The sequence below is a fragment of the Burkholderia sp. S171 genome (assembly GCF_009766085.1).
GTDB lineage: Bacteria > Pseudomonadota > Gammaproteobacteria > Burkholderiales > Burkholderiaceae > Caballeronia.
The window spans coordinates 353081-468423 of sequence record NZ_LMUF01000047.1 but is presented as its reverse complement, the minus strand read 5'-3'; the positions used below and the strand labels follow the sequence as shown (position 1 = coordinate 468423).

Below are 115343 nucleotides of genomic sequence, written 5' to 3'. Positions count from 1 at the left end.
ACGCTCGTTTTGTGGTGTGCTCATATCCTTTTCCTTCGTTTGCTTAATAGTTCGTAGTTCCAACTAAAGTACCAACTTATGCCAGGCAAAAGGACCGCGTTCCGGCGGCCCTTAGGATCTCAGACCTGGCCTATGCCGCCGTCGACCATCAGGTCCGCACCCGTCACGTACGAACTCTGGTCGGACGCCAGGAACAGCACCGCGTTGGCCATTTCCTCAGCCCGCGCGAGTCGACCGATAGGAACCATGCCTTGGTACATGTTCACCAGATACTCGCGTGTCTCTGTCTGAGAATCGAGAATCGGGGTGTCGGTTACGCCAGGGCTGAGCGTGTTGACGCGAATGCCGCGATCCTTGAATTCCGCGGCCCACGTGCGGGCATAGGAACGCAATGCCGCCTTGGTCGCCGCGTAGGTGGTGTGGCCAGCAACGCCCATCACGTGCATGGCCGACGAGACCAAAACAATCGATCCGCCCGCTGTCATCAACGGCAACAACTTCTGCACCAGGAAGACGGGTCCGCGCGCCATGAGGTTGAATGTCTTGTCGAAATGCTCAGGCGTCAGGGTGTCGATAGAAGCCTGCTCCGTAAAACCCGCGTTCGACACGATGATGTCGACGACACCTTTCTTCTCTCTTACTTCTGCAGCGACGCGGTCGAGGTCATCGAGATTCGAGGCGTCAGCCTGGATGGTGGTGACGTTGCGTCCAATCAGTTTGGCGGCCTCGTCGAGCTGTGCTTGCCGACGGCCGAAGATAAAGACGTGAGCGCCTTCGGCGACAAACCGTTGCGCGATAGCTAAACCGATACCGGTCGTTCCGCCGCTAATGACGGCGATCTTGCCTGCGAGAGTGGACATTGAACCCTTCTGTCTGTTCGTGAATGACAGAAACAGGATAATTGCCGCCGCCAATAATGATAATCAGCAGATTTTTCATAAGATCTATTCTTCAAGAGAGTTGGTCGAGGGTTGTCACCGTGACGTCATTCCTTCAGACCCTGCGTTGTGTACTATCAGGGTCATGCCAAAACCACTGACAATCACGCAGTCCTGTGGACGATTGATTCTCTGGAAGACTATAAATGGATCGTTTTCATGAATTGGCCGCGTTCATCGCCGTTGTCGAAGCGGGTGGGTTTTCCGCCGCGGCGCGTCGGACCGGTGATTCTCAGTCCTCTATCAGTAAGGCTATCGGCGCGCTTGAGAAGCGTCTTGGCGTCGTGCTATTCAACCGAAGCACGCGAAGCGTCACCCTGACGGACCAGGGGCAGCACTACTATGATCGGACCAAGCCGCTTGTTGACGAGATGGATGAAGCGGACAGTGAACTGACAAGCAGTACGCATGCTGTCTCGGGTTTAATCAGGATCGCTGCATCCTCTACGTTCGGCCGCCTTCACGTTCTTCCACTCATACCCGACCTTTTGTCACTCAATCCCGGCCTTCAGGTAGATCTTGTTCTTTCGGACTTCGTGCGAGATATGGTTGACGACCGGATTGATCTGGCGATCCGGGTGGGCCCCGTCAACGAGCCTGACGCGGTTGTCAGGCGTGTGGCCAGCACCCCCCTCGTATGCGTCGGATCCCGTCGCTACTTCGAGCAACGCGGGATACCGAAGACCCCCGCCGATCTCGTTGATCACAATTGCCTTTTATATGGCGGCCTGACCGAGTCAGCCAACTGGCCGTTTGTCGGACCAAAAGGTCGATTCAGCGTGCCCGTTCGTGGAAATCTTTCGTCCAACAGTGTCGAAACAATCCGCGCCGGTGTTCTGGCCGGTGTTGGAATTGGCCTGTTCGCCAAGGTCTCGCTTGCCGATGAACTCCGGCATTCGGACGTGATCCCGGTTCTCGAAGAATTTATAGTCGATGTCAGAGACGTAAGCCTCATCTGGCCAAAACGTCGATATGTACCGGCACGCGTGCGACGTGCGACTGACTATTTTGCTACGGCCCTCCCGCAGCGCGTTTAGGAAGACGAATTCAATCGGCGCACTGAGCGACATTTTTTAGCCGATGTGGGCATCGGCTAAAGCTGACAGGCAAAATCCGGCCAGCAGCCGTGACTCATCGTCTGTTCCTGGCCCCACATCCTGAATGCCCGGTGCGCCAATACCCGCCTCGCTTTGTGGCCGATGGACGCCGTAAAACGCAAGCGCCTCTCCTCTCGTGCAGCCAGAAAAGACTCAGCCTTGCACTTCTGGTCGGCTATCATGCCAATCCTCTTCGAAGTAGCTCCTTATGATTTCCGTCCGTAATGTCACGCTCCGCCGTGGCGTCAATGTCGTACTCGACAACGCATCCGTCACCTTCACCCCCGGCGAAAAGATTGGCCTTGTCGGCCGCAATGGCGCCGGCAAGTCGTCCTTCTTCGGCCTTTTGAACGGCTCGCTGCACGAAGATGGTGGCGAATTCTCGATTCCCGCCGCATGGAAGATGGGCCAGGTCGCGCAGGACATGCCTGAGACCGAGCAGAGCGCGACCGATTTCGTAGTCGACGGTGACACCGTGCTGCTGGCCGCGCAGGCCGAAGTAGCGGCCGCTGAGGCCGGCGACGATGGCATGCGCATGGCGCACGCCTACATGGAACTGCACGACGCTGGTGCACACGACGCCCCCGCACGCGCCGAAGCGCTGATCCAGGGCCTTGGCTTCAGTGCTGAGCAGCTGAGCCAGCCGGTCAATAGTTTCTCCGGCGGCTGGCGCATGCGGCTGCAACTGGCGCGCGCGCTCATGTGCCCGTCCGACTTGCTGTTGCTCGACGAACCGACCAATCACCTTGACCTCGACGCACTGGTCTGGCTGGAAGCGTGGCTCAAGCGCTATCAGGGAACCATGGTCGTGATCAGCCACGATCGCGAATTCCTCGACGCGGTGACGCAGGTGACGGTGCACGTCGACAACGCCAAGCTCGTGCGTTATGGCGGCAACTACAGCAAGTTCGAGGACATGCGCGCCGAGCAGATGCTGTTGCAGCAGGCATCGATGGCCAAGCAGGCGGACAAGATCGCCCACCTGCAGAAATTCATCGACCGATTCAAGGCCACGGCCTCAAAGGCGAAGCAGGCGCAGAGCCGGGTCAAGGCACTCGAGCGCATGGAGAGAATCGCACCGGTGCTTGCCGACGCAGACTTCACCTTCGAGTTCAAGGAGCCGCTCAACGTCCCGAACCCGTTGTTGTCGATGCTTGACGCGAGCTTCGGCTACCCGGCGCCGGACGACGCACCGCAGGACACGCCGCCCACGGTCATCGTGCGGGGTATCAACCGATCCGTGCTGGCCGGGCAGCGCATTGGCATTCTCGGTGCCAACGGCCAAGGCAAGTCCACGCTGGTGAAGACGATCGCGCACGAGCTGGCGCCGATTGCCGGCGAAATCAGCGAAGGCAAAGGCCTGAATATCGGCTACTTCGCACAGCAGGAACTCGACGTGCTGCGTCCTCTCGACACGCCGTTGGAACACATGATCCGCCTTGCCAAGGACACGCCGGCGAACATGCGTGGCCCCGGCCAGAGTGGCACCGAACAATCGCTTCGCACCTTCCTCGGCACCTTCAACTTCAGCGGTGACATGGTCCATCAGAAGGTCGGCACGATGAGCGGCGGCGAAAAGGCGCGGCTCGTGTTGTGCATGATCGTGTGGCAGCGTCCCAACCTGCTGCTGCTCGATGAGCCTACCAACCACCTCGACCTGGCCACACGCGAAGCGCTAGGCATGGCACTCAACGAATTCGAAGGCACAGTACTGCTGGTCAGTCACGACCGGTCCCTGCTGCGCGCGGTATGTGACGAGTTCTGGCTCGTCACCAAGGGCGGCGTCGAGCCCTTCGACGGCGATCTGGACGATTACCAGCAGTTCCTGCGCGACGAAGCCCGTCGCATGCGCGAGCAGACTGCCGGGGAGCAGACGGCCATCGCTTGAGTTAACCCGTTGGCAGTTTCAGTCTGGAAGCTGCCATAACGCCCGCGCGGAAGGAGGCAATCATTTTTAGCTGGAATGATGCCAATGATCCCGTTGCGCTTTTCTAGTCGATTGAAAAAGGGAGCCCGCTTCGGCGGGCTCTTTAGTTCGTTTAGGCGCTCAACATGCCTCCCCGAAGGCACGGACTCCAGGTCCGACGTTTTCGCCGAGATCGCTGGCCAATGCGGATAGTTTGTGACTAAGCAGTTGTACCGAGCACACATTTAGTGTCAGGGGCGTTGCCGAAAAGGGTGCACGCTCCCGCTGCACTGTGCATTAATATTTTGTTGGTTTATGAGCCTTTTCGCAGCCGCTCTAGCAAGCAGAGATGTGTTCGTCGATCTGGCGACCGGTGCCAAGTTTGGATTATGACTTTGGAGCACGATCAGACGAAACGAATTCCAGGGGATATGCTCATAGCTAAACGAGGATTTAATGGAAAGCGAACATTGTGCTGAGTTCTTTCTTGCGCAGGCGCTGGATGGACTAGTGGCGCATATAGGCGTGACCGCCTACTCGATTCTAATGATTATCTGTGCCGCGAAAACATATGGATCCCCGACGTCGAACCTGACGCTTGAAGAGATAGCAGAATTGGCCGGTAAGAGTGTGGAGACGACCAGAGTTGCGATCGATGTGCTGAAGAAATTTAACCTGGTCGCTGTAGAGCGCCAAGGTCGCAGTAACAGGTACCAAATATTGCCTGCTCAGAGACGTTTGCTGCTCCGGTAAATCACGCCATGTGATCGGAACCCTGCCAGCCGCGTTGATGATTTGTTAGTCGCGCGGAGATTCCGTAACGCATCTGTGAGCGTGGTGCCCTATTTGAATTCATATTTGCGCACGCGTGTCCCCTTCCCATACTCGCATCCGGCAATGTTCGGAACCGCACAATCCCGCTGAAATTCCTTCCTTTCATTTACCCGTTAAAAACCTAGACTCAGGACAGTTAGTTTTTTCTGACAGATTTGTTTGAAACGAGTGATTAATAAAAGGGCTCTCGTTTTGCAGGCCGAAATAATTTAAAGAATCGATCGACTGAGACGGTAAGCGCACGAGCGTCGAGCAACGAAATCGGACGGATCGTTTGTGAATCATCTTAGCGTCGGAGTCCTGAACATTCGTCAGCGGGAATGTCTGCCGCTCGCGGAATTCCGGTATTGCACCCTATCTTGAAGGAACTCAGCTCATGACATCCGAACTTGCCCACGGTATCGCCGGAACACGTGAACAGAACTTCGTGCGTTTGTTACCGCCGCGAAATAGCACATTCGATGATGAGTCGCTGATCGCGGTCGCGAACCAGATGGATATTCCAGACGTTCCCAAAGACGGTCCCGATCCGGAAGAAAACCTGTATGTTCCCGCCGGTTATACCTACCTCGGCCAGTTCGTTGATCACGATTTGACATTCGATACGACGTCCACGCTGAACCCCGACGATTCTGCCCTGCCAACCAATTTGCGGACGCCAACACTCGATCTCGACAACGTGTACGGTTCCGGCCCTGCCGACCAGCCGTATATGTATGACGACGACGGCGCGACACTGCGCTTCGGCAAGACCGTCGACAACCCGACGAAAGACGATGTTCTGCGCGTGCCGGCTGTCCACGACACAAACGGTCATCTCATCGCAGAAGGACGCGCGATCATCGGCGATAAACGCAACGACGAGAATTCAATCGTCGTGCAGATTCAACTGGCGATGATCAAGTTTCACAACAAGGTGGTCGCGACACTCAAGCAGAACGGTGTCAGCGGCGACGCGCTGTTCGCGAGCGCACGAAACGAAGTCCGTTGGACCTATCAACGAATGCTGGTCGAGGATTACCTGCGCCGCATTGTCGAGGCAACGGTGTACGACGCGTTTGTCAGCGACTGGGAAGAGCGCGGCGACGGTGCGTACATCCTTTATACGCCGGAACTGCGCACCAATATTCCGCTGGAATTCGCCGGAGCGGCGTACCGCTTCGGTCATTCGATGGTACGCGTCGGCTATCGCCTGAATGAGCAAACAGCGCTGCCGATTTTCCTCCCCGCCGGAGAAAGCGTGTCGTCGCTAACGGGCTTCCAGCCGTTGCCCGGTGCACACGTGATAGACGACTGGGGACGTTTTTTTCCGGTGACATCCCGTCCTGAACTTGAGCCTGGCAAGCATCCGCCGAAGAACGTGGGAACGTCGCCCGCTCTGGCGACGGACCAGAAAAATACCTTCGTGCGCCTCCAGTTCGCGTACAAGATCGATCTGAATCTGACCGGACCGCTCGACGACCTGCCCGCGCGTATTTCGGGTTTCGATGACGGCCCGGCATCGGGCATCAAAGGCCAGGCGATGCCCGCGCTTTCCCTGCTCAACCTGCGACGCGGCAACAAATTCGCGTTACCAAGCGGGCAGACCGTGGCCAAGGCGCTCGGCGTCGAATCGCAAACCGTCACTCGGGCGGGACTCAAGGTTCGCAGCGCCGCACAGGGCGATGGTATGTGGATGTTCGTCGATATGGCGAGCTTCCTGGACCAGACGCCACTGTGGCTCTTTGTGCTAGCGGAAGCCCAGCGCAAGATCGTCGACAAATGGGCGGACCCGGGCGGCAACAACGGAAAAGACGTTGCCGAAATTGCATTTTTTTCGGAGGGCGAAGGCGCACTCACTCAACTCGGTCCCGTTGGCGGACGACTCGTGCTCGAAACCTTGTTTGGTGTGCTTGACGCCGACCCGCGATCGTTCCGCAACGCCGCGCCCTCCACATGGAAGCCGCTCGTGCTGGCAAACACGAATGACGCCCTCACGTTCTCCCACATTCTTACGTGGACCGGCCTTACGTTGACCGACGGTTTCGGCAAATAGGCAGTCCAAACGATCGATGCAACGATCGACAGCAACGACCGTGCGGACAACCGCATCACGATCTTCGCGCGGGCGGGGCGTTGACTTGCCGACTTGCGAGGAGAGACCTGTTCGGCGTGAAGCCCGGTTCTATCGCGTTGATGCATAGCCGTGGATTCTCGCGCGCGAGCGCCATTGTCGCGGCGAGGATGCATTGCCTGGACGTCGCGTAGGCATCGAAGCCCGGATTGCTCGAGCCGCCAGTTCGAACGCAGCAAGTCGACCGATGCCTGATGTCGGTCCCGTGACGATGTACGCCTTGCGATCGGCCGCGCTTGATGACGCTTGCAATATGCCGGCTCCTAGATATGAATGCCGCCCGCGACTTCGATCCGCTGCGCGTTGACCCAGCCGAAAGCATCGGACAAAAGCGCAGCGATCACGGGTCCGACATCCTCTGGCACGCCGGCTCGACCCAGCGCCGTATGATCTGCCACCGCCTTGTTGACCTGCGGATTATCGCGCACGATTCCACCACTGAAATCCGTGGCAATAGCGCCTGGTGCGACGACATTCGCGATAATCCGGCGCGGTGCCAGCTCTACCGCCATGTATCGCGTCAACGCTTCCACAGCCGCCTTGATCGGCCCGTAGCCGATTCGATTCGGCATGGCGAAACGAGCGAGTCCCGAGGAGATATTGACGATGCGGCCACCGTCATTCATGAGCGGAAGCAGCTTTTGCGTCAGGAACAACACGCCTTTGAAGTGGACGTTATAAAGCGCGTCCATCTCCGCTTCGGTGATCGTCTCAAGGCTCGCGCTGGATGAGGTCCCGGCATTGTTCACGAGATAATCGAAACGCTCGACACCCAGTTCGGCAAGCGCTTTCCGGACCTCTCCGGCAAAGCCGTCGAACGTGCGTGTATTGCCTGCATCGAGCTGTAGCGCGATGGCCTGTGCGCCTGACTCCGCGCTGAGCGCGACAACCTTGTCGGCCTCTGTCCGATTGGACTTGTAGGTAAAGATGGCATGCACCCCTTGCTTGGCGAGGCACAATACGGTGCTACGGCCGATCCCGCGGCTGCCGCCGGTGACGATCGCGACTTTGCTAGCTGGCATAGCTTGGTTTCCTTTAAGACACCGTCATTGACTGTCGACGTATGGGCTTATTATGTCGACGGCATAGCGGCGCGAGAATGCCGAAACTACCCTATTTCCTGCCTATTCCTGTCCTGCATACCAGCGCCGAGCGGGAATCAGCATGGAAGGAGACCTGAGATGCCGGACCCATTGGCCGAAGCGCTCCTGCGCTATACGAACAATCAGCCTGGAGAGAGCCCCTTCATGACGGCGATCGACGGACTGGCCATTCTTCGATCAGACCATCCCAAGCGACCCGCGCACATGATCTCCAGGCCGGCTCTGTGCATCGTGGCGCAGGGCGAGAAGTGGGCGACGTTCGGTGGCAGCAAACTCGTCTACCGTGCCGGGCAAGCGCTCCTGGTTGGCGTCGAAGCGCCCTCCATAGGACGTGTCGTCGAGGCAAGTCCCGGCGAGCCTTGTCTCGTTCTTGCGTTCGAGCTGGATCTTGCGGTCATGCGAAGCGTCGCGGACGAATTGGATGCACCGCCGCTCGCCAGCGAGGAGCCATGCCGCGGCATCTTCGTCACCGACTTCCAGGGACCGCTGGCCGATTGCGCACTACGCCTGGTACGCCTGCTTGATACGCCCAAGGCCATTCCCGTGCTTCACCCGCTCATCCTGCGCGAGATCTGCTATTGGCTTCTCACCGGTCCGCATGGCGTCGATGTCGCCAGACTGACACTGGCAAATGGACCCTCGCAGCGGGTGATCAGCGCGATGCACAGCTTGCGCAGCCGTTTCAGGGAAACAGTCCGTATAGAGGACCTTGCCGATATTGCGCAGATGAGCCCTTCGGCTTTTCATCGTCAGTTCAAGGTGTTGACTTCGCTGACACCCTTGCAGTATCAGAAGCAACTCCGCCTGCTCGAAGCGCGCCGCCTGATGATTTCCTGCGCTGCTAACGTGGAGACGGCGTCTTTTGAGGTCGGCTATGAAAGCCCCTCGCAGTTCAGCCGGGAATATGCGCGCATGTTCGGCACGTCTCCGAAACGTGATGCGACGGCGCTGCAGGCCGCGCTGCGGGAAGATCGCGCCACAGCGAACGCTTAAAGCAAGCGTCCGTCCGTCAGTCAGCGAGCGCCAGAGCGCGCTACTTCCCGCTTAGCAGGTCCTTGGTCCGCAGGGTAATGGCCGCCAGGCCTTTTTCGACGATCTCCTGCCAGTCGCTGGCAACCACTATCTGCTTGGATTCGCTAACGCGAGTCTTGAGGGTCTGAGCACCATGAAGCGCACCGACATCGCCTGACAACTGCAGCTCTGACTTCTGGTTGGTCGTAATGGACAAGAAGCCGGGCTGGAACCAAGCCCAGAAATCGATTATTTGTGCAGACACTGGAGCGGCGGCGGCAAAGTTAGGGTCACCCAGCTTCACGACAATGTAACCCGCCTCCTGAAAGCCTGTAGCCAATGCGCTTTCAACAAGGCCGGCGGCTGTTTTGCCTTCAGGAAGCACTACATCGCCGAGCGCCTTGCCATAACCGTTTCTCTTCCGACCGATCGCACGAGCTTTCGACGCATCGCTGGAATCTTCATCAGGATCCAGTGACGCCATGTCGGCGCTGGGGGGCTTGACGGTAAAAGTGCGGTTGTCCTGGACTGAATCAATGCGGACGTATTTTCCCGTTGCAGGGTTTGTGCCTAGAGGCGCGGAGACGTCGACAGTTGAACGGCCCACCGCGCATCCGGCGAGGATGGACGCGGCAAGGCTATAGATAGCGATTCGACTTAACAGCATGATTGTTTTACCCCTGGTTGATTATTTTATTTTGCCAAGCCGGACGTTTGACGATGCCCGCAACAAAGCGCATGCGTTTGAGCCGATCTTGCGGGATCGGAGCATACCGTATCTGTCGTTCACTAATCCAGTGTCTGGACTACTGTTTAACTTCTGGCGTTTTCTTCTAAGGTTTTCTTATGCCCGCTCGCCACATGACGACCTCCGGTTGCCCGCGGTGATCGTCATGTGGATCGATTCTGGCTTCGTTCAAGTCGCACATGCAAGACGCTAGAACTCCCTTCGATCCATCAACCGCGCAGCGGTCGCAAGCCCGCACGAATGCCGCCGCCCGGTCTTGTCTCCGCTTGCCGATTGGGCGACGTCAGTAATCGCTTGATTTTTTTCTGCAAAAGCGAGCTGACTTAATGAGCCCGCAGCAACGGCCGCCGCTGCCGCACTAACAAAACGACGGCGAGACAGCGATGGGGGAAGAACGTTGTCTAACATGAAATTCCCGGTTGGCGATGAAGCAGGGCTCCCAATCAATGGCAACGTGATCTCACGAGCCATTGAAAGACGATATTCAGCGTAGAGTTCGCTTGATATCTGTTTAATTAGATATGCGAATGTATTGAGTGTTCGTCAAAAATTGAGGCTAACGCCATGTTGTGTATCACCTCGATGCGCAGGACCATTGCGATACGAATCACGGGTTTTCAGCCAACAAGGATTTAATCTTTGCCTCGGTCTGTTGGTAGTCACCTTCGCCAAAGTGCGTGTAGACCACGCGCCCTTGCTTGTCGACCAGATAAAACGCGGGCCAATACCGGTTGTCGTAGGCGTTCCACGTTGCATAGCGGTTGTCTTGCGCTACCGGGAATGTAATGCCGAGGCGCTTGATGGCCGTCTGCACGTTGTCCGTGTCGCGTTCGAACGGGTACTCGGGTGTGTGCACGCCGACCACCACCAGGCCCTGGTCCTTATATTTCTGGTTCCAGGACTTCACGTAGGGCAGCACGTCGATACAGTTGATACAGGTGTAGGTCCAGAAGTCGACCAGCACCACCTTGCCGCGCAACTGCTGCAAGGTCAGCGGATCGCTGTTGAGCCATTTGTCGATACCGGTAAATTCCGGAGCGGTATGCCCGGTTCGAACCGGGCTTGCTGTAGCACTAGCTGTTGGGCTCGCAACAAGACTTGCGATTGCCGCGGCACTGCTTGCCACGGCCACAGCGAACAGGGCGACGATAGTGACTGTTTTGAATCGGGAGTGCATGTAAGGGTCCTTTCAGGGAGGGGAACAGAGCGCCGATCCAGGCGTTCCAGTAATTGGCATGGCTGTATTGGACCGTCCGCTCGTATCTGGCTTGTGTCGCCGAAGCGGCTTGGGTGCAATGTTTTGTGTCAGGGGAACACCCAGATACATTGGGATACAAAGCCTCGCGCGTACTGGGCTATAAAGCAGCCATGTCAAACGCGGAGAGCCGCATGAGCACCGAACTGCTGCACGGATCCTGTCATTGCGGGATCGTGAAATTTGAAGTCCGTACCGCCGTCGTTCCTGCTGCGCGTTGCAATTGCAGCCTGTGCCGGCGCAAGGGCGCGCTGATGACGCCGCCGTTCGCTGCGAGCGAACTGAAGATCCTGAGTGGCGAGGAGGCCCTGACGCTTTATCAGTTCAATACGCGCACGGCGAAGCACTACTTCTGCAAGCATTGCGGCATTTATCCGTTCCACCAGACGCGCAAGGATCCGCAACTCTGGCGCGCCAACATCGGTTGCCTTGAAGGCATCGACCCGTATACGCTTGAGGCCAGCGTGGCCAACGGCGCCAGCCTGTCTGTCGTGGAGGATGCATGAGACGGCTAATGGCAATTCTCGCCTTCGTCGCGGGCGGACTTGCAGCGGAAATGGCGCACCCTGTGCCCTGTTCGCTGGTCAACATGAATACGGTGAACCGGGTGCGCGTTAATCGTCGGAAGGATTGAGCCATTGATGGAAAACACCGACCACGTGCTGATCGTCGACGACGATCGCGGCATCCGTGAACTGCTTGCCACCTATCTCGAGAAGAACGGCATGCGCGTTTCGCTGGCCGCCAACGGCCGCCAGATGCGCACCGTCCTCGAGCAGGGCGCGCCTGACCTGATCGTGCTGGATCTGATGATGCCTGGCGAAGACGGCCTCGTGCTGTGCCGGGAATTGCGTGCCGGCAAGTTCCGCTCCGTGCCGGTATTGATGCTGACCGCCCGCAGCGAGGAGGCGGATCGCATCGTCGGGCTGGAAATGGGCGCCGACGACTACCTGTCCAAGCCGTTTGCAGTACGCGAACTGCTGGCGCGCATCCGCTCCGTGTTGCGCCGCGCACGCATGTTGCCGCCCGGCATGCAGGTGACGGAAACCGCGCCGATGATCGGCTTCGGCGACTGGCGGCTCGACACCACCGCGCGCCATCTGCTCGACGCAGAAGGCACCATGGTCGCCCTCAGCGGCGCGGAGTACCGCTTGCTGCGCGTGTTCCTCGATCATCCACAGCGCGTGCTCACGCGGGATCAATTGCTCAACCTGACCCAGGGCCGCCAGGCCGATCCCTTCGACCGGTCGATCGATCTGCTGGTCAGCCGCTTGCGGCAGCGCCTGCAGGACGTCGCGCGCGAGCCCCGCTACATCAAGACGCTGCGCAGCGAAGGTTATGTATTTTCAGCGGCCGTGACCATGATCGAAGGCACGCCATGAAGCTGAATGCCGTGTTGCATTGGCCGCGCACGCTGTTCGCGCGGCTTGCCCTGATTCTCTTTGTCAGCCTTGCGCTGGTGCAAACACTTTCAGTCTGGCTCACCGTGACGGAACGGGACCAGACCATGACCAACGTGATGCTGGGTTACATCGAACGCGAGGTCACCAGTTCGGTCGCGCTGCTCGATCATTTGCCGCCGAACGAACGCGCCGAATGGCTGCCACGGCTGGCACGGCGCACCTACACCTTCAATCTGGGGCCCGGCGTCGCCGGCGCGCCGCCGGATGCGCAGCTCTCTGCGCGGGTCGCTCAATCGATTGCGGATGGCATCGGCAAGCGCTATCCGCTCACGGCCAATGCCGTGCCGGGTGACCCAGACCGTCTGCAGGTTCATCTGCAACTGAGTGATGGCACGCCGCTGACGATCGACTACCACCCCATGCCGGGTGCGCCGCTGTCGCCGTGGTTGTCGTGGCTGCTCATCCTGCAACTGGTGGTGCTGGCCGCGTGCTGCTGGCTGGCGGTACGGCTCGCGACGCGTCCGCTGAGCCAGTTGGCACGAGCTGCCGATACCCTGGGTCCCGACCTGAAGGCGGAGCGTCTGCCCGAAGACGGACCCGACGAAGTGGCGCGTGCGGCTCGCGCGTTCAACGCCATGCAGGACCGCATCAAGATGTACATGACCGAGCGTTTGCAGATCCTGGCGGCCATTTCGCACGATCTGCAAACGCCGATTACCCGCATGCGTTTGCGCCTCGACGTAATGGACGACAGCACCGAGGGAGCCAAGCTGCAGCAGGATTTGCATGAAATGGAAACGATGGTCAAGGAAGGCGTGACGTACGCGCGCACTATGCACGGCGCGAGTGAGGCGCCCTTGCGTATCGATCCCGACGCGCTGTTCGACAGCCTCGTGCTCGACTATATCGATGCCGGCATGAACGTCTCGCTGCACGGGCGAATCGACACTGCGCTGGTGACTCGCCCTCAGGCGTTACGCCGGATAGTCGGCAACCTCGTTGATAACGCGTTGAAGTTCGGCGGCACGGCCGAGATCAGGCTCGCCGCCTTGCGGGAGGGGCACGTTACGGTCTCGGTCCTCGATCGCGGGCCGGGTATTCCGGCCGAGTCGTTGGAAGCGGTGTTTGAACCCTTCTACAGGCTGGAAGGATCGCGCAACCGTGGAACGGGCGGTACCGGGCTGGGCCTCGCGATTGCGCGGCAACTGGCTCTGGCGATGGACGCAACGCTGTCGCTGCATAACCGGCCCGACGGTGGTCTGGAAGCCAGGCTTTTGCTTAAGGCGTAAGCCAGTTTCGGATGACTCATTGACTACGCGGCATGCCCGTTCTTGTATCTCAATGTATCTCCACAGTCGGTCAATACATAACGTTTCACTGACGCTCTTCGCAGACACAAGCCAGATACGTTCACGGGTTCCAATAGCGTCATGCCAGATCGTCTGGCTTCGCAAGCGAGGCGAAACATGCGCTGCGCTTGTGTGGCGAATCTTTGAGGAGAATCAGCAATGCCGGACCAGATCAATACTCGACGTCGTCGTCTGCTTGAAACGACCGTGGCAGGGTTCAGTTTGATGGAGTTGGGGTTGAGCGGACTGGCCAAGGCGCAGTCGAATACACCTACGGCCGGCACGCGATCTGCCACGCGTGTTGCTTCGTTCGACAACATCCGGCAAGTCAACATCGGAACACTGAGCATGGGTTATGCGGAAGCGGGTCCGCAGAATGGACCGGTGGTCATCTTGCTGCACGGCTGGCCCTACGATATCTACAGCTTCGCTGAAGTGACGCCGTTGTTGGTGATCGCGGGCTATCGGGTCATCGTGCCGTATCTGCGAGGGTATGGCTCTACGCGGTTTCTCTCTGCGGATACGCCTCGCAACGGTCAGCAAGCTGTGGTTGCCGTCGACATCATTGCATTGATGGATGCCTTGAAGATCGACAAGGCCATCTTCGGCGGCTTCGATTGGGGCGCGCGCACGGTCAATATCATTGCCGCGCTGTGGCCGGATCGATGCAAGGCGATGGTGTCGGTGAGCGGGTATCTGATCGGTAGCCAGGAAGCGAACCGGGCGCCGCTGCCGCCGAAGGCTGAGCTTGCGTGGTGGTATCAGTTCTATTTCGCCACGGAGCGCGGTCAGGCGGGGTATGAAGCGAACCGCCATGACTTCAACAAGCTGATCTGGCATACCGCGTCGCCTAAATGGAATTTCGACGATGCAACGTTCGACCGCTCGGCTGAGTCGTTCAATAATCCGGATCACGTCGCGGTGGTGATTCACAACTACCGCTGGCGTCTGGGGCTGGTCAAGGGCGAGCAGCAATACGACGAACTCGAAGCGCGTCTGGCGAAGGCGCCGACCATCTCTGTTCCGACCATCACCATGGAGGGCGACGCCAACGGCGCACCCCATCCCGATCCGGCCGCCTACGCGAAGAAGTTCACCGGCAAGTATCAGCACCGCAACATCGACGGCGGTATCGGACATAACCTGCCGCAGGAAGCACCGAAAGCATTCGCCGATGCCGTGATTAATGTTGTTCGCCTTTAAGCGGATTTGCGGGTCGCTGGGTCTTTTAATCGCATAGCCGTTGCGCCGACGATCGGGCATACGTCGGCGCGTCCTGCCTTCTCAACGGTCCGCCAATTTCCCCGAGATAGTTCGCACCAGCAAAGCACCCAGCACAAGACACGCGGCCACAAAATACAGCCCCATGCGATTGTCGTGCGTCGTCACGTTGAGCCATCCCACCGCATAGGGCGAGACAAAACCGGCGAGGTTACCCACGCAGTTGATTCCAGCAATTCCGACAGCCACGGAAGTGCCGGCAAGGAACGACGATGGAATGCTCCAGAACAACGATAGCGCCGACAATATGCCCGCAGCCGCCACGCTCAACCAGATCACCGCGAGCGTCGGATGGTGACCCACATAGCCACTCGCAGCGAATCCAATTGCACCGATCACAGCGAGCACGGAAAAATGCATCCGGCGCGAGCGGAAGCGGTCCGAGCTCATTCCAGTGAGCACGATTGCGGGAATGGCGACAAGGTAGGGAATGGCCGATAACCACCCGATCGTCGATATGTCGCTTAAGCCCGAGTCCTTGATGATCGACGGCAACCAGAAGCTGATACCGTACAAGCCAATGATCTGGCAGAAGTAGACTGCACAAAGTTTCCAGATGTGTCGATCGGAAAGAATCGCGCGAAGGTTGTGATGCGTCGTCTTCTCTGCATCCTCCCGGTCGATCTCGCTCGTGACTAACGCTTTCTCATCGTCGGTCAACCACTTCGCTTGCGTGGGACGATCGACCATCAAGGCGAGCACCGCAAAGCCGCACAGCAGCGCCGGAAGCGCTTCGATCAGGAACAGCCACTGCCATCCTGCCATGACGGTTGAATGGCTAAAGCTGCTGAGCACCCATCCCGACAACGGACCGCCAACCACGCCCGACAGCGGAATCGCGATGTAATACACGCCGAGCGCGAAGCCGCGTTTTCGCGCGGGAAACCAATAGGTCAGGTACAACATGATGCCCGGCGAAAAACCGGCTTCGGCCACGCCCAGAAAAAAGCGGGCGGTGTAGAACTGCATCGGCGTTTTCACCAGCAGCGTGAGCGCGGAAATAATGGCCCACGTAATCATGATGCGCGCGATCCAGAGACGCGCGCCGACCCGATGCAGGATCAGGTTGCTCGGCACTTCGAAAATAAAATAGCCAATGAAGAAGATGCCCGCACCCAGACCATATACGGCATCGCTCATGTTCAGGGCATTGAGCATCTGCAACTTGGCAAAACCGACGTTCACCCGGTCGAGATACCCGCACAAATAACACAACACGATGAACGGCATGATGCGCCAACTGATCTTGCGGTATACATCGGTACGCACCGACGGCACCACCAAAAGGCTTTCGCTGATATGGCTCATGTCTCCTCCGTCGTCCTTTGCTGGACGTTATAGAGTGTGGCCGGGCGGACGCCCGGCCATCGATCAGGCATGCTTATGATGCGATTTTTTCCGTTGCGACCTCCACGCCCAGTTCCTTGCGGAACAGGGCCTCCATCTCAAGGCGCACGCGCACGGATTCCCTGGCGGAATCGAAGGCCACGTCGCTCCAGCGAACCGGTTGCCCCGCCGCCACCGGGCGCTGCAGCACCATGTTGTGCGCGAGACCAATGGGCAGCGCGCCCTGTACCAGCGAGTCCACCGCGGGCATCAGCTTGCCGTAGACGGTGTGACCGCCCTCGCCATCCAGCCGTTCGCCTGCTCGCAGGTCACGCTTCGCGGTAGCCGCAACGTCTCCGTGAAACCCCGTGGTTGCACCTGTGGCCTCCCCGCGCACCGCAATGCTCGCAATCGATACCCCAAGTTCGAGGCCGATAAGGTGATACGGTTTGTACATGGCGGCGAAACGCCCGCTCTTGTCTGTCTTGAGACCGTATTGCGAGAAGCAGTCTCGAACGTAATCGGAAGGTGCTTCAAAAACGGCATAGACACCCCAGCGCAAGTCGCGGAACACGGGACGTCCATCGCGTTCAAGCGACGACACCACTTCCACGCTGCCGCGATGCGGAAGGATTCCGCCCTCGGAGGCCGGGCGCAGCAGCTCCGGCAGGTCATCGACACCGCAAGCCGGAAACGCGAGGCCGTCAGGAGGTGGACGCAAATCGCACGCGTTCGATACCGCCGCCATTTCCAGCGCCGACTTCGTGCCGTCGAGGAAGGAGTTGAACATCTGCGCGTTGAAGTCGCCGGACGCGACCTGCTCTTCCGTGAAGCCGTAATGGCTCCAGACGGTGTCGGGGGTCGACTGGTGAAAGACCGGCAAGTACTTGGTGCCCTTGCCGGCGCAGATGACGTCGAAGCCGATCGTGCGCGCCCAGTCCACCATTTCGGCAATCAATGCCGGCTGATCGCCCGAGGCCATCGAATAGATGATGCCCGCCTCCGCCGCGCGCCGCGCAAGCAGCGGGCCGGCGAGCACGTCGGCTTCTACGTTGACCATCACAATATGTTTCTTATACTTGCAGCACAACAGCGCGTGATGAATGCCCGCGATAGGACTCCCCGTTGCATCTATCACGATATCCACGTGGTCGCTTGCGATCATGGCGTCGGAGTCGTCGGTGATGAAGGTCGAACCGGTGCGCAACGCTTCAGCCCACGAACGCGCCGAATAACGCGCTTCTTCCCAGCCGACACGCTGCATCGCGGCGCGTGCCCGTGCCGGCGAGAGGTCTGCAATGCCGACCAGATGAATGCCCGGCGTACGCGGTGCCTGCGACAGGTACATAGAACCAAATTTGCCGGCACCGATCAGTCCTACTCTGACGGGACGCCCTGCCTGGGCACGGGCCTCGAGCTTCGCAATAAGCGACATGCTGTCTCCTTTATTCATACGGTTGAATCGCGGTTCGTCTATGTTGTCCGTAGCGGAAACGAACCGCGCGCCTTCATCGGGGAGGGCATGGAGCCAAAGATAGCAGCCCGCTTTTTGCAATAGAATGGGCAATTCCACAACCGCGCTGTGCAAAAATCCCCATGCGAAGATTTGATTGGGATTCCCTACAGGCCTTCCTCGCTGTCGCTCGCGCGGGGCGTCTCACTGTCGCGGCGCAGCAAATGGGCGTAGACCATTCCACGCTAAGCCGGCGTGTCGCTTCGCTTGAGGCGAGCATCGGCGCACAGTTGTTCGAGCGGCGTTCAGTCGGCTTTCTGCTGACGCCCGAAGGCGAACGGCTGATGACCGATGCCGAGGCAATGGAGAGCCTCGCTCTGCGCATCAATGCGCGCCTGGGCGATCAATCGGTTGGATTGACGGGGACGGTCAGAGTCGGCACGCCAGAAGGATTCGGGACCTACTTTCTTGCGCCGAGGATCGCGAAGATCACGGCCATGCATCCGGATCTGGAGATAGAACTGGTCGCCAATCCGCGCATGTTCAGCTTGTCCAAACGTGAAGCGGATATAGCAGTAAGCATGACGCGCCCAAGTCAGGGACGAGTGTATGCACACAAGCTCAACGACTATTCCCTTGGGGTTTATGCATCGCCTCAGTATCTAGAGACGCATGCGCCCATCACTACGTTCCAGGATATCTTTAATCATCCGTGGATCGGCTATGTGGAAGATCTGATGTGGAGCGCCGAGCTTGACTACCTGTCGCAGATCTCAACATCGCTCACGCCGTCTGTGCGTATTTCGAATGTGATCAGTCAGGCGGCAGCCGTTGGCGGCGGCGCGGGGATCGGCGTGTTGCCGTGCTTTATCGCGCGTATTGATCCCACCCTCGTCCGTATTCTCCCCGATGAAATCTCGCTAAGCCGCTCCTACTGGCTGGTCACGCATGCTGATTCGCACGATGTAGCCCGCGTCAAGCTCATAGCGGATTTCATCCGCGCCGAGTGCAGCGCATCCGGATTGTTCTGGGCGGCTTAACGCCCCACGCAACGCTAAGATCTGCACAAAATCTTGCTGGCTATTTTTTTCACATGTGGATGGCGCGCGTCTGTTCAACGCGGCGCTCGCGCTAGGTGTAGAGGCACGCTAGATTGCCCTGCATGGCGAACGTCTGTCCGTATCCGCTGCTCTCGGGATTGGGCCGCCAGAAAATCACGCGGACGTCAACGCCTCGTTCGACCGCACGGTCCAGGACATCGAAGATCGAGCCACGTCCGTCCGGCATCTGGAAATCCGTGGCAATGAAAGTGAATGTGATCCAGACGCTGTGCTGCGCCTGCTCCACGGCTTCGCCAATCCGGCGGAAAGCAGGGGCGCTATCGACCAAAGGCGAAACCCGATTCCCTCCTCGCCTCGGATAGGAACCATGCGCGATGAACGGAATGTGTTGCCCGGATGCGGTGGTTGCAGGCGTGTCATGCTGATCCATTCGGCGCTCCTTGTCCGCGCTGTCGGCGATGTCAGCGATGTTGTAATAGGCAGAGCACGATACCGGAAATGAGTGACACGGCGCGCTATTGACAGACAGGCGCCGTGCTGATTCTCACGCGACGTAAGCAGAGGCTGCTTACTACGTGGAAGCGTGCAGCACTATGTGAAAACCTTCGGTGGTCGATGGCGGGACAAAGTACTGCGTTATCTGGTCGAACTGGGCATCGCTCGTTTCGAACGGGTGCTCGCCCGAGGCATTCCGAGCCCTAAGCCGAGCCTTGCAAATCTCATCACTGACGTCGAGGTGGTGAAGCCGGTGTCCCACGCCGGCGCCGTTGAATAACTCGCGCCCCCACGCACGGCTATTGACGGTATTGAAGGGGAAATCGAGGATCACGGACATCCCGTTGGAGAGAAGTGCCTGGACATGCTCAGAGAGCGCTCGCCTGATGCGCCCCGAGCAACGTACATAGTCATCCAGCGTACGGATTTCTCCTGGATAGAGATGCGCCATCCAACTATCCTCGCTGATGACCACGGCATTCTCTGTGCGCGCCAAGCGTTTCGTCAGCGTTGATTTGCCTGATGCAATTTTGCCGCAGACCATATGAAGAACGGCTGCTTCTTCCGAACTACTCGCCTTGTGGCTCATGATTTCCAGCTCCTCTGATAGAAGCCCGGAAAGCGAAAACCCGCCTTCTGGGCGGGTTGCTTGCGAACGTTCAAGTCGAGAGCTATTCCGCCGATACGGTAGCGGCAGTAATAATCAATTTGACGAGAAATTTGTTCATGGAGCAAATAATATCGCCCGGAGCGAAAAGGGACAAGCCGTCAGCGCAGGTCGGCGCGAAGATCGCGCGCGCCTCTTCCCAAGCGTTGACGCAAGAGCGTACGTAGCGTTGCTCCATCGACGTAACCGGCCTCGGCAGCGGTAGCATCGAGAGTATGCCCTTGACTCAATGACCCGCACGTAAGACGATTGTCACTGCTTCGACCCTCCCCTCCGAGACCATGACCGACGACGTTCCTGTTTTATCGACACCTTCAGCGTCCAACCGTCTTTCGCCCAACGACGTTCCGGTTGGCGAACCGCTTGAGTGGTCTATCGCTAGTGTCGATGGCGCGCTCTTGTTCGAAGCCGGCACCACAGTACCGAACCAGGCCGCGCGAAGTTTCCTGTTCGAGAACTTCGAACCCTACAAGTTTGAAGCGGCAGGGGCAGATAGCGTCAATGATTCGACGCAGACCGCTCTCCCAAACGCGGGGTCGCCCGAGGACGAGTCCTCAGGGCCTCTCACACTCGACAATATCGGCCTGAAGATCGGCGCACGCCTGGGCTTGCGTGCGGCCGCCGGATCGGCCATGTATTCGAGCCGTGTCATTGGATTCTCCACGCCGGGAGCGCGCCGCGCACGGGCGGTATTCATCACGCAACCTGTCATCTCAGGCCATCAGCCGCTGAACCTCGCCCGTGGCGAGCGGGTCGAGCTTGTCGCGCTGGCGGCCCGGTCAGTGTTCCAGTTCGCGTGCACCGTCGACGCCGTATGCCACGAACCATTTCACTACCTCGTGTTGTCGGAACCCGGAAATATTCGCCGCTTGCGTGCCCGCAAATTCGTACGCATGACCACACGAATGCCTGCTCATTTTTTCAACGCGAGCAGCGAGGAGCGCGCCCTTCAACTCGGCCTGATCCGCGACCTCAGCCCTTTCGGCATGTCGCTAGCTGTTGCTGAACCGAATGCGAGGCTCGACGACCGGCTCCGCCTGTCGTTTCGTTTCAACACTGACGACACCGACGTCAACATCGACTGCGACGCCATAGTGCGCCACGTCCAGGAGCTCGACGCACAGGGTACTAACGGCGCGTATGGCCTGGAGTTCGTGAAACTTGAATCGTCCGAGCGCATTGCATTGAAGTCGCTGATGGCGGAGCAAATTTGAATCGGCCCTGTTCAAGGGCGTCCAAGCAACCAGAGGGCGGTCTGTCCGCGGGCGTTAGGCCGTGTTTAACCACGGTGTTTTTCGTCGAGGCACAATAGACGCGTCCAGCGGCATCACGGCATATTGCCCGATGAATGCTTCGCCCTCTGGAACCCTTTGCCGCGAGGCCGACCCCATGACAGTATCCCCCGCGCTAGTCCTGTTCGACATGGAAGGCGTACTGTCTCACTACGACCGATCCGCACGAGTCGATCACCTGTCGGCCGTGTCCGGCCAGGCGCCCGAGGCCGTGCGTCACGCCATCTGGGGGTCCGGGCTCGAAGCGCGTGCTGATGCCGGACAGATCAGCGACGACGAGTATCTAAGCGCATTGGGCGGCCTGCTAGGCTGCCCAATTCATCGCGATGACTGGCTGGCTGCGCGGCAGGCGTCGATCACGCCTTACACAGAAGTGATCGCACTCGCCGCAAAAGTAGCCGAACGCTGCCGGATTGCGATACTGACAAACAACTGCCGCCTGGTCACGGATCATATTGGCTATCTGAATCCACCGGTCGCGCAACTCTTCGGTCCTCACGTGTATGCATCTGCTTCGTTCGGCGCCGCGAAGCCGGCGGCTCAGGCCTATCTCCGCTGTCTCAAACAACTCGGCGCGGGCGCGGACGAAACGCTTTTCATCGATGACACGGACACCAACGTAGCCGGCGCGATCAATGCCGGCCTGCATGCATACAAGTTTGTCAGCGCCGATGCGCTGGTCGAGGAACTCGAACGTTGGCAGTTGCTTTAGCGCGTGCGATTGGCCTCGGTTCAAAGCAGGTCAAGCCGGGCAACTGAACATCCACCGAACGCCGAATCGATCGGTCAGCTTGCCAAAGTAACTACCCCCAGGGTTGGACGGCAAGCGGAGTGGTCACGTTTGCGCCCTGACCCAATCGTTCGAATAGCTGGCTTGTCTGGTCGCGGTTGTCCATTATCAGGATGTGCGCCGAACCGGGCATGCATGATCTTGCCTCGCATCGACTCATACCGGATCTAAACGACGGCAATGCCCATACGTACGCTCAGGACCATCGCAACACACCGTCGCGAACATATTGTGCAAATGCCCGCGCCGCCGGTCCACCGTTGGCCGGCAAATGCAGACTGATCGCAAAGTTCGGCAACGCCGGCATGCCGGTATCTGTATCGAGGATATCCATGTCGGCGGGGACGGTAGACGCCAACCATGCGGTGATCGCTAGGTCGCTTCTCACGGTCGCGGTTGTCGCCTCGATGTTGCCGCTCTCGAACACGCTTCGCCATTCGAGATTCTTTTCGCGCAGCGCATGTAAAACGACCGGCCTGAACGCGCAGGATTCCGCCACGATCGAGACGGGTAACGGTCGCTTCAAATGCGCCATTCCCCCTCTTGCGCCCACCCAGACAAGTCGTTCGACCCGCAGGCATTCGCCCGCCGCGATGTCCGTGGCGGCTTCTATGACCGCCAGGTCGAGCGAGCCGCTCGCAAGCGCTTTGGAGAGCTCTGGCGAGGTTGCGCACATGAGCGATATCTCCACGTAGGGGCAGGCTTCCGCGAACGCCTTGAAGATGGGCGGAAAGCACGTTCCCACGAGGTCATACGGCACGCCGATACGCAGCGGTCCCTGTAGCGGACGCGTTGCCATATCCGCCCAGATTTCGTCGTTCATTCCAAGCAAGCGTTTCGCCTTGCCCAGAAAACGTTCGCCGATACGGGTCAGTTCAAGGCGGCGGCCGTCTCGCTCGAACAGACTGCAATCGAACGATTCTTCGAGCCGCTTGATCTGCTGGCTCACCGCCCCTTGCGTCAGGTGAAGGCTGTTGGCGGCCACCGTCATGCTGCCATGGTCCGCCACAGCGACGAAGGTCCGGACGAGATTGATGTCGAGATTCTGGGTCATGGACACATTATGTATCGTAATGCGCTGCATCAATAAGTATCGTTTTCCTAATGCGACAAGCCGGAATACAGTGCGATCCACCTAAGTAATTCGGCGAAAAGGATCATGACAACGCAGACAGTTGGTTTCATCGGACTCGGCGCGATGGGGGAAGCGATGGCGCTGAACCTCGCGAAAGGCGGCACGCCGCTCGTGGTCTGGAATCGCACGCCGGCGAAAACGGCGACGCTCGTCGCGGCCGGCGCAGAGCTTGCACACGATGCGGCTGAGGTGTTCGCGCGCGCCCCGACCGTCATCCTGATGCTGGTCGATGGCGCCGCGATTGACGCGGTCCTCGACCGTAGCGGCCCCACCTTCGCGTCGCGCGTACATGACCACACGATTGTCCACATGGGCACGACCTCCCCGGCCTACTCGCGTGGCCTGGAGGCCGAGATCCGCTCGGCTGGCGGACGCTACGTCGAAGCGCCCGTCTCGGGGTCGCGCAAGCCCGCCGAAGCGGGCCAGCTCGTCGCCATGCTTGCCGGCGACGCCGATGCCGTAGAAGCCCTCCGTCCGCTGCTCGCCCCGATGTGCCGCGAGACCATGGTGTGCGGACCTGTTCCGAACGCCCTTCTGATGAAGCTATCGATCAACCTGTTCCTGATCGCACTCGTCACGGGGCTGGCCGAAGCTATGCATTTCGCCCAGCGCAACGGCCTTGATCTCATGCAGTTCATGGCCGTGCTGAACGCCGGCCCCATGGCAAGCGATGTATCACGTGTCAAGGCGCCGAAACTCATCGACCGGGATTTCGCGGTGCAAGCCGCGATTTCCAACGTGCTGGAAAACAACCGCCTGATCGCCGAGGCGGCGCGTGAAAACGGTATCGCTTCCCCGTTGCTGGACGTCTGCCACGCGCTCTATGGCGAAGCGCTTGGACTTGGCCTCGGAGAAGCCGACATGGTTGCGGTTCTCAGCGCGATAGAAGCGCGCAGCGACCTGCAACAATGATCGGTTTCTTCCTGCTCAGCTTGCCGGTCTTTGGCGTCATCGGGGTGGGATGGGCAGCAACGCGCGCACATCTCCTGGGCTCCGGCGCGCTGGATGCGCTGAATGTCTTCTCATTTCGTTTTGCGCTTCCAGCGCTGGTTTTGCGGCTCATCGCGGCGCAGCCGTTGCGTCAATCATTCAATCCCGGCTTCTATGCGGGCTACCTTGCCTCGGGCACCGTCGTGTTCATGCTGGTTCTGGGCGTGTCGCGCTTGACCGCTGCGTCGACCGGCGCGGCGGCCGGCGCGCATGCGACTACGGCCACCGTGAGCAACCTGGGTTTCCTTGGGCCGCCATTGATGCTCGCCTTCTTCGGCGAGCGTGGAGCAGGCCCGCTGGCAATGGCAATCCTCGCGGAGATCATGGTGCTTCTCTCCCTGGGCGGCGTGCTCATGGGCGCGAATGGCGGCGGCAGGCGCGGCATCGGTGCGCAGATCCTGCGAGGCACCGTGTTCAATCCGGTTGTCGCGGCAATCGCGTTGGGCGCGGTGCTGGCGGGCACGGGACTCGCGCTGCCTGAGCCGATTACGCGCTTTCTTGCGTTCCTCGGCGGCGCGGCGGGTCCAACCGCGCTCTTTGCGCTGGGCGGCGCCCTCGCGTTGCAGCGTTTTGACCGCGGTACCGCTGTCGCTGCATGCCTGATCAGTCTCGTGAAACTTGTCGTGTATCCGCTGTTCGCGTGGCTTGTTCTCAGACACGTGATGAGACTCGAACCTTTCTGGGTGCAGGCAGGCGTCCTGATTGCGTGCCTGCCCTCAGCCGGGAATATCTATGTGCTCGCGCAGCGGTATGACGCCGATCCACCACGCGTGTCGGCAGCTATTCTTCTGTCTACCATTGTCAGCGTCGTGACCTTTCCGTGCGCCGCCTGGCTCGTGCTTCGCTAAGGCTCGCGTGAACCTGTGCAGTCGATCGATGAACGACTGTATATTCAAGCTCTCGACAAACGCTCCCACGAGAAAAATAGAAATGAGTGAGGTTCAGCCTACCCGGGTCACGATACATGCCGAGGACGGCTACGCGCTGACAGGTCAGATATGGCGCCATGGCAATGCACCCGATGCTTCGTGTGCTAACGGACTCAGGCCCGTGGTCATCATCAACCCGGCCACATCGGTGCGATGCAGCTATTACTCGCGTTTCGCCGGGTTTCTGCACACGCACGGATTCGATGTCATCACCTATGATTATCGCGGCATCGGGGGGTCTCGCCCGGCATCGCTTCGCAGCTTGCGCGCTGGATGGCTGGACTGGGGACGCCTCGATTTCGAAGCGGTACTGCAGATGGCATTCAGCACGTTTCCTCGCCAGCCTGTACAGGTCGTCGCCCATAGCATTGGCGGCGTTTTAGTGGGATTGGCGCCGTCGAATCATCTGATCGATCGTGTTTTCACCATGGGCGCACAGTTCGCCCATTGGCGCGACTACGCCAGTCACAAACGATTCGGCATGCTGATCAAATGGCATGCAATCATGCCGGCGCTCACGACAGTACTCGGCTATTTCCCCGGTGGCATGCTGGGCTGGATGGAGGACACGCCACGCGGGGTGGTGCGCGACTGGATTGCGCCGCAACCAAGGTTCGAGGATGCGTTCCGGAACGGTCCTCACGCCCTGACGGAAGCAGAGCGCAAGACGTTGGTCAAAGGTTTTGCCGCGTTGCATGGGCCGACGCTCGCGCTCAGCGTAACCGATGACGAATTTGGCACGGCATCGGCCATTGAACGTTTGCTTGCTTACTTCAGAAACAGCGCTGTCACCCATCTGCGTATCCCGCCGGAAGCGATGGGGTTTCGCGAGATCGGCCATTTTGCGTTTTTCCATAGCCGTTTCGAAACATCGCTATGGCAGATCCCTCTCGACTGGCTGAAGGCTCGCTCAGTGCGCGCCGACCTTGCAGGGTTTGTCGTCAAGACTAACGGCCGGTGAGAGCGTCAGGCCGACGTCCGCGGTTCCCACGCCAGTTCCATGAATATCTGACAGAGCGCTTCCATCCCTTTGGAATCGTCTGCGTCGAAGCGCCCCACCGAGGGGCTGTCGACATCCCAGACGCCGGCCAGGCTGCCGTCCTTGGCAACCAAAGGCACGACAATCTCGGATTGCGATGCCGAGTCGCATGCAATGTGTCCGGGGAACGCGTGAACGTCATGTACCACTTGCGTGAGCCGCGTTTGCGCGGCAGTGCCGCATACGCCTTTGCCCAGCGCGATGCGGACGCACGCCGGCTTGCCCTGGAAGGGACCAACGACGAGTTCGACGCCATCGAAGAAATAAAAACCGCTCCAGTTCAAGTCGGGCAACGCGTGATACACCAGCGCCGAGAAGTTGGCGGCATTGGCGATGCGATCGGTTTCATCGCTGAGAAGCGAGCGCGCCTGAGCAATGAGTTCGTCGTATTGCGCGGCTTTTGAACCGGTTGTTTGCTGAACGGTGAAGGACATGATGGCTAGCGTGTGCGCCATGACCGGCTGGGTCATGGCTGTTGGAAGAATAAAGTCTTTCGACCATAGCACAGCGCGATGGATCCGGCTTGCATGCCCCTTCCGGACACGGTTTACCGAGGCGCTTGCAGCGTCACTGTTGCCACTCCAGGGTCAGCGGCAATGGCCTCTTCAGTGAACGGAAAGCGCAGCCATTGCTTGCCGGCGAAGCGCCGGGTTGCATCGCCAAAATGGGGCGAAGCGGGGTCGTCGGATTCCGAATGGGCGAGCATGGTGTCCGCTTGCACGCCGTTCGCGTCGAACGAAACCACTTGCAAGTAGCTCGCGCCGTGGCCACTGCGATCGACCGCGTAGCCGTTTGCATCGACGGGATGAAGCGCACACATCACCGTGAAATAACCCGCATCGTCGCAACCGCCAAAGAGCGGTACACGTTCGCCGTTCCGGTCAGTGTGCAGCAATTCGCCGCGCGTGGAGTCGAGCGCAAAACCGTAACGCTGCATAGCGAGCACCGCGCCGCCGAGCGCCTGCTGAAGAGCGGGTTTAAGCGCGGGATTGGCGGTGTCGAGACCACGCGGCGTCGCAAGCGGCGCGGCTGGATCGAACGGCACACGGTAGAAATGCGCCAACCCCGCTCCATCTCCATTCAGGCGACGCCAGAACTCGTCCCAGAGGTTAGCGCCACGCGCTTGGGTGTTGGCGGTGCCATCCCATTCGCGCAGTACCTTGCACGCGGGCCCCAAGTCCACCGTTTTGGGTGCGCTGCCTTGCGTGCCCGGCTTGCCTGGCGTTCCTTGCGTGACTGAAACCACTGAAGCTGATCCATCCGGCGCATCGGTGCAGACCGCGTCAAGAATAGGCTTGCGGAACAATTGCTCCGCCATCGACCGGCTATCCAGCACCTTAGTCTCGAGTGCAAGCCGCGATACGCCGCCCTTTTGCGCCTGTAACTCGGCCGCGAGCATGTGGCCAAAACGCGTGCGCAGCGACTGCTCCGTGCCGGTAATGCCCGCCACGTGCGGATAACCCGTCGTTGGCGCGTTGGCATTGGTCAGCCAGTAACTGCCGTTGAAGTTGCCGACATAATCGCCCCGCGCCATGCCCGGCATCTCGGCGACCGGCAATGCACCCGGCTGCACGCTCGTTGCGTCCACTCGCCATTCGCAGGCACTTTTTGAACCATCGAGAAACGGCACGCCGGGCGCTTTCGCGTCGAACGCGCGGCCAAGCGGCGTCGTACAGGCCGCTGCCAGCGGATCAGGCACGTCAGGCACAGCACCCCAGTCAGCGAACCAGACGCGCGGGTCGTCGCGGCCGATTGCAAGGGTGTTGACCCAGGGCGTGGCCGCAAGGCGCTTCTGGATCGCGATGAAATCGTTGAGGGAGCGCGCCTGGTCCCATTCGAGGAAGTTCTCGAAGGCGCGCGTGTTGTTGGTGTTCACGTCGCGCAGCGCGAACGCGTGTTGTGCATTCCAGGCGAGCGCAGGTGACATCGACGAGAGATCCACGAGCGGACCGAAACGCGATCGGTACAGCGTGCGGGTGAGCGGTGTCAGGCTGCCGTCGGCGTTGCGGGTCTGGACCGTGACGGGAACGGGTGTCATCGGTTCGCTGACGCCGTCGTAGATATAACGCGTGGGATCGGTGGGATCGAGCGACAACTGGAAGATGCCGAAGCGCCGCGCGCTCGATACGGTATGCGTCCACGCGATGTCATCGTTAAAACCGATCATCACGACCGGCACGCCGAGAAACGACGCCCCCGCCACATTCAGTTTCCCTGGAATGGTTAGCTGTGCTTCATAGAAACGGTCAGGCCCGCGCAAGAACCAGTGCGGGTTGCCGAACAAGAGGCTACGGCCTTCCTGCGTGACCGGCGCACCGAACGCAAGCGCATTGCTGCCAATACCCCGCTGCCCGCCCACGTCCAGTTGCGAGGGCGCGATATCGACCGCCCCCGTCTGCACAGATGGCGTCGATGGTGCGGCTTTCACAGGAGGCTGTGCGCGCGCAATCTGCGGCAAAAACCGTACGGCGCCACCGGCGAGATTGGCGGCCACGAGCCGCCGGATCATATCGTCGGAGGTGATCTTGCCGACCCACGGCTTGCCCCTGCATGCCGCGTTTTCCCCGCCCATCCGACCCGAGTCCAACTCGTCCACGTAGCGGTTGTAGCCCGCCACGAAACCGTCGATCAACTCGCGAATGGGCGCGGATTGAGCGGACCGGTATCGCTCGACCGTGCTCGCGTCGTCGACGAAACGAAAGAAGAAATCGGCCTCGAGATTGCGCGGCTGACCGAAGGAAGCAGCCGATGGCGGCCGTGCGTCGGCACCGAAATTCGCCGAGCGCTCGCCGCGAAACGTGATGAAACCATCTGCGAGCGTACACAGGTTGTCTTGCGCCTGCACATAACCATAGCCATAACCAAGGCTGGCCCAATCGTCGGCCTTGATATGCGGGATACCGTCTTGCGTGCGGCGGATCTCAACGCTGAACGGCGCGTGGGTGCTCGCCAGGCTTCGGGGAGATTGCACGCAGCCGCTCAACGCGGCTGCCGCGAGCACGACCGCCGCCGCAAACCTGACAACTTGCTTCATGACATTAAACCTTGAATCAATGGGCGAAACTGATGGGTGAACCGCCGTGAGGGTGCGGGACCGTACCCATCGGAATACCATAAATCGCGCCGAGTGTGTCAGCGTGCATCAACTCCGCAGGGGTGCCCGATGCCAGCAGGCGGCCGCCCTTGAGCGCCAGGAGATCGTCGCAGAAACGCGCAGCCATGTTGACGTCGTGCAGCACCACCACCACGCCGAGTCCGCGTTCCACGCTCAAGGTCCGCACCAGTTGCAAGACCTCGATCTGATGCGCAATGTCCAGCGCCGAAATGGGTTCGTCAAGCAGCAGGCATTCGCTGTCCTGCGCGACCAGCATGGCCAGCCACACGCGCTGGCGCTCACCGCCGGACAGGCTGTCCACCGTGCGGTGCGCAAAACGCTCGACGTCGGTCAGCCGCATGGCCTCTTCCACCTTCGCACCGTCTTGTGCGCTGAAGCGCCCGAGCGCACCGTGCCACGGATAACGCCCCAGTGCGACGAGTTCGCGCACGGTCATGCCATCCGCCGCGGGCGGTTGTTGCGGCAGGTACGCAACCTTGCGCGCGAACGCGCGGCCTTCCCAGTCGTCGAGCGGTTTGCCTGCGAAGCGCAGCGTTCCGCTGCCTGGCGCTTGCTGACGCGCGAGCAGCTTCAGCAGCGTGGACTTACCCGAACCGTTGTGGCCGATGAGCCCGCATACGCGACGCTTGGGCAACTCGAGCGACAGCGGATGCAGCAGCACCCGCTCTCCGATACTGAACGACACCGCTTCGAGCGAATACATCGACTCTTGATCGGCGACGCGCTCGGCAGCCTGGTCGAGAAATGCCGGGTTAGCGTTCATATTCGTTATGCCGATGCAACCGGCGCAGACGCAGTCGCAGGCATATGAGCCTGCGGGTGAATCGCATTCGGATGATCGACGCGCAGGTCTGCACCACAGCCGAGTTCAACCACCTGACCGTAGTCGAGTTTGATATAGCGATCGGCGAGATGGTAATAACGGTCGTCGTGCGTGATGACCACAACGGTCTTACCCTTCGCCTGCAACTCCGGCAGCAACTTCTTGTAAAACACTTCCTTGAAGGTCGGGTCCTGGTCGGCAGCCCATTCGTCGAAGACGTAGAACGGCCGGTCTTCCAGATACGTAACCAGCAACGCAAGACGCTTGCGCTGACCCTGTGACAGATCGGTTGTGGAAAACGCCCCGTTCCTGATCGTGACCTTGTGATCGAGTTGCAGGTGTTCAAGCAGCAACTTCGCCTCGGCGTCGAGCCCTTCCACCTTCATGCCGAACAACGTGTCGAACAGGTAAAAGTCATTGAAGACCACCGAGAAATGCTGGCGATAAATATCGCGATGCGCTTCATCGACGGGTTTGCCGTTGAGCAGGATCTGCCCGCCTTCGGGCGCATAGAGACCCACGAGCATTTTCGCGAGCGTCGTCTTGCCGCTGCCGTTACCGCCGATCAGGTAGATCAGTTCGCCCGGCTTGAACGTCAGGTCGATCGGGCCCAGCGTGAAGACTTCGTTTTCTTTTTCGCGGAAGTATCGATGTGTGACCTTGTCAAACACGATGCTGTCGAAGGACTTGGCCGGTGTTTCGTGCAAGGTATCTTCGAGCGGCAGTTCCGCATTGACCTGTTCGATCCGCTCAAGTGCAACCTTCGCCGAACTGACGTTCGGGATGGCGGACAGCAAGCCTTCGATCGGCATGATCATGTACAAAAAGATCATGGCGTAGCCGGACATTACGTGCGTGCTCACCGGAAACGTGCGCGCGAGCACGAACAGCGTTATGCCGATAAACGCAAACAAAATGAAGCTGCCCCAGCTCGCGGCCGCGGCATACAGAATGTAGCCGCGCGTGCGCTGGACGCGTACTGCTTCCACGTTGGTTTCCAGCGTATCGGTCACGAACGCATTCTTGCGCTCGCGATGCAGCTTGAGCTCCTTGGCGCCATCGAAGAGCGCGCGGAAATGCTTGACGAGATCGTCCTCCTTGCGCCGTGACCCGCGCAGATGAAACAACGCTTTCGTGTTCGCAATGTGAAAACCGAGCGAGCCGATGAAGATGGTCAAGACGGCGAAAAGCAGGATCTGCCATGACAGATAACCGAGATACGCGAGGCACCCCGCGATCACCGCGCCGTGCATCGCGAGCGCGGGCAGGCTCACGAACAGAATGACGATCGTATCCAGGTCTTGCGTCAACACGGTGAGCGCTTTGGACGCGCCCTGCTTTTCCAGATGCTGATACGACGCTTCGGCAATGCGCCGGATGGTGCGCATGCGCAGCGTCGCCTTGGCGCGCTGGCCGAGCTGCATGAATAAGGTTTGTGACAGCGTTCGCGTGCCAAGCACCACTACGCCCACGATCAGGAATTGCCAGCCGAGTTCGACGAGCTTCGTATTCGACGCTCCAAGCGCCTGGTTAATCAGTGCTATGAGGGCCGCGTTGCCGAACCCGCTGACGAGGCTCGCCACCACCGCGACAGCCAGCACCCAGCGTGAGTTGCGGACAAGATACAAGAACAGCGACATGAAACTCCTTGTGGCGCGACGAGTGAAAACCGAACGTAATCCCGCGTATGGAAGGACGGCCCGAAGACGGTCCGACCGCGTCACAGAATAATTAATTTGACAGGTGAAGTCAATTAAATGCGAATCATTTGCATTTGTGCGAGGCCGCTGATAAGAAAGGTAGTCGCGAAAGGGGAAGCGAACTTTCAGGAAATAGGCGTTACTTTGCCTGGCTTTATGGTGGGTCTTTCCTCAAGTCCGCCCACGGATGGAGGTCCATGCCAAATTCGCCGCTTCGCGGCGTTTAGCTTTGCTGTTTAGGAGATCTTCCCGCGCTGCTTTCGATCGAATGCGAGAAGGCCGGTCGTTCAGGGAATGGTTGCGCTAATCCCGCATCTACGCCGAAACTGTCGATGGCAAGGCGGCCGATGCATTCCATGACATCGCGCACGCGATGTAAGAAAGATCAGGCTTGGACTACTGCGACGCAATGACCATTGGTGGCAAGTTGGAGCGAGGCCCCTGCAATGGGCGGCCTGCCAGGAGAAATATCGATTGAGAATATGTCGTCGGGCCTGTCGACCCGCTAGACCACCACCTTACTCAGAATTACTCAGCATTCCTCACCGTGCGCGTTCGGCCTTCGCCATGACCGCTTCGACGATGCTCATAATCTGTTGACTGGCAACTTTAACGTGCGTCTCAAGCAACTTGGTCCCGAGTTTTACATCGCGATTACGGCAGGCATCAATGATCGCCATGTGTTCGGCATGCGATTGCTCTCGAATTGGTACCTTCACCACTTGAAAGCGGAAATACCGATCGCAACGGTCATGTAAGACGCGAAGCATTTGAAGCGTGATCTCGCAACGTGCGGGACGATAAAGCGTTTCGTGAAGCTTCCAATTTAACGAGCCCCACTCTCCACCTGTGGCCTTATCCATGTCCTTGACGATCCGCTCTGCCTTGCTGATTTCCGCGTCTGTGATCAGAGGAATAGCCTCGGAAAATACCCACGGTTCAAGGCGCAGGCGAATGTTGAATGTCTCTCGCACCTCGTCAACCGACAATTCCTGAACGTACGCGCCCTTATGCGGGACCACATTCAAAAGGCCTTCAGAATGGAGCCGGGTGATCGCTTCGCGGACCGGCACGCGGCTCACGCCCAGTTCTTCTGCCAACACCTCTTGACGCAGAACACTGCCCGGCGAGATCCGCCCACTCAAGATCATTTGCCGAATTTCGTCAGTGACGAGTTCCACCGCAGTGGGGCGCACGATCTTTCGCGTGACGCGCTCTACGACGTCCGGTTCCGGAGAAGTCATTGTCTTGGAAGATCTTTTAGTGGGCGTTGCCGTGGCCATTGCGGACTGTCTTATTGGAAAGGGACAATCGAATGTACCATGAATGGGCTCTCGTATCCAAAATCCAAATTAGGACACTTGGAGCGCCGCGCGGCGTATCCAGGAGCCGTCTTTCATGACGCCTGAAATGCGTTCGCCCTGGCCCGTCAGCACGCTGATATCGTCCAGAGGATCGCCGTCGACAATCAGCAGATCGGCGAACGCGCCCTTTGCAACAATGCCCAGCTTGCCTTCCATTCCAACAATCTCGGCGCCGACCTGGGTTGCCTGGCAGATGGTCTCAAACGCGCCCAGGATTGCCGCCCGAATCGACAGCTCGTCGCTCTGGAACTCATGCATGTCACCCAGCAGGTCCGTTCCCAATCCAATCTTTACGCCGTTACGCTTAAGAATCTCCAGCGCTCGCAAGCCCTGTGTTCGTACGTCCTCGTTCTTCTTCAACGCGCTCTCGGGGACACCGGACTTCGCGCCGACTTTGCTCATTGCGTCGTAGGTCACCAAGGTCGGCACCGCATAGGCCCCGTGTTTCGCCATCACGGCAGCCGCTTCATCGTCAATCAGGTTGCCGTGCTCGATCGTGCGAACACCCAGTTCAACCACGCGCTTGATGGCAGCACCCGTGTAGGCATGCGCCATCACGTAGGTCTGATGCGAACGCGCCTCCTCTACTGCCGCCTTGACTTCGTCCACGGAGAACTGAAAATTGCCGATCGGATCGGTAGGCGATGCGACACCGCCTGATGCCATGATCTTGACGTGGTTAGCGCCGGCGCGCATTTCTTCGCGTACTGCTTTACGCATTTCGTCCACACCATCCACGATGCGTCCAATTGCACCAAGATTACGATTGCACCCGCACGGATCAGGATCGGTGTTGTCGAAACGGTCACGAAAATCTCCATGACCGCCTGTTTGAGACAGCGCTTTCCCGGCGATGAATAGACGCGGTCCCGCAATGACACCTTCATCAATCGCCTTTGCCAATGCATAGTCCGCACCGCCGGCGTCGCGCACGGTCGTGAAGCCGCGATTGAGCATGCCGTCAAGGATAGGCACCGCCTTGAGCACCGCAAAGGTATTGGGCAAGCGGCTGTTCGACCCTAAGTGCGCCACTGACGCAATCACATGAGCATGACAGTCGATCAAGCCAGGCATGACCGTGCGGCCGGCCACGTCAATGATCTCCGCACCTTCTTCCGGAACCGGCTCGCGCGACACATTAGTGATGAGGTTTCCTTCGATCACGATCGAATACAGGGTCTTGTCGAGTTCGTGATTTGCGTCCAACACTCGCGCGTTCTTCAAGATAATCATTCAATACTCCTTTGCAAGCAGGCCGCTAAGCCCAATTGAATTCATTTGAGTAAAAAACCCTTAGCGAGCGGGTCCCGATCATCCACAAAAATGGTGTTAAACCCTGTGACTCGGGCCCAGCCTTCGATGCTTGGAACAATCGCGTCGTACTCCCCAACCTTCGTTGTCTCGATCGCGATGCCGTTAAAGAGTGTGCCAATAATGCTTTCGTGGACGAAAGCCTCACCAATCTTGAGCCTGCCCTTGGCCACCAGATGCGCCATGCGAGCGGACGTGCCTGTTCCGCAAGGCGACCGATCGATCGCTTTGTCGCCGTAAAACACGGCATTGCGCGCGCTCGCACCGGCAACCGTCGGCTCGCCCGTCCACATCACATGACTCAAACCACGGATCTCGGGCTTTTCTGGATGAACAAACTGATATTTGTCATTGGCCTTCTGCCGAAGAATCGGGCTTAGTCGCTGGATGTCGGTTGGGCGCAAGGTATGCATGCCCGCGAAGTTCTCTTGCGGCTCGATGATGGCGTAGAAATTGCCGCCATAGGCCACATCGAAACGGATCTCGCCCAGCCCTTCCAGCTCCACGCTGAGGTCCGTCGAGTGCAGGAACGAGGGAACATTGATGAGCTGAACCGAGTCGACGTGATCCCCGTTTAACTTGTAGCGCGCGACTACAACGCCGGCTGGCGTATCGAGTCGAACCACGCCTGGCTCGCGTGGACGCACAAGCCCGTTCTCGATCGCGGTCGTGACCGTTCCTATCGTTCCATGACCGCACATGGGCAGACAGCCGCTGACTTCAATGAACAGGATGGCGATGTCGCAATCCGGTCGTGTCGACGGATACAGGATCGAGCCGGACATCACCTCATGCCCACGGGGCTCAAACATCAGGGAGGTGCGGATCCAGTCAAACTCCCGCTCGAAATAGGCCCTTCGCTCAATCATGTTCGCGCCCTGGAGCACGGGGGCGCCGCCCGCGACCACGCGGACGGGGTTACCGCATGTATGACCGTCGATACAGAAGAAGGTACTTTTCATTGCTTGGCTCCAGTTCATCGTTCAGGCGCCGGTCAAGGCGCCTTACTTGAAAGGCTTACGACAGCGCCTTCAAGTCGTTTATCGTCTTCTCGATGATAGCGACGGTATTTTGACGTTCTTCACCTTCGAGTTTAAGACGCGGAGCCTTCACGTTTTCCGAGTAGCCAGCAGTGATGTTTTCAGCGAGTTTAATGTATTGAACCAGCTTGACATGGACGTCGAGGTGAAACAGCGGCGTGAGCACCCGATACAGCTTGCGGGCCTTTTCGAAGTCGCCCTTGACCGCCAGATCGAGTAGCTCAACCGACTCCTTCGGCACGGCGTTGGCCATACCGGATACCCAACCCGTTACGCCCAGCGCAGCCGATTCAAGCACGAGGTCATCGACGCCGCAGAACACGACGAATCGGTCACCAAACTGGTTGTAAAGATCGGTTACGCGCGTCGTGTCGTATGACTCTTCCTTCACGGCGACAATATTGGCTTCACCCTTCAGTTGCTCAAGCAGATCCGGGCGCATGTCCACGCCGTAGCCGCGCGGATTGTTGTAGATCATGATGCCAAGTTGGGTCGAGCGGGCGATCGTGCGGTAAAACTCAACCGTTTCACGATCATCGGACTTGTAGGTCAGGCCCGGGAAAACCATCAGGCCCTGCACGCCGATCTTTTCCGCGTCTTGTGCAAACTGAATTGCGCTGTCCGTGTTCGTTTCAGCGAGACCCGATACGATCGGCACACGGCCGTTGACTGTTTCAACGGCGATCTTGAGGACAGTGCGCTTTTCGTCGGGCGTCAGCTGAGCGTTTTCGCCGACCATGCCCATCATCACCACGCCGCCTACGCCGTTGTCGATCAGGCGATTCAGGCCAGACTTGATGGCTTCGTGATCGAGTGAACCATCGTCCTTCAGCTTCGTCGTAACTGCGGGGAAAACACCTTTCCAATTAACTTGCATGACAACACCTCTGTGAATTAATGAAATAGCTTAAACGTGCTGTGAAGCGATCTGTACTGCGATAAACCGAGGTCACGTGGACCTCTCGCTTATTTCCGGAATCGTTCGATTGAATACTCGGCGAGCGATGTCCGGGGTGTTCTGTTCACTAATAAATCTGCTACCAGCGCGCCGGTTGTAGCCGCTTGAGTAAGCCCAAGATGCCCGTGGCCGAACGCATAAATCACTGACGGTGCCGATGGCGATCTTCCGATGACAGGTAAAGAATCCGGCGTGGCCGGCCGATGCCCCATCCACTGCACCGCGCCTTGATCCTGAATCCCGGGTAAAAATCGCTTCCCTAATTTGAGCAACGCTTCGCTACGCTTGTAGTTGGGCTCTGCCTTCAGTCCGGCGAATTCCGCCGCCCCTCCAATCCGGATACCAATATCAAGGGGCGTTGCCACGAATTTTCGCTCCGCAAAGATGACCTCTCGCGACAAGGCAATGCCTGGCTGCGGCAACGTCGTGTTGTACCCGCGCTCGCTATCGAGCAACACCCTGTCCCCAACGGACTCCGCCAACGACGCCGACCATGCTCCAGTCGCAACAACGATCTGCCGCGCTGCGACCGATGCTCCGGTCTGAAGCACTGCACAGGGCGCGTCCGGTTTGGTTACGTCCAGCGTGGTCACAACCCCTTCAACGAAACGAGCACCCAGCGCTCTGACCCGTGCTCGAATCTGCGCGACCAATTGCTTCGGATTCCCGATGTGTGACCAGTCCTCAAGGAATACACCGTGCTTGAATACCGGCGCAAGCGCAGGTTCACATTCTTGAACCTCTTGTTGGTTGAGGGTACGCCAACGCACGCCGAGATCTCTTTTAAAATTCCACTCTTCCGTATCCGCTTTGAACGCCTCATCGGTTTCATATAAGGTCAACGCGCCGCGGCGATAGAACGTGCTCATTGCTCCAACATCTTCAAATAGCGGAATCAGATCGTCATAGACACGGTTGTTCAGTGCGGCCAGTGCCAAGGAAATCTGCTTGAACCTCGCGGGACTACTGGCGCGCTGAAACTCCATGAACCATGGCAGGGCACTTGGCACATGTTTCCAGTCAAGTGCGAGCGGGCCCAGTGGATCAAATAACCACTTCGTCGCTTTGAAGAAAAATCCTGGCACCGAAATCGGCGTACTTTCGGTCACCGCAATGCCACCTGCGTTACCGTGCGAAGTGCGGTCACCATCGAAATCGCGATCAACGATCGTGACCGTCAACCCCTCCTTGAGCGCGGACCACGCGCAAGCAAGCCCGACGATCCCTGCGCCAATTACGAGGACGTCTGAGGTGCTCGTGATTGAGTTCGTCTGCTTAGTCATTACCCTTTCCGTCTACTTTCGTCTTGGTTGCGTTGAAGTCGTCCTGCGCAAGCAACACGCCCGACTGGAAAACTTTCCCGTACTGGGCAGGGGCACCGGTCATTGGCACGGAAAACTCCAACAAGACATTCGGGGTATTGGCGTACGCGCTAACGGCAAAGCCCAATGCACCGACTAAAGCAACGGCTATCAAGGCGAATCGAGTGTTCACCATCGAGTCTCCGGACGTTCTGTAATTTTGACCACCTATTGCACCTCGTCAAACACTTTGGATCCAGGATACGAAAGCTCGCTTGATGATGCCGCGCGTTAGCAGCGATGTCAATTGTATTGTTGACGAATTGCTGCTCAGCGACCCGCGTACCGGCCGCGCACGTGGAACTTACACGTGTTCCAGATCGCCCTGGTCCCCGCCGTCAAGTCGGAGCGCTGCACGGCTTGCTTCTAATGGCGTAACGCAGAGCTGAGCGAACACGTAAGCCAGCTCGATCGGCGCTTCGTCATAGTGCCCCGCACTATCAAGCAGATTGAGCGAGCCGATGACAATTCCTTGCTTGCGGATCGGGATGTTCAACACGCTCTCGCAGCCGATCGACCACAGCACCTCGTAGTCAGAGAAGACCGCCTTAATATCTTCGCGCGTTGCCCCACGAAAAATCCTTCCGTCCTCAAGCACCTGCTTCGTCCAGGCGCTCTTCGTCACGCGCTTTCGGCCACCCACCGGGTTGATTTGTTGCTGCGTGCTGTACACACGACCGAGTAGCCCGCTCGAAGCGTCGTACGCCAGGACGGTGAAGAGTGTGTGGCCAAACGCATCCTGCAGGCCGCGATCCAATTCTTCCCAGAAGGTCTCAACTGGCTCGCCCCGATGCAACGAAAATGCAAGCGAGCTAATGATCGACATCGATTGAGTTTCATCCATACCTATACCCTCGCCTTCGCTTGCGGGAGGCTTCCGCCATGGCTATCACCGATGCCATATTCATCCGCCGTGATCTGTTCCAGCGTTTTCCCACTGGTTGATACACCCAGAAAAATCACTGCAAGCGCCCCGATCAGCAAAATGACGGTGGTCATCCCGAACACGCCAGCAAAGCCCCAGATCGGGTAGATGTAGCCTACCAGCATGGGCGAGCAGATCGCGCCGATGCGGCCAAACGCGGACGCGGTGCCCATGCCCGTCGCCCTGAGATGCGTCGGGAAGACTTCAGGCGTGTAGGCATATTCGCCCGCATTCACGCCGTTCATCGCGAACGACGTGAAGATGGACGCGAGCACGACGGCGGTGTCGCCCTGCGCGAACGCTAACCAGATGCCGGCGAGGCAGGCAAGTCCCATATAGGTGACGATTGTCGCCTTGCGGCCAATCTTCTCGCAGAAGAAGGCAGACGAGTAGTAGCCCGGAATTTGCGCCAGGTAGATCAGGATCGACACGGAGAAGCTCTTAGTAATCGTCATGCCGCGCGCGACCAGCAGGCCCGGGATCCACACGAAGAATGCGTATGAGCAGAAAGTGACGGCGAGCCACAAACACCAGGACATGGCAGTCGTCCTGGCCAGGGGCGGTTTCCACAGAAGCTTTAGATTGTTAAAGAAAGAGCCCGACTCGCGAGGTTGAAAAACGTACCCCGGAACCGGAACAACCGGTGGCAGTGTCACGCCGGTACGTTCAATCCGACGTTCGATGTCGGAGACAACAGCATCTGCTTCGTCGTGGCGTCCCCGCATTTCCAGCCAGCGCGGTGATTCGTGCAACGAACGGCGCCACCACAGCAAAACGACAACCGGCAAGGAGACGACTACCAGCGAAATGCGCCAGCCTTCCGGGTTGAGCGGAATCAGAAAGTAGCCGATCAGCGCTGCGGCGACGAAGCCGAAGGAGAAGAATCCCGCGAGTGCACCCGTGAATGCGCCGCGATAGCGATTGCTCACAAACTCGACAAGGAAGGGCGCGATGATTGCGCCTTCGGCGCCCATGCCAATTCCCGAGATGGCGCGCAGCAGAGCAAAGGTGTGCCAGTCGTTGACAAACGCATTGGCAAACGTCAGCACGCAGAAGAACGTCAGCGCCCACATCATGACGACCTTGCGACCAAAACGATCGCCGAGCAATCCGGCAAATAGGGCACCCACCAAAAAGCCCACGTAGGTGCTACTGCCGAGAATGCCGGTTTCAAAACTGGTCAGATGCCACTTGACGCGTACCACGGGAAGAATAAAAGCGATGATGCCGGCGTCAACTGCTTCAAACATGAACCCCAGTCCGCCCATGATGAGCAGTATGAAGTGGAAGCGGCTGAACGGAAGCCGCTCGAGCCGCGCTGCTATCGGTGACATAAAGACTCCGCAGTGAAGGAATCGCTGAACAAGGTTGAACAACGACTGCCAGGTCAATCATTAATGCGTCCAATATCTTGGATCCAAAATACGATGTCAAGTCGGGACGTGCCCTACAGCATTTTTTCCGGGTAAACCCCATCAATCAAAAGCTTTTGGAGAGCCGGTCTTTGGCCGTGAGCCGCCAGACTAGAACGTGTGGCGCACACCCACGCGAACAGCGACCTGATTTGCCGTGCTTGAGGGCGTCAGGAACGACAGCGCAGCGACCGCCTGTTTCCCCGTCGAATCCGTGCCGGTGGCATGTTCCCAGGCGGTAATCGCATAAAACAAAGTGCGCTTGGAGATGGAGTACTCAGTGCCGAAATTCACTTGGCCATACTTCGCCGTTTCAGCCTTCGTATAGTCATACGAAACACCCATCAACCACGCCGGCGTGATGTTGTACGTGCCAAGCGCCTCGAAGTTGTTGAAGGTTGCCGTCCCTGAAAAAGGCGTAGACGATGTGCGAATGACGTCTTCGAAGCGCGTATTAGTGTAAATAAATCCGAGCTGTCCCGCCCCGATCTTGTAGTTCACCCCCGCGCCTGCCACTTGCAGCGTCTGAGCCGAGGTATAGCCGCTAAAGGTTGGATTCGTGATTGGATTGACGAACGTCGTGCCTGCGGCCGGGTTCGCGGTGGCATCGTAGATTGATGTACCCGGGTTCCTTACCCGTGAAAACACGGCGCTTGCGGTCAGCGCGTTATAGCCGTAGCTGACGCTCACGGATTCCTTGCGGCCGTTAGCGAAATCGCCCGCCACTCCACCTAAGCTGAACAAAGCCGATACCTTGAAGCCACCATAGACGGGCGAGAGATATTTGATCGAATTGCTCAGCGAGTAATCGCCCCACATGTTGTCGACGTCTGCTGCATGCGTTCCCAGAATGCCGGCGAATTTAAGCGCGCCCGATAGCGGAAGCAAGGAATCCAGAACCAGGTCATATTGCCGCCCGAGCAGGACCGATCCAAAGGGGCTGCCAAGACCAACGTAGGCCTGCCGCCCGAACTCGCGGCCACCGTTGTTGAACTTCCCGGTATTTACGTCAAATCCGTTTTCAAGGCGTACCACCGTGCTGTAGCCGCCCCCCAGGTCTTCGTTCACGAATAAGCCCCACTTACTGCTCCCCAAGGCTCCGTTGGACGCCTGGTAATCGTGGTGACCCCCTTGATTGTTGGTAAAGGTAATGCCGTCGTCCACGACACCGTAGAGCGTGACCGTACTTTGCGCATGGATCGCGGCGGAAGACGCCATCAGCACAGTCATTCCAACAAGCTGCTTTTTCACGAATTTCTCCTAGGGTTTGACAAAATTAATTGAGGATTACTGTGTTACGCAGAGGGTTCGAGCAAGAACTTCACATCCCTCCTGAGCGCTCAAAAGGTGCTTGGAAGGAAGTATTTCGGATCACAGCTATGTGCGCTTCGCCGGCTTGACTATCCCAAGATGATTGGAATGAAACGTTCATGACAAGTTGATTATTTCGTAATGCGTTCAATATCTTGGATCCAATATCAACGGTCAAGACATTTTCGCCAGGCGTTTTCGATAAGTTGTTTTTGGACGAAACGCGAACATTTCACGTATCCTGTGAGTCAGAACACGCTATTTAAAGAGAATCACTGATCTTGCGCAAACAGCCAATTTGTACAATACGTATATTGGATCCAATATACGTATTGCGCTGATGCGCGGCCCGAATCACTCCTTGGATCGACATGGACAACACAGTTAATTTGACTCTGGCGGAGCTATCCGAATTATCGAACCGGGTGCTCACGGCGAACGGGATGGCGGCAGATCACGCTCAGGCGATCGCCGAAGTGATCGTCGCAGGCCAGCGTGACGAATGTCAGTCACATGGAATCTACCGGTTGATCGTCTGCGTCAACACGCTACGAAACGGCAAAGTGGTTCGCGATGCAAAGCCTGAACTGATCGATGTTTCGCCAGCGCTGGTACGTGTAGATGCCAAGTTCGGCTATTCCCAGCTGGCGTTTCAGATGGGAAGCAAGGTGCTCGTTCAAAAAGCTCGGCAAGTTGGAATAGCAGCGCTGGCTATTAACAACTGCTTCCACTTTTCGGCGCTGTGGCCGGAGGTGGAATATCTTGCTGGCGAGGGCCTTGCCGCTTTGGCAATGACGCCGAGTCATAGTTGGGTTGCACCAGCCGGAGGGACCAAACCGCTGTTCGGCACAAATCCGATCGCCTTTGCGTGGCCTCGGCCAGGGCGCTTTCCTTACGTGTTTGACTTCGCGACAAGCACGATCGCGCGTGGCGACATTGAGCTCCATCGGCGGGCGGGCAAAACAATCCCGCTTGACTGGGCTGTAGACGCAAATGGGCAGCCGACTGACGATCCCGCCGCTGCCATGCGCGGCGCAATGATGACATTCGGCGGTCACAAGGGCTCCGCCCTTTCCGCAATGGTCGAATTACTCGCCGGACCTCTCATTGGAGATCTTACGTCCGCGGAATCAATGGCGTTCGACGAAGGGGTTGGCGCAACGCCGTGTCATGGCGAATTGGTCCTTGCATTCAATCCATCCATGTTCTCAAGTGGCAACAGCGTTGACAACCTTCAGCGCGCCGAAGCGCTTTTTGGCGGCATTGTCGACCAGGGTGCTCGCTTGCCATCGCAACGGCGATTCGATGCTCGCCTTAGAAGCGAAGCCAACGGTGTGGAAGTGCCCCGTCAGCTTCTCGACGATGTGTTGGCCTTGATCCCGATCTGATCCAGTGTTGTCTGAATGCGCGCGTGGTCTTTCGTCACGTTCCCGACGCGTCACGCGGGTTGCGTTTGAACATCGTGATAATCAGGTAGAGGCCGCCCAGCAGCGTCGCCATCACGCCCGCCGGCATTTCCTGCGGGAACAGGACCCAGCGGCCGAGCCAGTCGGATGCGACCATCAGCGCCGCGCCCAGAGCCGCTGAAATGAACAGCAGCGGCACAGCCCGCCGGATACCGAGCATGCGTGTCATATGCGGCGCCATGAGGCCGATAAATGACAGCGGGCCGATCACCAGTGTCGCTGCCGCTGTTAGCAACGCGCTCAGCAGCAGCAGCGCAAACCGCGCGACGGAAATGTTCACGCCCAAACCACGCGAGACGGCTGCGCCCAACGGCAGGATCTCCAGCCAGCGCCGGCAAAAAGGCACTGCGCAAAGTGCTGCCAGCGCGACCACCGCTACGACACCTGCCGCGCCCGCGCTGACGTTATAAGTCGACCCGGCGAGCAGGTTGTAGAGGACGATTACGCGGGGATCGTCGCTGGCAACGGCGATGGTCGACACTGCTTGGAACACGGCGCTGATCGTCACGCCGGCGAGGATCAGCGTGTCGGGCGCGTACGACGATTTGCGTGCAAAGAGCAACAGCGCGCCCAGCGTAATGACCGACCCACACGCGCACCAGACAAGGAACGTCGGCAGCCCCGGACTGGCTGTCAGGAAGAGTGCGCCCGTGAGCCCCATCGCGCCGCCAGCCGTGATGCCGAGCAGGTCGGGACTCGCCATCGGATTGCCGGTCATGCGCTGGACGATGCCACCTGCAAGCGCAAGCAGCACGCCTACGCCCATCGCAGCGACTACATGCGGCAAACGCAGGAACAGTAACGCAGCGATCTCGTCAGGATGGCTAACATGCCAGCCTGCAAGACCCCGCCCCACCCCCAGCGACAAGCCGATGACCACCAGCAAAAGCAGTACGCAAACGCCAGCGGTCAAAGCCAGCGCGCGCGATGACAGCGCGTCCGACTGGATCGCGGCCGCATGGGTCAGGTCGGGCCGCCCGCGCAAGCGCCGCAACATGACCAGAAGCAGCGGTGCGCCCAGCAACGTGGTGATCGCGCCCGTCGGAATCGTGGTTCCGTAACGTCCCGCGAATTCCTGCGCGATCTGATCTGCAAGCCACAGCAGCGCGGCGCCGAACAACGGCGCCCACAACATCCGGTCCCGCAAGCGGCGCGCGCCGGCAAGACGTGCAAGCGTCGGAGCGGCAAGTCCGATAAAGCCGATCACACCCACTGCGCTCACGACGAACGCGGTCACGAGCAAGGTCAGGCAGAGCGCCGCGCCCCGTGTCATGCGCAGCGACACGCCCAGGCTGCTGGCGACGGTGTCGCCCAGATCGAATACGGCCATGGGACGCGTGCACAACAGCAGCAACGCCACGCAGGGCACGAGCCGCACGAGCAACGCCAGCGCGACGCTCCAGTCGTGCTGGCCCAGCGAGCCGCCGCCCCAGATCATCAGAGCGCTCAACAGGTCGTAGTGGGATATCGCAAGCGCGAAACTCAGCGCGCCACAGCACAGGTTGACGATCATGCCACCGAGGATCAGCGCAAGCGGTGAGATGCCGCGTCGCGCCGCCAGCGCAAAAACAATCGCCAATGCCACTGCGCCACCGGCCAGCGCAACGCCGTCGCGACCGGATACCAGCAAGCCGGGCGCGTAGACCGTTGCAATTGAAAGCCCGAGATAGGAGCCGGAGAAGATCCCGAGCGTCATTGGTTCGGCGAGGGGATTGCGCAGCACTTGCTGGGTCGCCACGCCGGCAAGCCCGAGCGCCGCGCCGCACAGCCACGCGACCGCGATGCGCGGCAGGTCGCCGTAGTGGACAAGGAGTTGTCGCAGATCCGTCGGCGATGGCGCCACCAGCGCTTGCCACCACAACGACGCCGGCAGGCGGTCGTCCAGCCTGTGCAGCGATAACAGCATGGCTAGCGCAATCACAAGACAAACGGGCAGCAATGGCCAGCGTCGTGAAGGAACCACGGAGACAGTCGCGACGCTTTTCATGCGTACCCCTTCAAGGCACCGGTCTGCTCATTGGCCTGCTCGAAGGTATCCACCAGCGCGCGGGCGAAGAGCATCGCGGAAAGAAGGCAGCCGTCGGAAGGAACACGCGGCAGGCCAATCATGCGGCCCTCCTCCTTGAACGGCATGGCGTGCCACAAGGGGCTGGTTTTCATCATGTTCGCAACGGAAGGCGCAAGCGGCTTCATGTAGAGCAAGGTCGCGTCGGGCACGCTGCCCAGCACGTCGAAACCGGTGGTGGAGAAGGCTCCAGAGTCGACGGCGTTTTCTAGTCCGAGCGTCGTCATCAGTTCGCCATAGAAGCTGTTCGGACCGAACACACGTACGTGCGCTTCATCGAGAAAATTTACCATGTAAAACGGCCTGCCTTTTGCACCGCCTACATCACTGAAGGCACTTACCGCTGGCAGCGCGGCAAGCCCCGTGCGTGCGCGGTCGAGCTCCGTGTCCGCTTGCGCGAGAAGTGCTTCGGCGCGCGCTTCGCAGCCTAGCAATCGCGCGAGCTGCAGCGTTTCGGCACGGGCCGCGGAATAAGGTGCTTCACTCGATCGGTAGCGCCCAAGCGTAACGGTCGGCGCAACGCGCTCGAGCGCCGACCGAAGTCTCAAATGAGCCGGCGAAATGACGATCAGGTCAGGTTTCAACGCGAACAGCAATTCCATGTTCGGCTGGAACATCAAGCCAAGATCCACCACCGACGTGGGCACATCGCATGCCGTGAAATTCCTGCGAAAGTCCCGGGTATTCGCAATCCCGACGGGCACCACGCCGATCGACAACACCATCTCCGTCAGTCCCCAATCGAGCACGACAATACGGCGCGGCGTAGCGACGAGAGCATCACCCGCGAGTGCAACATCGGGCAGTGCGGTTGCGGCAAGTGCGCCGGCGCCCAGCAGCGCGGAAAGCATGGCGCGTCGGTTCATTGCATAAGGTCGGAAAGGATGGATTGCATGTCGTCGGTCAAGCGGTCTTGCCCTGCCGACGCGCTCTCTCGCGCAATCGACACGACGGCGGCAAAAGCCTCAAGCGTCGGCGCGGCGAACAATGCCGCGAGTTCGACTTCGACCGATAACTGCCGCGCAATTCGCCGCTGAACCTGGAGGCTGAAAATTGAGTCGCCGCCGAGTTCGAAGAAGTTGTCGCGGCGGCCTACCCGTTCAATCTGTTCTATTCCAAGCACGTCGGACCAGATCTGCGCGATGACCGCTTCTACTTCGCCTTGCGGCGGTTCGTAGTTCGTCGGGGCAAGAAGTTCGGGCGATGGCAGCGCGTGCCGGTCCACTTTGCCATTGGGCGTCAGTGGTAACGCGTCGAGCACAACTATCAATGCGGGAACCATGTAGTCAGGAAGGACTTGAAGCAATGCTGTGTTCAACGTTGATGGGTCGATCACGGTATCCGTCTGTGCGCTCACATAGGCAACAAGACGAGTGTCGTCATGAAGGATTGTTACCGCGTCCCGCACGCCGGGTAACGCAAGCAGCGCCGCCTCGATCTCACCGAGTTCAATACGGAAACCCCGCAGCTTCACTTGATGATCGATACGTCCGAGGAACTCAAGCTGGCCCGCGTTGTTCCAGCGCACCAGGTCACCGGTCCGGTACAAGCGACCACCTTTATCGCTCTCGTCGAACGGATCCGGTACGAATCGTTCCGCCGTCAGCGCCGCGCGGTTCAGATAACCCCGCGCCAGTCCCGCGCCGCCCACGTACAGTTCCCCGGCCACGCCCTGGGGCACGAGACACAACGCCGCGTCCAATACATACGCTGTCCGCTCGCCTACCGGGATGCCGATCGGTGCGTAGGCGCTCTCGAATTCCGACGCTCCATCCGCCCTCCACACAGTCGATGTGATCACCGTTTCCGACGGCCCATAAGCGTTGAAAATCCGCTCGGGTCTCAGGTGTTTCTTTACCGCTTCGAAGCCGCTTCGCGACCAGCCTTCCCCACCGACAATGCACGTCCTGACCGATACCGTACCCGGTTCGATCTCCTGAGCAAACGCATTGATATACGCAGGCGGCAGATCCAGTATCGATATTGCATGCGTCTTTATCTCGGCCGCGAGGCGTTGAGCCGACCAGACGGTGTCGTCGCGCAAGACAATTGCCGCGCCGCTGAGCAAAGGAGCCAGCCACTGCTCGGCGGCGGCGTCGAAACTGATAGAAGCGAAGTGCAATTGCCGGTCTTCCGCGGTGATGCCGTAGCGAGTTGCAATGGCCTGACAATGCATCGACAGCGCGTCGTGCGCCACCGCCACGCCCTTGGGCTTGCCGGTTGAGCCCGATGTATAGATCACATACGCGAGGTTCTCGCCAGCGAGCGTTACAGACGGATTGCTTGCCGGTTCCGCCGATACATCCAACGTGTCCAGATCCAGGCGCGTGAATCCGGCTTCTGCAGGCAACCGTCCATGCAAATGCGACTGCGTGATCAACAGCGTGATGCCGCTGTCCTCGATCATATGAGCGAGACGTTCGACCGGATAGGCCGGGTCCAGCGGCACGTACGCACCACCGGCTTTCAGCACGGCCAGCAGGCCCACGATCATCTCGACCGACCGTGCCACCGCAAACCCGATCCGCACTTCCGGCCCCACACCTTCCCGCATCAAACGATGCGCCAGGCGGTTTGCCCGTGCGTTCAGTTCGCCATAACTCAAGCTGAGTTCGCCGGCCACCAGCGCGAGCGCATCGCGTTGCTGCTGTTCGCACGCCTCGATCAGCTTGTGTACCGGCTGCACGTCTTCTACCGATGCAGCCAATGCGCCGATATGACCCAACGTCACCAGCGCTTGCCGCTGTGCGCTATCGAGCAAGTCGAAGTCAGCAAGCAGCCGGTCCGCTGCACCGGCAAACGCGCTCAACAGGCCACCTGTTTGCTGCGCAATGCCTGCTATATCCCGGTCGGCAAACGCCTCGTGCGCAAACCGGTAGTCCAGCTTCAGGGTATCGCCCAGCATCACACCCAAGGTTAGCGGGTAACTGGTTTCATCGCAGGCACGGACGTTGTCGATCGTCAGGCCGCCGGGCGATGCCTCCTTCAGCGCGGTATCGACGGGATAGTTCTCGAAGACCACGACGGTATCGAACAGGCCCTGGGTCGTTGCGCCTGCCCAGCGCTGGATCTCATAGAGCGGCGTGTGCGCGTGTTCCTGCGCCGTCATGCCTAACAGTTGCAGTTCGCGCAGCCAGTCGCCCAGCCGCTTGCCGGCATGCGGTTGGGCGATCACCGGCAGCGTGTTGATGAAGAGTCCGAGCAACTGCGACGCACCGGCGAGGCCCGCAGGCCGGCCAGCCAGCGTTGCGCCGAAGGTCACTGTCGCCTGGTTCGTGTATCGATGTAAGAGCAGTGCCCACGCGGCCTGAACCAACGTGTTTACGGTCACCCGCTCCTGACGGGCAAACGCGACGAGGCGCGCGGTCGATACCCGGTCCAGTTCAAACGTATGTTGCCCGTAGCCAGCAGCCATCACGTTACCGGTCCGTTCATAACGGCTCGCGACTGCTGTAGCCAGCCGCGTTGCTTCCTCAATCCGCTTCACCTGCTCGCACCAGTGCGCCGCGCTCGCCTCATCGTCGTGCTTCTGCAACCAGCCGATATAGTCGCGATACCGACCACCGTGCGCGGGCAAGCTCTGTCCGCTGTAGTAACGCAGCACCTCGCCCAGCACTTGCGCGACACTCCAGCCGTCCATCAGCACATGATGGTGCGTCCAGATGAAGTGATAGCGATGGGTATCGACACGCACCAGCGCCAGCCTTTGCAACGGCGCACGCGTAACATCAAAGCCTTGCTTGAGATCGGCTGAGGCCAGCTCGTCCAGCGCGGCTGCAAGGTCGTTTCGGCCGCGCAAGTCGTGGTGCGTCACCGGCAGTTCCACAGACCGCGCTACCCACTGCAGCCAGCCCTCGCCCTGTGGCACAAAGCCTGTTCGCAGGATGTCGTGTCGCGCCGTTACAGCGGCCCACGCGGCACTGAAACGCGCGACATCCAGTCCATCGATATCCGCCCGCAACTGATTCAGGTACACGCTGCCGCCGGGCGCATACAAGGTGTGGAACAACATGCCCGACTGCATGGGCGACAGCGGATAGATATCCGCGACGTTGTTCAACGTCAGTGGCAATCGATCAAGCTCATTCTGCGTCAGTGAAATTAATTCGAAGTCCGAAGGTGTTGCGCCAGTGGCGCCCCTCGTGCAGTGCTCGATCACGCGTTCCAGTTCTACGCGGATTGCATCGATGAGTCCTTCAACCGTGCTCGCCCGATAACGCTCACCGCTATAACCCACGCTCAACGTGAGCATGCCATCCAGCACCTTGCCGCTGACGGACAAGTCATGCGGCAACGGCGCAGCTTCGTCTTGCGAACGCCCGGTCGCTTCAGGCGCGGGTTGCCATGCCGACGTTGCATCAAAACTCTGGTCGAACTGGCCGAGGTAGTTGAACACTACCCGCGATGGTTCAATGCTGCCCAGCGCGTGCCGGTCCGCGTCGTCACCGAGGTACTTGAGCACGCCAAACCCGAGGCCGCGGTCCGGTGCCCGGCGCAGCGCCTCCTTGACACGTCCAAGCGCCGTGCCTACATCGCCCTGCGGTTCAAGAGCGATGGGATACAAGCTCGTGAACCAGCCAACCGTGCGGCTCAGGTCGAGATCGTCGAAAAGATCTTCACGGCCGTGTCCTTCAAGGTCGATGCGGATTCGCTCGCCCCCGGTCCAGTTGCAAAGCGCGCGGCCCAGCGCAGTCAGCAGCAGGTCGTTGACGTGCGTGCGGTACGCTGCGGGCGCTTCCTGCAGCAGTCGGTGCGTCCAGGCGCGGTCGAGCTTGAGCGTCGCGTGCAGCTGATGCGCTACGATGTTCGCGCCGTCCGGGAAGTCGCATGGCAGGCCGGCCGGCGTGCTTGCTGTGTCCAGCCAGTAATCGAGTTGCGAACGCAGCGCAGGGCTATTCGCGTGGCGCGCGAGGCGTGTTGCCCACTCAGTGGATGAAGTTGTCTTCGGCGGCAATGCAACGGCTTCCCCAGCCTGCAATTGCGCATACGCCGTTCGCAAATCGGCTAGCAGAATCCGCCACGACACGCCGTCCACAGCCAGATGATGGATCACCAGCAAGAGCCGCCAGCTACCGTCGGCAAGATGTATCGCGAGCGCTCTCAGCAGCGGTCCGTGGCCGAGATCAAGGCTGCGTTGGGCTTCGTCGCATAACGTCGCCATATCAGCCGACGTCGCCGCCTCGCGTAGCCATAGCAACTTAGTCGACGGTTGCTCACTACTCAACGACCATCGGCCGGCTGCGTCTTGTGTAAGGCGTAGCCGCAGCGCGTCGTGATGCTGCACCAGCACATGCAACGCGCGCTCCAGCAGCGCAGTGTCCAATGGCGCGCGACTCGTTAGCAGTACCGCTTGGTTCCAATGATTCCGCTGCTCCATCGGCAGGTCGAGGAACCATCTCTGCATGGGCAAAAATGCCTTGGTGGTGTCCTGTATTACCTCGTTAGCGACGACTGCCGTTGCAACGACCGGCTCGGCTACGGCAGCAAGCTGAACCACCGTCTGGCGCTCGAACAACTGCCGCGGCGTCACCTTCCACCCGGCCAGCCGGACACGCTCCACGATCAGCAAGCTAAGAATTGAATCGCCACCCAGCTCGAAGAAGTTGTCGTCGCGACCCACGCGTTCGACACCCAACACCTCTTGCCAGATCCGCGCGAGCAAATCTTCGACATCGCCTTGCGGCTCCTCCCAAACGCGTTCCGTCTGCGAAGGCATGGGCAGCGCACGGCGATCCACCTTGCCATTCGGCGACAACGGCAGCCGCGAGAGTTCAACCCACGCGGACGGAACCATGTATTCGGGCAGGACGTCATGCAGGGACGCGGCCAGCGCATCGCATTGCAGCGCATGATCCGCACGCGCCGTCACGTACGCGACCAGCCGTTTACCGCCCGGTCCATCTTGCGCGACGACCACCGCTTCATCGACGTCGGCCAAGGTCTGCAATACCGCTTCGATCTCACCCGGCTCAATGCGAAAGCCCCGGATCTTGACCTGATGATCGAGCCGTCCAAGATAGTCGAGCGCTCCATCCGCACGCCAGCGCGCAAGGTCGCCGGTGCGATACAGCCGCCCACCATCCGTGAACGGATCGGGCACGAAACGCTCTGCCGTCAGCCCCGGCCGGTTGAGATAACCACGAGCCAGTCCCGCGCCACCCAAATAGAGTTCACCCGCGACACCCATCGGCAAACGATTCATCGACTGATCGAGCACATGCGTGCTTACGTTCGCAATCGGCCGGCCGATCGGCACGACCGGGTCGCCCGCTTGGCAAGTCCAGTGCGTGACATCGATGGCCGCTTCAGTCGGTCCGTACAGGTTATGCAATTGGACATGCGGCAGACGTTGCAGCGCACGATCCTGCAAGGTCGCCGGCAACGCTTCGCCGCTGCAAACAATCTGGCGCAGGCTTGCACAAACCGCGCTGTTCCCACCGAGTGAAGCAATGAAAGCCTGCAACATCGGCGGCACGAAATGCAGCGTGGTCACGTTGAAGCGGTCGATCAATTCAACCAGCCTTGCCGGGTCCCGATGATCGCCTGGCCCGGCCACTGTCAGCCGCGCGCCGAACATGATTGGCCAGAAAAACTCCCAGACCGATACATCGAAACTGAACGGCGTCTTTTGCAGAACGGTATCGGTGGCGTCGAGCCGGTAGGCAGCCTGCATCCAGGCCAGCCGATTAAACAATGCGCCGTGGCGATTGGCAGCGCCTTTCGGACGTCCTGTCGAACCCGACGTATAGATTACGTAGGCCAGGTTTTCCGCGTGGATGTGAACATCAGGACGACGCGGCGATTCACCCGATGTATCCAGCACGTCGAGTTCAAGCACCGTGCATGCGTCGACCGGTGGCAAATGCGGGTTCAGGCGTTCGCGCACAGCGCGCTGCGTCAACAACAGCCCCACGCCGCTATCGCCGATCATGTAGGCCAGCCGCTCCGGCGGATAGTCGGGATCGAGGGGCACGTAAGCACCGCCAGCCTTTAATATCGCCAGCAAGCCGACCACCATTTCCACCGACCGCTCGAGGCCGATTCTAACCTTTACTTCCGGCCCCACGCCAAGCTTCACTAGCCGATGCGCAAGCTGGTTCGCGCGCTGATCGAGTTCGCGGTACGTGAGTACCTCTTCGCCAAACAAGAGCGCGGGCGCATCCGGTGTCTTTATCGCGTGGCGTTCGAATAGACGGTGAACAGGCTCGGCAGCGCCAAACTCCGCAGCTTGTGTGCTCCACGCCGCGAGACGGGCCAGTTCCTCTTCATCGATAAACGCAATCTCGGCCACCGGCCGACCAGGGTCCTGGCACAGGCCAATTAGGATTGCTTCGTAGTGACGTCCGAGCCGCGCGATGGTTCCAGTTCGATACAACGCGCCGTCGTATCGTGCGGTACACGTGACGGTGTCGGCGCTTGCGCGTATGTCCAGGCTCAGGTCAAACTTGGCCGCCTGACTTTCCGTGTCGACAATATCGACCTCAAGACCGGCGAGCTCCAGCTTCCCCGAGGCGGCCGCGCCCTGCACGTTGAAGAGCGTCTGGAACAGCGGGTGGCGATCGGCTTCGCGACGTACGCCCATTGCATCGACGAGCGCGGCCAGCGTGACGTTGCCATGATCTAGCGCGGCACGGGTATCGTTGCGTACCGCCTGCAGCAGCGCGCGTCCGGTCATGGCCGGCTGGAGCCGCGCGCGATACACCTGCGTATCGACAAAAAGACCGATCAGGTCTTCGGTTTCCTCGCGGGTTCGTCCGCTGGTCGGCACGCCGATACAAAAGTCGTCGCTGCCGGAATGGCGCGACAACACTAACTGCCACGCCGCCATTAAGACGGCAAACGGGGTGCAACGCTCGGCTTTGCAACGCGAACGCAACGCGTTAGCGGTGGCGTCAGTCAGCGTGAAGATGTGGGTACGTGCAAGACGTTCCTGAGCCGGTGCTCGCGTGAAATCGACGGGCAGTTCGAAACCTGCATGGGGCGAGCCGATGTACTCGGTCCACCACGCCATGTCGGCGCGGGCCTTGTCGCTTGCCAGCATGTCGCGTTGCGACGCGGCAAAATCGAAATACTGCCATGTCAGGTCTGGTAGTTCAGAAGCCGCTTCGTCACGCACGATCCTGCCGTACGCGTGAGCGAACTCACGCGCGAAGATCGCGGTCGACGTTCCATCGGAGACAAGATGATGAGCCACGACAGACAGCACATTCCACTCTGCCGACATCACGACAACCCGCAAGCGGATCGCACCTTCCGTGCTCAGGTCGAACGGTTGTTGTGCCTCGTGAGCAAGCGCTTCTGCCAGCGCTTTGTTACGTGCATCGGCTTTAAGCGAGGAAAGATCGGTCAATGGCAACGGCACATCGGCCGGTGCATCGACAATCTGAAAAGGCTTGCCGTCCCGTTCCGCAAAACGGGTACGCAGTACTGCTTGCCTTGCACGAACGATATTCAGCGCCTGCTCAAGCGCGCTGATATCGGCGTGACCGCGCAAATGAAAAACGCGTGCCAGATGGTAGGCAGTGGACAGCGGCGCGAGCCGCTGCATGAACCAGAGTCCTTCCTGCGCAGGAGACAGCGGCCGGGGGCCGGCCTGCTCGCCGGGCGTCGTTAAGGTCGCCACTAAGCCATTCGTCGAAAAAGACCGCATCGGCGCCCTGCCTCCTGATGAATTACCACTGATACTTCAATCCCGCGAGGACGAGCCGACCTTGGCCCCAGTAGCAAGAACCATTGCTGCATGACGCCATGTAAGTGCGATTGAGCAGGTTGCTTGCATTGAGCGAGCCGGTCCAGCCGTGCATGGAAGGGAACGCGCGACCGAGGTCATAACGGAACGCGAGGTCAACCAGCGTGGCCGACGAGAGCAGCAGCGAGTTCGCGGTATCGCCGTATGAACCGCCGATATAACGCAGGCCCGCACCCGCTTGCACGCCGTTAAGCGGCCCGCTGGTCACCGTGTAATCCGCCCACAGCGAAGCGGTATTACGCGGAATGCCGACCGGCACCTTGTCGAGGTTCGACGTATTGCTCTTCGTGTTGAGCAGGTTCGTGTACGTGTAGCTGAAGATCAATTGCAGATTGTTGGTGAGGCTCGCATGGGCTTCGACCTCGAAACCCTGAGACCGCACTTCACCGGTCTGCACCTGGAAGTTGATGTTGTTCGGGTCCGTGGTCAGCACGTTTTGCTGCGTCACGTGAAACGCCGATACCGTGACGAAACTGTTGTAGTTCTTCGGCTGATACTTCACGCCGATCTCGTACTGCTGGGCGGTAGTCGGCGAGAACGCTGTACCCGAGGCGGTCGAGCCGACCTGCGGCTGGAACGACTTCGTGAAGCTGGCGTAAGGCGCAAATCCGCTGTCGAACTTGTATACGCCGCCGGCACGCCAGGTGAACGCGCGATTGAACTGGCTCGCCTGCGCACCGTTCACGTACGACGTGCTGTCTTCGTTCGCCCAGTCTTCACGCACGCCCAGCAGGAACGACCACCGGTCGATGTCGATCTGGTCCTGAGCATAGGTGCCGAGTTGCTTGACCGTCTGCTTGTTCGACGTGCCGAACATGAAGTCCGGATACGGAACGGGCTGACCGTATTGCGGATTCGTGACGCTGAGCGACGGCACATTGTCGAACGCCCCGTAGAAGGCGTGGTCGAACTGGGTGTACTGATAGTCGAGGCCCACGGTCGCCGTATGCGACACCGGTCCCGTGTTAAAGCGCGCAGTCGCCTGGTTGTCGAGCGTGTGCGAGTTCAACCGGCCCGTGTTCAGGTACACATCGCGCGCCAGCTCCGTGCCGTTGTTGGTGTAGCCCGCGTCGTCAGCCACATACTGGATGGTCTGGCTGTTATGCAGGAAACGATAACTCTGCTTGAACGACCACATGTCGTTCAGACGATGATCCAGCTGGTACCCGATCGACTCCTGCGTCTTGCGGAAGCTGTCGAAGTCCGGCTCGCCCGGATAGAAACTGCGCGGCAGTTGAGCCACACCGGTCTGGATCGTGCCCACCGCCGGCACGGTGTTGTAAATCCCCGCTTCGGGGTCCGCCTGGTAGTTCGCAAAGACCGTGAACGTGGTGTCTTTCGTCGGCTTCCACGTAATGGTCGGCGAAATCGCGAAACGCTGCTGGTTCACGTAGTCGGTTTGCGTGCCGGTATTAAAACCGTCCGCCGTCAAACGGTAAAGCACCTTGCCGTCCTGATCGATAGGACCACTGAAGTCAAAGAACCCCTGCAGGCGCCCATAGCTGCCGGTCTGGAATCCGACTTCGTGCAGCGGCTCGGCCGTCGGCATCTTGCTCACCAGGTTCACCGTGCCACCCGGCGAACCCTGCCCGTACAACACCGAAGCCGGTCCGTGCAGCAACTCGATACGCTCGAACATGTACGGGTCGAAACTCGTCACGTTGAAGCCAAAACCGCCGGCCGGACCGGGCGTGCGCAAACCGTTCCAGTACTCGTCGACGAGAAAACCGCGTGCATACAGGTACTCGAGCGAATCCGTGTTGGTGCCGCGCTGCTCAGGGTTGACGCCGGACGTATAGCGCAACGCCTGCGCCACGCTCTGCACGTCCTGGATATCCATCTGATCGCGCGTCACCACCGAGATCGCCTGCGGCGTCTTGATGATCGGCGTGTCGGTCTTGGAACCCGCCGTACTCTGCTTCGCCACGTAACCCTTCACCGGTCCCGTACCCGTTTCCGCATCGCGCTGACCCTTCACCACCACGGCCGGCAACTGTTGTCCCGAGGCGGCTGTGGCCGGCTGGCCGGATCCGTCTGTGGGCACGACAGCGTCACTTTGCGCAAACGCAGAGGTCGCCAGGAACACGCCCGCTGCGATCGGCGCGAGCCGCCAGGGGTTCTTTGGGCGCCCGCGCGCCCCGATACGGTCTGCGCCGCGTCGTTCTGTTTGTTGTCGTGCCATGGTCTCTTGCGGTTGGTGTGATTGGATGTGTGAACGATAATGCGAATGCGAATGATTACTAATACGAGAGTATATCGACGAGATGTTTTTTTGTGTGAAATTTCCCTGACTATCGTGTGGATCTGTCGCGCCAGTCAGGCAGGGTCGAGGAAGCGGGCAAGGCTGGCTACGGTCGGGTGATCGAAGACGTCGCCGGGCGAAAGTTCAAGGCTCAGCGTGCGGCGGATACGGGCGACCAGCTTGATGACCAGCAGCGAGTCGCCGCCTAGTTCGAAGAAATCGTCATCGTCGCCGATCGCGTCCGGATCAATCTCCAGCAAGGTTGCGAAGAGCGTGCGCAGGACGGCATCGAGGGTGGGTTCCTGGAGTTGGGGAGTCTGTTGGTCCATATTCTTTGGGTCTGCTTTCTTGATGGGAAATGGGGGAAATACGCGTGCGTCAGGCGGTGGCAGAACGCGCGAATTGCGAGCGTTCGACCAGCTCGCTCATCGCCACGACAATCTTGCGAGGCCCTTGATACGGATCGCGAGCGTGCGCGACGAGCATGTTGTCGAGCATCAGCACGTCGCCGGCGCGCCAGTCGAAACGCACCGCGCAGCGCTCGTACGCGGCGCCGATCAACCCAATGTCGTCGTCGCTGATCGTGCTGCCGTCGCCGAAATACGCGTGTCGCGGCATGCGCTCGAGCCTGACCATATCGAGCAGATCCATCCGGACATCCGGCGCGAGGCAGGCAATGTGATGCAACTGCACCTGATTGAAGAACGAGCGTTCACCGGTCAAGGGATGCACGATGACCGCGGGACACACGGTGCGTGTCTGCAACTCGTCGTTCGGCAGCCATTCGTACTGGACACCCGCCGCGTCGCAGCGTGATTCCACCGCGCGCCGGTCGTCGGTATCGAAGAACTCGCGCCACGGCACATCCAGACCGCGTGTAAAGGTGCGCACGTACATCAACTGTTTGCGCTCGAAGGTATCTACCAGTTGGGCCGGCAACTGCCGCAGCATCTCGCGGCAATCGACAATGGGTGTAGCGCCGCCCGACACAGACGCCAGTTCGCAGAAGAAGAACTGCCGACGCGGCCAGCGCGACAGGTGCGAACTTTCGTTGTGGTAGAGGATCATCTGCCGCTCGGGGTACGGCGTGGACCGGTACGTATTGCGTCCGCCCTCCTTCTTTGGCAGGTCGCCGTATTCGCCATACAGCGCCGGTGAAATGGCTTCGGCGAAGGCTTCGAAAGCAGCAGGCCCGGACACACCAAAATCGCGGAATAGAACGGCGCCGTGGCGGGTGAGCCACATCTCGAGTTCGTCACGATGCGCGTTGATCCAGGCGGGCAAATCGTTGATTGGAACGGTGGGTGTCAGGACGATCGGCAAGCGCATGCCGGAGTTGAAAAAAGAGGTCTCGACGCAAGCGTCGGTGATCGGGGTCGCCTTCATAAATGAGTTGCTCTCGTTCATTGCGAAATGGCTTCAGGTACGCCATGGAGCACGGCGTCGGGCGAGTAATCGGGAAGCGTCGGGGCGAGATCGAGCCGTGCATCCGGATTGGCCGATACCTGGTCGAGCAAGTCGCGCCACAACCCGAACCAGCGCTCCACCGTGGACCGCACGAATAGCGACGACGCGTAGACCCATTCGACTTCGTAACCACCATCGACTGGCTCCACGAACAGGGCCATGTCGAATTTCGATTGGGTTGTCTGCGCTCGCAACAATTCGATCTCAAGACCCGGCACGCTCGTGTTTTTCCGCGGCAAGTCGCGCAGTACGAACAACATTTGCAGCAGCGGATTTGCATCGCGCCGACGCGACACAGCCAGCGCATCGACAATCCGGTCGAACGGCAACGCACGATGTTCAAGCGCTTCCCACGCCGAATGCTTCGCGGTGTCGAGCCATGCATTGAAGCTTGCCGCGTTGGTGTTATCGGCGCTGATGCGAGAGCGAATCGGCAACACGTTGATGAAAAAACCGATCAGCCCTTCGAGCTCGGTCCGGTCGCGCCCTGCTACGTCGGTGCCGATAAGAAGATCGGTCTGGCCCGTCAGCCTGTGCAGGAACAACTGGAAACTGGCGAGCAGCACGGCGAACGGTGTCATGCCGCGCGCGCTCGCAAGCGCTTGCACTCGCGCGCCAGTCTCGCGAGATAAGGTCAGGCGCGCTGTGCCGCCATCGTGGGAAGCGACTGGGGGCCGCGGCCGGTCCGTAGGCAAAGCCAGGAAGTGCGGCGCATCCGACAGATACGCGCGCCAAAAGTCCTGTTCGTCACGCACCTTCGCAGCGGTCAATTGTTCGCGCTGCCACGCCGCGTAGTCCGCGTACTGGATCGGCAAGGCCGGCAAAGCGGGCTGCATGCCGCTGCGCCGTGCACGATATCCGGCGCACAGCTCATCGATAAGAACATGCACCGACGCGCCATCCGCCACGATGTGATGCAGCGCGAGAATCAGCACGTGATGCGACGCATCGAACTTCAAGAGCAACACACGCATCAGCGGCGGTGTAGCGAGATCGAATGGACGGTTCGCTGCATCGATTAGATAACGATCGATAGTCTGCTGACGCTGCGTATCGGGCAATGCGCCACAGTTGACTAACGGCATCGGTACGTCAAGATGATCTGCAATTGTCAAGACAGGATCACCGTCATGCTCGCCAAACGACGAGCGCAGCACTTCATGCCGGTCGACCAGTGCGGCGAGGCTCGCATGCAGCAGGTTCGCATCGAGTTCACCGCGCAGGTCCAGTCCCGCAGCCATGTTGTACGACGCGAGACCACCGCCGGCCAACTGGTCCACGATCCAGATGCGCTGCTGCGTGAGTGATAGCGGCATCTCCCGCAGCCGTTCGACGATACGGATTGGCGTTTCGCTGCCGGCCGAGTGTGTATCGCTCGATAACTCATCGATACGCGCGGCGAGCGCCTCAAGTGTCGGCGCGCTGAACACCGCACGCAGCGGCAGCTCTATCGGCCACGCGGCCCGCACGCGCGACAACATCCGCATGGCCGCGAGCGAATGACCGCCGAGTGCGAAGAAGTTGTCGTCGCAGGCGATGCTGCTTTCGGGTTTGCTTTCGGCCAGTCCTAGCACGTCGACCCAGATACGTGCGAGTGTGATTTCGGTTGTGCCTTGCGGCATACGACGAACGCTCTCGCCGGTTCTTGTCGCAGTGCGTGCCAGTTCAAGCAACGCCTGCCTGTCGAGCTTGCCGTTACGGTTGAGTGGCAATGCGCCGAGGATACGCAAGCTGGACGGCACCATATAGTCCGGCAAGATGGCTGCGAGTTGTTTTTTGAGTAAGGGCGTATTGAGCGTGCATGCGGGCTTTGCCGTTGCGAACCCGGCGAGCCGCCCCGCCGCCGAGACAATCACCGCTGCATCAAGCACGCCATCCAGCGCACGCAACCGCGCTGCGATCTCCCCCGGCTCCACGCGATAACCCCGGATCTTGACCTGATCGTCAATGCGGCCCAAATATTCGATCGCACCGTCCACCAGCCTGCGGGCCCGGTCGCCGCTGCGATACAACCGCGCACCCCTTGTAAACGGATCGGGAACGAAGCGCTCCGCGGTCATTCCCGGCCGGCCCAGATAACCCCGCGCGACACCCGCCCCGCCCAGATACAGTTCCCCGGTTTCGCCTGCACCGACTGGATTCATGTGTGCATCGAGTACCCACGTGGACGTATTGGCTAACGGCGAGCCGAGAGGCAACGTAGCTGCGCTTGAATCCGCGTGCGCCGCGTCTTGCGTCAGGATGCCGACGGTCGTCTCGGTCGGGCCATAGTGATTGATCACGCGGCATGATGGCTTGAGCGAGCGAATCTTTTCGAGCAACGGCCAAGCTGTCGCTTCACCGCCTAACACGAGTGAATGGGCTGGCAAAACATCCGCTGCATTCTGCGCCTGTAGCAACGCATTCAGATGTCCCGGAACGATCTTCAGTACATCTACTCTGTTTTCAGACATATACCGCGCGAAGCGGTCCGCGTCGAGCGTCGTATCGCGGGCTATCAAATGCAGCGTGCCGCCCGACGCGAGCGCGCCGAACAACACGGTGTGCCCAAGATCGGCAGCCACGGTCGATACCATCGCGAATGTCGAGCGCGGCGGTAGCGCGAGACGGTCAAGCACCGCTTCAACGTAATTGCTCAATGCGGAATGCGGTACGACTACGCCCTTCGGCGTGCCACTAGAGCCCGACGTATAGATTACGTAGGCCGCTTCTCGTGAGTCCACGGTCGGCATCGCGCGCGTTAACGCGTGCGCATGTTGTTGCGCGTTATCGATCGTCGTTTGTTGCAGATCATCCAGCACGAGTCCGGTCTTTTCCGACAACACAAACCGCGCTCCGCAACCGCGCAAAGTCTGTTCAAGCCTTTGCGGCGGATTAGCTGCATCAAGGGGAACATAAGCGCCTCCTGCTTTCAACACACCGAGCATCGCAACGACAAACGCCGCCGAGCGGTCCGCGACGATCGCGACAAGTTGTCCAACCCCAAGGCCGCGATCCAGCAACCAGCACGCGATGCGTTGCGCGCGTTGATCGAGTTGACGGTAGCTCAGGCGCTCCTCTCCATCGATCAGCGCCAGCACATCCGGCTGGGCTTGTGCATGACGCGTGACGCGCACATGCACGGGCTTGCCGGACAGTTTTGTTTCCACGCCGCAGCTCGCGGCTGCCACGCGCGCCTGCTCTTGAGGATCGAGCAGATCAAGCGCTGCTAGGGATCGGTCAGCAGCAGAGTCATCAGAGAGCAACGCAGCGGCGAACGCTTCGACTACCCGCTGGTATTGCGCGGCCATCCGCTCAACGCTGGTTGCGTCGAACAGATCGCTCGCGTAGGTGACGTAAGCGCGCATTCCGCCTTCGCGCGATTCGCGCAGATCGAGCGCGAGCGGAACCTTCACGTGCGCTTCTTCGATTTCATAACGCGATGCGGTAAGACCGGGCAGACGCTCAAGCGCCGGGTAGTCATCGGTAAGATAGTTGAACGTTGTGTCGAAGAGCGGCAGACCTTGCACGTCGCGCGTCGGGTTCAGCCGCTCGACCAGCACATCGAACGGCAGTGCCTGATGCGCTTGCCCGTCGATTGCCGCGCGACGAAGCGCTGCGACTAGAGCGGATACGCTCAGCGATGCCGTGCAAACGCTGCGCAGCACGATGGTGTTGGTGAAAAAGCCAACCACGCCGTGCGTCTCAGTCCGCTGGCGATTCGCTACCGGTACGCCGGTGCGGATGTCGGCCTGCCCGGTCACACGATACAACCACGCGTGATAGGCCGCGAGCAGCAGGATAAACGGCGTGGCACCATGCCGACTCGCTGCATCGCGGACCTGACGGGCGAGGCTCGCGGGGAGCGCGAACGACATACGCGCGGCGGCCAGACTTCCAGTATTGGAAGCGGGCGAATAATCGAATGGCAAAGTCAGCGCGGGCGCTTCGTCGCCGAGTTGGTTGCGCCAGTAATCGAGCTGGCGCTGCGCTTCGTCGCCCTTAAGCCAGCGGTGTTGCCACGCGGCGTAGTCGGTATACCCGACCAGCGGCGTAGCGATCGCGGCCGGTGTGTTCGTCACAGCGGCACGGTAATGCGCGACAAATTCATCGACGATGATCTGCATTGACCATCCATCCGTGGCAATGTGATGCAGTGCCAGCAGCAAGACGTGTTCGTTGCCGCCGCATTGCACTAGGCCCACGCGCAGCACGGGTCCTTGCGCGAGGTCGAAGGGTTCGGCGGCAAAGCGCTGCGCGATCTTGCTGAGCGATTCTTCGCTGAAGTCTTCGTCAAGCAGATCGACACGCGTCCAGTTGAGTGGTGTTGCCGGATGGATTCGCGGCACGTAGACATGCGCCGCGCCCGGCGTCTCGACAAAGCTCGTACGCAACGCAGCATGACGGTCAACGAGGCTGTCGAAGCTGCGGCGCAGCGCGTCAATGTCGAGTGCGCCACGCAACCGTATCCCGGTCGCAATGTGATAAGCGCGGCTCTGCGGATCGAGTTGCCACACGAACAGTTGCCGCTGCTGCGCGTGCGATACAACAAGCTCATCGCTATGTTCCAACGGGACGGTATCGGCTGACTCCCGCTCCGGTTTTTCAAGTGCCTGAGACAGCGCTTTAGTCATGGCCGCGAGTGTCGGGAATTCGAAGACCTGCCCGATCTCGAACGGCCGTCGCCACCGTTCACCGATGCGTGCCGCTAAGCGCGCCGCCGTCAGCGAACTGCCACCGGATGCGAAAAAATGCGCGTCCCGTGTAACGATCTTACTTTCGAGCACGTCGCTCCAGAGCGCCGCGAGTTCCTTTTCGATGCCGTCTAGCTTGTCGGCCTCGGGCTCCGCTGCGCCCACTACGAAGTGACCCTGTTCCCAAAGTGCATACGCATCGAGCGTGCGGTTCTGCCAGCCTTGCCGCGTAGCCGCGCGCTGCAACTTCCCACTCGATGTCTTCGGCAACGCCGCAGGATTGAGCAGCACAACGGCGATGGGAACCTCGCCGCACGCGTCGAACACGCAACGATTCAACTGCGCCACGATGTCAGCCGCCGTGAAGCGCCTCTTCATCATCGGCGCAATTTCGAGTGCGAGCGCAGGACCTTCTGCGCCATCGATATCGGCGGCAAACGCGATAACCCGACCTTTGCGCACGAACTCGCAGCGTGCTTCAACAGCCTGCTCGATATCCTGGGGATACAGGTTCTTGCCGCGCACTATGATCAGGTCCTTGCAGCGCCCGGCGATATAAAGCTGCCCGTCATGCATGAAACCCAGGTCGCCGGTGCGCAGCCATCGCGTCACGCCATCGGTACGAAACGTCGATGAGCTAGCATCGGCGCGTTGCCAATAACCCTGCCCTACGCTCGGGCCGCTTACATGAATTTCTCCAATCTGGCCGTCTGCGAGCGTTTGCCCATTCTGCGGATCGACAATCTCAATCACGTGTCCCGCTTGCGGCGCGCCGCAAGCGACGAGCACCGTGCCCGGCTCACTCTCCGACGTAACGGCCACGCGAGCGGCAGCCAAAGCGTCGCTCTCAAACCTGGCCGATACCAACCCCGTGCCGCGCCGGCCGCCCGTCACAAAGAGCGTTGCTTCGGCGAGGCCATAGCACGGATATAGCGCGGCGGCATCGAAGCCGGCAGACGCAAAGCGCGCGACAAACGCATCAAGCGTGTCACGCCGCACGGGTTCCGAGCCGGAAAAAGCGAGCCGCCAACTCGACAGGTCGAGTTGCGCAATCGCGTTGTCGCGCAGGCGCTCGGCACACAATCGGTACGCGAAATCAGGTGCCCCGGAAATCGTGCCGCGATGCCGCGCGATAGCGTGAAGCCAGCGCATCGGACGTTCAAGAAAATACTGCGGCGACATCAACACAAGAGGAATGCCGCTGAAGACCGGCTGCAACATGCTGCCGATCAAACCCATGTCGTGATAGAGCGGCAGCCAGCTCACGAACACGTCGTCGCTCTGCACGCCGAGGCCCGCCTTGATCGCTATTTCGTTCGCGATCAGATTACCGTGGCTGACCATCACGCCTTTGGGCGTTCCCGTCGAACCCGACGTGTATTGCAGGAACGCGATGTCGGACGGTCGCACGTCGTGCAGCGCGACGACTTTGCTATCAGAAGATACGCTCGCCGCACACAGCGTATCCACCGCGATGATCTCAGCGTCCGGCGCCAGTTCGCCGTACTGGTCCGCGAAGCGCTCCTGCAACGCCGATGTGGTCAGCACGTAACGCACGCCCGCGTCCTGTGCGATGCCGCGTAGCCGTGCCAGATGTTGCTCGCGCTTCGATTCCGGCGGATAGACAGGGACCGCGACGACCCCGGCATAGAGGCAGCCGAAAAACGCGCTCACGTAGTCGATGCCGCTGTCCATTAAAAGCAGCGCGCGTTCGCCGGCGGCTCGTTGCTTGCCGAAGTGCGCGGCCACGCACGCCGCCCGGCGATCGAGTTCCGCGTAGTCGTATTGCACTTCGCCTGCCGCATCGATCGTGATCAAGGCGACCGCGTTGGGACGATCGAGCGCCAGCGTACGCAATCGCGTGGCCATGCCTGCCTCACCGGATTGCCACATGCTCGTCAGGTCATGCACACTCAAGCTCATGACAAGTGCTCCGGACGATGGTCATGATCACCCGACGCGCTGGATGTGAGCGCACGCGCGAGGTCATCGAAAAGATCGCTGTGCCGCACGATGTGCGTGTGGTCCGCGTCGATCTCGTTGGCCACCGACACGCGGCCTGTCGAGTGCGCCGACCACATAGCCGTTGCTTCGCGTGCAGGGCGGTAAGGCCGATGCCGTGCCCACCACAGATCCAGGTCAACCGGCAATGGCGCGCGCTCCGTGTAGCGGACGATATGACCCAGGTGCCGCTGGAACAACATCACCTTGCTGAGCAGCGCGCGCGTGCCTGCGTCGGACAATTCGCCTTGCATTGACGGCCATTTCTTGCGGGCATCGTCGAGCACTTTCTGCAGCTCATGATCCGTGGCGCGATACGTGCGCATCTGTTCGTGAGTCACCGGGGCTTCGTCGTGAACTTCGCGATTGTCTTCGACCCTGAGCACATGCGCATCGATCAGTCCGACGAACGGTACTTCACCGCCGTCGCGGGCAAGCACGCGCGCCACTTCTGTCGCGATCACGCCACCCACGGACCAACCGATCAACCGGTATGGCCCGACCGGTTGCACGGTGCGAATACGCGCGGCGTAGTCGGCAGCCAGCTCTGACAAATCACCGGGCCACCAGTCTTCCGTATAAAACGGCGCCTGCACGCCGTACACATTCGCGACGCCATCGAGGGCGGCTGCGAGCGGGCGGTAGTCCGCGACCAGACCCGACGCCGGATGGATTGCGAAGACGATCGGCGCGTCGGTGCGCTCGCTCATCGATACAACATTCGCGGCGTGCCCTTCGTTCTCTGCGCCAAGATAAGTGGCAAGCGTGCGGACCGTCGCGTGCCGGAACAACGCTTCGAGTGTCAGGGTGGCCAAGCCGGCCTGAGCCCCCTTGGCGAGCACCTTGAGCGCGAGCAGCGAATGTCCACCCGCTTCGAAAAAGTTATCGGTGACGCCGATGTCATCGCGCTCCAGCACTTCTTGCCAGATACCGAGCAACTGGGCTTCAAGAGGCGTACTCGGCGTGGTTCTCTGAGCGCTCGTTCGATCACCCGGCTCAGGCAGTGCGGCACGATCGAGCTTGCCGTTCTGCATGAGCGGCAGACTCTCGAGCCAGACCAGCGCCGACGGCACCATGTAGCCCGGCAAACGGCTTTCCAGCACGCCATGTACGACGTCTTCGCCGACCTGATCACGCTCCCCGACCACGTAGCCGACAATCCGCTTCTGATCGCCCTCACCGTGCAGCGTAGCGACCGCTGCCTGAACACCGGGCGCTTCGCGTAGTACCGCTTCGATCTCGCCCAGTTCAATGCGGAAGCCGCGCAGCTTCACCTGGCTGTCAAGCCGCCCGAGAAAGTCGATGCTGCCGTCCACGCGGCGCCTGCATAGATCGCCACTGCGATACAAACGCGCTCCGGGCGTACGCGGGTCCGGCGCAAACCGCTCCGCTGTCAGACCGGGACGATCCAGATAACCGCGCGCAAGCGTCAGCCCGCCAATGCACAACTCTCCCAGCGCTCCGACCGGAGCCTCGTTACCGTACTGGTCCATCACACAGACGCTCCGCGACCCATACGGCTCGCCTATCGATACGATCGCTTGCGCCGTATCTTCTGCGCGCGTCTCGCGATACATGCACGCCACCGTCGTCTCAGTGGGACCGTACAGGTTGTCCAGCCGGATGCGCGCGAGCGGCCCGTTGCGCCACTGCGCGAGCGAATCGCCGGGAAGTCCCTCGCCGCCCACGGTGATTTGACGCAACGAAGCGAGGTCGTCCAAAGGCGGCGGTGTGCGCAGCCATTGTTGCCAGTACGCGGTCGGAATCCGGGCGAACGTAACGCGGCCGTCCTTCAGGTGGCGGCTCGTCGTCTGGATGTCCCATAGCTGTGGACCCCGCATCTCGACTTGACCACCCTGCATCAGCGCCGGCAGCATTTCATGAAGCGCCACGTCGAAGTTTATAGTCGACGATTGCAGTTGGACGTCGGCTGTATCAATTCCATATGTGCCGATGAAATCATCCAGATGGCGGCTCAGTGCAACATGACTGATCGCCACGCCTTTCGGCCTTCCCGTCGAGCCCGATGTGTAGATCACATAGGCCAGTTGTTCCGGATGAATGGCGACATCGAGCGGATCGCCGGACGATGCACCAAGCGCATTTATATCGATGACCTCGCGACCCGCGAAGAGCGGCCCACATGTCGCGAGCGTGGCTGCATCGCAGAGTACGCACGACAGTTGCGCGTCATCCATCATGGTGCGCAGACGCTCGGCCGGATAAGCCGGATCAAGCGGCACGAAAGCTGCGCCGGACCTCAGCACGCCCACGAGCGCCGTAACCAGGCCTACTGAGCGCGTCAGACACAGCCCTACGCGAGTTTCCGAACCCATCCCTCCCGCATGCAACGCTCGCGCAATACGGTTCGACCAGATATCGAGTTCACCATAAGACAGGCGCTCACCCTCGCAATGCACGGCGGGCGCTTGAGGCTGGCGCCGCGCCTGCGCAGCGATACGTTCGCCGGCCGGCACGAACACGTGAGCGCTGAGCGTGGGTTCGCTCACTTCGGCATCGAGAACAAGCTCAGCCAGATACGCATGATCCTTCGTCGCAATCTGCTCCAGCAGCGAGATGTAGTGGCCCAGCATTCGTTCGACCGTTTGAGCGTCGAACACATCGCGGGCATAGTTCAACGAAACTGTTATCCCGTCGTGGCGTTCACGGACCGACAGCACAAGATCAAAACGCGCCGTACCTGTCGATGTTTCGATCGGCGATACCCGCAGGCCAGGCAAGCTGAGGCCTTCTCCCTCCGTGCCGTGATCGTAGTTGAACATGACGCTGAAGAGCGGCGTCTGCGTCAGGCTTCGGCCAGGATTCAGCGCATCGACAACGCGGGCGAACGGCACATCCTGATGCGCCTGCGCTTCAAGCACGCGTTCGCGAACGTGGCGCAGCAGCGTGTCGACGGTATCGAGTCCCGCCATCTCCGTGCGGATCACCAGCGTGTTCACGAAGAAGCCGATCAGCGATTGCGTCTCAAGCCGGTTTCGCCCCGCGACAGGCACGCCAACGCGGATATCAGCTTGCCCGCTATAACGCGCAAGCAGGACATCGAAGGCAGCCAACAGGACCATGAACGGTGTCGCCTGATGCCGGTGGGACATCGCTCGGACTGCATCGATGACCGGCGCTGCGAGCTTGACGTCGACCCGTGCGCCTGCCTGATTGCGCGAAGCCGGCGGCGAGCGGTCGAATGGGAGCTCAAGCACCATCAGTTCGCCACCAAGCCGCTCACGCCAGAACGCGAGCTCCGCGTCGGCGCGTGCTTGCTGCTCTGCGGCGTTTTGCCAAAGCGCGTAGTCGGCGTACTGGACCCGCAACGGTGCAAGTTGATGCGTGCGGCCTTGACGGATCGCCGTATAAAGACGCGAGAACTCGTTGAGGATGATCCGGTTCGACCATGCATCCGAGACGATGTGGTGCGTCACGAAATGAAGCACGTGTTCGCAGTCGCCAAGCCGGATCAGCGTGACGCGAAACAGCGGTCCTTGTTCCAGCGAGAAAGCCGCACGTGAAATCGCGCTCAGGGTATCGGCGACGCGCTCGGCTCTGTTTTCCTGCGAGACATCTTCGAGATCGAGGATCGACCAACCGGGCTCGATAGGATCGACTTGCTGCATCGCCACGCCATCGACTTCAACGAAACGGGTGCGCAAGCTTTCATGACGCGCGACGAGGGCCGCCACTGCTTCACGCAAGATGTAGCGGTCGAGCGCGCCCTCCAGCTTCACTGCACCCGTAAGGTTATACGCCGCGCTCTGCGGACTCAGGCGCGAGAAGAACCACAGGCGCTCCTGTGCAGGCGACAGCTTGATATTTAGCATTCCATCTGGTCTTTCAGAGATCGAGCGGGGCAGCATTTTTGTACCTGGCATCGCGTCCGACGCGTCCTTCTCGATCGCTCGCGCCAGATCCGCTAGTACTGGATAGGCAAACATTCTTTGCACCGGCAACTCAACCTTCAACGCCTCGCGCAACGCTGCTACCGCGCGCAATGCCAACAGGGATTGCCCGCCCATCTCGAAGAAATTATCGTGACGACCGATACGATCAACGCGCAGCACCTTCTGCCAGACGCCCGCGAGCACCGGTTCTATCTTGCCTTGCGGCGCTTCCCAGATTCGCTCGGCTTGTTCAGGCAACGGCAGCGCGTGGCGATCGACTTTTCCATTCGTGTTCAACGGCAGACGGTCGAGGACCACGACAACACCAGGCACCATGTACTCCGGCAGCACTGCAATCAGCTTTTCTCGTAACTGCCCGGCGAGAGCAGAAGCGTCGGCATGCTGCCCGGCCCGACGCGACACATACGCCACCAGCCGCGCGCCGCCGGCTCCTTCGTGCGCTACGGCAACGGCTTCGCCTACCTCCGGCTGCGCCAGCAACTGCGCCTCGACTTCCCCCAGTTCGATACGAAAGCCCCGGATCTTCACCTGATGGTCAATACGCCCGAGATACTCAAGACGACCGTCGCCCCGCCACTTGACGAGATCGCCCGTCCGATACAGCCGCGCGCCGTTACCGTTGAACGGGTCCGCTACGAACCGCTCCGACGTCAGCCCGCCCTGCCCGATATACCCACGCGCCAGCCCCACACCGCCGAGGTACAACTCACCGGGCACGTTGGGCGGAACGAGCGCCATGCTTGAATCAAGCACATAAAGCTGCGTTCCCGCGATAGGACTGCCCAGACCCGGCGCAGCATCCAGCACGCGCGAGGCCGCCGACCAGATCGTTGTCTCGGTCGGCCCGTACATGTTCCATAGTTCGATGCCCTGTTCGTTCAGGTCGCGTGCCAGATCCGGCTGCAACGCCTCGCCGCCACACAGCCCTTTGAAGCGCGCGAGCGGCTGCTGCGGCCAGCCGCCAGCCCGCAGCAGCCGCCAGCCGGCGGGGGTCGACTGCAACGCCGTCGCCTTCGAGTCCTGCACCAGCCGTGCTAGTGCTGCACCGTCGCGGGCCACCTCTCGCGTAGCCAGGACGATCCGAGCGCCGACGACCAAGGGCAAGTACAACTCGAGCGCGGCAATATCGAATGACAGCGAGGTCACTGCGATCAGGATGTCGTCCGCTGTCAGGCCGGGCTTCGCCTGCATGCTGTGAATGAAGTGGCTGAGCGCGTGGTGATGAACCATCACGCCCTTCGGCTGACCCGTGGAACCGGACGTATAGATGACGTAGGCCAGGTTGTGTGCGTGCACGTCGACCTGCGGCTTGTGCGCCGGTTCATCGTCGAGATTCAGCACATCGAGTTCCAGCAGCGGCAAGGTCTGATTGAAGCGCTGTGCAACTGCGCTTTGCGTGAGCAACAAGCGCACGTCGCTATGGGCCATCATGTGCGCCAGACGCTCCGCTGGATACTGCGGGTCAAGCGGCACATAAGCCCCGCCCGCCTTCAATACCGCCAGCAAGGCGACCACCATCTCCACCGATCGCTCCAAGCCGATAGCGACCTTAGCCTCAGGCCCAACACCCAGCCGGACCAGCTTGTGCGCGAGCCGGTTGGCCCGTTCATCGAGTTCGCGGTAGGTCAGTGTCTGGTTGCCGAACACGATTGCGAGCGCATCCGGCGTTTTCATCGCCTGACGTTCGAACAAGTGGTGCACCAGCACAGCCTGTGCAAACGTCTGGTCGTTGCGACCCCACACCAGGAGTTGCTGCCGCTCGCGATCTGCCAGCAGCGGCACCGCACGCGTGTCCGGGTGGCTCGCGATTGTCTCCAGCACAGCGACGTAACTATCGAGCAAGCGCGTAGCCGTCGCCGGGTCGAAGAGATCAGTTGCGTAGTTCAAAGCAACCCGGAGGCCATCGCCATTAACCGATACGTCCAGCGACAAATCGAACTGCACTGTGCCCGTGCCGCCCGTCAGCGTGCTCACTTCGATACCGGGCAGTTCAACTTGCGAGCGCGGCTCTGCGCTGTAGTTAAACATCGCCTGGAACAGCGGCGTGTGGCTGATGCTGCGTTGTGGCTGCAGCAATTCCACCAGCTTCGCAAACGGCACGCCGGCATGCGCCTGCGCACCCACCATCCGGTCGCGCACCTCAGCCAGCAACGCGCTGAACGGCTCGGTCCGGCGCGTTGCCATGCGGATTACCAGCGTGTTGACGAAGAAGCCGATCAGCGGCTCAGTTTCGAGGCGATCGCGGCCTGCAACAGGGATGCCGACACGGACGTCATCCTGTGCGCTATAGCCTTGCAGTAACGTCCCAAAGGCGGCAAGCAGGGTCATGAAACGGGTAGCGCCGTGTTCACGAGAGCGTTGTTCGAGAGCATCGGCAAGCTCAACACCGAGCGATCTCTCAATGACCGCACCCGCACTGCTACGCACTCCATGACATACCCTGTCGACAGGCAACGCAAGCAGCGGTTGCTGGCCGCCGAGTTCGCGCTGCCAGTATGCGTAGTGGGTATCGAGTGCGGCTTCGTTTCGGGAGTTGCGCTGCCACAGCGCGTAGTCTCCATACTGGATAGGCAGCGGCGCCAGTTTGGCCGCTTCGTTTCGGGTCGCAGCTCGATACAGTTGCGAAAACTCGCGCAGCAAGATGACTTGCGACCATGCATCCGAGACCACGTGCGGCATCGCGAAATGCAGCACTGTCTCGTCCTGCGCGCGTGATAGCAACGTGACACGCAGCATTGGCCCATGCTCGAGGTCGAAGGGTGCGCGGCCCAGTTCGAGCAAGCGCGCGTCGAGTTCGTCTTGAACCGTGACGCTTTCTTCGCGCCAGCCATAACGCCCATGCTCGTCATCCTGTGCCGCATTATCGACGACTTGCCACGGCTGCCCATCCTCCTCGACAAAACGCGTGCGCAAGCTTTCGTGCCGCTCGATCAAATGATCTAGTGAAACGCGCATCGCGTACCGGTCGAGCGCACCGCTCAGGTTGACCGCACCAGTAATGGTGTAAGCGGCGCTGTGCGGTTCGAGTTTCCACAGGAACCACAACCGCTCCTGCTCGTGTGTCAGCGGAATGCGAGCCGTGGGCTCTCGCGGCGTAATGACATCTGCCGCACGCGCCTCGCTCAGAGCCAGTTCCGCTGCCAGACTTTCCAGCACGGGGTGCAGGAACAACGTCTGCAGCGAGACATCACGGCCGAGGCCCTGGCGAATGCGCGAAGCCACTCGCATCAGGAGCAAAGAGTGACCGCCGATCTCGAAGAAATTGTCGGTCATGCTCAGACCGTCGCGACCCAGCACTGACTGCCAGATCGCGAGCAACGCCGCTTCCAGTTCAGTGCGCGGCGCCATGCGCTGGCGTGCCGCTTCCACGTCCGGCTCCGGCAACGCCGCGCGATCCACCTTGCCGTTTTGCATCAGCGGCAAGTGCTCCATCCACACAAGTGCCGAAGGCACCATGTAACCCGGCAGACGACTCTGCAGGATACGTCGAACCACCCCGTCATCGGCGTCGCCGACAACGTAGCCCACGAGCCGCTTCGCATCGCCTTCGCCACGCAGCGCGGCTGCCGCCGCTTGCACGCCGGGTGCTTCGCGCAGCACCGCCTCGATCTCGCCCAGCTCGATGCGGTAACCTCGCAGTTTCACCTGCTGGTCCAACCGTCCGAGAAAGTCGATGCTGCCGTCCGTACGGCGGCGGCACAGATCCCCCGTCCGATAAAGCCGGCTACCGGACGGACCATCGGGGTCGGGAATAAAACGCTCGGCGCTCAGCGCGGCACGCCCAAGATAACCACGCGCCAGCGTATGCCCACCAATGCACAACTCACCCAGCGCACCGGCCGGCGCCTCGTTGCCATCGGCGTCGCGGACCTGCACCGAGCGAGACTGATAAGGACCGCCAATCGATACGATCGTCTGCTCCTCATCCTGAGCGCGCGTTTCGCGATACATGCAGGCGATGGTCGTTTCAGTCGGACCGTACAGGTTGTCGAGCCGGATAGACCCAAGCGGACCGTTGCGCCATTGCCGCAACGCGTCGCCGGGCAAGCCTTCGCCACCCACCGTGATCTGCCGCAATGCAGAGAGCGAAGCCGCGGGCGGCGGCTCCCGCAACCATTGCTGCCAGTACGCCGTCGGGATGCGCGCGAACGTCACCTTCTCCTCGATCAGATGACGGCTCGTGGTCTCAGGGTCCCAAAGCTGCGGGCCACGCATCTCGACCTGACCGCCGCTCAACAGCGCGGGCAAAAGCTCATGCAAAGCGACATCGAAATTGATCGTCGATGATTGCAGCACCTTGTCGGCTGCACTTATCCGATACGTGCCGATGAAGTCGTCCAGATGCTGGCTCAGGGTGCCGTGATTGATCGCCACGCCCTTCGGACGTCCCGTTGAGCCTGAGGTGTAGATCACATAGGCCAGTTGTTCCGGATGAAGCGGTGCAATGAAAGCGGCATCGGCTTCGGAGTCGCCTTGCAGCGGCCGGTCGTCGGCCACGTGAATCGGCTCGCGGCCGCGCAGCAGATCGCCCAAACGCTCAAAGCCAGTCTGGTCTACCAGCACGCGCACGATCCCGGCGTCGTCGAGCATCGCGGCGAGTCGTTCGAGCGGATAAGCCGGATCAAGCGGCACAAATGCGGCGCCCGATTTCAGCACGCCAAGCACACTCGCGGCCAGCGCAGCCGAGCGCTCCACACACAGTCCAATGCATTCATCGGGGCGAACGCGTAGCCGGTTCAGGCGGCGTGCAATGCAATTCGTCCAGCGCTCGAGTTCACCGTACGAAAGGCGGTCACCCTCACAATGCAACGCAGGCGCTAGTGGATGTTTCGATGCCTGCCGGCTGAAACGCGGCCCGACCGGTTCGAATGCAGTGCTTGCCAGAGTTTGGTCCGTCGCGCCATGCGTGCCATCGCGGCTTAGTGCAATCTGCGCCAGTGGCTGGTCCGCTATGGCAGTCACTTGCTGGAGGATCTCGACGTAGTGCTCAAGCATCTGCTTGACGATGGCCTCATCGAACAGGTCCGCCGCGTAGTTGAACGAGAGGCGCAATTCATCGTCGCGCTCGACGGCGTTCAGCACCAGGTCGAAGCGGGCCGTACGCACGTCGTTCGCCACTTCTGACACGCGCAGCTCTGCAACGTTGATGTCCGTTTGCTGCGCGCGGGTGTGATTGAACATCACCTGGAATAGCGGCGTCTGCCCAATGCTGCGTTCGGGCTGCAGCGCCTCGACAAGCTGGGCGAACGGCAATGCCTCGTGACGATGCGCTTCGAGCACCCGCTCATGAAGCTGGCTAAGCAAGGTCCCAAACGATGCAACGCCGCCGAGGTCTGCCCGGATCACCAGGGTGTTGACGAAGAAACCGATCACCCGTTCCGTTTCCAGCCGGTTGCGTCCTGCAACCGGTACGCCAATGCGCATATCCTTCTGACCGCTGTAACGCGCGAGCAAGACTGCATAGGCTGAGAGTAACAACGTGAACAGAGTGGTTCGGTGATTCGCTGCCGCTTGCTTGAGCGAGCGGGCAAGCGCCGGGTCGAGCGCGACATTCACGCGCGCGCCTCGCGCGTTGCGCGCGGTCTGCAACCCTCCGCGGCTTCGCACGACCGGCAGTTCGAGTACGGGTTGTGTCCCGCCCAGTTGCTTCACCCAATAGTCAAGATGCGGGTTGTTCTCGCCATCGGTAGCCCACTCCTTCTGCCAGGCGGCGTAGTCCCCGTACTGCACAGGCAACGTTTCGGCCGTCAGCGCTGCTGCGCTGCATAGTTGTTCGTACGCTGCGATGAACTCGTCGAGCAACAGCTTGACCGACGCATGGTCGGAGATGATGTGGTGCATCGACACATGCAGCACGTGCGCCCCTGTCGCTTCGTTCAGCAGCGCGACGCGCAGGAGTGGCCCCCCCGTGAGGTCGAACGGTTGAAGCGACAACGCTTGCAAGCGTCCTTCGAGCGGACCCACTTCCGCCGGATCGATATCAGTCCAGCCGTAGCCAGCTTTACCCACGACCTGCCACGCCTGCCCATCGGATTCGACAAAACGCGTGCGCAATACTTCGTGCCGTTGCACGACGTGAGCCAGCGCCGCACGCAGTTTGTCGATGTGCAGCGACCCTTCGAGCCTCAATGCCCCCGACACGTTGTAGCTCGCGTCATCGGGATCGAGTTGCCACAGGAACCACAGCCGCTCCTGCGCGGGCGATAGCGGAAAGCGTTCTGAACGGTCCCCAAGCGCGACGATGGGCAATTGATCGCCCCACATGCCGCGCTCACGCAAACGCTGGCGAAACGCCTCGCGTTTGTCCGGCGGCAAACCCGCATACATTTGAGCGACGGCCTGCAGACCGCCTGCCGCTGGTTTTCCACCTTGCGCATTAGGTACAGCAACCGCCTCAGGCACGACGGCAGGCAACACATTCTTGCGAGCCTGCCGTTTCAGGAACGGACAGGCGTCCTGCGCCGCAACGTTCTTGTCGTCGAGGAAATACTGCTTCCACTCGAGATTGCCTGCGTCGCCGTAGAAACCGAGGTCAGGATGCGCAGGGGTCTCGTCCCAGGTCTCCAGGCGCTTTCGAACCTGGTTGCGAGCCTCGCGGCCGATGACCTTGTTGGTAATCGTATCGACAAACACGCTGCGCGGCTGGAACAACAACACCATGCCCGGGCCGAGGTGGCGGCTATGACGCAGCTTGAACGAAGGACACGCGCAGACCACGAACATCTGCACGCCCGCGAATGAAAACTCCCACTCCTCGTGTGACGGCTCGGGCTGCTGGTCGGCAGCCGGATCGGGGTCGACGTCGTGAAGATGCTGGAGCGTCTTCCAGAATAGTTCGTGATACTCATCGTGTGAAAGCGGCTCGGTGTCGGGCTCAAAAAAAACCGCGATATTGTTCTTGCGATACTGCGGCAGCAACGCAAGTTCCGCGAAAGTCTGCATGGTCGCGGGCAAGTCGCTGATATTCTTTTCTTTGCCGCTGACGAACGAGTAGAACATCTCGCCGCGCCGTTCCGCCGTCGTACCGAAGAAGCATGGATAAGCCGGATGCATCACCTGCTCGCGCAGAGTCTCGTACGAGGCGTCCAGCCACTCGGGCAGAGCGACCTCAGCGCCAGTCAAGTGGCCCGCGATGACGCGGCTTTTCCAGTCGCTCGGATCGAACTCGGCCCGGCTACCCGATACTCCCGATGAGTCGGGGCCAGCAAGCGATTTAGCCGGCTTGGCGGGATTTTGCTGCGTCGTCTCTTCGTTTGTCAGCATCTTCATTCCTCTCGTTCGTCACCCAACATCGCACCCAACTTCGCCCTGACGCGCTTGTGTCCGCGCGCTGCGCAACACAATCGGCGGGCGAGCCGATACCGGCCCTGTCATGGGCGCTTGCCATATCCGTGTTTTTTGTGGGGAGAACCGGCGCCTTCGAGCGAGGCGCCTGGACAGCGAAGCGCGACGCACTTCGCCGGATGCCGCTTGATGCTGGCCAGCGTGGCTAGTGCGCCGCCAGCGCCTTCGCATCCAGCTCGGCGACCAGCGCCTGCACCCAATCGTCGGGGATGATCGGCTGGTGATACGTGCATTCACCCGATACCACTGTCGACCCATGCAGGCGGCCGTCGGGAATCAGGACCATGTCGCCTTCATGCATCTTGAGCTGCATGCCGACGTTGCCCCAGAACAGCATGTCGCCTTCCTGGATCGTGACAAGGCGATGGTCGTTATGGACATGCGTCGTTGAACACATTTCATGCGGCTCGATAAACGTCTCGCGGTCAATATCAGGGCACTCGGCGTCAATCCGCTTGCTGATGCGGCGCGCGAAATCGCAGTATTGGGGGATCGCACCGAGCCATTGCAGTTGCTCGCCAAGATCCCAACGGGCGCGTTCCGCCAGACGTTCACCCGCTGCCGCACCCGACACGCACTGCTCGAACGCGACATGACCAAAGCGGTCTGCCACGGTTTGCAGCGCGGTTGCGAAACGCGCGATCAATGCGGACTTGCGCGCCTCGGCTTCGCCAGGTCGCCGGCCTGCGGGTTGCAGCCATGCGCACGCACGCTCGAGTGCAAGACCGAAAGCCAGCCACTCGGCTTCGGCCGCGAACACCGCGCCAGTCAGTGCAAATGCGCGATCCGGACGCCGTGCGAGTGCATAGAGCAGATTGGTTTTCGCCATGCTCGTCGGCAGATAGAACTGCCAGTACGCGTGCTGCTGGCGCGTCACGCCGCACGTAGCGGCTACGCGTTGCAGCAAGGCGTCGTCGGGAAGATCACCTTCGAGTGTGGGCCAAGCGTCCTGCGGCAACGCGTCGAAGTAACCGTTCGCTGCCGCACGTGCCGCCGCGCGCCGCTTTGACGGCGCGAGCGCCCAGCGCTGGACCATGATGAAACGCAAGCCCTCTTCCAGATAGTCGTTGCGCATCAGGCGCGCAAACGTTGTATCCCAGAACGTGCTTTCATCGTCGATGATGCGTGCGAGCCGCGCACTCGCCGCCGCCACGCTTTCCCCTGCCGGCGACCCGTTGCCCAAGTAGGAGAACGCATACGCTTCGAGGAACGGAGCCAGTTGTGCACCCAGCGTCCTGACGTCGTCACGATAGAACTCGGTGAAGCGCTGCCAGTCCGCGGCTTCGCCGCTGCGCGGCATGCGCGCGGCCTCCAATTCGTAGATCGACAGCAGCGTGCGGTTCGACGCCAGCGACGGAAGCCGGCTGACATTGTCGGCACGCACTGGCTTCATGAACTTGAGGAATTCGAAATCTTCCGGGCGCAACGGCCGGCGATGATAGTCGTCGTCGAGCAGCAATTCATCGACGGTAGCACTGCGAAACGGATGCGCGGCCGCGAACTGCCTGAGCAGCGCCACAAACGCTTCGCTTTGTCCGGCAAAGGGTTCGAAGTCGAACAGCGCAGGATAAGAAAACGTCATGAATGAAAGCTCCTTGGACCGGCCGCGCCGGCGGAATCAGTGGATGCAGTGCGGGACACTGCGCTTGGACGAATGGCTCCAGTGGAAACGGCGCGCAAGTGTGCGACGCCGGCGTGGGGAAGCGAATTCGCGGGGGCTTTGGGCGTTGAGGTAGGCGTCGATGTTGCCGCTAGCGACGTCACAATCGCCTCAATCAACTCGGCGCGCGCGGTATCGATGAAAAAATGGCCACCGTCGAACATACGTTGAGTGAACCATCCCGACGTCTCATGCGTCCACGCCGAGAAGTTTTCCAATCGTTCGGATAACGTATCGTCTCGGCCGCCAAGCGCCAGCAATGGACAAACGAGCGGCGCACGCGCTGCGTTGCCGGTACGAACGTATGTCGCGCACAGATGGAAATCGGCGCGAAGCACGGGCAGCGCAAGATCGAGGAATCCGCGATCGCCGAGCAGTTCTGCGGGCGTTGCGCCGAGACGCCGCAGTTCATCGATCATCGCTTCGTCGGTGCAATCAAGCCATGTCGCGTCAAGCGTCCGACAGGCCGGCGCCGCGCACGCCGCCGCGCCGAACCACACGGGCATGAGGCCATGGGTGGCGCGCAACCAGTGCGCCAGTTCGAGACCGGCCAGCGCGCCCATGCTGTAGCCGAAGATCGCGAAAGGTCCTTCAATCGCCCGCAAGGCTTCGCGCCCTAATGCGTCCGCTACGTCCGGCCAGCGATGCAGCGCGGGCTGCGCACGTCTCGCACCGTGGCCGGGAAGGTCGAGGGCATGAATGCGTATCCACGATGGCAGCAATGCGCCCCATTCCCGATAAATCGCCGCGCTTGCTCCGGCGAACGGCAGACAGATCAGCGTGACGTTCATCCGCGACCTGTCTCAGGCCGCTTTGGCGCTGGCATCGGCTGCCATCGCCTGACGCAGGCTGAGCGGGCGCATGTCGGTCCACACTGCGTCGATATACGCGAGGCATTCGTCCTTCTTGCCGGTCTTGCCCACTGCAGTCCAGCCTGTCGGCAGCGCCTTATAGTCCGGCCAGATCGAATACTGCTCCTCGTGGTTCATGACCACGTTGTAGGTCGTGTTTTCGTCGCCCCAGCTCATCAAAAGCTCTCCTTAATACGAATGAGAATGACTATGATTAAAAGTTAAATCGTCTGATGCAAAGGGCGCTTTTCAACGTTGCGGCCATAGGATCGGAATCCAATTGCCAGCGCGCCCGAGTAACCGGCTAATTCGTCCAGGCCGGTGAAACGCAATGCCGGCGCGGCTTGTGCGCTCGTCACATCGATCCAGCAGCGATAAAACTCACGCACGCCCCCGCAAATCTCAAAATTGTGAACAGGACCGAAGCATAGGCATCTAGCGTGACAAAATCAAGTGATTGAGAATCATTTGCAATACGGCACGTTTTTCGCGATCATGGATGCCTTGAGAAAGCCCGGACCTTCCTATGGAAACAATGAACCCCGGCGTCAGTTCGGACGCCCTGAACGTGCTGATGACACGCCAGTCGCACTGGCCGCTCGCCGAACCCGCGCCCGACGATTCCCAGCTTCAGCAGATTTTCGATGCCGCCCTGCGCGCCCCCGATCACGGCGCGTTACGGCCGTGGCGCTTTGTGCTGATTCGCGGCGACGCGCGGCTGAAGCTCGGCGAATTGCTGGTCGATCTCGCCTGCGTACGAGCTCCCGGAGAACCGCGTTCGGCGCATGAGCACCGTGGCCGCCGCGCGCTCGCGGCACCCGTAGTGATAGCGCTTGTGGTGTCGCTGACACGCGAGACGAAGGTGCCTGAAGTCGAGCAGTTGCTGTCGGTTGGAGCGGCAGCCATGAACATGCTGAACGCTATTCATGCGCTCGGTTTTGGTGGTTTCTGGGCGACCGGACCGGATAGTTACGAGCCGCAGATGCATCGCGCGCTTGGGCTGACCGAGCGTGATCGGTTGCTTGGATTTTTGTTTGTCGGCACGCCGCCCGACGGCGCGCGCGCGGTGGAGCGTCCCTCCAGCGACCGCTATGTGACCGAGTGGCTTGAAGTCTGCGCCTGAGCGGTGGCAGACAGAATCAGCGCGAACGTGACGGCGATATCAACGCCGTTTTCGTTCGTGCTCCTATCCCTCAGCGGCTTGAGAGGAACGGCCGGCTGGCCCGACATGGGTTACATCCGGCCAGCTTCAGGCCGCGCCGCCACATGCCCTCTCGCTCTGAAACGGTACTTACCATGCCCACGGGTTTATTGACTGAGCGCTCTTTGACGCAGACATCAACGCAAACATCGCGGCGGGATTTTATCGATGACCTCGACGCACTTATCCCGCCGCCCGTCTACGAAACGCAGCCGCAATTCCTGCCGCTGCGCATGAACGAAACGCTTTCGCTGCGTCCATGCACGCCGGCAACCGGCGAGATCTTCGTGTTCAGGTTTCGCAGCCAATGGCAACGCGTGAGTGCGCACGATTCGGCGCAGTGGCTGACTCAGGATGAAACCCGACGGGCCGCCTTGTTGCCCAGCCCTGCGCTACGGTACCGGTATATATCGAGTCGCGCGGTGTTGCGGCTAGCCGTGGCCCGCATACTCGGATGCCAGCCCGATGCGGTCGATCTGCGTGATGACGCCAAGGGTCGAATGGTCGCGCAAGACGCCACGGGCGAGACCGTTTTATGCGCCGATATCGCCTATGCCGGTGTCTGGATCATGCTGGGCATCAGCGCCAGTTATCTAGGTTTGGGAACGTCACTGCCAAGCCTGGCATCTAGCCAGGTTTTACCGTCATCGGATAGTTTGCTTTTTAGCAATCAGCGCGCACGCGACAACAGCGTGCTTAGTGCCGCAGGACATCGCTCGGCTATCGATCATTCGAATCTCGCGCTAAGTGAATCCGTTGCGGCTTTGGCTAGCGTTTCCAAGGGTGAGCCTTGGTATGTCTTTGAACTGCCTATGCCCGGACAACTCTGCGCGTCAGTATGCAGTTCAAAGCCGCTAAGCACTATTCTCGCTTTTGGATGGAGCAAGCGTAACGATGCTTGATTTTCGCTCGCGCCGGTGGACGGGTTTTGAGTGGTCGGGGTTTTGGGGTTAGCGGTCGGGGTTGATGCCGGGGTGGTGCTTTCGATGTTAGTGGTCTGCGAGCGTCGGATTTTCTCTTTATCACTGTTAGCCACTGTGCGTGGCGGCACGTCATTTCTTGGTCCTTAGCGACAAAGAAACGAAGCAAAGAAAACGCTTTAACCGCTCTACCCTAAGTGTCCACAGCGTGCAGTTCCTATTCATAGGTGCCCCAAAAGCACGGTGCTCGCCAGAGCGGAGGATGTGTGAAACCCTCTTTCTCCGAACTCAGGTTCTGACACGCTTCGCCACCAGTGATTGAACCTGCCCACGGTTCACCCCGCGCTATCCGCGTGAACCTTCCACCGAATTTGTACGCACGTCGAATCACGTCGCTAACCCTCCGATAGACAAAGTCATTAAGGCGGGTAAAGCACAATCATGCATTTCAAGCCCTACCAACCACGTCAGCGCGTGGCACGACCCGTGCCGGGAACGAATTGTGCGCCTTGATTCTTGCACCTGAAAGGTCTTGTATGGTTTGTCGGCTGTCCGTGCGATACGCGGCTCAGCGTATTTCAATCGCGCCAGGCAGACTGATCCGATTGCCACCATCGGCAATTGAAGTGAATGAGCACAATTAAAGCGTTCGTCGGCTTGCAGGTGCACGAAGTAAAGCATCACTCCATCACTCGACGTACGTTAAGCACGTTGATAACGCAAACTCTCTAAAGGAAAAACGTCATGGACAAGAATCGGGTTGAAGGCGCAGCCAAGCAAGTGACCGGCTCCGTCAAGGAAGCGATCGGCAAGGTCACCGGCAACAAGACAACGCAAGCTGAAGGTGCCACGGAACGAGTGGCAGGCAAGGTCCAGTCGAAGGTCGGTCAAGCAGCCGACGCCGTGCGTGACATATTCAAGAAGTAACTCAAAAGTTCACGAGCTGAAAACCGACCGGCTCCGGTCGGTTTTTTTGTTTGCGGTTTGGATGTCGAACTTCGTCGCAAGGAAGCGATTCCGGTTTTGAGCTCTGACGGTCGTCACAAAGGATTGATACAACTGACCGTCCAAGTCTCTAAGCACCGCTCGCGGCCCCGTCCACCATGTGCCTTGAGGCCAACCGCCCGGCAATGCCCATCGCGTCATAGATCAGCACGGCGAGCAAGCCGACAATCACGCCACCTTGCAGGATAAACGCCGTATTCGAGGTCTGCAGGCCGGCAATGATGACATCGCCCAGCCCCTTCGCCGCCACGGTCGAACCGATGGTCGCGGTACCCAGGTTGATCACCACCGAAAGGCGCAGGCCCGCAAGAATCACCGGTAGTGCGAGCGGCAGTTCGACAGTGAACAACTGCCGCGTCGCGCTCATCCCCATGCCTCGCGCCGCATCGATAGTCGCTGACGGTATCTCCTTCAGACCCGTGATGGTGCTCTCAAAGATCGGCAGGAGACCGTAGAGAATCAACGCAACCAGCGTCGGCTTCACACCAAACCCGACCACGGGCACCGCAAGCGCCAACACGACCACCGGCGGAAACGTCTGCCCGATATTCACCACGCTGCGCGCGAGCGGCAAAAATTCTGCACCCACTTCACGCGTGACGAAAATCCCGGCAAACAACGCAATGACCGCGCCCACCAGACTGGCGCCGGCCACGATCGCAAGATGCGCAAGCGTGAGGTCCAGCAGGCTCGCCCGGTCATAGAGCGCCGGAGCGCCGTTTTCGGCCAGCGGTGCAAGAATCGGCTGGAACACCTGCGGCCTGAACAGCAGCAGAAGCAGGACGGCCAGCGCAAACGTACGCGCTATCCAGGCAACGAGTTTCATGTGGACCTTTCGGCTCGCGCCAGTATCGATGCAAGCGAAATACGGCTCTGCACCGCACCGTCCGCCGATGCAACCGGCAAGCTCTGCGCACCACGCCAAAGCAACTCGGACAGGGCATCGCGAAGGCTCTGCGTGCCGGCAATGGGGCTGCCTTCAGCGGCGCCAGTTTCAGCAATTTCGCTAACAGGAATCAGCGACAACAGCCGGAACGGCCGGTCAACGCCTGCCACCAACCGCTCGACAAAACCCGGCGCGGGCCGCCGCAATATCTCGGCGGGCGTAGCCGCCTGAAGCACACGGCCACCGTCCATCACCACAATACGGTCGCCCAGATGCAACGCCTCTTCCATGTCGTGCGTAACGATCACGACCGTGATCCCCAGACGCCGCTGAAGCGCGAGCAAGTCTTCCTGCGCCTTGGCACGAATGAGGGGATCGAGTGCACCGAACGGCTCGTCCATCAGCAAGATCGCAGGCTCCGCCGCCAGCGCGCGCGCCACACCCACGCGCTGCTGCTGGCCCCCGGAAAGCTGATGAGGATACTTGTCGAGGTACGCATCGGCGTCGAGATTGAAGAGCTTCAGCAACTCGCGCACACGCTGGTCGATCCTGGCCGTGCTCCATCCAAGCAAGCGCGGAACCGTCGCGATATTGCGAGCCACCGTCCAATGCGGAAACAAGCCATTTCCCTGGATCACATAACCAATCCCGCGCCGCAATGCCTCGGCCGGCACGGTTGCAGTGTCGTTTCCGTCGATACGGATCGTGCCGCTCGTGGGCGCGATCAAGCGGTTGATCATGCGCAGGAGCGTGGACTTGCCACTGCCCGACGTGCCGACAAACGCAGTGATGGTGCCGCGTTCGATGGTGAGCGAGACGTCGTCGACAGCGACAATATCGCCGAAACGCCGGCTGATTCTTTCGATTTCGATCATACGTGGCGTCCTTTATTGGCGTCTCTTAACGAGTTCTGTCACGGCGTTGAACACGATTGCCGCGGTGAGACCGAGCGCGATGGTTGGCACGGCGCCGAGCAGCACGAGATCCGTCGCCGCTTGCCCGAGGCCCTGGAATACGAAGGTACCGAAGCCGCCCCCGCCGATCAGCGCGGCCACCGTCGCCAGCCCGATGTTCTGGACCAGCACGATCCGCACGCCCGTCAGGATCACTGGCAACGCAAGCGGCAGTTCAATCGCAAAGAGCCGCTGGCGCGGGGTCATGCCCATCGCCACAGCAGCTTCAACGCTCTTGCGCGGAAGCTGTGTAAAACCCACCACAACGCTTGCCGCGACCGGCAGCAGCGAATAGAGGAACAATGCAATTCCCGCGGGCGCGACGCCGATACCGCGAATGCCAAGCGCATCGAGCAGCGGGAATCGGGCGGCGAGAAGCCCTAGCGGAACCATCATCAAACCGTACATCGCGATACTCGGGATGGTCTGGACAATGTTCAGCACCGGCAACGTGACAGCACGCAGCGCCGACCACTTTGCACACGCTATACCCAGCGGCACACCGATCAGCACTGCCGCCGCAACCGACCCCGTAACCAGTTCGACATGGCGAGCCGCTTCGAGCCAGAAGGTATCGGCGTGATTCGCGTATTCGTGCATGACCGACAGCCCGCTCCACAGTCCGCTGCTCAGAATGGCGGCAACAGCGGCCGCAGCCAGTGCCAGCGCAAGGAGATGCTGCACCGGTCCAAACGATAGCTTGGCGATAGCGTCGGTGATCAGCACCGAGAACGCGAAGAACAAGATCCAGAAACCACCGGCGGGCGACACTCGCGCCAACGGGTTCTCTTCTGTGACGAGATGCGCTGGCGCAAGCCCGAGCAGCACGCAGAGCGTCAGGAGCAGCACAACGCCGACCACGAACCGAAGCGTCGGGCGACTGCGCAGCAAGGCGAACAGCGCTCCTGCGGCGAGCGCTGCAAGGAACGCCCACGCCTGCCCGGCTGCGAAGATGTCGGTGAACCCGAGACCCTTGCCCGACACGATCCGGTTCGCCCGAAACGTCACGAACGGTTCGAACACCAGCGCGAGCAACGCAAGCGCTGCGATCAACGAACCGACTTTGTCGATACGCAAAGCGCCTGCACCCTGCTGCTTACCGGCCGCGGCCGGTGTCTCGTGAGGGCGTGCGTCGCCCCCTGTCCCGGCAATCATTTAACGAAGCCCTTCGATTTCAGATAGCTCGCCGCTACCGTTGCGGCCGGCTCGCCGTTGACCTGAATGCGGCTGTTCAACGTCTGCAACGTTTTCAGATCGAGGCTGGCAAATACCGGCTTGAGGTAACCGGCAATTTCCGGGTGTGCTTTCAGCACGCTTTCGCGAATCAGCGGCGTGGGCGCGTAGACGGGTTGCACGCTCTTGTTGTCCTCCAGGACTACCAGCCCCGCGGCCGCTATGCCGCCGTCCGTGCCGTAGACCATGGCTGCGTTGACCTTATCGGTTTGCTCGGCGGCCGCCTTGATCGTCGCCGATGTATCGCCGCCCGAGAGCACGAGAAGTTGCTCAGGTTTCAACTTGAACGCGTAGATCTTTTCGAACGACGGCAGCGCGGCTGCGGTATTGACGAACTCGGCCGATGCCGCGAGCTTGACCTGACCGCCCGCTGAGACCCACTTGCCGAAGTCTTCGAAGGTCTTGATCTTGTTGGCCTTCGCGACGCTTCCCAGCAGGCCGACGGCCCAGGTGTTGTTAGCCGGCGATGGCGTCAGCCAGACGATCTTGTTGGCGGCGTAATCGAGCTTGGCGGCTTCCTCATAGCCCTTGGCCGCATTTTTCCAGAGCGGGTCATCGGCCTTGTTGAAGAAGAACGCAGCGTTGCCGGTGTATTCCGGATAGATGTCGATTTCGCCAGTCGTGATGGCCTTGCGCACGATCGGCGTGGTCCCGAGGCCGATCTTGTCGGAGACAGCAATGCCATGCGACTTCAACACCTGCGCAATGATGTTCCCAAGCAGGTTGCCCTCAGTGTCGATCTTCGATGCCACGGTGACCGAGTCCGCCGCATAAGCAGTGGACGCCGTGGACAGGGTCAGAAAGAGCGCGGCGGCGCCCCATGCCTTGATTGATTTTGCGATTCCCATGGGGAGGTGACCTCGGTTGGTTTTAAAGGAAGGTAGTGCTTGGCCGCTTGCGCGCCGGGTCGACATTATCGACCAAGTAGCAGTGAATCGGCTGCAATAGCTGAGGAGAGTAACGGCACAGGAAACCATCACAAACCAAGAAATCCCGATTTGCAAATAGGTAGCAAGGGAAATGCGATGGAAATGCGTTTTCGGCACAAAACGTAGGCGGCGTAAAGAACCTTGGAACGAAAAACATTCCACTTTTATTTGGTTAGCGGATTGCTTGCCGCCTCCGATAATTCGCGGCCACCTTGCCCGTTTCCATTTAATTTCCGAAAACAAAAGGGATCATCCAATGAACAAGAAACTTGCTAGCGCGTTCTTTTTGCTGGCCGTGAGTTCAGCGGCGCACGCGCAGAGCGCGGTCACGTTATACGGAATCGTGGAGGACGGTGTCGATATTGTGAGCAATGTGCAGGGGAACCATCTGGTCCAGCTTGCATCCGGTGTGACCGCGGGCAGCCGCTGGGGCGTGCGCGGCACCGAGGATCTGGGTGGCGGTCTTTCAACCCTCTTCCGCCTTGAAAGCGGCTTCGATCTGAACTCGGGACGCCTTGGCAGTGGGCTGGAATTTTCGCGCAACGCCTACGTGGGTCTTCAGAGTACGCAGTTGGGTACGGTCACACTGGGCCGTCAGTGGGACTCTGTGGTGGACTTCGTCGAACCCTATACGCTGAACGGCAACATCGGTGGCTATTACTTCGCTCATCCGAATGACATGGACAACACCGACAACGGTTTCCCCATCTCGAACGCGATCAAATATCGCAGCCCCACTTTCGCCGGGTTCACCTTTGGCGGACTGTATTCGTTAGGCGGTATCGCGGGGCAGTTCTCGAATAACTCCACGTTTAGCGCAGGCGCGACCTATGCAGCGGGGCCGATCAGCGCAGGCGTGGGATATTTGCGCATCAACGATCCAGGTGTCTCGACGCAGGGCTACCAGAACTATCCGGGCTTCACGAACGCGGTCTATGGCGACTTCCTGGCCGCCGCCCGTGCGCAGAAGGTCCTGGGCGTGGGGGCTTCATATCAAGTGCTGGCGTCGCTGCGCGTGCTGGCCGATTTCACCAATACGATCTTCCAGCAAGGCAGCGCAGGGCACGATGCAACGTTCCAGAACTACGAGTTGTCGAGCCTTTATAACCCGACACCCGCAGTGACGATCGGTGCGGGTTACACCTACACCACCGGCCGTGATCATGCGACCGGCGCGCAGCCCAAATACAACCAGTTCAACCTGACGGCCGAATATGCGTTGTCGAAGCGGACATCGGTATATGTGCTGGGCGTGTTCCAGAAAGCTGCCGGCGACGCGCAAGTCGCCCAGATCGCAGGCTTCAATCCTTCAAGCAATCAGAAGCAGGCAGTAGGGCGCGTGGGGATTTGTAGCGTGTTCTAAGCAGAGGGACTGACATGAGGCCGTGGAGGCCGTGGAGGCCGTTAAGATGGCCTCCAGCGTTACCCTTGGCAGATCCGGCACTTGCACCGACACCTTTTCAAACCTGCGACAACACCCACTCACGAAAATGCTTCAAGGCCGGCCGGGTTTTAATCCGCTCCGGAAATTGCAGCGGTCGCGCATGAATAATTAATTGCCTTGCTAACTACTTTGTGATCTAATGTATTCATGTTCGATCACTGTCTTTACTTTAACTCTGCTGCCCTCGCCCGTCTCGTGGAGCGGGAATGGACAGTTGCGTACGCAGAATTCGGGCTGACACCGCCACAGGGGTTCGTGTTTCGGGTCGTACTGGCTACGCCCGGTTGCCTTAGCAGTCAGGTAGCCGAGATCCTGGGCATAGCGCGACCCACCGCAACCAGGCTTATCGACAGTCTCTGCGAAAAGCAATTGGTCGAGCGCCGTCAAGCGAAGGAAGATGGCCGTGAGTGGACAGTGCATGCAACGCCCGCCGGTCAGGCGCTCGATCGGCCCATCAACAATGCCAGCGCAAAAATTGCACGGACCTTGCGCGCGAAGATCGGCCCGGAATTATTCGAGTCGGCCGTCACGTCCATGCACGGTGTGAGGAAGGCGTTGGTGTAAGTCCGGTACGTTTTTTTAAAATCTAATAGTTGTCTTGCTAATCATAATGGAGGCAAGCAAATGGATAACGAATTGAGCCGAATGGCCGTGGTTGAAAAGCGCATTGGGTGGCGAGGGTCCCCGTTACGCACCGCCAGCGCCGCCAGTGCAATCCTTGGATTGGCAGCGCTGCTGGTCGCACTTGCCTGCTCCGTTTCAAGCAGTCATGCAAACAATGTTCGATGCCTTCAGGCGTTCGCAAACGATGAACACCGTAGTCTCGACGCGTTTTTCCAGGATCCGGCGCTGCAGGATCCGCTCGTGCAAGCAATCGATCAATGTTCGCGTTGAACGTCGATCGATCATCCTCTTTGGCGTGAAAGCGGTGGCGGCAGTGCCGGCGTCAAGCGTCTTTCAGATGCTTTGCATATAGTCGCGGTCTTCAGCGGGCAGCGACGAAAGCCAGTCTTGTTCAGATCCCGGTTCCGGTAGAACATGGCCGTATTCGATCATCTGTGCCGGGGGCAGTTCCGATAGGTAGGCCCAGACGAATCGCTTGGCCACGTCGGTGGTTTTCGAAATCGCGTCGACAATGCCCTCAAGCAACTCACGCTTGCGCTCTGCGCTGCGACCGGCGCGAATATGTCCGTGCACAAAGATCTGCTCCGAGCTAAGCGGACGTCCACCCACAAAGTGGTTGCCTTGCGGCACTTCGTTGAACATCACCTGGGCAAAGAAGGACTGCGCGCCGGTAGCCTGGTTGTGAATTCGGGTAATCTCCTCGGCGATGCGTTGCTTGGCATCGGCGGACAGGCGGCCCGTCGCAGCAGAAACAATATAGGTAGGCATATAGCCACTCCTTGAGCAATAAAACCACGCGTTCGCTATTGCGGCTTGTCTATTGCATGTACAAAAATTGTGCAGAGGATAAGCTGCGATTACGCACAGTTGCAGCTACAACTAACTGAACGAATAAAAACTAGCTATTTAGTTGTAGCTACATCTTATTGCTTGCCGTACCGGCCAGATACACGTGTTTACCCGGCAGTCGATGCGACGCCCGCCCCGCCCGCTTCTCGATATCGGGCGAAGGCATCAGTTCGTCTTCAGTGGGGTCTTACATGCCGCTCAGATTTTTCAGAGCGGGGCTTGCTCGGGCGCGCAATCCCATACCGCATCGTCGATGCGTCTATGCCCACGGAAAGATACCGATTCAGGCAGTTACCAGGAACTCGTTACGGTTCTTGTCGACGATCCAGTGAGGAGCTCGACCGCGGCCGGACCAGGTCGCACCGCTCACCGCGTCACGATATTTGGGTGCGCCTGTTGTAGCGACTGCTGCGGGCGTCGCCTTGACTTGATTGTTGTGCCCCATGAGCTCGGCGAGCGAGATCTTATATTCGCCCATCTTTGCGACTATTTCAGCGAGGACGATTTCGGCCTGCCGCTGTCGAGCGACGTTCAATTGATCTTGAAGTGCTTCGCGTTGCGCGAGCAGTTCTTTAAGGGTGGGCATTTCCGTTTGCATTATAAAAAGTCGTTCTTTGAAGTTGTATGGGTGTTCGATAACGTATTGATCAACAAAAGTCAGCGCAGAGGGAATCGCGTTTTAATAACGGGTTCACCGCTGCGTCTCAGCCGGTCGGGTCACTTGGCGAACAGGTCAAGCCTGCTACACCGATGGTTGCCGGACTAGAGGCATTCCGGCCTGCGAGCTTCGTCGGACTCTTCAGTAGCGGTCACGCTGTGAACCGCGGCCTGCCGTATCAGCCGGCGACTATAGAGGTGCTGCCTGCACGCAGGGGCGGTTTCCCCTCGGGCCTCTTCGCTGAAACAGCAGCAAGTGTACGCGCATCACGCCGGATCGCATCGAAAACATCCGCGTTGCAAGGCGATAAGATAAAAATACCACGGCCAAATCAACTGATCCAGCCATTGATATTAACGATATCTTACACGTGGCGTCCGACTCTAATTGGATGAAACAATTCAATCGCGGCCATTCAATCTGGTTAAAAAACGTGGATTCGCGAGCGAGGGGCTTTCGGTTTGCCGAGTGCAATGTATTGCCGGAGCGGTACGCATGTAGCAACTTTCCGAGCCCATTTCACGATGCTGATCCACCTCGATGGTCGTTACGCCGGAAGCTTATTGAAAGTATGCGGTGGCGGACGTAAATCCAAAGATCGACCGGATCACACATTCGCCAATCGCTCGATAACCAGATCAAGCAGCGCCCGCAGTCTTCCAAGCCGGCGCAGGTCGCGATGATAGCCGAACCAAACGTCACGGCCGGGCGGCGTCTCTCCCAGATCAATGCGATGAATGCCGGTCGTATTGTCGCCGAGCGCGCAGGGGAGGACCGCGAGTCCTCCGCCCTCCGCACACATCCTGGCCTGTGCGCCGCGGTTGTTACTGCCAAATGCCACATGCGCTTTCGGCAGAGCGCGCCTTACCCACTCGACGTCGGGCAGCGCTCCAAATGCGCTGTCCATGGTGAAAAGGTTATACCCCTCGCCGTCGCCGGCCTGCGGTGGAACCATGTCGACAGGGCCGTATAACGCGTAGTCCATGTGCATGAACTTCCGCTGAATCACATCGGCCTCGTCAAACTGCGTGATGCGAAACAGCAGGTCCGCGTCGCGCCTTGCCAGATTGAACCGGCGGGAATCGGTCACCAGCTCGATGCTCACACGCGGATTGGCTTTCAGGAATTCAGCGAAGAGCGGCGTCAGGACATGAATGCCAAACCAGTCCGACGATGACACCCGCAGCACGCCAGTAAGATGCTGCTCCTTGCCGGCCAAAGAGCGCTCGAACGCGAGTGCATCCTCCTCCATACGCTCCGCGTGCATCAGAACGGCAGCTCCCTCATCTGTCAGAACAAAACCGTCGGTAGTGCGTTGAAACAGGGTTTGGCCGACCGCTGATTCAAGCGCTCGAAGCCGCCGGCCCATTGTCGGTTGCGTCTGACCGGTCCGCTTTGCGGCCGCGCCAAGCGAACCCGTGCGGGCAATCGCCAGAAAAATCCGAACATCGCCCCAGTCCATTTCGCCTCATGCATAAACGTTTGGCCGACGTGCAATAACGTCGATTGTCGTAATTTCCCGCATGGACGAAGATGAATCAAGCAAATTCGCTCAGTCACCCGGAGAAACATCATGAACATGCAAGCGCTGGTTCTGAATCGTTATAACGGCCCGCTTGAACTGACCGAACTCTCTCGGCCAAGCGTGCAGCCCGGCCAGGTGCTGGTCCGTATCAAGGCGAGCGGCTTGAATCCGCTGGACACCAAGATTCGCGCCGGCAGCGCGGCACACGCGAAGCATCCGCTGCCGCTGGTGCTGGGTATCGATATGGCGGGGGTCGTCGAAGCGGTCGGGCAAGGCGTCGCTCAGTTCAAGGTGGGTGATGAGGTGTACGGAATGACTGGCGGTGTTGGCGGCATCCAGGGCTCACTCGCTCAGTTCGCAGCAGTGGACGCCCGGCTGATCGCGTTGAAGCCTTCCAACCTGTCGATGAAAGAAGCCGCAGCCCTACCGCTCAGCTTCATCACTTCTTATCAGGGCATCGTGGACAGGGCGCAGTTGAAAGCAGGGCAAACGGTGCTTGTACAAGGCGGAGCAGGCGGTGTCGGACACGTGTCCGTGCAACTCGCGCAAGCATTAGGCGCTCGCGTTTTTGCAACGGTGAGCAAGGGCGACGCCGAACTCATGGCGAGTTATGGCGCGACTGCTATCGACTATCGTGAATATTCGGTCGAGCAGTACGTTCAGGAACACGCGGGCGGCGAAGGTTTTGACCTCGTGGCCGACACGGTTGGCGGGGCAACGCTCGATGCATCGTTTTCGGCGGTCACGCAATTCGGGCATGTAGTGAGCGCGCTAGGCTGGGGCACCCACGCCCTCGCGCCGTTGTCATTCCGCGAAGCAACGTACTCGGGCGTATTCACGCTCGCACCGCTGCTCACCGGAAAATACCGTGAGCATCATGGAGAAATCCTGCAAGTAGCAACGCGGCTGGTCGAAGCAGGAAAGCTCCTGCCCAGAGTAGACCCACGCGGGTTCGATCTGGCTAGCGCCGACCTTGCTTATCAGGCGATTGCAGCGGGAACCACCAAGGGAAAAATAGTCGTCGACGTTCAATAAAAGCATTGCATCAGGATAGAGCGCTGAGGCGGAATAAAAACACGGGTTCTCCGGGCGGCCGTCATGCGGTCGGCCTAGACCCAACCTAAGCCGGGCCGCGCTCATCACAACCGCCGGAGTTGCCCTACCGCGATAACGCAACAGCCGGCCGCGCAAACCGCTTGGCGCCGGCTACGCACAGCACCACGGCCGTTGCGACAGCCACCATCGGCCAGCCGACAGGTTCATGCAACAACGTTGCGGCAAGCACGAGCCCGAAGAACGGTTGAAGTAATTGCAACTGCCCCACCGCCGCAATACCGCCCTGAGCCAGCCCGCGATACCAGAAAACAAAGCCAATCAACATGCTGAACAAGGACACGTAGGCAAGCCCCATCCATGCTGATCCGCCCACGTCGGCCCAGGTCGACGGCATGGTGATCAGTGCCAGCGGCGCCATGATAGGCAGCGACAACACCAGCGCCCACGAGATCACTTGCCAGCCGCCGAGCTTGCGCGAGAGCCTGCCGCCTTCCGCATAACCCAGCCCGCAGACGATGATGGCCGCGAACATCAGCAGATCTCCCACAGGCGACGCCCCCGTCCCTCGGGCAAGCGCAAAACCGGCTACAAGCAAGGCGCCGAAACCAGAAAACAGCCAGAACGCAGGGCGCGGACGCTCGCCTCCGCGCAACACGCCGAAGATCGCGGTCGACAGCGGCAGCAAGGCAACAAAGACAACGGAATGAGCCGCGGTGATGTGCTTGAGCGCAAGGGCGGTGAGCAGCGGAAAGCCGATGACGACGCCGAACGCCACCACCGCGAGCGAAATCAGGTCGCCTCGCTCGGGCCGCTTTTGCCGGAACACCAGCAAGAGCGCGAGTCCCAGCAAGCCAACGATTCCAGCACGCGCGACCGTGAGAAAGACCGGATCGAAGGCCGCGACCGCGACGCGTGTCGCGGGCAATGAGCCGCTGAAAATCAGCATCCCGAGGAAACCGTTCATCCATCCGCTTGCCGTCTTGTCCATCATGCTCCCCTATTTTCAGCTAGCAGTATCGGCCCATAAAGCATGGATTTTCCAGAGACAGTGCACTACAGTTAGGGAAAACTGTATGGGTTAAAAATCAGTACACATGGAAGACACTACCTTCTTTAGCACGGATGCCGGCACCCTGGTCGAACGCGTCATGCAGGCCATCCGGCAGCGAATTGCCGGACGTACCCTGGCGCCGGGCGCCAAGGTTCCCTCCATCCGGGGCTTCGCCGAAACCTTGCAGGTCTCGAAGTCCACCGTGGTGGAAGCCTATGATCGCCTCGCTGCCGAAGGGATCATCCAGTCGCGCCGCGGCTCGGGCTTTTACGTCGCCGGACACCTGCCGCCGCTGTCGCTCGCTGAGCTGGGCCCACGCCTGGACCGTGTTGTCGATCCGTTCTGGGTATCGCGGCAATCGCTGGAAGCCGGCGCGAATGCCCTGAAACCCGGTTGCGGCTGGCTACCTGCATCGTGGTTGCCCGAGGCGGGGTTACGCCGCGCATTGAGATCCGTCGCGCGCACCGACGCCGCCGTGCTGGCCGACTACGGCACGTCCCTCGGGCTCCCGGCGCTGCGGCAATTGCTCGCGCGCCGCATGGCGGATCGCGGCATCGAGGCGGCGCCTGATCAGATCATCCTCACCGAATCCGGCACGCAAGCCATTGACCTGTTATGCCGCCTTCTGCTCGAACCCGGCGATACGGTACTCGTCGATGACCCCTGCTATTTCAATTTTCTTGCCTTGCTGCGTGCTCATCGCGCCAAGATCGTCAGCGTTCCGTATACGCCTGCAGGTCCCGATATCGACCTGTTCGCGCAGGCGCTCGCTGAGCATCGGCCGCGCCTCTACATCACCAACTCGGCGCTTCACAATCCGACGGGCGCAACGCTCTCGCCGGTCGTCGCGCATCGGCTTCTTAAGCTCGCGGACCAGTCGGGCCTGACGATTATCGAAGACGATATCTTCGGCGACTTCGAGCACGAATCCGCTCCTCGCCTCGCAGCGTTCGACGGCCTGGAGCGAGTCGTCCATATCGGCAGCTTTTCCAAGAGCCTCTCGGCGTCGGTGCGCTGCGGTTTTATCGCGGTGCGGCGTGACTGGGTCGAACGATTGATCGACTTAAAGATTGCCACCTCATTCGGGGGCGGACGTCTTTCAGGCGAACTCATCCTCGCCGTGCTGAAAGACGGCACGTACAGAAAGCACATGGAGAGTTTGCGAGAGCGCTTGTCCCGCACGATGGGACAAACAAGCGCGCGGCTGGAAGCGCTGGGTATCGAATCATGGATCGAGCCGCGGGGCGGCATGTTCCTCTGGTGCGAGCTGCCCGACGGACTGGACGCAACGGACGTTGCCCGCCGGGCACTGGCCGAGAATGTCATCCTTGCGCCAGGCAATGCGTTCAGTGTCGCGCAGTCCGCCAGCCAGTTCCTGCGTTTTAACGTGGCTCAATCGACTGACCCACGCGTTTTTACGGTGCTTGAAGCAGCGATGCATGGGTGAGCGCTTTTAACGCATTAACGGCTTTAAACGGGCAGCGTGAACGGCAACGCGTCAAGCCTGCGCCATCTTCGCCAGCGCTTCGCTGTTCAACACACGCGTCAATTCGCCCGCAGGCAGTTCGCGCCCGAGCCGCGCCGCCTGTCCCGACCACAAGCTCGTGAAGTCGCCCTTCCCTGCCTGCTCGGCCTTGGCCTTAAGCGGCGCAAGTGCGGCGCCGGCAAGCGGAAAGGCGGGTGCCACAGCGGAGAGCGGACCGAGTTCACGGATCACCCGATTGATGATGCCGCGCGCCGGCCGGCCGGTGAAGATGTTCGTCAACACGGTGGAGTCATCTTGAGACTCGCGCAGCGCAATACGATGCACCTCCGGCACCTTCGCCTCCGGACAAAACAGATACGCGGTCCCCATCTGCACCGCCGACGCGCCCAATGCGAACGCAGCGACAATTCCCCGCGCGTCGGTTATGCCGCCCGCGGCGATCACGGGAACAGAAACGGCATCTGCTACTTGCGGCACCAGCGCGAACGTGCCGACCTGAGCAGCATAATCCTGCGTCAGGAAATTTCCACGATGCCCGCCTGCTTCAACGCCCATCGCGATCACGGCGTCGCACCCATGCGCTTCGAGCCAGCGTGCTTCCGCCACGGTGGTCGCCGACGCTATGATTTTTGCGCCGGTCGCCTGCACGCGATCGAACAGAACTTTATCTGGTAGTCCGAAATGAAAACTTACGACTTCAGGTTTGAATTCTTCCACGACGGCGCAGAAGTCGTTATCGAACGGGCGACGTCCTGCTGCCGGCGGCGTTACTTCTGGATCGAGTCCATACTCAACGTAGTACTCCGCGAGACGCGCGCGCCATGCCATGCTGCGCGCTGCATCGGCTTGCGGCGGAACATGACAGAAGAAATTGATGTTGATCGGGCCGCGCGTTTTCGACCGGATCAACGCGATCCCGTCACGCGCTTGCTCCACGCTGAGTAGCGCGCAAGGCAGCGATCCCAGGCCGCCTGCTTCGCATACGGCTATCGCCAATTCGGGTGTACCAGGGCCTGCCATGGGTCCCAGAACAATAGGTGCTTCAATACCAAACAAGTCGAGTATCCGACGATCGCGCCAGGTGCCCATGCTCTTTTCTCCTTGATGATGTTCGCGGTGCCCGAGTGACGTGGAATCCATTCGTTGCACTCGGCTTGGCCCTGCACAGCGGCCCGAATGCACTGCGGTTGAAGCGTACATCAATGCCCACATTGCCTTCGATAGAACCGCCCGGTTCCCGCTTAAAGACAGCCTTTAGCCCGCGCCGTCAGCAGCGCAAAGCTTAGCAAGCTTTCAAGAAGCGAGCGGCGCTTTGATGTGATAATTGCTATCACTTTCCCCGATATCGAGAGTCGACATGGATGCAGCCGATTTACGCATATTCGAGTCGGTCGCGCGAAACGGCAGCATGAATCGCGCAGCCCTGGAGCTTCATACTGTTCAGTCGAACGTCACGGCGCGGGTTCGCTTGCTCGAAGAGGAATTGGGCACGCCCCTCTTTCACCGGCACCATCGCGGCGTTGAACTGACGGCTGCTGGCCGCAGGCTATTGCCTTTCTCCAGACAGATGGCGCGGTTACTCGACGACGCACGCAGCGCCGTCAAGGATGATGGCGTCCCACGGGGACCACTGATCCTCGGTACGCTGGAAACGACCGCTGCACTGCGCATGCCCGACGTACTCGCCTCGTTTGCGCTAGCTTATCCGCAAGTGGATATGGTCCTGCGGACCGGGACCACGGCGAGCCTGATTGACGACGTCCTGCAATACCGGCTGGACGGCGCGTTTGTCGCGGGTCCGGTGCATCACGACGACCTATCCACCGAGGCCTTCTTTCGTGAGGAAATGGTACTCGTGACAGCACGTCATATTCGCTCCATTGCTGAGCTTGCGCAGTCGGGCGACGTGAAGACGATCGTATTCCGGATTGGATGTTCGTACAGGACACGGCTGGATATCGTGCTGGCGCGGCACAGCTTGCGAGTCAGCACGCCGCTGGAATTCGGCTCGCTGGACGCCATGCTCGGTTGCGTGGCGGCAGGCGTGGGCGTGACGCTCCTGCCGAAAGGCGTGGTCGCCACGGCGTGGCGCGAAGGTCGCGTGGCAGTGCACGATCTCGCACCCGAAGATGCTCGCGTCGACACAATGTTCGTGCGTCGCCGCGATGTATACGCGAGCACCGCGCTTAACGCCTTTCTTGAGATTGCGCGTCCGGTCGCAACCCCCACGCCCGCGCTCGTGCTTGCTTGAACGATGCGGGCGTGAGCGAACAGGCTAAGACATCAGGCGCGCCCGCTTACGTGCCCCGCTTAGACGTGATCGCGAAAGACTTCCTTCGCGGCAAACAAACCATTGAGTGCAGCCGGGAATCCCGCATACACAGCCATTTGCATGATGGTCTCGACTATCTCCTCGCGGCTGATACCCACATTAAGCCCCGCGGCAATATGGACCTTAAGTTGGGGCGTTGCATTGCCCAACGCGGTAAGTGCTGCAATGGTGGCGATCTCACGAGCACGGATATCCAGGCCCGGTCGCGAATAGATATCACCGAATGGAAATTCAAGCAGGTACTTCGCAAAGTCCGGCGCAATATCCGCAAGCGAGTCAATAACCTTCTCCCCCGCTTCCCCGTCGATCTCCGATAACACCCGCTTGCCCCGTTCTAGGCGGCTTTCCTGACCCGCTTGGCGTTCGATCGTGTCTTGCATTTTTCAGTCCTCAGTTGAGTATGGGCATAACCAGCTATCTTGTTGTCGAGGACGAGAAGGCATGCCTGAAGTTCTGCCACCCTGAGTCGGACCTGATCGCGATGTTCCGCTAGCAGCTCGCACCGGGCTTCCTCGGTCGCCGCGCCCTGCGCGCGAAGCCCGGCATACCGCAGCATTTCCTGAATCGGCATACCAGTCGTTTTGAGCCGGCCCAGAAACTCGATCCATGTGAGGATCGAAGCGTCATAGACACGTTGACCCGTACTGTCTCGCAGCGCGAACGGCAGCAATCCGATCCGTTCATAGTAGCGAATCGTATAGGCCGTGAGACCCGTCTGCTCGGCGATATCACCTATTTTCATGGCTGCGTTCTCGTTTCGACATAGAGCATGGTAGGGCTTAGAGTGCACTCTAAGTCAAGCACTTTTCGGCATTGTGCCGCTAACGCGGAATATGGGCCGCCGGCGTCGCGATAAGCGGGCGGACTTAGCGCCGGAAAATATCAAAAGCTCGCTTTATCCTCGCCTTCCGCTCGTCGCGAGGCACCGAAAGTTCACGTACCATACGTCCTGCGCGGTACTGGCTAGTCCCATTTCTGCAACGTCGCTTATTCGAATAATTTCTACAAAGACGCGGGCTATGGAAAACGTTCTGGTTTTATTCGTCGGCGTGGCAGCCGGCATGTTGAGCAGCATTATCTGCACGGGATCGTCCATGATGCTGATGCCGGTCCTCGTGATCCCGGCGCGATCATGGGGAATCTCGGCAAGACTGGCAACGGGCTTCCTGGGGCTTGAATTGCAGCAGGCTGCCCGCCGTGAAAGATCAATATGATCCTGATGGCTTGTTCTTCGTTCATCATGGCGTAGGGAGCGAACGCTGGAGCGCTGACGGTTACGAAACCTGGATAAGACCGATGCCGGTTGAACAGTTGCACGCGCACCGCTCGAAATGTCCCGCCTTCCCTTTTTAGAGTCACTTCAACGATGCCATCCAAGACCACTGAATCGTCATCCGATGAGGCATACGAGCCTGGGGCACCGCATCGCCGGCTGGCGCTGGATGAAAACCGGCATGTCATCACGCACGGCCTCAAGACCTACTTCTGGCAGGATATCTATCACATCGCACTGACGGTCGGATGGCCGCTATTTTTCGCGGTCGCGGCGCTGCTTTTCCTGTTGCTCAACTTCGGGTTCGCGTTGCTGTACCTGCTGGGACATCACGCGATTGCAAACCAGGCTCCCGCTGGTCTGCTAGGCGCGTTCTTCTTCAGCGTGGAGACGCTTGCAACGGTGGGTTATGGCGACATGCATCCGGATACCATCTACGGCCACAGCGTCGCCACATTGGAGATCTTCGTCGGCATGTCGGGCATTGCGTTGACGACCGGCATGATTTTCGCGCGATTTTCGCGACCCCATGCACGCATCCTCTTCGCGAAACGCGCCGTGGTCCGTCCTATCGACGGTCGGATGACGCTCATGGTCCGCGCCGCCAATGCGCGTCAAAACGTGATTGTGGAAGCGAAGGCCAAGATGCGGCTGATGCGTTCGGAGACCACGCCCGAAGGCTTCTATTTTCGCAAGGTGTTTGACCTTCCGCTGATCCGCGAACAGCATCCGATCTTCTTGCTCGGCTGGAGCCTGATGCATGTCATCGATGAAGAAAGCCCGCTCTTCGGCCAGACACTCGAGTCGCTCAAAGCAAGCAATGCCGAGTTGATGCTGATGGTGGAAGGCCTGGACGAAACCACGGCGCAGCCCATGCAAGCACGTTATGCGTGGCCGCCTGAATGTATTCTTTGGCAGCATCAGTACATCGACCTGATGTACGAGCGGGACGGCGAAACGCATCTCGACTACGGCAAGTTTCACGATGTCGCGCCGCTCTGAGATCGGCTGCGCAGCGTACGTTCGTGGGAAAGCAACCTGCTTATCCCCACGTTCGACTACTCGTCCGTGATGTCATCCGACTCTGTCCTGCTCGATTGGCTGCTTGCGGCGCGCGACGTCGGATTGACCATGCTCATCGGCGTGCCCTCAACCGACGAAGCGCTGGAAACCGTGGCGAGACGCATATCGTTTATTCGCGAGAGCAATTTCGGCATGACTTTCGAAGTCAGGACGAAAGCTGAAGCAGCCGATAGCAATGCCTACACGACCCTGGAATTGCCGGCACATACCGATCTGCCGACCCGGGAACTTCAACCCGGCTTGCAGTTTCTTCATTGCCTGATCAACGACGCCACCGGTGGCGAAAGTACCTTCGTGGACGGATTCGCGATTGCGGCGACTTTGCGAGCAGAGTCGCCCAAAGACTTCCGTCTGCTATGCGAGCACCCGGTAGAGTTCTGGAACAAGGCGCCGGGAAGCGACTATCGCAGCTATGCACCTATTATTGGCCTCGACTCGCGCGGCGAGGTGAGTGAGATCCGGCTGGCGAACTGGCTTCGTGCGCCCTTCAATTTGCCGGCCTCAGAGATGGGCGCGTTCTATCGCGCGTATCGGCACTTTTGCGCGCTTACCCGGGATTCACGCTTCATAGTGAGTCGCCGGTTGGAGGCGGGCCAAATGTGGTGCTTCGATAATCGCAGGACCATGCATGCCCGCAAGGCCTTCGATCAGGCGAGCGGGAAGCGCTTCTTGCGAGGGTGTTATATGGACCGCGACGAGTTGCTGTCGCGCATTCTCGTATTGCAGCGTGGTAGTACACGCCCGTCAATCCGCGTCGCTTAAGCGCCGCTAAGCGCGCTCACTCGTCTTGCTTGGACGGAGCAGCGGCCCATCGTCGCTGCATCGCTTCTACAAGATGGCGCCACAGAAATTCAGCAGCCGGAGAAAGGCGCCGGCCTACCCGCCGTATTGCCTGGCTGCTGAATTCGCGTGCAATCGGATGCTCCAGTTCGATTGCAACCAGACGCCCCGCTTCAAGGTATTGCCGCGCTGCATCCGTCGACATGAATGCCACGCCCAGTCCCGCTGCGGCAATGGCCTGAGCAGCCGAGAAAAGATCGCAGCGATACGACGGCGTCAGGTTCAGCCGCTCGGCCCGAATGATGGCATCGAGATATTGTTGGGCGCCGAAGCGCTCGGGCATGAAGATAAGCCGCTGATCGCGCAGCTGTTCAAAGCGGATGCGCCGTTCACCCGCCAAGGCATGGCGCGGACTGACGAGCGCACAGAATTGCGCCGCGCGGAACGTGCGAGCGCGTATGGCGGGGTCGCTGCCGCCGCCCGCGCATAAACCGAGATCGACGTCGTCGTTGCGGACCATCGCGATGATTTCCGATGTCGCTCCGCTGCGCAGTTCCACCACGATGTCAGGAAACTGCAAGCTGAAGCGCTCCAGCACGGTAGCAAGCAGATTCTCGACAAAGCCCTCGCCCACGCCTATACCCAGCCGTCCGCGTCGCAGGCTTCTGAAATCTTCCAGTTGTGCCAGCATGTCCGCATCGCGGCGGCAACTCTCGCGAAAATGTTCGACCAGGCTTAGCCCGATCTCGGTCAGCACTGCGCGCCTGCCCCGCCGTTCCAGCAGCACTACGCCATGGTCGCGTTCGAGTTGCGCGACTTGCCGGCTGATCACGGAACCGTTAATGCCTAACGCATCGGCCGCAGCACGCACTCCACCGTGCAGGTCGATTTCATGCAAATAGCGAAGGCTCCGGGCGCTAAGCAAATTCTCGCGGGCAGGCGTATTGTCTTTAGCCATATCGTTGTCTGTTGACATGCAGGTCAACATTATCGGTCAATGAACGTCATTGATTAGCGGATTTTGCAGCAGAATACTTCCCCATTAGATTTCTTACAGAGAGACACCCACGACCATGGAAAATACCAAGGGCTTTTGCTCACTAGACGACACGACGGATCTGCGCGATGAACTAAGCGATATCCGTCATCGCCTGCATCAGAATCCGGAGCTTGCGTACAAGGAGTTTCAAACCTCCGACCTCGTTGCGCAGAGCCTGGAAAGCTGGGGTTACAAAGTGACGCGCGGCCTGGGTGGTACGGGCATGGTCGCGTCGCTCACAGCGGGTTCAGGAACCCGTGCCGTGGCCGTGCGCGCCGACATGGACGCGTTGCCGATTGCCGAGGAAACCGGTTTGCCGTACGCCAGCCGCAACGCGGGCCTGATGCACGCGTGCGGCCACGACGGCCACACCACCATGGTCCTGGGCGCCGCGCGCCACCTCGCGCGCACTCGCGCATTCAACGGCACGGTTCATCTCGTGTTTCAACCCGCCGAAGAGATCGGCGCGGACAGCGGTGCCATGCGAATGATTGCCGACGGCCTGTTCGAGCGCTTCCCCTGCGAGGCAATCTTCGGCTTGCACAATCATCCCGGCTATCCCACGGGCACGTTCATGTTTCGCAGCGGCCCCTTCATGGCGGCGTCGGATACGGTCAACATCACCATTCACGGCCGCGGCGGTCACGCAGCGCGCCCGCATCTTGCCGTGGACCCGGTGGTCATCGGCGCGGGATTGGTGACTGCCTTGCAGACGGTAGTCGCGCGCAGTATCGACCCGATGCAAACGGCTGTAGTCACGGTCGGCGCTTTCAACGCGGGTCATGCCGCTAACGTGATTCCTGAGTCGGCGCGTTTGCAGATCAGCGTGCGCTCGTTCGATCCCGCTGTGCGCAAGCTGCTCGAAGCACGTATCCGCGCGCTGACGGACGCTCAGGCAAGCGCATATGGCGCACGCGTGGAGATTGAGTACGTCCCGGGTTATCCGGTCGTGGTCAACAGCCAGGCCGAGACTGAACTGGCATTGCAAGTGGCGCGCGAACTGGTTGGCGATGACCGGGTTGTCGATAACTTCGGCCCGATTGCCGGCAGTGAAGATTTCGCTTACTACCTGCAGAAGAAGCCGGGATGTTTCCTGCGTTTAGGCAACGGCGAAGGTGCGCCGATGCTGCATAACGCGTCCTACGATTTCAACGACGACAACCTCACCGTCGGCGCGGCGTACTGGACTCGTCTGGTCGAGCGTTTCCTCGCGCAGTAGGTGCAATGGGCTTCACGCGGGTAACCCGGTAACACTTCGGTAGCAATATCGGTAGCAAATAACGCTTGCGCACTGTGCGATGCCTCGGCATCGCGCTTAGCCGTGCGCAGGACCCAAGCATTCACGGGACGTCCATGTCAGTCATTACAGCCCAACCTGCTAAAGCGGTATCGCAAAGCAAGATCGTGATTGCCGCGATCATCGGCAACCTGCTTGAGTTTTACGATTTCACCGTCTATAGCTTTTTCGCGCTCACGATCGCCAAGCTTTTCTTCCCGGCGCATGACCCGGTTGTCTCCACGTTGCTCGCGCTGTCTGCGTTTGCGATCGGCTTTGTCGCGCGCCCGGTCGGCGGCTTCGTGCTGGGTCACTACGCGGACAAACGCGGCCGGCGTGCTGCGCTGACCCTGACCATCTTCCTGATGGCGATCGGCTCGGGCATGATCGGCCTGGCGCCGAGTTATGCAAGCATTGGCCTCGCCGCTCCGGCGCTCATCATCTTTGCGCGACTGCTGCAGGGCTTCGCGCAGGGCGGTGAATTCGGCGCCGCCACGGCAACGCTGCTCGAGACGGGTTCGGCTAAAGGCCGTGGCTTTCGGGCTAGCTGGCAGCTCGCGAGTCAAGGCGCCGCTGCACTGATGGGCTCGGGCATTGCGGCACTGCTGACTTACCAGTTAAGCAGCGAGCAACTGCTCGACTGGGGATGGCGCGTGCCGTTCCTGATCGGCACGCTGATCATGCCGGTCGGCGTGTATTTGCGCCGGCACATTGTGGAAGAGCCGAAGCAGGCCAAGGCAGCCGGGTCGAGTCTGGAGCCGGGCCTCGTGCGCAAGTGGTTCCTGACTGTATTCGCCATCATGGGCATGACGGTGGCGACCTACGTCCTAATGTATTACATCCCGACCTATTCGATCCAGTACCTGAAGATGCCGCCCAAGCTTTCCATGCTGGTGTCGATCTTCGCGGCGATCGTTTCGCTGACGCTGTGTCCGCTCTGGGGCGCGCTATCCGACAAGATGCAACGTCGCAAGCCGCTGATCCTGGTGGGACGCATTGTGCTGATCGTGCTGCTTTATCCGGCGTTCTGGCTGATGAACCAGTTTCCTTCGTTGCCGGTCATGGTTGGGTTGATCGTGTTGCTGATGTTGTTCTACACAATGGGTTCGGCACCGGCTTATGCACTCATGCCTGAGAACTTTCCCAAGCATGCGCGCGCGGGTTATCTCGCGAGTGCGTATGCGGTGGCGGTGTCTGTGTTTGGTGGTTCGGCGCAGCTGGTTGTCGCGTGGCTTATCAAGGTCACCGGCAATACCATGGCCCCCGCGTGGTACATGATCGTGTGCGTGATCATTTCGTTGATCGCTGTTTCAATGCTCGATGAAACGGGTGGTCGAGAGCTGACCTGACGCTTGGGAAATTGCGGCAGGAGTAACTGAACCTGCATAAACCGCGGTGCAACTATAAGGCTGGGCGCTCAGGCGTCCAGCCTTTTTTCTTTCGCTTCTACGCTCATCTGCCGAACGGGCGTTCGTCTGCTCTTTTAACTCGCTAACGACATAAGAATTCCCGCCTGAACCAGAGTGCTTTACGCCCCTGGAGTAACGACGATTGAGTTCGCAAGCCGCTTGTCAGCGACCTATAATTTTCGCAGGCGCTGACTCGTTGGAAGGCGAGTGGCGCTGCCCAGCCCTTCTTTGTCACTTAACTCCATACTACGTAATTGGGGGGATAACGCCATGACCCGCAAATACATCGACTGCCGCGAGTTTCCTAGCGAGATCAACTGCTCCATCGCGCTGTCTGCAGACTCCGACCAGGAACTCCTGGATGCCGCCGTCCAGCATGCCGTGTCCGTTCATAAACACACCGACTCTCCCGAACTGCGTGCGCAGTTGAGCGGGCTGTTTCACCAAGGCACTCCGCCGGTCGACTCACCGAGAACCGCATGACTCGCTGCTGAACGATCGGAACCCTATTCTCACGAAGCGGCTTGGATAACATAATAAGTATGACAAACCAATTCCAACTAAACGCCGCTCATTTCAAACGGGATGCTTTTAAGGGAGCATGTCATGGCAGTCGACCAGTTAAAACTCGATGCATTCATGGGAGGGTTTGTCCACGATCTCGGCGCCGTCATGCATGCGGCCACTGTAGTTGTCGGCGACCAGCTTGGGCTTTATAAGGCGCTCGCCGCCAAGCCGCTAAGTGCTGAAGAACTCGCGCAAGCGACTGAGACGGACGCACGTTATGTTCGCGAATGGCTCAGCGCACAGGCTGCGAGCGGCTACGTCAACTACGATCCTTCGTCGGAAAGCTTCGGCTTGAGCGAAGAACAGTCCTTCGCCCTCGCTGAAGAAGGCAGCCCGGCGTTCATTCCCGGTGCATTCCAGATTGCCGTCGCGCAGTTCAAGATCATCCCGAAGATGGTGAAGTCGTTCAAGACGGGGCTGGGCGTTGGATGGCATGAACACGATGTCTCGCTCTTTCACGGCACGGAGCGTTTCTTCCGTCCGGGCTACGCGGCGTATCTCGTGAACGACTGGATTCCGTCGCTTGGCGGCATCGAGACAAAACTGAAAAGCGGCGCGCGGGTAGCCGATGTCGGCTGTGGACACGGTGCGTCCACCATCATCATGGCGCAGGCTTATCCGCAATCGACATTTGTGGGTTACGACTACCACGAAGGGTCTATCGAGCATGCGAGAGAGTCGGCGGCAACGGCAGGCGTGAGTGATCGCGTGAGTTTCGAGGTTGCTTCAGCCGGCGATTATCCCGGACGCGGTTACGACTTCGTCACCATGTTCGATTGTCTTCACGACATGGGCGATCCGCTCGGCGCAGCGCGTCACGTCTATGAAACCCTGGCTGACGATGGCACGTGGATGATCGTCGAGCCGTTTGCCAACGACACGCTCGAAGGAAACCTGAATCCCGTTGGGCGGATTTTTTACTCAGCATCTACGTTGATCTGTACACCGGCTTCGCGAGCGCAAGCGGGCGCTATGTGCCTCGGCGCACAAGCCGGCGAGCGGCGGATTCATGACGTGGTCACAGAAGGCGGTTTCCGGCAGTTTCGCCGAGCGACGGAGACGCCGTTCAATCTCGTCTTTGAGGCGCGGCGATAAACATGACCAGGATTTCCGGCGTTGCGTGACGGGAAGTGACGGGAACCCGCACGCAACGCCTCCTCTGTTACTTTTTCGCGGCAACCGCGGTACTTTTACGGGCCGCCGGTTTCTTGGGCACCGCCTTCACGACGGGCTTCTTGCGTGCACTCGATTCCGGCTTCTTGACCAGTCCCTCCGCGCTCCATTGCTCAAGCAGCATCCGCGTTTGAGTGCGCACCGTCGCCTTGAGCAAGTCACCCTTCGCGGTATCGATGTCTTTCCATCCAAGCAACGCGAGCGTCGTGCGCGGCGCGACATGGAACATCAACAGTTGTCCGTGCAAACTCAGCATCCGGATCAACGTAAGCTCATCGTCGGGTTTCGTGCCGGTGATGCGCGCAATCAACCTTGAGCCAACATCGTTCAGGGGCTGCCGCACGCGCCGCATCATGATCTCCGATGCAATGCTCGGCTCATGGCCTGCCTGTTCACGCGTAAAGAAAAGCCGCTGGTTAGACGTATCGCAAGCCTTCGCGAACATGCGGTCCGCAATCGCTTCCTGAATGCGAATGAACGCATCGATCAGCACCGGAATATCACTGTCGTTGCTCAACACATCGGCTGCGTGCGTCACCACCGGCTCAAGCGTGACCCAGGACGAGTCGGCGAGATATTCCGCGCAAGCCCGATACACACCCTCTTTATTCTCGAAGTAATACTGCAGCGCGGGTGCATTGACGCCGGCGCGCGCGGCGATGTCACGCGTGGACGCGCCCTCGAAACCATGCTCTCCAAATGACTCGATCGCCGCTTCGATGATTCGCAGCCTTGTCTCGTCGCCTCGCACATATCCGCCGGCCGACGGACGGCGTAGCCGTTTTGTGTCGCTCATTCGTGCTTCTCCCTTCAACTAAACAAATATATCACTTGACACAATTTTACCAACTGGAATAATTGTTCCGATTGGAATAATTTGGATCAAAGATGTCAACAACCGCAGGGTCGCCTCCGCACGAAGTACCGCAAGATTCCGCCGCTTCTCCCACGCGGCGATCTGGAAGACGCATGATCCTGATGGTGCTTGGGATTATTGCGCTCATCGTTGCGGGAGTCTGGCTTGCCCGCTGGTGGACAGTGGGACGCTTTATTGAAAGCACTGACGACGCCTATCTGCAAGCCGACAGTGTCACTGTTGCGCCCAAGGTCAGCGGCTACGTGACCGATGTCTACGTAGGCGACAACGCCACGGTCAAGGCCGGGGACCCGCTCGTCCGGCTCGATACCCGCCAGTACCAGGTCTCGCTCGATCAGGCACAAGCGACCATCGCTGCACGTGCCGCAGATATCCAGCGCGCGCAAGCCGACATCCTCCAGCAGCACGCCAACATTGAACAGGCCAAAGCGCAGCAGCAAGTCGCACGCGTCAGCGCCCAGCATGCACGCGACGAGGTCCAACGCTACGCACCGCTCGCCGCCACCGGCGCTGAAACCAGCGAACGGCTGTCTGAGTTGACCAGCACACGCGATCAGGCAGTGGCAACGCTGGCAGCGAACACCGCCGCAGTCGATGCCGCCGAGACGCAGATCGCCGCCACGACCGCGCAGATCGCCCAGGCCCGTGCACAGCTCGACGCAGCAGAGGCAAGCGCGCGGCAAGCGCACCTCGACCTGCAGGACACCATCGTGCGCAGCGTACTGGCTGGCAAGGTCGGCGACCGCTCGGTTCGCGTCGGTCAGTACGTACAGCCGGGCACGCGGATGCTGTCCGTGGTTCCGGTGCAAAGCACCTATCTGACGGCCAACTTCAAGGAAACACAGGTCGGCCACATGCGCGTCGGTCAACCCGTGATCCTGCATGTGGATGCGCTACCAGGCACTGACCTGCACGGCGTGGTGGACAGCTTCGCTCCCGGTACCGGTGCCCAGTTCGCGCTGCTGCCGCCGGAAAACGCCACCGGCAATTTCACCAAGATCGTCCAGCGGATTCCCGTGCGCATTCGCATTGAGACAGGGCCGGAGACACGCAGCGTGCTGCTGCCCGGCCTGTCAGTAACCGCCGATGTCGACACCCGCTCCTCCCGCGAGGGTGACAAGCGCATCAAAGCCGAGAACGACCATGGCTGATGTAACCACGGCAACGGCGTCGCCACCTGCGGCGCCTGCACCGGAAGCGGAACGCGCGAGCGCGGCGGATTGGCTCGCGGTGGCGGCCGGCTCGCTGGGCGCGCTGATGGCCACGCTGGATATCTCGATCACCAACTCGGCCTTGCCGCAAATCCAGGGCGAGATTGGCGCAACCGGCACCGAGGGTACGTGGATCTCGACCGGCTACCTGATGTCCGAGATCGTGATGATCCCGCTTGCCGCATGGCTCACGCGCGTGTTCGGCTTGCGTAACTTCCTGCTCGCGAATGCCACGCTGTTCATCGCGTTTTCCATGATGTGCGGATGGTCGCACAGCTTGCCCATGATGATCGCCGGACGCATTGGCCAGGGCTTCGCGGGCGGCGCGATGATCCCGACGGCGCAGACCATCATCCGCACCCGCTTACCGCGCTCACAGATGCCCGTCGGCATGACGATGTTCGGCTTGATAGTGTTGCTCGGTCCGCTGCTGGGACCGGTGCTCGGCGGGTGGCTGGCGGAGAACATCAGCTGGAGCTGGTGCTTCTTTATCAACCTGCCTGTATGTATTGCGCTGATTACCTTGCTGATCGTCGGACTGCCGTCGGACCGGCCGCAGTGGAGCACGTTTTTCAAGGCGGACTGGGTCGGCATTATTGGCCTCACGATCGGCCTGAGCTCGTTGACCGTGGTGCTCGAAGAAGGTCAGCGCGAACGCTGGTTCGAGTCCAGCATGATCATCGCGCTGACCTGCGTGTCGCTGGCCGGCATGGTGCTGATCGCCCTTTCGCAACTCACCGCGACGCGGCCGATCATGCGTCTGAACCTGATGCGTAATCCGCGTTATGCGAGCGTTATTGTCATTGTGTTTGCGGTCGGCGCGGGGTTGTACGGCGTGTCGTATCTGCTGCCGCAGTTCCTCGGCATAGTGTCCGGATATAACGCGCAGCAATCGGGCGCCATCATGCTGATATCGGGCGTGCCGGCCTTCCTGATCATGCCGATCCTGCCGCGCATTCTCGGCAAGCTCGACTTTCGCATGCTGGTGATCGCCGGACTGTTGTTGTTTGCGTTGAGCTGCATGCTCGATATCGACCTGACCGCGCAGAGTGTCGGCCACGACTTCTTCTGGTCCCAGCTGATACGCGGCTTTGCGCAAATCCTCGCGCTGATGCCGCTGAACCAGGCATCAATGGCAGCGGTTTCGCGCGAAGATTCAGGCGATGCGGCCGGTCTCTACAATATGGCCCGCAATCTTGGCGGCTCGGTTGGGCTCGCGATCATTGGGACCGTGATCGACCGGCGTACTACTTTCCATACCGCGATGATCCGCGAATCGCTGACGGCCAACTCGCTGGTGGGCCAGGAGCGCTTGACGTCGAGCGCCGCAAGCTGGTTCGCGCAAACCGGCGACATGGCCTACGCCAAAATGCGCGCACTCGGCCAGATCGCGGCGCAGATTCATATGCAGGCTACCGTCATCACGTACTCTGAAACGTTCTATCTGCTCGGTCTCGCGCTGCTTGCCTGCGTGCCGCTCGCGCTCCTCCTGAAGACTCCGCGCGGCCCCGTTTCGACGTCCGCCGGCCATTGACGGCAAAGACACTATCCACGATGTTCCCTCGCCCTACTGCCCCTCTGCTTCTTACACTGCTGGCGTCCGTCTGCGCCCTCTCGGCCTGCACCGTCGGCCCCGACTATGCCGGCGCGCCGCCGGTCGCGCCTGAAGCGGCGCACGCCTCCAACTTCGTGCGTGCACCTGCGGCCGGCATGGTCTCGACCCGTGCGCCGAGTCAATGGTGGGTGTCGCTCGACGACCCCCAATTGAACGCGCTGATCGACGCCGCGCTCGCCCACAACCCGGACGTTCATGCGGCGCAAGCGCGCTTGCGCGAAGCCCGCGCGCAGTTGCAACACCAGAAAGCGAACGGCATGCCGACCGCCTCGTTCGACGCTGCTGCATTACGCATGCGCGAGCCCAACCTGAGCTCGCTGACATCGTCGCAGGGCAGCTCAGGCAGTTCGGGTAGCTCATCTTCGTCCGGAGGAGGACCGCTGCAGCTCTATACGGCGGGCTTCGATGCATCGTGGGAGATCGATCTGTTCGGCGGCACGCGACGTGCGGTGGAAGCCGCGACGGCGGAAGCGGATGCGGTGGACGCCGACCTCGCCGACACGCAAGTGTCGCTTGCCGCGGAAGTCGCGCAAGCCTATGTCGACCTGCGTGACGAGCAGCAGCGCCTGACACTTGCACAACGCTCCGCAGAAATCGAACAGCAGATGCTTACGTTGACGCAGCAGCGCCGCGCGCACGGCACGGCGGCCGATGTCGATGTCGAGCGCCTGACCACGCAGGTGGAGAACACCCGTTCGACGTTGACGCCGCTGGACGAGCAAGTCGCCGAGTCGCTCGATCAGCTCGCCATGTTGACCGGCCAGGCTCCGGGCGCACTCGATCACGAGTTATCTGCGCAGCGGCCGCTGCCGGCTTTGCCGGCATCCGTGGCTATCGGCAACCCGGCTTCAATGCTGCAGCAACGACCCGATATTCGTGCGGCGGAACGACGCCTTGCTTCCAGCAACGCCCAGATCGGTGAGCACAAGGCTGACTTCTTCCCGAAGGTCACGTTGTTCGGCGACATAGGCTATACCGCTGCCGATCCCGGTCACCTTGTCCGCAAGAACAATTTCAGCTGGATCGGTGCGCCTTATCTGCAGTGGAACGTGCTGGACTTCGGCCGCACGCTGTCGAGCGTTCACAGCGCCGAAGCGTCGCGCGACGAGGCCGATGCGAAATACACGCATACGGTGCTCGCCGCGTTGCAGGACGCGAATACTTCGTTGTCGCGTTATGGACATCAGCGCGAACATCTGGCAACGCTGCAGCAAGTGCAGGCGTCGGCGGACCGCTCGGCTACGCTGATGCGTCAGCGCTATACCGCGGGGACATCAAGCCTGATCGATTTGCTCGATACCCAACGCACGCAGTTCAGCGCGCAGCAGAATGTGGTCTCTGGTCAAGCTGAATTGCTGAAGGATTTTGTCTCCTTGCAGAAGAGCCTGGGACTCGGCTGGCGCGTGGAGGGGTGACGCGAGTGCTCTGAAGACATCGCCGCCGCTTGGCGCGGTGGCGACGTCCTCATGCGGCTTTGGCGCGCCGACCTAATCCTGGACGATGCCAGGAATATCCACCTTGAGATTGACATCGGCTTCATAGTCGACCCCGTCGACCTCGAACCCGAACAGCCGCAGAAATTCGCTCTTATAGCCGGCGAAATCGGTGAGTTCGTAAAGGTTGTCGCTAGTGACCTGATCCCAGAGTTGCTGTACGCGAGCCTGGACTGCCGGGCTAAGCTCCTTGTAGTCCGCGCGCAATCGGCCCTCTTGATCCATGCACGGTAAATCGCCGTACAAGCTGTCTTTGTACAGGCCATAGACCTGTTCGATGCAACCCTCGTGCGTCCCCTCTTCTTTCATCACCTTGAACAGCAAGGACAAGTACAACGGCATCATGGGGATGGCCGAGCTTGCCTGCGTGACAACCGCCTTCAACACAGAGACGCGCGCGTCGCCGCCGTGACCGGACAGGCTGCCGCGAATCGCAAGGACCTTTTGATCCAGGTCTTTCTTGGCAGCACCTATTGAGCCGTTCCAATAGATGTCATGAGTGATCTTCTCGCCGAGGTACGTAAACGCGGTGGTCTTCGCTCCCTCGGCCAGAACGCCGGCTGCACCCAGTGCATCAATCCACATCTGCCAGTCTTCACCGCCCATCACGGCCACGGTGTTGTCGATCTCGCTTTGCGTCGCCGGTTCCAGGCTGCTTTCCTTGACAACTTCCTTGTCGGTATCGAGGCCTCGCAGCGTGATGGATTTACCGACAGGTTTCAGCGTCGAGCTGAACACCTCTCCGGTCTTCGGGTGCGTCCGCCGCGGTGACGCGAGGCTATACACGACCAGATCAACCTGCCCAAGATCTCGCTTGATGACATCGATTGTCTTCTGCTTGATCTCGTCGGAGAAAGCGTCGCCGTTGATGCTCTTTGCATACAGGCCCTTCGCCGCCACGAATTTAGCGAACGCTGCAGTGTTGTACCAGCCGGGCGAACCGGGCTTGGTTTCTTCCCCCGGACGTTCGAAGAAAACGCCGAGGGTCTCGGCGCCGCAACCAAATGCCGCCGTGATCCGGGCGGCAAGGCCGTATCCCGTCGACGCACCGATCACCAGGACTTTCCGGGGTCCCCGGGTAATGGGGCCCTGTGCCGCCACATAGTCGATTTGTTTTTCGACGTTGGCTTCGCAGCCGACGGGATGAGTAGTCACGCAGATGAAACCGCGCACGCGTGGTTTGACGATCATGAAGACCTCGCTTGTGGGGACGCCGGGATTGCGGTCGGTGGCACGAAAAATTTCGAGCATTGTAAATGAGGAGCGTCAGGTAGGTACTCGCTCGCTTCATTACGCGTTTTCCCTACCGGGTTAAGATAACGCTTCATCAAGGCGGCGGCGGATGCGGCTTTCTGCGGTATCCATGCAATGCATTCCAAAATGTCGCGTCCCTTGCGGCCTTCGTGACAGCGTAACGCTTACTTTCTGATCTTCATGATTTCCACCCAGTACATCAGCCGCATCAGCTTGCAGCGCGACAAGATCGAGTCATTCGATCGTTATCCGTTCTCGCTGCCGGCAGTCCGGTCGCTGGAAACGCTTGAACTGCATCCGAAGATGACTTTCTTCGTCGGCGAAAACGGCTCCGGAAAATCGACGCTTCTGGAGGCCATCGCTGTCTCGATGGGATTCAACCCCGAAGGCGGAACGAAGAACTTTAACTTTGGTACTCGAGCGTCGCACTCGGTGCTTGACGAATACCTGCGCATTGCAAAAGGCGTGAGGCGGCCGAAGGACGGGTTCTTTCTGCGCGCAGAGAGCTTTTTCAACGTGGCCACAGAGATCGAGAAGCTCGATGCGGAACCCTCGTTCGGGCCTCCCGTCATCAACTCCTACGGCGGGAATTCCCTGCACGAGCGCTCGCACGGCGAGTCGTTCCTGGCGCTGCTGATGAACCGCTTCGGCGGCAAAGGTCTCTACCTCCTCGACGAGCCGGAAGCCGCGTTGTCTCCGCAACGGCAACTCACTGCACTTGCCAGATTGCATGACCTCGCCCGCGATGAATCCCAGTTCATCATTGCAACGCACTCGCCTATTCTGATGGCGTATCCGGACGCGTGGATCTATGAGTTCACTACGGAAGGTGTAAAGCGCGTCAGCTACGAAGAGACAGAACACTTCCAGGTCATGCGGGCGTTCCTGGCCAACCCCGAACGCATGCTGCGCACGCTTCTGCGTGACGAGGACTGACATGGCCCGTCGAACGTTGCGTTTCGTCGATCGCAGCGCACCGGGTTCGTATCCTTCAACTCCTTACCTTACGAGGACCTAACGTGGAACACATCGTTTTCCGGACCGCTCTGTTAGCCGATGTCCCTGCAATCGTCGCGTTATTAGCCGACGACGAACTCGGGAGCCAGAGGGAAATTATCGGCACACCGCTAGACCGCCGATATGTCGACGCGTTCCAGGCTTTAGACGCGGATGCGAACCAGCGACTCGTGGTGATTGCCGATGGCGACGAGATAATCGGCACGTTGCAAATTTCGTTTATCCCGGGCATTGCACGCATGGGATCGTGGAGGGGACAAATCGAAGCGGTTCGAATTGCCGCGCATCGGCGGGATTCCGGGTTGGGCCAGAAGATGTTCGAATGGGCGATCTCCGAATGCAGGTCGCGAGGATGCAATCTTGTGCAACTCACCACCGACAAGAGCCGTACCGACGCCCACCGCTTCTATGAAAAGCTCGGCTTCAAGGCCAGCCACGAAGGCTACAAGCTCGCCCTTTAGAGCCTCTGGACTACTCCAGCTTGAAGACTGCCCCAACGCCTCCGCACCCCTCCTGAACACAAACGCACGAACGCTCGTGCGTCACGCATTGCCGCCAACACGCGGTCCCCTCTCGCATAGCCAGGCAGCAGAATTCGCTTGCCTAAATTGCAGTACGGGATAATATATTGGCATATGCCACCATATTAGATGTACCTGCAACTTATCGATGCGCCCCAGCCCGGCTGCCGTTATCCCCTCAAGGCAAAGATATGCAGAAAAGATTTCTCTTGTTGTTATGCGTGTCGGTACCGTCATTCATGATCAACCTGGACGCCAATATTGTCGCGGTGTCGCTCTCGTCAATTGCGCGTTCTCTCCATGCGGATTTCGTCGCCATTGAGTGGGTGATCTCGGCTTACACCCTGGCGTTTGCAACGCTGGTCATGCCCGCTGGTGCGCTCGCCGACCGCTTCGGCAGAAAGCGCCTGTTGATCATTGGCTTGTTCGTCTTCACCACTGCGTCTTTCATCTGCGGCGCCGCTACATCAACGGTTGTGTTGAACGCCGCACGCGCACTGCAAGGGGTTGGCGCGGCGTTGCAACTCAGCGCGGCACTCGCAGTCCTCGCGCATGGATTTCAAGGAAAAGAACGCGCCAAGGCGTTTGCATTCTGGGGCTCGGTAATTGGCGTAGCCATCATGCTCGGGCCCGTCGTAGGCGGATTGATCACGCAGTCGCTAGGCTGGCAGTGGGCTTTCTATGTCAACCTGCCCGTTGGCGCAATCATGATTGCGCTGACGTATTTTGTAGTCGATGAATCAAAAGATCCGCATGCAATCGCCATCGACATTTGGGGTGTGGTGACGTTCAGCGCATTCCTCGGGCTGCTGACCTGGGCGCTGATTTCTGGCAATCGCGAAGGGTGGCTAAGCACGGCCGTCAGGGCGCGACTGGTGGGCTCAGTCATTTTCCTTATTGCGTTCGTGATCGTGGAGCTTAAGCAGGCGCGACCCATGGTCGAGCTTGGCTATTTCATCAAGCGGACCTATCTCGGCGCGAGTCTCGCCGGCGTGTCGTACGCGGTAGCGTTCCTGACCATGCTGACCTATCTGCCCTTCTTTTTCCAAAGTGCGCTCGGCTATTCTCCGCTCAATGCTGGCCTGCTGATGCTGCCGCTCGCCGTGCCGTTATTCGGGGTGCCGCGTATTGTGTCCGTGTATCTCGATCACCGGATGTCGGGACGCATGCTGCTCGTTTGCGGCTTGTTGCTGGTCGCGGCCGGCTTGTTCGGAACCGCGCTGCAGATCCAGGCGTTCAGCTTTAGTGCGATCTTCCTTCCCATGCTGGTCGCCTCCACGGGCGCCGGAATTCTCAACGGCCAGATCGCCAAGGTCAGCATGACGGTGATCCCTGTCGAACGGGCGGGCATGGCGTCAGGTGTGTCGGGGACCATGCGGTTCAGCGGCATTGTGGTGGGGTTCGCGGCGCTCGGCGCATTGTTGTTTTATCGAATCCAGACGAGCATTGAGAGAGCGTTGCCGGCGCTTGGCGGCCACGACAAGCTGGAGATTACGCGCTCTATCGCGAATGGAAACCTGGTTTCGGCGGCATCGCTGATTTCATCGCATCAGGGACTTGGATCAATCGCACGAGCCAGTCTCGGATACGGCTATGAGGGTGTGCTGTTCGCGGCTTCTGCTGTTGCATTCGTAGCGAGCGCGTTGTGTTGGCTGCTGATCAGCGCGGAGGAAACGGCGCCTCATCAGGATCGGTCGTCCGCCATGCGGCTGGATGTATCAATAGACTAAGATTGCATGTCACCCTTCAAAACAGTCAATGCAAGTGAGCCATGAACACCTCGATTAAACAGCACTCGTCTGCCGCAGTTTCGTTATGCAACGGCGCCGCATTGCGCAAGGCTACGCGCAGGCTTTCGCAACTTTACGATAGCGTGCTTGCACCCTGCGGCCTCAAGCTGTCGCAACACTCAACACTGGCGCATATCGATCGCGCCGGCACGCCGAACATGAGCGATCTTGCCAAAGACATGGTGCTTGATCGCTCCGCACTTTCGCACAATCTCAAGCCGCTTGAACGCGACGGTTTTATCGAATCACTTCCCGATGAAACCGATAAACGCGGGCGCCGCGTTGCTCTGACTCCGGCAGGAAAAAAGAAACTTGCCGAGTCCAAAGCGCTTTGGAATGAAGCGCAAATTCGCTTTGAAAACGCCTATGGCGCAGCCAGGGCGTCGAAGCTGCGCGCGCTGCTTGCGGAGGTTTATTCAGACGAACTGGAGCAAGCATTCCTCGACGGATGACTGCAATGGGCAGCCTTGGTCAAGCTCGCTCCCGCGCTGCGGAAGTGTGGAACGAAGTCAATCGAATCGATTAAACAGTTGGCAGATCTTCCAACGTTTTTTCAATCCGACCCTCTTCGAAAGAGGTTTCAATACCAATGTGCCCGTTAGCGTAAGGGATAGAGCTAACCTGAGGACCCAGATAGCTTCGCCCCCCGAGCTTGAACACCGTGCGCACCAGCTCTCCTTTCTCCAGGACTTTCACCACGCGGTCCACGTCCACGACTTTGGGTACCGACGTCCAATTGGCCGTCAATTCGTCGATGCTGCCCCAGCGTACGTGGGTAACGCGATCATTGGTCCAACGAACACCATCAATGGCAACAATAGACATGGCTGACTCCGTCTATTAATG

General features: G+C 59.9%; 88 protein-coding genes and 1 pseudogene. 40 read left to right on the top strand and 49 right to left on the bottom strand.

The window, feature by feature from the left end; translation table 11 throughout:
- Window positions 1-119 precede the first annotated feature (119 nt).
- A complete protein-coding gene (locus GSQ93_RS27305) occupies window positions 120-860 on the bottom strand; it encodes an SDR family NAD(P)-dependent oxidoreductase (protein WP_158938737.1) in 741 nt (246 codons plus the stop codon).
- 224 nt (window positions 861-1084) lie between these two features.
- Here GSQ93_RS27305 and GSQ93_RS27300 point away from each other — a divergent pair, with 224 nt between their 5' ends.
- From GSQ93_RS27300 to GSQ93_RS27285, 4 genes are all read left to right on the top strand, one after another.
- Window positions 1085-1975 carry a LysR family transcriptional regulator gene (locus GSQ93_RS27300; protein ID WP_158938736.1) on the top strand — a complete coding sequence of 297 codons (891 nt, stop codon included), beginning with the start codon at window positions 1085-1087 and terminating at the stop codon, window positions 1973-1975.
- Window positions 1976-2243: 268 nt separating this feature from the next.
- Window positions 2244-3923 (top strand): ABC-F family ATP-binding cassette domain-containing protein, encoded by a 1680-nt coding sequence (locus GSQ93_RS27295; RefSeq protein ID WP_158938735.1) that lies wholly within the window; start codon window positions 2244-2246, stop codon window positions 3921-3923.
- A 474-nt stretch (window positions 3924-4397) separates the two neighbouring features.
- Window positions 4398-4694, top strand: coding sequence for a hypothetical protein (locus GSQ93_RS27290; RefSeq protein WP_158938734.1), 297 nt, complete (start codon window positions 4398-4400; stop codon window positions 4692-4694).
- A gap of 457 nt (window positions 4695-5151) precedes the next feature.
- Window positions 5152-6810 (top strand): peroxidase family protein, encoded by a 1659-nt coding sequence (locus GSQ93_RS27285; protein WP_158938733.1) that lies wholly within the window; start codon window positions 5152-5154, stop codon window positions 6808-6810.
- A gap of 341 nt (window positions 6811-7151) precedes the next feature.
- Here GSQ93_RS27285 and GSQ93_RS27280 read toward each other — a convergent pair whose 3' ends face one another.
- On the bottom strand, window positions 7152-7910 hold the full coding sequence (locus GSQ93_RS27280) for an SDR family NAD(P)-dependent oxidoreductase (RefSeq protein WP_158938732.1): 759 nt from the start codon (window positions 7908-7910) through the stop codon (window positions 7152-7154).
- Between the two features lie 159 nt (window positions 7911-8069).
- Between GSQ93_RS27280 and GSQ93_RS27275 the strand changes: the two genes are divergently transcribed.
- Window positions 8070-8984 carry an AraC family transcriptional regulator gene (locus tag GSQ93_RS27275; RefSeq protein WP_158938731.1) on the top strand — a complete coding sequence of 305 codons (915 nt, stop codon included), beginning with the start codon at window positions 8070-8072 and terminating at the stop codon, window positions 8982-8984.
- A gap of 40 nt (window positions 8985-9024) precedes the next feature.
- On the opposite strand, the gene GSQ93_RS27270 is transcribed toward GSQ93_RS27275, so the two are convergent.
- Both GSQ93_RS27270 and GSQ93_RS27265 read right to left on the bottom strand, forming a co-directional pair.
- Window positions 9025-9669 carry a flagellar biosynthesis protein gene (locus GSQ93_RS27270; protein ID WP_158938730.1) on the bottom strand — a complete coding sequence of 215 codons (645 nt, stop codon included), beginning with the start codon at window positions 9667-9669 and terminating at the stop codon, window positions 9025-9027.
- A gap of 688 nt (window positions 9670-10357) precedes the next feature.
- Complete coding sequence (locus GSQ93_RS27265; RefSeq protein WP_158938729.1) at window positions 10358-10927, bottom strand: thioredoxin family protein; 570 nt, start codon at window positions 10925-10927, stop codon at window positions 10358-10360.
- Window positions 10928-11139: 212 nt separating this feature from the next.
- Between GSQ93_RS27265 and GSQ93_RS27260 the strand changes: the two genes are divergently transcribed.
- From GSQ93_RS27260 to GSQ93_RS27245, 4 genes are all read left to right on the top strand, one after another.
- A complete protein-coding gene (locus tag GSQ93_RS27260; protein WP_158938728.1) occupies window positions 11140-11511 on the top strand; it encodes a GFA family protein in 372 nt (123 codons plus the stop codon).
- Window positions 11512-11646: 135 nt separating this feature from the next.
- A complete protein-coding gene (locus GSQ93_RS27255) occupies window positions 11647-12387 on the top strand; it encodes a response regulator (protein WP_158938727.1) in 741 nt (246 codons plus the stop codon).
- Window positions 12384-13697, top strand: a complete 1314-nt coding sequence (locus tag GSQ93_RS27250; RefSeq protein WP_158938726.1) for an ATP-binding protein — start codon at window positions 12384-12386, stop codon at window positions 13695-13697. The genes GSQ93_RS27255 and GSQ93_RS27250 overlap by 4 nt, the downstream gene beginning before the upstream one ends.
- 219 nt (window positions 13698-13916) lie before the next feature.
- Window positions 13917-14960, top strand: a complete 1044-nt coding sequence (locus GSQ93_RS27245; protein WP_158938725.1) for an alpha/beta fold hydrolase — start codon at window positions 13917-13919, stop codon at window positions 14958-14960.
- Between the two features lie 81 nt (window positions 14961-15041).
- Here GSQ93_RS27245 and GSQ93_RS27240 read toward each other — a convergent pair whose 3' ends face one another.
- Together GSQ93_RS27240 and GSQ93_RS27235 are read right to left on the bottom strand one after the other, a co-directional pair.
- Window positions 15042-16346 carry an MFS transporter gene (locus GSQ93_RS27240; RefSeq protein ID WP_158938724.1) on the bottom strand — a complete coding sequence of 435 codons (1305 nt, stop codon included), beginning with the start codon at window positions 16344-16346 and terminating at the stop codon, window positions 15042-15044.
- A 73-nt stretch (window positions 16347-16419) separates the two neighbouring features.
- Entirely contained in the window at window positions 16420-17799 is a 1380-nt protein-coding gene (locus GSQ93_RS27235) for an NAD(P)H-dependent oxidoreductase (protein WP_158938723.1), read from the bottom strand.
- Window positions 17800-17960: 161 nt separating this feature from the next.
- Here GSQ93_RS27235 and GSQ93_RS27230 point away from each other — a divergent pair, with 161 nt between their 5' ends.
- Window positions 17961-18857 carry a LysR family transcriptional regulator gene (locus tag GSQ93_RS27230; RefSeq protein ID WP_158938722.1) on the top strand — a complete coding sequence of 299 codons (897 nt, stop codon included), beginning with the start codon at window positions 17961-17963 and terminating at the stop codon, window positions 18855-18857.
- A gap of 91 nt (window positions 18858-18948) precedes the next feature.
- Here GSQ93_RS27230 and GSQ93_RS27225 read toward each other — a convergent pair whose 3' ends face one another.
- The 3 genes and pseudogenes from GSQ93_RS27225 to GSQ93_RS38330 form a co-directional block, all read right to left on the bottom strand.
- On the bottom strand, window positions 18949-19308 hold the full coding sequence (locus GSQ93_RS27225) for a phosphatidylserine/phosphatidylglycerophosphate/cardiolipin synthase family protein (protein ID WP_158938721.1): 360 nt from the start codon (window positions 19306-19308) through the stop codon (window positions 18949-18951).
- 141 nt (window positions 19309-19449) lie between these two features.
- The gene (locus GSQ93_RS27220; RefSeq protein WP_158938720.1) at window positions 19450-19962 is read right to left on the bottom strand and encodes an ATP-binding protein; all 513 of its coding nucleotides are present in this window, start codon (window positions 19960-19962) and stop codon (window positions 19450-19452) included.
- Between the two features lie 179 nt (window positions 19963-20141).
- Window positions 20142-20252 (bottom strand): annotated as a pseudogene (locus tag GSQ93_RS38330) (AraC family transcriptional regulator); the annotation flags it as partial.
- A gap of 69 nt (window positions 20253-20321) precedes the next feature.
- On the opposite strand from GSQ93_RS38330, the gene GSQ93_RS27210 reads away from it, so the two are divergent.
- Window positions 20322-21254, top strand: a complete 933-nt coding sequence (locus GSQ93_RS27210) for a flagellar brake protein (RefSeq protein WP_158938719.1) — start codon at window positions 20322-20324, stop codon at window positions 21252-21254.
- A 175-nt stretch (window positions 21255-21429) separates the two neighbouring features.
- Complete coding sequence (locus GSQ93_RS27205; RefSeq protein ID WP_158938718.1) at window positions 21430-22044, top strand: HAD family phosphatase; 615 nt, start codon at window positions 21430-21432, stop codon at window positions 22042-22044.
- Window positions 22045-22318: 274 nt separating this feature from the next.
- Here the strand turns inward: GSQ93_RS27205 and GSQ93_RS27200 are convergent, their stop codons facing one another.
- The gene (locus GSQ93_RS27200) at window positions 22319-23176 is read right to left on the bottom strand and encodes a LysR family transcriptional regulator (RefSeq protein WP_158938717.1); all 858 of its coding nucleotides are present in this window, start codon (window positions 23174-23176) and stop codon (window positions 22319-22321) included.
- Between the two features lie 105 nt (window positions 23177-23281).
- Here GSQ93_RS27200 and GSQ93_RS27195 point away from each other — a divergent pair, with 105 nt between their 5' ends.
- From GSQ93_RS27195 to GSQ93_RS27185, 3 genes are all read left to right on the top strand, one after another.
- Window positions 23282-24169: an NAD(P)-dependent oxidoreductase gene (locus GSQ93_RS27195; protein WP_158938716.1), complete on the top strand. Its 888-nt coding sequence runs from the start codon at window positions 23282-23284 to the stop codon at window positions 24167-24169.
- Window positions 24166-25095 (top strand): AEC family transporter, encoded by a 930-nt coding sequence (locus tag GSQ93_RS27190; protein WP_158938715.1) that lies wholly within the window; start codon window positions 24166-24168, stop codon window positions 25093-25095. The genes GSQ93_RS27195 and GSQ93_RS27190 overlap by 4 nt, the downstream gene beginning before the upstream one ends.
- An 82-nt stretch (window positions 25096-25177) precedes the next feature.
- The gene (locus GSQ93_RS27185) at window positions 25178-26137 is read left to right on the top strand and encodes an alpha/beta fold hydrolase (RefSeq protein WP_158938714.1); all 960 of its coding nucleotides are present in this window, start codon (window positions 25178-25180) and stop codon (window positions 26135-26137) included.
- Between the two features lie 5 nt (window positions 26138-26142).
- On the opposite strand, the gene GSQ93_RS27180 is transcribed toward GSQ93_RS27185, so the two are convergent.
- The 13 genes from GSQ93_RS27180 to GSQ93_RS27120 form a co-directional block, all read right to left on the bottom strand.
- Window positions 26143-26649, bottom strand: a complete 507-nt coding sequence (locus GSQ93_RS27180) for a GAF domain-containing protein (protein WP_158938713.1) — start codon at window positions 26647-26649, stop codon at window positions 26143-26145.
- Between the two features lie 113 nt (window positions 26650-26762).
- Window positions 26763-29249 carry a penicillin acylase family protein gene (locus GSQ93_RS27175; RefSeq protein ID WP_158938712.1) on the bottom strand — a complete coding sequence of 829 codons (2487 nt, stop codon included), beginning with the start codon at window positions 29247-29249 and terminating at the stop codon, window positions 26763-26765.
- A gap of 16 nt (window positions 29250-29265) precedes the next feature.
- Window positions 29266-30093 carry an ATP-binding cassette domain-containing protein gene (locus GSQ93_RS27170; RefSeq protein ID WP_158938711.1) on the bottom strand — a complete coding sequence of 276 codons (828 nt, stop codon included), beginning with the start codon at window positions 30091-30093 and terminating at the stop codon, window positions 29266-29268.
- A gap of 5 nt (window positions 30094-30098) precedes the next feature.
- Window positions 30099-31793: a cyclic peptide export ABC transporter gene (locus GSQ93_RS27165; RefSeq protein WP_158938710.1), complete on the bottom strand. Its 1695-nt coding sequence runs from the start codon at window positions 31791-31793 to the stop codon at window positions 30099-30101.
- A gap of 602 nt (window positions 31794-32395) precedes the next feature.
- Window positions 32396-33097, bottom strand: a complete 702-nt coding sequence (locus GSQ93_RS27160; RefSeq protein ID WP_158938709.1) for a GntR family transcriptional regulator — start codon at window positions 33095-33097, stop codon at window positions 32396-32398.
- A 108-nt stretch (window positions 33098-33205) separates the two neighbouring features.
- Window positions 33206-34450 (bottom strand): amidohydrolase family protein, encoded by a 1245-nt coding sequence (locus tag GSQ93_RS27155; RefSeq protein WP_158938708.1) that lies wholly within the window; start codon window positions 34448-34450, stop codon window positions 33206-33208.
- A gap of 41 nt (window positions 34451-34491) precedes the next feature.
- Window positions 34492-35490, bottom strand: a complete 999-nt coding sequence (locus tag GSQ93_RS27150) for a 4-hydroxyproline epimerase (protein ID WP_158938707.1) — start codon at window positions 35488-35490, stop codon at window positions 34492-34494.
- A 55-nt stretch (window positions 35491-35545) separates the two neighbouring features.
- Window positions 35546-36445 carry a dihydrodipicolinate synthase family protein gene (locus GSQ93_RS27145; RefSeq protein WP_158938706.1) on the bottom strand — a complete coding sequence of 300 codons (900 nt, stop codon included), beginning with the start codon at window positions 36443-36445 and terminating at the stop codon, window positions 35546-35548.
- An 89-nt stretch (window positions 36446-36534) separates the two neighbouring features.
- Window positions 36535-37809 (bottom strand): FAD-binding oxidoreductase, encoded by a 1275-nt coding sequence (locus GSQ93_RS27140; protein ID WP_158938705.1) that lies wholly within the window; start codon window positions 37807-37809, stop codon window positions 36535-36537.
- Window positions 37802-38023: a hypothetical protein gene (locus tag GSQ93_RS27135; RefSeq protein WP_158938704.1), complete on the bottom strand. Its 222-nt coding sequence runs from the start codon at window positions 38021-38023 to the stop codon at window positions 37802-37804. Before GSQ93_RS27135 ends, GSQ93_RS27140 begins: the two co-directional genes overlap by 8 nt.
- Window positions 38024-38191: 168 nt before the next feature.
- Window positions 38192-38731, bottom strand: a complete 540-nt coding sequence (locus GSQ93_RS27130; RefSeq protein ID WP_158938703.1) for a GAF domain-containing protein — start codon at window positions 38729-38731, stop codon at window positions 38192-38194.
- A gap of 2 nt (window positions 38732-38733) precedes the next feature.
- Window positions 38734-40146: an MFS transporter gene (locus tag GSQ93_RS27125; RefSeq protein ID WP_158938796.1), complete on the bottom strand. Its 1413-nt coding sequence runs from the start codon at window positions 40144-40146 to the stop codon at window positions 38734-38736.
- A 189-nt stretch (window positions 40147-40335) separates the two neighbouring features.
- Window positions 40336-41475 (bottom strand): porin, encoded by a 1140-nt coding sequence (locus GSQ93_RS27120; RefSeq protein ID WP_158938702.1) that lies wholly within the window; start codon window positions 41473-41475, stop codon window positions 40336-40338.
- A gap of 431 nt (window positions 41476-41906) precedes the next feature.
- Between GSQ93_RS27120 and GSQ93_RS27115 the strand changes: the two genes are divergently transcribed.
- Window positions 41907-42923: an Ldh family oxidoreductase gene (locus GSQ93_RS27115; protein WP_158938701.1), complete on the top strand. Its 1017-nt coding sequence runs from the start codon at window positions 41907-41909 to the stop codon at window positions 42921-42923.
- A 34-nt stretch (window positions 42924-42957) separates the two neighbouring features.
- Here the strand turns inward: GSQ93_RS27115 and fhuB are convergent, their stop codons facing one another.
- The 11 genes from fhuB to GSQ93_RS27060 form a co-directional block, all read right to left on the bottom strand.
- Window positions 42958-44988 carry a Fe(3+)-hydroxamate ABC transporter permease FhuB gene (gene fhuB, locus GSQ93_RS27110; protein WP_158938700.1) on the bottom strand — a complete coding sequence of 677 codons (2031 nt, stop codon included), beginning with the start codon at window positions 44986-44988 and terminating at the stop codon, window positions 42958-42960.
- Complete coding sequence (locus tag GSQ93_RS27105; RefSeq protein ID WP_158938699.1) at window positions 44985-45932, bottom strand: iron-siderophore ABC transporter substrate-binding protein; 948 nt, start codon at window positions 45930-45932, stop codon at window positions 44985-44987. The genes fhuB and GSQ93_RS27105 overlap by 4 nt, the downstream gene beginning before the upstream one ends.
- Window positions 45929-53689, bottom strand: a complete 7761-nt coding sequence (locus GSQ93_RS27100; RefSeq protein WP_158938698.1) for a non-ribosomal peptide synthetase — start codon at window positions 53687-53689, stop codon at window positions 45929-45931. The genes GSQ93_RS27105 and GSQ93_RS27100 overlap by 4 nt, the downstream gene beginning before the upstream one ends.
- A 49-nt stretch (window positions 53690-53738) precedes the next feature.
- Window positions 53739-55997 (bottom strand): TonB-dependent siderophore receptor, encoded by a 2259-nt coding sequence (locus GSQ93_RS27095; protein WP_158938697.1) that lies wholly within the window; start codon window positions 55995-55997, stop codon window positions 53739-53741.
- Between the two features lie 134 nt (window positions 55998-56131).
- A complete protein-coding gene (locus GSQ93_RS27090; protein ID WP_158938696.1) occupies window positions 56132-56386 on the bottom strand; it encodes an acyl carrier protein in 255 nt (84 codons plus the stop codon).
- 49 nt (window positions 56387-56435) lie between these two features.
- Window positions 56436-57443, bottom strand: coding sequence for a TauD/TfdA family dioxygenase (locus tag GSQ93_RS27085; RefSeq protein ID WP_254074072.1), 1008 nt, complete (start codon window positions 57441-57443; stop codon window positions 56436-56438).
- Between the two features lie 17 nt (window positions 57444-57460).
- Entirely contained in the window at window positions 57461-64120 is a 6660-nt protein-coding gene (locus tag GSQ93_RS27080; protein WP_158938694.1) for a non-ribosomal peptide synthetase, read from the bottom strand.
- Entirely contained in the window at window positions 64117-75381 is an 11265-nt protein-coding gene (locus GSQ93_RS27075; protein ID WP_158938693.1) for a non-ribosomal peptide synthetase, read from the bottom strand. Before GSQ93_RS27075 ends, GSQ93_RS27080 begins: the two co-directional genes overlap by 4 nt.
- Before the next feature lie 220 nt (window positions 75382-75601).
- Window positions 75602-77038 (bottom strand): peptide synthetase, encoded by a 1437-nt coding sequence (locus GSQ93_RS27070; RefSeq protein ID WP_158938692.1) that lies wholly within the window; start codon window positions 77036-77038, stop codon window positions 75602-75604.
- The gene (locus GSQ93_RS27065) at window positions 77035-77907 is read right to left on the bottom strand and encodes a thioesterase II family protein (RefSeq protein WP_158938691.1); all 873 of its coding nucleotides are present in this window, start codon (window positions 77905-77907) and stop codon (window positions 77035-77037) included. Before GSQ93_RS27065 ends, GSQ93_RS27070 begins: the two co-directional genes overlap by 4 nt.
- Before the next feature lie 12 nt (window positions 77908-77919).
- Window positions 77920-78144 (bottom strand): MbtH family NRPS accessory protein, encoded by a 225-nt coding sequence (locus tag GSQ93_RS27060; protein ID WP_158938690.1) that lies wholly within the window; start codon window positions 78142-78144, stop codon window positions 77920-77922.
- Window positions 78145-78493: 349 nt separating this feature from the next.
- Here GSQ93_RS27060 and GSQ93_RS27055 point away from each other — a divergent pair, with 349 nt between their 5' ends.
- From GSQ93_RS27055 to GSQ93_RS27045, 3 genes are all read left to right on the top strand, one after another.
- Window positions 78494-79090: a nitroreductase gene (locus tag GSQ93_RS27055; RefSeq protein WP_158938689.1), complete on the top strand. Its 597-nt coding sequence runs from the start codon at window positions 78494-78496 to the stop codon at window positions 79088-79090.
- Window positions 79091-79293: 203 nt separating this feature from the next.
- A complete protein-coding gene (locus GSQ93_RS27050) occupies window positions 79294-80070 on the top strand; it encodes a hypothetical protein (protein ID WP_158938688.1) in 777 nt (258 codons plus the stop codon).
- A gap of 762 nt (window positions 80071-80832) precedes the next feature.
- Entirely contained in the window at window positions 80833-81015 is a 183-nt protein-coding gene (locus tag GSQ93_RS27045; RefSeq protein WP_158938687.1) for a CsbD family protein, read from the top strand.
- Between the two features lie 148 nt (window positions 81016-81163).
- On the opposite strand, the gene GSQ93_RS27040 is transcribed toward GSQ93_RS27045, so the two are convergent.
- From GSQ93_RS27040 to GSQ93_RS27025, 4 genes are read right to left on the bottom strand one after another with little or no spacing between them, the layout of a single operon-like run.
- On the bottom strand, window positions 81164-81919 hold the full coding sequence (locus GSQ93_RS27040; RefSeq protein ID WP_158938686.1) for an ABC transporter permease: 756 nt from the start codon (window positions 81917-81919) through the stop codon (window positions 81164-81166).
- Window positions 81916-82854: an ABC transporter ATP-binding protein gene (locus tag GSQ93_RS27035; protein ID WP_158938685.1), complete on the bottom strand. Its 939-nt coding sequence runs from the start codon at window positions 82852-82854 to the stop codon at window positions 81916-81918. The genes GSQ93_RS27040 and GSQ93_RS27035 overlap by 4 nt, the downstream gene beginning before the upstream one ends.
- 12 nt (window positions 82855-82866) lie before the next feature.
- Complete coding sequence (locus GSQ93_RS27030; RefSeq protein WP_158938684.1) at window positions 82867-84087, bottom strand: ABC transporter permease; 1221 nt, start codon at window positions 84085-84087, stop codon at window positions 82867-82869.
- On the bottom strand, window positions 84084-85013 hold the full coding sequence (locus GSQ93_RS27025) for an ABC transporter substrate-binding protein (RefSeq protein WP_158938683.1): 930 nt from the start codon (window positions 85011-85013) through the stop codon (window positions 84084-84086). Before GSQ93_RS27025 ends, GSQ93_RS27030 begins: the two co-directional genes overlap by 4 nt.
- A gap of 337 nt (window positions 85014-85350) precedes the next feature.
- On the opposite strand from GSQ93_RS27025, the gene GSQ93_RS27020 reads away from it, so the two are divergent.
- From GSQ93_RS27020 to GSQ93_RS27010, 3 genes are all read left to right on the top strand, one after another.
- A complete protein-coding gene (locus tag GSQ93_RS27020; RefSeq protein WP_158938682.1) occupies window positions 85351-86457 on the top strand; it encodes a porin in 1107 nt (368 codons plus the stop codon).
- A gap of 228 nt (window positions 86458-86685) precedes the next feature.
- Window positions 86686-87102 (top strand): MarR family winged helix-turn-helix transcriptional regulator, encoded by a 417-nt coding sequence (locus tag GSQ93_RS27015; protein ID WP_158938681.1) that lies wholly within the window; start codon window positions 86686-86688, stop codon window positions 87100-87102.
- A gap of 60 nt (window positions 87103-87162) precedes the next feature.
- Window positions 87163-87432, top strand: coding sequence for a hypothetical protein (locus GSQ93_RS27010; RefSeq protein WP_158938680.1), 270 nt, complete (start codon window positions 87163-87165; stop codon window positions 87430-87432).
- 63 nt (window positions 87433-87495) lie between these two features.
- Here GSQ93_RS27010 and GSQ93_RS27005 read toward each other — a convergent pair whose 3' ends face one another.
- From GSQ93_RS27005 to GSQ93_RS26995, 3 genes are all read right to left on the bottom strand, one after another.
- A complete protein-coding gene (locus tag GSQ93_RS27005; protein ID WP_158938679.1) occupies window positions 87496-87930 on the bottom strand; it encodes a tautomerase family protein in 435 nt (144 codons plus the stop codon).
- Between the two features lie 364 nt (window positions 87931-88294).
- Complete coding sequence (locus tag GSQ93_RS27000; RefSeq protein WP_254074071.1) at window positions 88295-88609, bottom strand: H-NS family nucleoid-associated regulatory protein; 315 nt, start codon at window positions 88607-88609, stop codon at window positions 88295-88297.
- Between the two features lie 667 nt (window positions 88610-89276).
- The gene (locus GSQ93_RS26995; protein WP_158938678.1) at window positions 89277-90131 is read right to left on the bottom strand and encodes a LysR family transcriptional regulator; all 855 of its coding nucleotides are present in this window, start codon (window positions 90129-90131) and stop codon (window positions 89277-89279) included.
- 111 nt (window positions 90132-90242) lie between these two features.
- Between GSQ93_RS26995 and GSQ93_RS26990 the strand changes: the two genes are divergently transcribed.
- Window positions 90243-91229, top strand: coding sequence for a zinc-dependent alcohol dehydrogenase family protein (locus tag GSQ93_RS26990; RefSeq protein ID WP_158938677.1), 987 nt, complete (start codon window positions 90243-90245; stop codon window positions 91227-91229).
- Between the two features lie 124 nt (window positions 91230-91353).
- Here GSQ93_RS26990 and GSQ93_RS26985 read toward each other — a convergent pair whose 3' ends face one another.
- Entirely contained in the window at window positions 91354-92238 is an 885-nt protein-coding gene (locus GSQ93_RS26985) for a DMT family transporter (protein ID WP_158938794.1), read from the bottom strand.
- A 106-nt stretch (window positions 92239-92344) separates the two neighbouring features.
- Here GSQ93_RS26985 and GSQ93_RS26980 point away from each other — a divergent pair, with 106 nt between their 5' ends.
- Window positions 92345-93748 (top strand): PLP-dependent aminotransferase family protein, encoded by a 1404-nt coding sequence (locus GSQ93_RS26980; RefSeq protein ID WP_158938676.1) that lies wholly within the window; start codon window positions 92345-92347, stop codon window positions 93746-93748.
- Between the two features lie 51 nt (window positions 93749-93799).
- On the opposite strand, the gene GSQ93_RS26975 is transcribed toward GSQ93_RS26980, so the two are convergent.
- Window positions 93800-94876: a nitronate monooxygenase family protein gene (locus tag GSQ93_RS26975; protein ID WP_158938675.1), complete on the bottom strand. Its 1077-nt coding sequence runs from the start codon at window positions 94874-94876 to the stop codon at window positions 93800-93802.
- 268 nt (window positions 94877-95144) lie between these two features.
- Here GSQ93_RS26975 and GSQ93_RS26970 point away from each other — a divergent pair, with 268 nt between their 5' ends.
- On the top strand, window positions 95145-96038 hold the full coding sequence (locus GSQ93_RS26970) for a LysR family transcriptional regulator (RefSeq protein WP_158938674.1): 894 nt from the start codon (window positions 95145-95147) through the stop codon (window positions 96036-96038).
- A gap of 59 nt (window positions 96039-96097) precedes the next feature.
- Here GSQ93_RS26970 and GSQ93_RS26965 read toward each other — a convergent pair whose 3' ends face one another.
- Window positions 96098-96499, bottom strand: coding sequence for a carboxymuconolactone decarboxylase family protein (locus GSQ93_RS26965; RefSeq protein ID WP_158938673.1), 402 nt, complete (start codon window positions 96497-96499; stop codon window positions 96098-96100).
- Window positions 96454-96861, bottom strand: coding sequence for a MerR family transcriptional regulator (locus GSQ93_RS26960; protein WP_158938672.1), 408 nt, complete (start codon window positions 96859-96861; stop codon window positions 96454-96456). The genes GSQ93_RS26965 and GSQ93_RS26960 overlap by 46 nt, the downstream gene beginning before the upstream one ends.
- 277 nt (window positions 96862-97138) lie before the next feature.
- On the opposite strand from GSQ93_RS26960, the gene GSQ93_RS38325 reads away from it, so the two are divergent.
- The 4 genes from GSQ93_RS38325 to GSQ93_RS26940 are packed head-to-tail and all read left to right on the top strand — an operon-like array spanning window position 97139 to window position 99237.
- On the top strand, window positions 97139-97333 hold the full coding sequence (locus GSQ93_RS38325) for a hypothetical protein (RefSeq protein WP_254074087.1): 195 nt from the start codon (window positions 97139-97141) through the stop codon (window positions 97331-97333).
- Complete coding sequence (locus tag GSQ93_RS26950) at window positions 97293-97472, top strand: BBE domain-containing protein (RefSeq protein WP_158938671.1); 180 nt, start codon at window positions 97293-97295, stop codon at window positions 97470-97472. Before GSQ93_RS38325 ends, GSQ93_RS26950 begins: the two co-directional genes overlap by 41 nt.
- A 13-nt stretch (window positions 97473-97485) precedes the next feature.
- The gene (locus tag GSQ93_RS26945) at window positions 97486-98394 is read left to right on the top strand and encodes an ion channel (RefSeq protein WP_158938670.1); all 909 of its coding nucleotides are present in this window, start codon (window positions 97486-97488) and stop codon (window positions 98392-98394) included.
- A gap of 6 nt (window positions 98395-98400) precedes the next feature.
- Window positions 98401-99237: a TauD/TfdA family dioxygenase gene (locus GSQ93_RS26940; RefSeq protein WP_367889786.1), complete on the top strand. Its 837-nt coding sequence runs from the start codon at window positions 98401-98403 to the stop codon at window positions 99235-99237.
- 16 nt (window positions 99238-99253) lie between these two features.
- On the opposite strand, the gene GSQ93_RS26935 is transcribed toward GSQ93_RS26940, so the two are convergent.
- Window positions 99254-100213 (bottom strand): LysR family transcriptional regulator, encoded by a 960-nt coding sequence (locus tag GSQ93_RS26935; protein ID WP_158938668.1) that lies wholly within the window; start codon window positions 100211-100213, stop codon window positions 99254-99256.
- Window positions 100214-100328: 115 nt separating this feature from the next.
- Between GSQ93_RS26935 and GSQ93_RS26930 the strand changes: the two genes are divergently transcribed.
- The 4 genes from GSQ93_RS26930 to GSQ93_RS26915 all read left to right on the top strand — a co-directional run bounded on the left by GSQ93_RS26930 (window position 100329) and on the right by GSQ93_RS26915 (window position 104641).
- Window positions 100329-101513: a M20 aminoacylase family protein gene (locus GSQ93_RS26930; protein ID WP_158938667.1), complete on the top strand. Its 1185-nt coding sequence runs from the start codon at window positions 100329-100331 to the stop codon at window positions 101511-101513.
- A gap of 134 nt (window positions 101514-101647) precedes the next feature.
- Window positions 101648-102919 carry an MFS transporter gene (locus tag GSQ93_RS26925; RefSeq protein WP_158938666.1) on the top strand — a complete coding sequence of 424 codons (1272 nt, stop codon included), beginning with the start codon at window positions 101648-101650 and terminating at the stop codon, window positions 102917-102919.
- A gap of 330 nt (window positions 102920-103249) precedes the next feature.
- Entirely contained in the window at window positions 103250-103462 is a 213-nt protein-coding gene (locus tag GSQ93_RS26920) for a DUF1059 domain-containing protein (protein ID WP_158938665.1), read from the top strand.
- Window positions 103463-103585: 123 nt separating this feature from the next.
- Window positions 103586-104641, top strand: a complete 1056-nt coding sequence (locus GSQ93_RS26915) for a class I SAM-dependent methyltransferase (protein ID WP_158938664.1) — start codon at window positions 103586-103588, stop codon at window positions 104639-104641.
- 67 nt (window positions 104642-104708) lie between these two features.
- Here GSQ93_RS26915 and GSQ93_RS26910 read toward each other — a convergent pair whose 3' ends face one another.
- Window positions 104709-105515, bottom strand: a complete 807-nt coding sequence (locus GSQ93_RS26910; RefSeq protein WP_158938663.1) for a CerR family C-terminal domain-containing protein — start codon at window positions 105513-105515, stop codon at window positions 104709-104711.
- A 173-nt stretch (window positions 105516-105688) separates the two neighbouring features.
- On the opposite strand from GSQ93_RS26910, the gene GSQ93_RS26905 reads away from it, so the two are divergent.
- The 3 genes from GSQ93_RS26905 to GSQ93_RS26895 are packed head-to-tail and all read left to right on the top strand — an operon-like array spanning window position 105689 to window position 109837.
- Window positions 105689-106747, top strand: coding sequence for an HlyD family secretion protein (locus GSQ93_RS26905; protein WP_254074069.1), 1059 nt, complete (start codon window positions 105689-105691; stop codon window positions 106745-106747).
- Window positions 106740-108341, top strand: a complete 1602-nt coding sequence (locus GSQ93_RS26900; RefSeq protein ID WP_158938661.1) for a DHA2 family efflux MFS transporter permease subunit — start codon at window positions 106740-106742, stop codon at window positions 108339-108341. Before GSQ93_RS26905 ends, GSQ93_RS26900 begins: the two co-directional genes overlap by 8 nt.
- A gap of 20 nt (window positions 108342-108361) precedes the next feature.
- On the top strand, window positions 108362-109837 hold the full coding sequence (locus tag GSQ93_RS26895) for an efflux transporter outer membrane subunit (RefSeq protein ID WP_158938660.1): 1476 nt from the start codon (window positions 108362-108364) through the stop codon (window positions 109835-109837).
- Window positions 109838-109909: 72 nt separating this feature from the next.
- Here GSQ93_RS26895 and fabV read toward each other — a convergent pair whose 3' ends face one another.
- Window positions 109910-111106 carry an enoyl-ACP reductase FabV gene (gene fabV, locus GSQ93_RS26890; RefSeq protein WP_158938659.1) on the bottom strand — a complete coding sequence of 399 codons (1197 nt, stop codon included), beginning with the start codon at window positions 111104-111106 and terminating at the stop codon, window positions 109910-109912.
- A 243-nt stretch (window positions 111107-111349) separates the two neighbouring features.
- On the opposite strand from fabV, the gene GSQ93_RS26885 reads away from it, so the two are divergent.
- The 4 genes from GSQ93_RS26885 (at window position 111350) to GSQ93_RS26870 (ending at window position 114949) form a co-directional block, all read left to right on the top strand.
- Window positions 111350-112105: an AAA family ATPase gene (locus GSQ93_RS26885; RefSeq protein WP_158938658.1), complete on the top strand. Its 756-nt coding sequence runs from the start codon at window positions 111350-111352 to the stop codon at window positions 112103-112105.
- An 83-nt stretch (window positions 112106-112188) separates the two neighbouring features.
- Window positions 112189-112647, top strand: a complete 459-nt coding sequence (locus GSQ93_RS26880) for a GNAT family N-acetyltransferase (protein ID WP_158938657.1) — start codon at window positions 112189-112191, stop codon at window positions 112645-112647.
- 251 nt (window positions 112648-112898) lie between these two features.
- A complete protein-coding gene (locus tag GSQ93_RS26875) occupies window positions 112899-114437 on the top strand; it encodes an MFS transporter (protein ID WP_158938656.1) in 1539 nt (512 codons plus the stop codon).
- 41 nt (window positions 114438-114478) lie between these two features.
- On the top strand, window positions 114479-114949 hold the full coding sequence (locus tag GSQ93_RS26870; RefSeq protein WP_158938655.1) for a MarR family winged helix-turn-helix transcriptional regulator: 471 nt from the start codon (window positions 114479-114481) through the stop codon (window positions 114947-114949).
- 70 nt (window positions 114950-115019) lie between these two features.
- Here the strand turns inward: GSQ93_RS26870 and GSQ93_RS26865 are convergent, their stop codons facing one another.
- On the bottom strand, window positions 115020-115322 hold the full coding sequence (locus tag GSQ93_RS26865) for a hypothetical protein (RefSeq protein ID WP_158938654.1): 303 nt from the start codon (window positions 115320-115322) through the stop codon (window positions 115020-115022).
- Between the last annotated feature and the right edge of the window lie 21 nt (window positions 115323-115343).

Bases quoted from the DNA above. Each gene is read 5' to 3' on its own strand.
- GSQ93_RS27190 (WP_158938715.1), top strand. From the start codon at position 24,166: ATGATCGGTTTCTTCCTGCTCAGCTTGCCGGTCTTTGGCGTCATCGGG.
- fhuB (WP_158938700.1), bottom strand. From the start codon at position 44,988: ATGAAAAGCGTCGCGACTGTCTCCGTGGTTCCTTCACGACGCTGGCCA.
- GSQ93_RS27125 (WP_158938796.1), bottom strand. From the start codon at position 40,146: ATGTCACCGATAGCAGCGCGGCTCGAGCGGCTTCCGTTCAGCCGCTTC.
- GSQ93_RS27115 (WP_158938701.1), top strand. From the start codon at position 41,907: ATGGACAACACAGTTAATTTGACTCTGGCGGAGCTATCCGAATTATCG.
- GSQ93_RS27095 (WP_158938697.1), bottom strand. From the start codon at position 55,997: ATGGCACGACAACAAACAGAACGACGCGGCGCAGACCGTATCGGGGCG.
- GSQ93_RS27065 (WP_158938691.1), bottom strand. From the start codon at position 77,907: ATGAACGTCACGCTGATCTGTCTGCCGTTCGCCGGAGCAAGCGCGGCG.
- GSQ93_RS27005 (WP_158938679.1), bottom strand. From the start codon at position 87,930: ATGCCTACCTATATTGTTTCTGCTGCGACGGGCCGCCTGTCCGCCGAT.
- GSQ93_RS27075 (WP_158938693.1), bottom strand. From the start codon at position 75,381: ATGAAGATGCTGACAAACGAAGAGACGACGCAGCAAAATCCCGCCAAG.
- GSQ93_RS27080 (WP_158938694.1), bottom strand. From the start codon at position 64,120: ATGAGCTTGAGTGTGCATGACCTGACGAGCATGTGGCAATCCGGTGAG.
- fabV (WP_158938659.1), bottom strand. From the start codon at position 111,106: ATGATCGTCAAACCACGCGTGCGCGGTTTCATCTGCGTGACTACTCAT.
- GSQ93_RS27135 (WP_158938704.1), bottom strand. From the start codon at position 38,023: ATGGTGAACACTCGATTCGCCTTGATAGCCGTTGCTTTAGTCGGTGCA.
- GSQ93_RS27000 (WP_254074071.1), bottom strand. From the start codon at position 88,609: ATGCAAACGGAAATGCCCACCCTTAAAGAACTGCTCGCGCAACGCGAA.
- GSQ93_RS27240 (WP_158938724.1), bottom strand. From the start codon at position 16,346: ATGAGCCATATCAGCGAAAGCCTTTTGGTGGTGCCGTCGGTGCGTACC.
- GSQ93_RS26925 (WP_158938666.1), top strand. From the start codon at position 101,648: ATGTCAGTCATTACAGCCCAACCTGCTAAAGCGGTATCGCAAAGCAAG.
- GSQ93_RS27175 (WP_158938712.1), bottom strand. From the start codon at position 29,249: ATGAAGCAAGTTGTCAGGTTTGCGGCGGCGGTCGTGCTCGCGGCAGCC.
- GSQ93_RS27255 (WP_158938727.1), top strand. From the start codon at position 11,647: ATGGAAAACACCGACCACGTGCTGATCGTCGACGACGATCGCGGCATC.
- GSQ93_RS26915 (WP_158938664.1), top strand. From the start codon at position 103,586: ATGGCAGTCGACCAGTTAAAACTCGATGCATTCATGGGAGGGTTTGTC.
- GSQ93_RS26960 (WP_158938672.1), bottom strand. From the start codon at position 96,861: ATGAAAATAGGTGATATCGCCGAGCAGACGGGTCTCACGGCCTATACG.
- GSQ93_RS27260 (WP_158938728.1), top strand. From the start codon at position 11,140: ATGAGCACCGAACTGCTGCACGGATCCTGTCATTGCGGGATCGTGAAA.
- GSQ93_RS26875 (WP_158938656.1), top strand. From the start codon at position 112,899: ATGCAGAAAAGATTTCTCTTGTTGTTATGCGTGTCGGTACCGTCATTC.
- GSQ93_RS27040 (WP_158938686.1), bottom strand. From the start codon at position 81,919: ATGAAACTCGTTGCCTGGATAGCGCGTACGTTTGCGCTGGCCGTCCTG.
- GSQ93_RS26980 (WP_158938676.1), top strand. From the start codon at position 92,345: ATGGAAGACACTACCTTCTTTAGCACGGATGCCGGCACCCTGGTCGAA.
- GSQ93_RS26975 (WP_158938675.1), bottom strand. From the start codon at position 94,876: ATGGGCACCTGGCGCGATCGTCGGATACTCGACTTGTTTGGTATTGAA.
- GSQ93_RS27155 (WP_158938708.1), bottom strand. From the start codon at position 34,450: ATGATTATCTTGAAGAACGCGCGAGTGTTGGACGCAAATCACGAACTC.
- GSQ93_RS26985 (WP_158938794.1), bottom strand. From the start codon at position 92,238: ATGGACAAGACGGCAAGCGGATGGATGAACGGTTTCCTCGGGATGCTG.
- GSQ93_RS26910 (WP_158938663.1), bottom strand. From the start codon at position 105,515: ATGAGCGACACAAAACGGCTACGCCGTCCGTCGGCCGGCGGATATGTG.
- GSQ93_RS27245 (WP_158938725.1), top strand. From the start codon at position 13,917: ATGCCGGACCAGATCAATACTCGACGTCGTCGTCTGCTTGAAACGACC.
- GSQ93_RS27105 (WP_158938699.1), bottom strand. From the start codon at position 45,932: ATGAACCGACGCGCCATGCTTTCCGCGCTGCTGGGCGCCGGCGCACTT.
- GSQ93_RS27170 (WP_158938711.1), bottom strand. From the start codon at position 30,093: ATGAACGCTAACCCGGCATTTCTCGACCAGGCTGCCGAGCGCGTCGCC.
- GSQ93_RS27230 (WP_158938722.1), top strand. From the start codon at position 17,961: ATGCGAAGATTTGATTGGGATTCCCTACAGGCCTTCCTCGCTGTCGCT.
- GSQ93_RS27295 (WP_158938735.1), top strand. From the start codon at position 2,244: ATGATTTCCGTCCGTAATGTCACGCTCCGCCGTGGCGTCAATGTCGTA.
- GSQ93_RS27210 (WP_158938719.1), top strand. From the start codon at position 20,322: ATGACCGACGACGTTCCTGTTTTATCGACACCTTCAGCGTCCAACCGT.
- GSQ93_RS27140 (WP_158938705.1), bottom strand. From the start codon at position 37,809: ATGACTAAGCAGACGAACTCAATCACGAGCACCTCAGACGTCCTCGTA.
- GSQ93_RS27205 (WP_158938718.1), top strand. From the start codon at position 21,430: ATGACAGTATCCCCCGCGCTAGTCCTGTTCGACATGGAAGGCGTACTG.
- GSQ93_RS27220 (WP_158938720.1), bottom strand. From the start codon at position 19,962: ATGAGCCACAAGGCGAGTAGTTCGGAAGAAGCAGCCGTTCTTCATATG.
- GSQ93_RS27200 (WP_158938717.1), bottom strand. From the start codon at position 23,176: ATGACCCAGAATCTCGACATCAATCTCGTCCGGACCTTCGTCGCTGTG.
- GSQ93_RS27275 (WP_158938731.1), top strand. From the start codon at position 8,070: ATGCCGGACCCATTGGCCGAAGCGCTCCTGCGCTATACGAACAATCAG.
- GSQ93_RS27225 (WP_158938721.1), bottom strand. From the start codon at position 19,308: ATGGATCAGCATGACACGCCTGCAACCACCGCATCCGGGCAACACATT.
- GSQ93_RS27165 (WP_158938710.1), bottom strand. From the start codon at position 31,793: ATGTCGCTGTTCTTGTATCTTGTCCGCAACTCACGCTGGGTGCTGGCT.
- GSQ93_RS26920 (WP_158938665.1), top strand. From the start codon at position 103,250: ATGACCCGCAAATACATCGACTGCCGCGAGTTTCCTAGCGAGATCAAC.
- GSQ93_RS27020 (WP_158938682.1), top strand. From the start codon at position 85,351: ATGAACAAGAAACTTGCTAGCGCGTTCTTTTTGCTGGCCGTGAGTTCA.
- GSQ93_RS26935 (WP_158938668.1), bottom strand. From the start codon at position 100,213: ATGGCTAAAGACAATACGCCTGCCCGCGAGAATTTGCTTAGCGCCCGG.
- GSQ93_RS26895 (WP_158938660.1), top strand. From the start codon at position 108,362: ATGTTCCCTCGCCCTACTGCCCCTCTGCTTCTTACACTGCTGGCGTCC.
- GSQ93_RS27185 (WP_158938714.1), top strand. From the start codon at position 25,178: ATGAGTGAGGTTCAGCCTACCCGGGTCACGATACATGCCGAGGACGGC.
- GSQ93_RS26970 (WP_158938674.1), top strand. From the start codon at position 95,145: ATGGATGCAGCCGATTTACGCATATTCGAGTCGGTCGCGCGAAACGGC.
- GSQ93_RS26885 (WP_158938658.1), top strand. From the start codon at position 111,350: ATGATTTCCACCCAGTACATCAGCCGCATCAGCTTGCAGCGCGACAAG.
- GSQ93_RS27250 (WP_158938726.1), top strand. From the start codon at position 12,384: ATGAAGCTGAATGCCGTGTTGCATTGGCCGCGCACGCTGTTCGCGCGG.
- GSQ93_RS27305 (WP_158938737.1), bottom strand. From the start codon at position 860: ATGTCCACTCTCGCAGGCAAGATCGCCGTCATTAGCGGCGGAACGACC.
- GSQ93_RS38325 (WP_254074087.1), top strand. From the start codon at position 97,139: ATGGAAAACGTTCTGGTTTTATTCGTCGGCGTGGCAGCCGGCATGTTG.
- GSQ93_RS27015 (WP_158938681.1), top strand. From the start codon at position 86,686: ATGTTCGATCACTGTCTTTACTTTAACTCTGCTGCCCTCGCCCGTCTC.
- GSQ93_RS26945 (WP_158938670.1), top strand. From the start codon at position 97,486: ATGCCATCCAAGACCACTGAATCGTCATCCGATGAGGCATACGAGCCT.
- GSQ93_RS27025 (WP_158938683.1), bottom strand. From the start codon at position 85,013: ATGGGAATCGCAAAATCAATCAAGGCATGGGGCGCCGCCGCGCTCTTT.
- GSQ93_RS27195 (WP_158938716.1), top strand. From the start codon at position 23,282: ATGACAACGCAGACAGTTGGTTTCATCGGACTCGGCGCGATGGGGGAA.
- GSQ93_RS27280 (WP_158938732.1), bottom strand. From the start codon at position 7,910: ATGCCAGCTAGCAAAGTCGCGATCGTCACCGGCGGCAGCCGCGGGATC.
- GSQ93_RS26930 (WP_158938667.1), top strand. From the start codon at position 100,329: ATGGAAAATACCAAGGGCTTTTGCTCACTAGACGACACGACGGATCTG.
- GSQ93_RS27235 (WP_158938723.1), bottom strand. From the start codon at position 17,799: ATGTCGCTTATTGCGAAGCTCGAGGCCCGTGCCCAGGCAGGGCGTCCC.
- GSQ93_RS27035 (WP_158938685.1), bottom strand. From the start codon at position 82,854: ATGATCGAAATCGAAAGAATCAGCCGGCGTTTCGGCGATATTGTCGCT.
- GSQ93_RS27290 (WP_158938734.1), top strand. From the start codon at position 4,398: ATGGAAAGCGAACATTGTGCTGAGTTCTTTCTTGCGCAGGCGCTGGAT.
- GSQ93_RS27285 (WP_158938733.1), top strand. From the start codon at position 5,152: ATGACATCCGAACTTGCCCACGGTATCGCCGGAACACGTGAACAGAAC.
- GSQ93_RS27030 (WP_158938684.1), bottom strand. From the start codon at position 84,087: ATGATTGCCGGGACAGGGGGCGACGCACGCCCTCACGAGACACCGGCC.
- GSQ93_RS27090 (WP_158938696.1), bottom strand. From the start codon at position 56,386: ATGGACCAACAGACTCCCCAACTCCAGGAACCCACCCTCGATGCCGTC.
- GSQ93_RS26965 (WP_158938673.1), bottom strand. From the start codon at position 96,499: ATGCAAGACACGATCGAACGCCAAGCGGGTCAGGAAAGCCGCCTAGAA.
- GSQ93_RS26990 (WP_158938677.1), top strand. From the start codon at position 90,243: ATGAACATGCAAGCGCTGGTTCTGAATCGTTATAACGGCCCGCTTGAA.
- GSQ93_RS27180 (WP_158938713.1), bottom strand. From the start codon at position 26,649: ATGTCCTTCACCGTTCAGCAAACAACCGGTTCAAAAGCCGCGCAATAC.
- GSQ93_RS27145 (WP_158938706.1), bottom strand. From the start codon at position 36,445: ATGCAAGTTAATTGGAAAGGTGTTTTCCCCGCAGTTACGACGAAGCTG.
- GSQ93_RS27130 (WP_158938703.1), bottom strand. From the start codon at position 38,731: ATGGATGAAACTCAATCGATGTCGATCATTAGCTCGCTTGCATTTTCG.
- GSQ93_RS27045 (WP_158938687.1), top strand. From the start codon at position 80,833: ATGGACAAGAATCGGGTTGAAGGCGCAGCCAAGCAAGTGACCGGCTCC.
- GSQ93_RS26865 (WP_158938654.1), bottom strand. From the start codon at position 115,322: ATGTCTATTGTTGCCATTGATGGTGTTCGTTGGACCAATGATCGCGTT.
- GSQ93_RS26870 (WP_158938655.1), top strand. From the start codon at position 114,479: ATGAACACCTCGATTAAACAGCACTCGTCTGCCGCAGTTTCGTTATGC.
- GSQ93_RS27070 (WP_158938692.1), bottom strand. From the start codon at position 77,038: ATGACGTTTTCTTATCCTGCGCTGTTCGACTTCGAACCCTTTGCCGGA.
- GSQ93_RS27010 (WP_158938680.1), top strand. From the start codon at position 87,163: ATGGATAACGAATTGAGCCGAATGGCCGTGGTTGAAAAGCGCATTGGG.
- GSQ93_RS27265 (WP_158938729.1), bottom strand. From the start codon at position 10,927: ATGCACTCCCGATTCAAAACAGTCACTATCGTCGCCCTGTTCGCTGTG.
- GSQ93_RS27300 (WP_158938736.1), top strand. From the start codon at position 1,085: ATGGATCGTTTTCATGAATTGGCCGCGTTCATCGCCGTTGTCGAAGCG.
- GSQ93_RS26900 (WP_158938661.1), top strand. From the start codon at position 106,740: ATGGCTGATGTAACCACGGCAACGGCGTCGCCACCTGCGGCGCCTGCA.
- GSQ93_RS27060 (WP_158938690.1), bottom strand. From the start codon at position 78,144: ATGAGCTGGGGCGACGAAAACACGACCTACAACGTGGTCATGAACCAC.
- GSQ93_RS26905 (WP_254074069.1), top strand. From the start codon at position 105,689: ATGATCCTGATGGTGCTTGGGATTATTGCGCTCATCGTTGCGGGAGTC.
- GSQ93_RS27160 (WP_158938709.1), bottom strand. From the start codon at position 33,097: ATGACTTCTCCGGAACCGGACGTCGTAGAGCGCGTCACGCGAAAGATC.
- GSQ93_RS26995 (WP_158938678.1), bottom strand. From the start codon at position 90,131: ATGGACTGGGGCGATGTTCGGATTTTTCTGGCGATTGCCCGCACGGGT.
- GSQ93_RS27270 (WP_158938730.1), bottom strand. From the start codon at position 9,669: ATGCTGTTAAGTCGAATCGCTATCTATAGCCTTGCCGCGTCCATCCTC.
- GSQ93_RS27150 (WP_158938707.1), bottom strand. From the start codon at position 35,490: ATGAAAAGTACCTTCTTCTGTATCGACGGTCATACATGCGGTAACCCC.
- GSQ93_RS27055 (WP_158938689.1), top strand. From the start codon at position 78,494: ATGGAAACAATGAACCCCGGCGTCAGTTCGGACGCCCTGAACGTGCTG.
- GSQ93_RS27085 (WP_254074072.1), bottom strand. From the start codon at position 57,443: ATGAAGGCGACCCCGATCACCGACGCTTGCGTCGAGACCTCTTTTTTC.